This window comes from Microbacterium aurantiacum, assembly GCF_040532595.1.
Classification (GTDB): Bacteria; Actinomycetota; Actinomycetes; order Actinomycetales; family Microbacteriaceae; genus Microbacterium; species Microbacterium chocolatum_B.
Genome location: NZ_JBEVYX010000001.1, coordinates 2,468,173 through 2,582,300, shown reverse-complemented (window position 1 = coordinate 2,582,300; position 114,128 = coordinate 2,468,173). Strand labels below are relative to the sequence as shown.

Sequence of the window (114,128 nt, the reverse complement as noted above, 5' to 3'; positions counted from 1 at the left end):
CTGCGCCATGCGGGTGCGGATGCGGCGACGATCGAGTTCGATCTTGGTCTCTCCGGGACCGCGCGACCCCATGCCCGCGCCGCCGGCCCCGACCTGCCCGCCCGCCTGGCGGGACATCGAGTCGCCCCACCCGCGCAGCCGCGGCAGCAGGTACTCGAGCTGGGCGAGTTCGACCTGCGCCTTGCCCTCGCGGCTCTTGGCGTGCTGGCTGAAGATATCGAGGATCACCGTGGTCCGGTCGATGACCTTGACCTTCACGACGTCCTCGAGCGCACGACGCTGGCTCGGGGCGAGCTCGGTATCGGCGATGACGGTGTCGGCGCCGACGGCCGCGACGATGTCGCGCAGCTCTTCGGCCTTGCCCCGCCCCACGTAGGTCGCCGGATCCGGATGCGGGCGGCGCTGCAGAACGCCGTCCAGCACGACGGCGCCGGCCGTCTCGGCGAGCGCCGCGAGCTCGCGCAGCGAGTTCTCGGCATCCTCGGTCGCTCCCTGGGGGTGTACGCCGACCAGGACGACGTTCTCCAGGCGCAACTGCCGGTACTCGACCTCGGTGACGTCCTCGAGCTCCGTGGACAGGCCCGGGACGCGTCGCAGCGCCGCGCGCTCCTCGCGATCCCACTGGTCACCGTCGCTGTCCGCACCGTAGGTGGTCGCGGAGTCCTGCAGAGCCTGCGCGTTCCCGAACACCCGTGCACCGGAGCGGACTTCGGCGTGCGAGAGCACGCGATCCACCGGGTCCACCGGCTGGTCGTCGGCGGTGGGCGGTGTGGTGTGGTGCGTCATCAGTTCCTTCCGGGATGCCGGGGCCCGGGCATCCGTGAATTCTAGCCTCCCGCGCAGACGGCGTCCTCCGCTACGCTCGGGAGCCATGGGAAGCGACCATTACTTCAGTGCTTCCCCCGCCAGTCCGGAGAACCTGCGGCGTATCCGCGTGGTCCTCCACGGACGGGAGGTCGAGGTCTTGACCGCCGGCGGCGTGTTCAGCCCCGACCACGTCGACTCGGGCACCGCGGTGCTCCTGGCGAACACGCCCCCTCCCCCCGCGGGGGGTCATCTGCTCGACATCGGCAGCGGGTGGGGACCCATCGCTCTGTCCCTGGCCATGGCGTCACCGCACGCGACGATCTGGGCCGTCGACGTCAATGAGCGCGCCCTGGACCTTGTACGCCGCAATGCCGAGAATCTTGGACTCCCCCAGGTCAACGCCGTGCGCCCCGAGGATGTTCCCGACGACATCGTGTTCCGATCCATCCGCTCGAACCCGCCGATCCGCGTCGGCAAGAACGAGCTGCACGGTCTCCTCGAGAAGTGGATCCCGCGTCTCGACGAGCGATCGGACGCGTGGCTCGTCGTGCAGCGGAACCTCGGATCGGACTCACTGCAGCGCTGGCTCGCCGCGACGTTCGATCGGGGGTACAGCGTCCACCGGGCCGCGACCGGACGCGGCTTCCGCGTGCTGCGGGTGCGACGCCACGGCACCCCGCCGACGGAGCCGATCTCGCTCCCTTGATATCAGGCGAGGGAGATCTCGCCCGAGAAGACCAAGGACGCCGGGCCCGACAGGAGGACATGGAGCGCGCCGTCCACGTCCACGGTGCGCACGCCGAGCGACCCGCCCGGGACCTCGACGTTCCACCGATCCGGTGCCGCCGGTCCCGCCCAGTCGCGGACGGCGAGCGCGGAGGCGGCGACGCCTGTCCCGCAGCTGAGCGTCTCCCCGACGCCGCGTTCGAACACCCGCATCCGGATCATGCCGACGCCGTCGCGCACCAGGGGGTCGCCGGGCACGACGAACTCGACGTTGGCACCGTGCCGAGGTGCCGGGTGCAGCTGGGGCACGGCGGTGAGATCCAGCTCCTCCAGCTCGCGCTCGTCCGGGAGCGCCACCACGACATGGGGGTTTCCGACATCGATACCGAGACCCGGCCGCGGTGCACCGCCGCCGCGCACGCGGACGAGGACGTCACCGGCGTCCACCTGCCACGCGCCGAGATCGACTTCGAAGCCGCGCTCGTGTCGCGTGACGGTCTTGATCCCGGCACGGGTGCCGATCCGCACAGGCCCCGCATCCGGATCCGCCCATCCGACGTCGGCCAGATAGCGGGCGAAGACGCGGATGCCGTTGCCGCACATCTCGGCGGCCGAGCCGTCGGCGTTCCGGTAGTCCATGAACCACTCCACGCCCGCCGCCGCCGACTCTGCCCCCTCGGCGATGCGCTCCGCGCGGACGACACGGAGGATCCCGTCGCCGCCGATGCCGAATCGGCGGTCGCACAGCACGGCGACCTGGTCATCGGTCAGCCGGAGTGCGCCGTCCGGGTCGGGGACGATCACGAAGTCGTTCCCCGTGCCGTGGCCTTTGGTGAACGGGACGGTCTGCGGCATGCGCACCAGTCTAGGCGCGCGAGGTCGGCGCCTCCGGTGCCGCATCCACGAGGGCGGCGGCGTCCGGGGCGGGTGCGAGCCAGCGGACCCCCTCGTAGCGCCGGAACCACGACACCTGCCGCCGCGCGTACCGCCGGGTCAGGGCCTGCGACCGCGCGATCGCCTCGTCGCGCGTGAGCAGCCCGTCGAGCTCGTCGGCGGCCTGGGCGTAGCCGATCGCGCGTCGGGCGGTGGTTCCGCGATCCCACCCCTCGGCGCGGAGGTCCCTGACCTCGTCGAGGAGTCCGTCCTGCCACATCTGCTCGACCCGAGAGTCGAGCCGTACGACGAGCTCCTCCCTCGGGCTCGTCAGCCCGAGGATGCGCGTGTCGCCGTGCCAGAGCGCCGGGGCCTCGGGAAGACTCGCCCCGTGCGTCGTCTCGCCCTGGTCGAGGATCTCCAGCGCGCGGACGATCCGGCGACCGTTCTGGGGGTCGATCCGCGCGGCGGTCTGCGGGTCGCGCGCGCGGAGCAGCGCGTAGAGGGTGCCCGGGCCGGATCGCTCGAGCTCCGCTTCCCAGCGCGCGCGTGCCTCGTCGTCCCGCGGGGGGAAGCGGAAGTCGTGGATGACGCTCGACACGTACAGGCCCGATCCCCCGACGAGGATCGCATCCTGGCCCCGCGCGAAGATCTCCGCGATCACCTGCCTCGCCCGGGGTTGATACCACGCGACGGCGGCATCCTGGGTGACGTCGAGCTCGTCGAGAAGATGATGCGGGATGCCGCGGCGTTCCCCGGGCGGGATCTTCGCCGTGCCGATGTCCATCCCGCGGTACACCTGCATCGCGTCGGCGTTGACGATCTCGGCGCCGCGGCCCGAACGGACAAGCGCCTCGGCCAGATCGAGGGAGAAGGCGGACTTGCCCGTCCCGGTGGCCCCGACGACCACCCAGAGGCGCGTACCGGACTCTTCGGAGACGGTCACGCCTCGACGCGGAGGAGGGGAAGGCCGAGCGAGACCGCGCGCGGTGCTCCGGCGGGCGCCGCCACTCCGCAGGACTCGGCCTGCCTGCGGTCCCACGCATCCCCCGACCGCGTCCGCCGGATCCGCAGGGAACCGCCGGAGGGCGCATCGGCGAGCAGATGGAACGGGGCGGCGTGCGTGATGACGACGCGGACCGCATCTCCGGGACGCGGGATCTCGGAGCCGTCCGGCACCTCGAAGTGGACGAGGCGGTTGTCCTCGGCACGACCGGTCAGGCGGCGCGTCGCAGCATCCTTCTTCCCTTCGCCCGCCGACACCAGGACCTCGACCTCTCGCCCGAGCTGGGCCTGGTTCTCCTCGAGGGAGATCCGCTCCTGGAGGGCCACGAGCCGCTCATAGCGCTCCTGCACGACCTCCTTCGGCACCTGGTCGGGCATGGTCGCCGCCGGTGTGCCCTCGCGGATCGAATACTGGAAGGTGAAGGCGCTGGCGAATCGCGCCTGCTCCACGACCCGCAGGGTGTCCTGGAAGTCCTCCTCGGTCTCGCCGGGGAAGCCGACGATGATGTCCGTCGAGATCGCCGCGTGCGGCATCCGCGCTCGCACCCGGTCGAGGATCCCGAGGAACCGCTCGCTGCGGTAGGACCGTCGCATGGCCTTGAGGACCCGATCGCTGCCGGACTGCAGCGGCATGTGCAGCTGCGGCATCACGGACGGCGTCTCCGCCATCGCGTCGATCACATCGTCGGTGAACGCCGCCGGGTGAGGGCTCGTGAACCGGATCCGCTCGAGACCGGGGATCTCCCCCGCGGCTCGCAGCAGCTTCCCGAACGCGTGGCGGTCACCGAACTCCACCCCGTAGGAGTTCACGTTCTGTCCGAGCAGCGTGACCTCCACGGCGCCGTCGTCGACGAGGAGTCGGATCTCGTTCAGGATGTCGCCCGGACGGCGGTCCTTTTCCTTGCCGCGAAGGCTCGGCACGATGCAGAACGTGCAGGTGTTGTTGCACCCCACCGAGATCGAGACCCACCCGCTGTGCACGGAGTCGCGCTTGGTCGGCAGTGTCGACGGGAACACATCGAGGGCCTCGAGGATCTCCAGTTCGGCTGCTTCGTTGTGGCGCGCCCGCTCGAGCAGGCTCGGGAGGGAACCCATGTTGTGGGTGCCGAAGACGACGTCGACCCAGGGCGCCTTGTCGAGGACCGCGTCCTTGTCCATCTGCGCCATGCATCCGCCGACGGCGATCTGCATGCCTTCGTGCTTGTCCTTGCGCGACTTCAGGTGCCCGAGGGTGCCGTAGAGCTTTCCGGCGGCATTGTCGCGGACCGCGCAGGTGTTGATCACGATCACGTCGGCCTCGCTGCCGGCGTCCGCCCGCACGTAACCGGCGCTCTCGAGCGAACCGGACAGACGCTCGGAATCATGGACGTTCATCTGGCAGCCGAAGGTGCGGACTTCGTACGTGCGAATGCGGCCGTCCGCGGCGCGGGCAGCAGGCGACGGCGCGATGAGGGTGGGCGCAGAAGAGGGGGAAGACATGATGGCGGATATTCTACGATCCGCGGCTGAGGGCGACGCGAGATTCAGCGCACGACGGTGCGGATGCGGGCCGCCGCGAGCGCCGTGAACCCGACCGCGACGGCCACCAGCACGGCGACGGCGACACCGACGGTCAGCTGCGTGTCCCCCACGAAGAGGTCCACCCCGTAGAACTCCCGCAGGCTCTCCTCGGCGGTGGCGTTGCCGTCGCTGAGGACCGCGAGGGAGTCCTGGGTGAACGGACGTCGCAGCAGCATCGCGGCCTGCGAGAACGGCAGCACGTTGATGACGTCGACGACGGAAGCCGGCAGCGATCCCACGGGGATGTAGGCGCCGGCGATGAATCCGATCGCCGTGCCGACCACCGTCGACAGGGCCGAGAACGCACTCGTGCTGCGGACGAAGGATGCCGCGAAGGCGGAGATCGAAGTGAAGGCCGCACAGCACAGGGCCATCAGCGCCACGAGCGTCGCGATCTGCTCGACGCTCAGCCACGTCCCATCGACCAGACCGAGGTAGAGGAGACTGACGACGAGCACGACGGTCGACATGATCAGCGCCACCGCGATGGCCGCCAGGAGGTAGCCCAGCACGATGTCGCTGCGTCGGATGGGCGCGACGAGGAAGTCGCCGAAACGCCCGCTCTGGCTGTCCTCGACCAGGGCGGAGAGCGCCCCGAGACCCGTCGTGATCGTCGTCAAGAGGATGATGCCGGCGAACATCCAGGTGTTGATGAACGCCGTCACCTCCTCGGGTGTCGCCTGGGGGAACTGCTGCTCGAGGCCGTCCGTCTGGAGTCGAGCCAGGAAGAGGGTGTAGAGGACGAACAGGATCAGCCCGCTCAGCAGAGAGAAGAAGACGTTCATCCGGTCACGGAAGAAGACCCGAAGATTGCGCCCAACGAGGGCACCGACCACGCTCACGACGACTCCCCCTCGTCGGCTGCGCCGGATCGCCCGGTGAGGGCGAGGAAGACATCGTCCATACGGCCGTGGCGGAACTCGAAGTCGGCGACGTCGCCCTCGTGTGCGCGCAGGATCTCCATCGCCTCCGCAGCCCCGGGAACGATCAGGACGCTGACGTCCCCGTCCTGCTCGACCTCCCACCCGCGTGCGCCCGCGAGAGCGGCCAGGCGACGCGGAGCGGTCGAGGTGATCCGCAGCACGCTGCGGCTGTGGATCGCCCGCAGCTGTGTCGGTGTGCCCTCCGCGACGATGCGCCCGTGATCGATGACGCAGACGCGGTCCGCCTCTTCGGTCTCCTCCATGTAGTGCGTGGTGAGGAACACGGTCAGCCCCCGCTGACGGCGGAGCATCTGGATGGTGGACCACACGGAGGTGCGGCTCGCCGGATCGAGACCGGCGGTCGGCTCGTCCAGGAAGAGGATCTCGGGCTCGTGGAGGAGCGCGCGGGCGATGTCCGCTCGGCGCTTCTGTCCGCCGGACAGTCGTCCGTACCGGCGATCCAGGAACTCCTCCAGTTCGAGCAGCTCGGACAGCTCCGCGATCCGCTCGCGGCCGCGGCTGCGCGAGAGGTGGGCCAGCCGCGCACGGAGCACGAGGTTCTCCCGGACGGTGAGGTCGGCGTCGAGTATCGACGCTTGGAAGACCACGCCGATGGACTGGCGCGCACGTCGGGACTCGGTGCGGACATCATGGCCCGCCACGACCACCATTCCGCGGTCGAACGGCTTCAACGTCGTCAGACACGCGATGGTGGTCGATTTCCCCGCCCCGTTGCTGCCGAGGAAGGCGAAGACCTCTCCCGCCCCCACGGAGAACGAGATGTCGTCGACAGCGCGCACGGCGCGATAGCTCTTGCTCAGGCCTTCGACGCGAATCGCCATGTGCCCCTCCCGCGGGTCGGATCGAGTCTGGCATACCCCGCAGGGCCCGGGCGTCGGGCGTCTCAGCTGTCGCGGAAACGCACCTTCTGCGGCGATGCGAGCTCGTCCAGAGCAGTGCGCGCCGCACTGCCCACGACCGAGCCGCTGAACCCCCGGCGCGCCAGCTGGCCCATCAGACGTCGGAGTGCGGCCTCGCGTTCCACCTGATGCAGGGACCGCGCCTTCGTGCGGGCGAAGTCCAACGCGCGCTCGGCCTCGTCGTCCTCGTCGAGCACCGCCATCGCCTCGTCGGCGACCTCGCGGGGGATGCCCCGTGCCGTCATCGCCTGCGCGATCGCACGACGTCCCTGCCTCTTGCGATCGAGGCCGACGTGCATGATCTGCTCCGCGAGTCGCGCATCGTCCAGGTAGCCGCGCGCCGTGCACACCGCGACGATCCGCGCGACCATCTCGTCGGAGATGTCCTGGTCGACCAGGAATCCGCGGGCCTCGCGACAGGACAGCTGGCGCGTGCGCAGCCGCTTGACCAGGGCCCGCTCGGCCGCCTCCGCGGCTTCGTCATCATCCCCCGAACGAGGGACCGGGTCCGCCACCCAGGAAGGATGCCAGGACGGCTGCTCCGCCGGACGCCCCGAGCAGTCGGCGTCCCGCCCGTCACGCCCGAAGAGCGGGATCACCGGCGCCAGGTCAGCGGATTCCCCCGCCGACCCGGCGCCGTTCTGCCTGTGCTCCGTCATCGAACACCCGCAGCCGTCGTAGAGATGTGCGTCACGCGGGACGTCGAGCGGCGAGCTCGTCGGCCGTCGCCGTGTCCGTCCGCGCGCCGCCGATTCCGAGCTTGTCCTTGATCTTGGACTCGATGTCTGCGGCCGTCTCGGGGTTCTTGAGCAGGAAGTTCCGCGCGTTCTCCTTGCCCTGCCCGAGCTGCTCGCCGTCGTACGTGTACCAGGCTCCGGACTTCTTCACGATCGCGTGTTCGACTCCGAAGTCGATCAGGCTGCCCTCCCGGGAGATCCCGACACCGTACAGGATGTCGAACTCCGCCTGCTTGAAGGGCGGCGCCATCTTGTTCTTGACGACCTTCACACGGGTGCGGTTACCCACCGCATCCGTTCCGTCCTTGAGGGTTTCGATACGACGGATGTCCAACCGGACGGACGCGTAGAACTTCAGGGCCTTGCCGCCGGCGGTGGTCTCGGGAGAACCGAAGAAGACACCGATCTTCTCGCGCAGCTGGTTGATGAAGATCATGGTGGTGTTGGTCTGGTTGAGACCACCGGTCAGCTTCCGCAGCGCCTGGGACATCAGACGAGCCTGCAGGCCGACGTGGGAATCACCCATCTCGCCCTCGATCTCGGCCTTCGGCACGAGAGCCGCGACGGAGTCGATGACGACGAGGTCGATGGCACCGGAGCGGACGAGCATGTCGGCGATCTCGAGGGCCTGTTCACCGGTGTCGGGCTGGGAGACCAGAAGGGAGTCGATGTCGACGCCGAGCTTCTGCGCGTAGTCCGGGTCGAGGGCGTGCTCCGCGTCGATGAACGCGGCGATGCCTCCGGCGCGCTGGACGTTCGCGATCGCGTGGAGCGTCAGCGTCGTCTTACCCGAGGACTCCGGGCCGTAGATCTCGATGATGCGGCCACGCGGGAGTCCCCCGATGCCGAGCGCGACGTCGAGCGCGATGGACCCGGTCGGAACCACTTCGACGGGGGCGCGCTCGTCGCTGCCGAGGCGCATGACCGACCCCTTCCCGAACTGCCGGTCGATCTGAGCGAGGGCTGACTCGAGAGCCTTCTCGCGGTCAACGGGTGATGGCATGACGTGCTCCTTCTGCTCGTGTTCCGTCGCCTGTAGGCTGTCGCGCCCCCTTCCGACGGGAGGGGTGCTGCGACAAGGCGGGGGTGTCGTTCGACGCTGTCCACGTTAGGGAGGGGCTCCGACATTCCTCGCCGGCCCCGCTCGTTCGGTGGACAGGCAGTCACCCGACACCCGCTGTGGAGGAGCATACGCCGACATCGAACACTTCTTCGATGACACGCCGGAGGTGCGGGCGGGATCAGCGTTTCGGCTCGCGTCGCCCGACGCCGTGCCTGCGCGCCTCGGGCACGTCCGCCTCCGCGCACAGCGCGAGCCACACCGCTCGAGGCGATTCGCCGAGCCGAAGCGCCTCGCGTGCCGTCACCTGCCAGGGCGGCAGGATCAGATCGTCGACGAGGACTCGACCTCTCGGCCCGAATTCGTCATCGACGGCGCGATCGAATTCACTGCGGCGCACAGAAGATCAGCGGTTCAGCGCAGCGAGAGCTCGGCGTCGACCGAAGCGACGAGGTCGTCGGGAACGACGTCCGGGAACGTCTGGAGCCCCTCCAGTACCGACAGGCGGTCACCCACCTGCCGCATGATCGTGGAGATGGGGACATCCAGCGCTTCGGCCACAGCGGCGAGGATCTCGCTGGACGCTTCCTTCTGTCCGCGTTCGACCTCGCTCAGATATCCGAGCGCGACGCTCGCGCGACTGGCGACTTGACGAAGGGTGCGGCCCTTCTGCTGACGGAGATCGCGAAGGACTTCGCCGATCTCTTGACGTACCAGGATCATTTCGGGCCCCCTCCTCACTGCTGACTCCGCCGCCGTCCGGGTGGACAACGGTACATCACCGAACGATGCCAATCTAATCCCCCGGGACTGGGGAATGGGTGGGAATCACCGAATGTAACGCGGGCGCAACACGCCTATTCCCACGCAATCCGCCCGACCGCGTCGGCCGCGAGCAGGAGCGCTCGACGAACCGTCTCCGAGCGGATCTCGGCCCGGCTCCCGCTCAGGGAGAGACGCAGGCCGGCAACGCCGCCGGGGGTCGCCACGCAGAGATGCACCGTACCCACCGGCTGCCCGTCCTGAGGGTCCGGACCCGCGACGCCGGTCGTCGCGATCCCGACGTCGGCCGCGAACAGACGCCGTGCACCCTCGGCCATCTGACCGGCGACGTCCGGATCGACCGCGCCGACCCGCTCCGTCAGCGCCGGATCGACGCCGAGGACGGAGACCTTGCACTCCGTCGCGTAGGCGACGACGCCGCCGCGCACCGTGGCCGACGCCCCGGGGACCCCGGTGAGTTCGGCGCAGACGAGCCCGCCGGTGAGCGACTCCGCACACGCGACCGTCCACCCGCGTTCTCTCAGCGCAGCGAGGAGGGTGGCGGCATCCGTCATGATCAGCGGGCGCGCCGACGCGCCCCACGCACCTCGGTGACGACGTAGTCGATGCCGCTGGCGATGGTGAGGATGACGGCCGCCGCCATCGCGACGCCGTTGAGCCAGAAGATCCATTCGCCCACGATCGTCCACAGCGGCAGCAGTGCGAGGGACAGGGCCAGCGCCTGCGCCATCGTCTTCAGCTTCCCCATCCAGGCGGCGGCGAGGACGTGATCGCTGACGACGACGAATCGGTAGATCGTGATGCCGATCTCACGGACGAGCACCACCACGGTGATCCACCACGGAAGCTCCGCCAGGATCGAGAGGCCGACGAACGCGAAGCCCGTCAGCACCTTGTCGGCGATCGGGTCGAGGAGCTTTCCGAGGTCGGTGACGATCTCGTACCGTCGCGCGAGGTAGCCGTCCAGACCGTCCGTGGCGATCGCGACGATGAACAGCGCCGCGGCCCACCAGCGCAGCGGCCCGGCGTCGCCGCCGTCGGCCAGCAGCATCCACAGGAACACCGGTGCGCACAGAATCCGCACGACGGTGATCGCGTTCGGCAGCTGACGGGGAATGGTCACGCGCCGAGCCTATCGTCCACGCTGCGTGCGGTTCAGTCCCTGCCCGTGAGACCCCAGGCGTCCTCCGAGCCCTCGTCGCCGTCGACGACGGGCACGCCGTCGAACTGGGCGTCGACCGCGTCGGCGCCGTACGGGTCGGCGTCGGCACCGTCGGGGACGTCGTCGCCGCGCAGGCGCGCGAGGACGGCGGGGAGCTGCTCACCGGTCACGAGCACGTCGCGGGCCTTGGACCCCTCGGACGGCCCGACGATCTCGCGCGACTCCAGCAGGTCCATGAGGCGACCGGCCTTGGCGAACCCGACGCGGAGCTTCCGCTGCAGCATCGAGGTCGAACCGAACTGCGTGGACACCACGAGCTCCGCCGCAGCGAGGAGCAGCTCGAGGTCGTCGCCGATGTCGGCGTCGATCTCCTTCTTCTCCGCCGCCGCCTGGACGTCCGACCGGTACTCCGGCCGAGCCTGGGCCGTGACGTGGGCGACGACCGTCTCGATCTCCTTCTCGCTCACCCACGCGCCCTGGACGCGCAGCGCCTTGGAGGTGCCCATCGGCAGGAAGAGGCCGTCGCCCTGTCCGATCAGGCGGTCGGCGCCGGGCTGATCCAGGATGACGCGCGAGTCCGTGACGCTGGTCACCGCGAACGCGAGCCGCGAGGGCACGTTCGCCTTGATGAGCCCGGTGACGACGTCGACCGAGGGACGCTGGGTGGCGAGGACCAGGTGGATGCCGCTCGCGCGGGCGAGCTGGGTGATGCGGACGATGGAGTCCTCCACGTCGCGCGGCGCGACCATCATGAGGTCGGCGAGCTCATCGACCACCACCAGGAGGTACGGGTAGGGCTTCAGGACCCGCTCGCTCCCCGGCGGGACGTTCACCTCGCCTGCGACCACCGCCTTGTTGAAGTCGTCGATGTGACGGAACCCGAACGACGCGAGGTCGTCGTACCGCATGTCCATCTCCTTGACGACCCACTGCAGCGCCTCCGCGGCCTTCTTGGGGTTCGTGATGATGGGCGTGATGAGGTGCGGGACACCGGCGTACGAGGTCAGCTCCACGCGCTTCGGATCGATGAGCACCATGCGCACGTCGGCGGGCTTCGCGCGCATGAGCAGGCTCGTGATCATCGAGTTGACGAAGCTCGACTTGCCGGATCCGGTGGAGCCCGCGACGAGGAGGTGGGGCATCTTCGCGAGGTTGGCAACGACGTAGCCGCCGCCGACGTCCTTTCCCACGCCGATGGTCATGGGATGCGTGGACTGCGCTGCCGCCTGGGACCGGAGGACGTCGCCGAGGGTGACGATCTCGCGGTCGGAGTTCGGGATCTCGACGCCGATCGCGCTCTTGCCCGGGATCGGGGCGAGGATGCGGACCTCGTTGGAGGCCACCGCGTAGGCGATGTTGTTCGTCAGCGCAGTGATGCGCTCCACCTTGACCCCGGGACCGACCTCGATCTCGTACTGGGTGACGGTCGGCCCGCGCGAGAAGCCGGTGACGCGCGCGTCGACCTGGAACTGATCGAAGACGTTCGTGATGGCCCGGACGACGGCGTCGTTCGCCTCGGAGCGCGCCTTGTGGGGCGTGCCCGCGGCGAGTGCGACCACCGAGGGGAGGCGGTAGGACGCGCCGCCGACCGGTTCGTCCTGCGTCGCGATGCCGTCGAGGCCGGGAAGCTCGGCGTCGCGCCCGGAGTCCGACGCGTCGTCGTCGCGCAGTCCCGTCGCCGAGCGCTCGGCCGCCCGGGAGGCGCCGGCCAGCACGTTCGGGTCGATCACCTCGGTGACCGCGTCGGCGGGGGCGACCGGAAGGGGCGGCACCGGCGGCGTGATGGCCTGTTCGAACCCGCCCTCGCCACCGCCGGGGTTCAGCAGCGCCGTGAGGTCGTGGGTGCCGAGGCCGTCGTCCGGATCCTTCTCGCGCCCTGTGCGGTTGCGACGCCACCACGGCAGACCGGGATCGGCGTCCTCGTCCGTCTCATCGTCGGTCGGCTGCCGCTTCGCGCGGCGGTCCTCCGCCGCTTCCTCCGGGTCCGCGCCGAACATCCACGCGTACAGCTCCCCCAGGCGCCGGCCGATGCGGTTGGGCGGGGTCTTGGTGATGATGAGGAGGCTCAGCGTCGCAAGGATTCCCAGCACGATGTAGGCGCCCACGTCCGTGAGGACGAGCGCGAGGGGCTCGGCGATCATCCACCCGAAGAGACCACCGGCCTCACTGAGGGCGGGGAGGCCCGCGCTCGGCTGCGGGCGGGCACCGGCGACGTGACAGAAGCCCGCGACGGCGAGGACGAACAGTCCGAATCCGATCCCGATGCGACCGTTGTCGTGCACCGAGGAGGGATGCCGGAACATCCAGCCCGCGAGCAGAAGCAGCAGGACCGGCAGGATGAAGGCCTCGCGCCCGACGAGGGCGCCGACCGAGTAGGCGCTGATGAGCCGCGCGGCCTCGGTGCCGATGAGGAACCACTCGACCGCGGCGCCGAGGACGGCGAGCAGCACCAGGAGCAGCGGGAAGCCGTCGCGGCGCTGCTCCTTCTCCAGCGTCTCGGGCCCGAAGGCCCGGAAGAGACCGCCGACCGCATGGGCGACCCCGAGCCAGACTCGCACCGCGACGGGCGGGCGGTCGACATCGTCGACGTAGCGCTTCGGCGCCGGCTCGGGCTTCGGGGCGCGCGAGGACGAGGAGCGGGAGGAGGCGCGTCCTCTCGTGGGCGCGGCGGAGCTCTTGGGCATCCCCCCACGGTAAGCGCCCTCGCCGGCAACGTCGGGCAACCACGCGGCGCTTCGCCGGGCTCAGCGCAGTCGCTTGACCATCGTGTCCCGGCCGAGACCGCTCTGGGTGACCGCGAAGCCCTCGCTCCGATACAGGGTGACGGCGAAGTTGTCCCGCTCGACGCTGAGACTCAGCCGCGCGTATCCCTGCGCGCGGGCGCTCTCGCACAGACGCTGCAGGAGCGCGCGTCCGACACCGTGCGCGCGCCAGATGGGACGGACCCCGATGATGAGCTCCGGGACGCCCGTGCCGACCCAGCCGAATCCCGGCTCGCTCCGCGGCAGCATCCGGTACCAGGCCGCCCCGACGGGATCACCGTGCAGGTCCTCCGCGACGAAGCCCGTATCGCCCGGCCGCATCCATCCGATCAGGTACCGGCTGTGCTCGGGCGAGGACATGACCTCGTGACGCGGTCGCGCCCGTCCGCCGCGCCAGTTCGCCGCCTCCACCACCATGTCGCCCAGGAAGCCGCCGTCGGACTGCGCGGCGGGGCGGATGCGGAAGCGGGCGGCCATGCCCGGGATCTTAGGGGATCAGGCCTCGATCACGAGGGGCACGATCATGGGCCTGCGCCGGAGGCTCTGGTTGACCCAGCGCCCGATGGTGCGGCGCACGACCTGGGAGAGCGCGTGCGTGTCGCGCACACCCGACTGCGCGGCCTCGGCCAGTGCCGCGGCGATCTTCGGCTTGACGCCGTTGAAGACCGCGTCGTCCTCCGCGAAGCCCCGCGCGTGGATCTCCGGGCCCGAGACGACCTTGCCCGTGGCGGCGTCCACGACCACGATGACCGAGATGAACCCCTCTTCCCCGAGGATGCGACGATCCTTCAGGTCCGCGTCCGTGATCTCGCCCACGGTGGAGCCGTCGACGTAGACGTACCCGATGTCGAGCTGACCCACCACCTGCGCCCGCCCGTCCTTCAGGTCGACGACCGTGCCGTTCTCGGCGAGGATCGTCCGGTCCGCGGGGATGCCGGTGTCCTGGGCGAGCCGGGCGTTGGCCATCAGGTGCCGGTACTCGCCGTGAACGGGGAGGACGTTGCGCGGCTTCAGGATGTTGTAGCAGTAGAGCAGCTCTCCCGCCGCCGCATGTCCCGAGACGTGCACCTTGGCGTTGCCCTTGTGCACGACGTTCGCCCCGAGCTTGGTGAGCCCGTCGATCACGCGGTAGATGGCGTTCTCGTTACCGGGGATCTGGCTGGAGGCGAGGATCACGGTGTCACCCGGGCCGGGCTCGATCTCGTGGTCGAGATTCGCCATCCGCGACAGCACGGCCATCGGCTCGCCCTGCGAACCGGTGGACATGTAGACGATCCGATCGTCGGGAAGGTCCCGGGCCTTCTTGTAGTCGATCAGCACTCCCTCGGGCACGGTGAGGTAGCCGAGGTCGGCGGCGATCCCCATGTTGCGCACCATGCTGCGTCCGAGCAGCGCCACGCGCCGACCGTGGGCGTGGGCGGCGTCCAGAACCTGCTGCACCCGGTGGACGTGACTGGAGAAGCTGGCCACGATGACACGACGCGGTGCGCGTGCGATGACTTGCTCGAGGACCGGACCGATCTCGCGCTCGAGCGGGGTGAATCCCGGCACGTCGGCGTTGGTCGAGTCGACGAGGAAGAGGTCAACCCCTTCCTCTCCGAGCCGGGAGAAGGCGCGCAGGTCGGTCAGCCGGCCGTCGAGCGGCAGCTGGTCCATCTTGAAGTCTCCGGTCGCGAGGACCATACCCGCAGGCGTGCGCACGGCCACGGCGAGCGCGTCGGGGATCGAATGGTTGACCGCGATGAACTCGAGCTCGAACGGCCCCAGCTGCTCGACCTGCCCCTCGCGCACGGTGAGGCTGTAGGGCCGGACGCGATGCTCCTTCAGCTTCGCCTCGGTCAGGGCGAGGGTGAGGCCGGAGCCGACGATGGGGATGTCGTTCTTGATCTTCAGCAGATACGGGACGGCGCCGATGTGGTCCTCGTGTCCGTGGGTGAGGACGACGCCGACGACGTCGTCCAGCCGGCTCCGGATGGGCTCGAAGTCCGGCAGGATCAGATCCACGCCCGGCTGGTGCTCCTCGGGGAAGAGCACGCCGCAGTCGATGATCAGCAGCTTTCCGGCGTACTCGAAAACGGTCATGTTCCGGCCGACCTCGCCGAGACCGCCGAGCGGGAACACCCGCAGGGTGCCTTCGGGGAGTGCGGGCGGGTCGTAGACAGTGGTGGGCATGCGTTCGCCTCCTCGGGATGCCGCGGCATCCCCTCGTTCACTCCGCGCCCGCCGGCGCGAAGGCTCTCATCTGGTGGTGCCCGACACCCTGGGGAGGGCGCCGCCGGCGGCGGCGTTGCGATCGGGACGGAAGTTCGAGAAGTCGACCCCGGGGACCTCGCGGACGAGGGCGAGCTCGTCCTCGATGACGGCTGCCTCCCATTCCTCGGGGCCGACCAGGGGCAGGCGCACCCGAGGGCTGCCGATGCGACCGAGGCCGTGGAGGATGTACTTGGCCGAGACGGTGCCGGGGACGTGGGTCATCACGGCGCGCACCAGGGGCTCGAGTCCGCGATGCGCGGCGGTCGCCGCGTGGAGGTCACCGCGGTTGACCGCGTCGACGATCTCGCGGTACGGCTGAGGAGCGATGTTCGCCGTCACCCCGATGAGTCCGCTCGCCCCGATCGCGAGGTGCGGAAGCACGTTGGCGTCGTCGCCGGAGAAGTACATCAGGTCGGTCTGGTTCAGCACGCGGCTGACCTCGCTGAAGTCCCCCTTGGCGTCCTTGATCGCGAGGATGTTCGGGTGCTTGGCGAGCCGCAGAATCGTCTCGTACCGGATCGGCACCCCGGTGCGGCCCGGGATGTCGTAGAGGATCACCGGGAGATCCGTCGCATCCGCGACGAGCCGGAAGTGCGTCAGGATCCCCGCCTGGGTCGGCTTGTTGTAGTACGGCGTGACGATCATGATGCCGTCGGCACCTGCGCGCTCGCTCGCCTTGTAGAGCTCGATCGCGTGCGCGGTCTCGTTCGATCCGCCGCCGGTGATGATCGCGGCGCGGCCGGACGAGACCGACTTGCCCACCTCGACGAGACGTAGCTTCTCGGCATCCGTCAGGGTGGAGGTCTCTCCGGTGGTGCCTGTGACGACGATGCCGTCGGCACCCGCGCCGATGACGTCGTCGATGTGCTTCTCCACCGCGGGCCAGTCGACCTCGCCGTCCGCGGTCATCGGGGTGACCAGCGCGACGAGCACCTGTCCGAAGGGGTTGCCCGAATGCGTCATGGTCTCAGGGTATCGGGGTTCGTCCGACCCGCACGTCCGCCTCAGCGGCCGCTCTCGCCCACGCGCGCCGCGAGCGTCGACGGGACGACCCGGGTCAGCGCCACCAGAAGGCGGTAGCGCAGAGACGGGATGCTGACCGGCCGCCCCCGGGCGGCATCGCGCAACGAGGCCCGCACGACGAACGCCGCGTTCAACCAGAGACCAGCCGGCACTCCCTCGGACCCTGCCTCGAGCCCCATCCGGCGGTGGAAGTCGGTGTGCGTGAATCCGGGACAGACGGCCGTGACGGTCACCCCGCGCGGGGCGTAGCGCGCGTTCGCCCAGCGACTGAAGCTGACGATCCACCCCTTGGCCGCTCCGTAGGTCGAGCGGGGGATGAACGCGGCGACGGACGCGATGTTGAGGATCCGACCGGATCCGCGCGCGCACATGCCCTCGAGGGCGGCATGCATGAGCCGCATGGGCACCTCCACGTGCAGCGCAAGGTGCGCCGCCTCCGCCTCTATGTCGTTCCGCTCGAAGTCCAGCGGCAGTCCGAAGCCGGCGTTGTTGACGAGCACCTCCACCGGCTGCGCGGCCGATCGCAGACGTGTCTCGACCGCCGCGCGCTCTCCGGCGTCGAGGAGGTCGGCCGCCAGCACCTCGACATGGACCCCGTGCCGGGATCGGATCTCGTGCGCCAGCGCGTCGAGCGCGGCGCGGTCGCGAGCGACCAGCACCACATCGGCGCCGCGGGCGGCCAACTGACGGGCGTACTCGACGCCGATGCCCGAGCTCGCGCCGGTGATCACAGCCGTGGGCATCTCAGGCCTCCCGGTGGAGGGTCACGAAACGATGGCGGACACCGCCCGCAGAACTGTGCCAGCCGGTGGCGGGGTCGGCCGCGACCGGCACCCATCCGGTCCGCGCCGGCGCGCGGGTGTCTCCGTCGACGGAGAGATCGAGCTCGGTCACTTCGAGCAGGTCGGCCCGGGAGATCGCCTCGCTGTACAGCTGGCCCCCGCCGATGATCCAGACGAGCTCCGATCCCGGCGCGGTCGCGGCGGCGGCGAGCGCGGCGTCCATCGAGGAGACCACCGTCGCGCCATCCGCGGAGAACCGCCGGTCCCGGGTCAGGACGATGTTCGTCCGCGCGGGGAGGGGGCGGAAGCGGTCCGGGAACGATTCCCACGTTCGCCGCCCCATGATCACCGGATGCCCGGCGGTCAGCCGCCGGAAGCGCGCGAGGTCTTCGGGTACGTGCCACGGCATCCCGCCGCCGTCGCCGATGATCCGGTCGCGGGCCTCCGCCCAGATGAGGCCGAGTCGAGGTCCGAGCGCGCCCGGCTCGCTCACACCGCCACCGCTGCGCGGATCGCCGGGTGATGCCGGTAGTCCTCGAGCACGAAGTCCTCGTACCGGTAGTCGAAGATGGAGTCGGGCCGCCGGTCCAGCCGCAGCGTCGGCAGCGGATAGGGCTCGCGGCTCAGCTGCTCGCGCACCTGCTCGCGATGGTTGTCGTAGACGTGGCAGTCGCCACCGGTCCACACGAAATCCCCCAGCTCGAGATCGGTCTGCTGGGCGATCATCATCGTGAGCAGGGCGTAGGAGGCGATGTTGAAGGGGACACCCAGGAACATGTCGGCGCTGCGCTGGTAGAGCTGGCACGACAGCTTCCCGTCCGCGACCGCGAACTGGAAGAGGGCGTGGCACGGAGCCAGCGCCATGTCCGGGATGTCGGCCGGATTCCATGCCGACACCACGAGGCGGCGCGAATCCGGGTTCAGACGGATCTGCTCGACGACGTCGGCGATCTGGTCGATCGAGCCCCCGTCGCGGGCGGGCCACGAGCGCCACTGGACGCCGTAGACCGGTCCCAGCTCGCCGTCGGTCTCCGCCCACTCGTCCCAGATCGTCACGCCGGCATCCTGCAGCCAGCGGACGTTGGACTCTCCGCGCAGGAACCACAGCAGCTCGTACGCGATCGAGCGGAAGTGCACGCGCTTGGTGGTGATGAGGGGGAATCCCTGGGAGAGGTCGAAGCGGATCTGTCGCCCGAAGACGCTGGTCGTACCGGTTCCGGTCCGATCGTCCTTATGGGTGCCGTTGTCCAGGACGTCGCGCAGGAGGTCTTCGTACGGGGTCGGGATCGGCGTGGTCACACCGGTCACGATACCCCGCCGTCATTCGACGCCACAGACGCCCCCACCCTCTTCCGCCGGGTTACGATCTCCTGTCGTGGACATCTTCCCTGCGATCATCGGCCTCATCGGCCTCGTCGCGGCGACGGCGGGTCTGGGCGCCTACCTTCGACGGCGTCCGCAGCGCGTCCGCCGCGATGTGTCGCACGAGGTCGTCGACCCGCGCCGGCTCGGCGCCGACGCACTGGGCGAATCCGCCACCCTCCTCCAGTTCTCCACGGAGATGTGCGCTCGTTGTCCGGGGGTCCATCGCATGCTCGCGCAGACCGCGGCGGCGCACCCCGGTGTCCTCCACCTCGATGTCGATCTCACCCACCGCCCCGACATCGCACGCCACTTCCACGTCCTGCAGACGCCCACGACCCTGGTGCTCGACCGCGACGGCGTGATCCGCACGCGCCTCGGCGGAGTGCCCGGCCGCGAGGTCCTCGACCTCGAACTCACCCGCCTCACCGGAGCGACCACCCGTGCCTGACACCACTCCCGCCCGCGGCCTCGACCCGCGGGGCCCCCGCGTCGCGGCGGGGATCACCTCGCTTCTGCTGCTGGTGGATATCTTCCTCGCGCTGACCGGGCTCGCCTCGTCGGCGGCGCTGTCCGCCGCGAGCGTGCCCGAGCGGATGCAGGACCCGGCGTTCCTGCTCCTCGGAGTCATCGCCGTCCTCTTCCTCTGGGGGGTGGTCTCCCCGCGCACCGCTCCCTGGGGTGTGCTCTTCCGCACGGCGATCGCCCCGCGCCTGGCACCGCCGCTCGAACGCGAGGATCCCCGTCCGCCGCGATTCGCGCAGGGCGTCGGACTGTTCGTGAGCGTGATCGGCCTGGCCCTCCAGATCGCAGGAGTCCCCTGGGGCCTCACCGTCGCCGCCACGGCCGCATTCGTCGCCGCATTCCTCAACGCCGTCTTCGGGCTGTGCCTGGGATGCCGGATGTACCTGATCCTGCAGCGCGCCGGCCTCGTTGGACGGTCACACCCCCGACCTTCCTGATTCCGGCCCGATGCGCAACCCCGCCCGCCGGGGCGACCGCGCCGTTAGGCTGACCGCACGACGCCCGATCCGCGGGCGCAGAGGACAGGGAGGTCGTCATGACCGTCACCAGCGAAGCCACCACGTCCTGGAAGGGCACGCTCGCCGAGGGCTCCGGCGAGGTCTCCTTCGTCTCCTCCGGGCTGGGCGCCTACCCGGTCAACTGGAAGGCGCGCAGCGAGGGGTCCACCTCCGTCACCACCCCCGAGGAGCTGATCGCCGCGGCGCACGCCTCCTGCTTCTCCATGGCCCTCTCCCACGCCCTCGGCCAGAACGGAACACCCCCGGAGTCGATCGAGACCACCGCGTCGGTCACCTTCGTGCCGGGCACCGGCATCTCGGGGAGCCACCTGAACGTCAACGCCGTCGTCCCGGGGCTGTCGGCGGAGGACTTCGACCGCATCGCCGGAGAGGCCAAGACCGGATGCCCGGTGTCGCAGGCACTGGCCGGCATCGAGATCACGCTCGAGGCGACGCTTGCCTGAGGATCGCCCGCTCGCCCACGTGGTGGTGGCCGGAGCGTCGGGCCTGATCGGGGGGGCCCTCCGCGCCGCCCTCGTCGCGCGCGGCGTGCGGGTGACGTCGCTTGTGCGTCGTGCGGCGACCGGGCCGGACGAGGTGCCGTGGCTCCTCGATGACGATTCCCTGGACCCGGACGTCCTCGCGGGCGCCGATGCCGTTGTCGGACTCAACGGTGCCAGCATCGGGCGGTTCCCCTGGACGCCCCGCTACAAGAACACACTGCTGTTCTCCCGCGTCACCCCGACCCGCGCCATCGCGCGCGCGGTGAAGACCCTCGGCGACGACGCGCCCGCGTTCGTCAGCGCGTCCGCCGTCGGCTACTACGGGTCGGCCCCCGACACCAGGCTCGACGAATCATCGCCCCGCGGAGAGACCTTCCTCGCCGATGTCTGCGGAGAGTGGGAGTCCGCTGCTCTCGGCGCGGGATCGCGTGCGCGGGTGGCGCTCCTGCGCACCGCCCCCGTGGTCCATCGGGACGGCGTGCTGAAGCCGCTCATGCTGCTCACCCGCTTCGGGCTGGGCGGCCCGATCGGGCGGGGGACGCAGACGTGGCCCTGGATCTCGCTGGACGACGAGATCGGCGCGATCCTCCATGTCCTCGACACACAGCTGAGCGGACCCGTCAACCTGACGGGCCCGACACGGGCGACCGCCAACGACCTCGGCTTCGCCCTCGCGGTCCGGATGAATCGACCCTTCGTCCTCCGCGCACCGGAGTGGGCGCTGCGTCTGGGGCTCGGCGCAGACGCCACCGAGGCGCTCCTGACCTGCGATGCGGATGTCGCCCCTGCGGTCCTGACGGATTCCGGCTATCGCTTCAGCCATCCCACCGTGGAGGACGCAGTCGCCGCCGCGCTCGCCTGATCAGGAACCGGCTCCCTCGGCGGCGGCGCGGTAGGCCTCGAGCTCCGCGCGGTTGTCGGCCACGAATCGCTCCTCGGCCTCGAACCTCACCTTTTCCTCGGCGGCGCGATAGTCGACCGCCTCCCGGCAGCGCGCGTCCACGTGGGCCAGAGCGGTCTCGCGCTCGCGGAGGCGTTCGATCTCCGGATTGTCCCACGCCGTCTCTCCGCCCTCGCTCACCAGCTCCTGGAGGGCGACGTTGATCTCGGAGATCGGGTCGAGCGGCGAGGCGAAGCCGTCCTCCCCCTCGTCCGCCATGCACGCGGCCCAGCGCGCGTTCAGAGCGACGATGTCCTGCTGCTCGTTGAGTTCGGCGTAGAACGCCAGAACGGCGTCGTTGAGGGCCCGGAAGCGATCACCTCTCAGGGGGTCGTCGGCCGCATCGGCGATCTCCGCCTCACCGAGGCATCCACCCTGACTTGGGTCGTACAGGCCGTCCGCGTCGTAGGCGTCCGGTGACCCGACGAGCGCTTCGTAGTACGCGGTGCGCTCGGAGTCGGTGAGCCCCTCGACGATCGCCTCGTTCGGATCGTCGGGGATCGTGACCTGCACCTGGTCGGGCCCGTCCACGATCCCGTAGCCCCAGCGATCGATCCAGTCGGGGTCGTCGAGCTCGGGAGAACCCCAGGTGTTGAAATCGAACCCGAGCGGCGTGGGCGGCGCCGGAATGTAGTCGAACCCCTGCTCCTTCATGCACTCGGCGATGACCTCTTCTCTCGCCAGAAGCCGGGCGTCCCCCGCCTCGCGCCGCTCCTGCGCGCTCATCGCCGTGCCCTCCCCCGCGAGCAGATATTCATCGATGGGCGAGACCGGCCGGTCCTGCGTTTGTGTGGCCGCCGTACATCCGCTGAGGAGGAGGATGCCGGCGAGCAGGAGTCCTGCACGCCGTCGCGAGGTCGTGCTCATCGGATCTCCTTCGATGGCGAGCGCGGGGTCGTGGGCACTCATGGGAGCGCTCCCAACGGTAGTTTAGACGACAAGTCCCGTGAGGGGAAGGTGTCAGGTCCCGCCCCGGAGGGCCGACACGGGTTCGATCGACGAAGCCCGTCGGGCCGGGAACCAGCCCGCTCCGAGGCCCACGAGCGCGCCCAGCAGGATGCCACCCACCGCGACGAGGCCGTCGACCACGGGCGTCCACTGCTGCGCCAGCGCGAACGCGACGATGCCGAGGACGGCGAGCGCCGCTCCGACCAGTCCACCCAGCAGCCCGATGACCACGGACTCGAGGACGAACTGCGCGCCGATCTGGCGCCGGGTCGCACCGAGCGCTCGGCGGAGGCCGATCTCCGGCACCCGTTCGGAGACGTTCAGCATCGTGACGTTGGCGATGCCGAGTGCCCCCGCGAGCAGGACGATGCCGCCCAGGATCAGGAAGATGACGTTGACATCGGCTTGGACGTTCGACCCCAGTTCAGATCCCGCGCTCGGGGCAGACACCTCCAGGCGTTCAGGCGCATCCGGCAGCAGGGCCAGCGCCGCCTGCGCGCCGACCTGGGCACCGGCGCCCGGAAGGATGCGGACCTGGAGATCGCCGGGTGCCGCCAGGGCGCGCTCCGCTCGGGCGGTCCCGACGGGCATCACCACGGCATCGGACAGCTCGCCACGGGACTGCAGCCCGGTGTAGATGCCCATCACGGCGTAGGCGGTGTCGCCGATGAACACGGAGGGCTGACTGTCGACTCGATTCACGCCCAGGCGCTCGGCGGCACGCTCGCCGAGCACGAGGACCCGATCCCCGCGCGCCTCGTGGCCGCCGTCGAACATGCGACCGGTGACGAGCTCGCCTCCGAGGACGTCCAGAAGCGCCGGCCCCGCCGCCACGAGCCGCGGCGAGGCGACCGCCGGTGCGGCAGGGTCGTTCACGGGGACGGCGGTGATCGCTTCTTCGGCGTCGATCGCCAGTTCGGCGATCGTCGTGGCCGCCTCGACCCCGACGAGGCGTTCCACGCGCTCGGCGGAGTCCCAGGGCAGACGGGCCGTGGCCACCGCGTCTCCGGACTGGGACTGCGCACTGCCGGGTGCCACCACGACCTGGGTGCCGCGCACGGCGTCGAACTGCCGTTGGATCTGCGTGGCCGCCGTCTGAGAGAAGCCGATGGTCGCCACGAGTGCGCCCACTCCCAGAACCGTGCCGACGAGGGTCATGATCAGCCGTGCCGGCCGCGATCCGATGTCCGCGGTGGCCTCGACGACGAGGTCCTGCACGGTGAACCGGTCGCCACGGGCGACCGGTGCCACCAGTACGCCCTCGGGTGCGGCATCCGTGATCGGCGCCCGCCGGAAGCGGGGGAGGCGCATCACGCGAGCTCCGAGATCCGGCCGTCGGAGATGCGCACGCGCCGCTCGGCCCGCTCCGCCACGGCGAGGTCGTGCGTGATCACCACCAGTGTCAGCCCATCGGCCCGAAGGTCGTCGAAGAGCTCCATCACCTCGGCGCTCGTGGCTTCGTCGAGGTTGCCGGTGGGCTCGTCGGCGAGAAGGATCCGGGGAGTGCTGACCACCGCGCGGGCGACCGCCACCCGCTGACGCTCACCCCCGGACAGGGTCGGCGGACGGAACCCGACGCGATGCCCGAGGCCGACACGGTCGAGCACCGCCCGCGCCCGCCCCTCGCGCTCGGCGCGCGGGACGCCGCTGTAGAGCATGGGCATCATCACGTTCTCCAGCACCGTCCGCCGGGGCATGAGGTGGAACGCCTGGAAAACGAAACCGATCCACTGCGCCCGCACGCGGGCACGCTCGTCGTCGTCGAGGATCCCGGTCACCACCCCGTCGATGCGGTACTCCCCCACTGTGGGACGATCGAGCAGTCCGAGCAGGTTCAGCATCGTCGACTTCCCCGAACCGCTCGGGCCCACGATCGAGACGTAATCCCCCGCCTCGACCGTGAGATTCACCGCCTTGAGCGCCTGGACCTCCGGAACCCCCGGGAAGGACCGGGTGACGTCGCGCAGTTCGATGAGACTCATCGGCCCACCACGACGAGATCGCCTTCGCTCAGCTCGCCCTCCGTCGCTGTCACCTCCACCTGTCCGCCGGCAGCCAGCCCCGGCTCCACCACGACCAGCCGCGTGTCGGCGTCCTCTCCGTCCCGCGGGTCTCCGTCGACGATCTCGACCCGCGACTCCCCGCCCGGACCCGCGGTGAGCGCCACGATCGGGACGAACAGCACATCCCCGCTCGTCGCACCCACCGGGATGGTCACGCGGACGTTGCGGCCCTGCACCTGAGCCGCCTGTTCCGCGTCCAGCGGCGCAGGCTCCAGCGTGACCGTCCAGCGGGCACCCGCGTCCGCGCCCGGGGTGAGCGCGGTGATCTCGGCTTCGTGAAGGCCGCCGTCCGGCAGGTCGAAGGTGGCCACGTCGCCGACGCTCAGGAGCGACGCGTCCGCGCTGGCCACCCCGCCCACGATCGTGGTGGAGGCGCCCGACACGATCATCGCCGCGCCCTGGAGAACCTGCCCGCGCGCGACATTGACCGCGTCCACCCGGCGCGGGAGATCGGTGAGGTACAGGACCTCGCCCGAGGGGAGCGTCGGCAGCGCGGCCTGCTGCGCGCGCTCCAGAGCCGCCCGCGCGTCGGCGAGCTGTCCGCGGGCGGCATCGACGGCGGCGCGCTGGGCCGAGACGTCGGTGCCCGCCCCCAACTGCTCCCGCTGCAGCTGCGCGAGTGCCAGCGCGTCCTCGGCGTCACCGACGGATGCCTGCCACTGAGCGACCGCCGCGGGAGTGTCCTCGGGCGGCGACGGTCGCGCCGCCCGCGCCGTGTCCAGCGCCCGGTGGGCGCTGGACACGGCGTTGTCCGCCTGCCGGACGTCCACCGCGCTCGGGCCGGACGACGCGCGAGCCAGCTCTGCTTCAGCGGCGGCGAGGGACTGCTCGCTCGCCGCCACGGCATCCTGCGCGGCTTCGCGCCCCTCCTGGGCACCCTCCGGGAGAGGTGGAGCGGGATACCCGACTCGTGCGTACAGCTCGGTCACCGCCGCGGCGGCGGCCCCGTCGAACACGTCCGACGCCGGATCGCCGGCGTCGATGCCCACCGACGCCATCGCCGCCTTGAACTGCGCCACGTCCGGACCCGACATCCCGAACACGAGGGTCCGGTACGCGGGAAGCTCGCCCGGCAGGACGATGACGGGTCGGCCCGCCACGGCGAGCGCCACCGAGAGCGCCTCCAGCTCCGTCCCCACCTCGGGAACCGCGCCGGTGACCACCGCAGGACCGCCGAGGGACGCGGTGTCGATCGTGACCTCGACCGCGTCCGCGTACCCCACGTCGCCCCGGATGGTCACGTCGTTGCTGAGCACGCCGAACTCCACCGGCACGGTGACGAGCCCGGGTGCGGGGGCGTCCGCCGCTGTGGCGTCCGCGGGGACCACGAAGCGCCCGATGAGGAGCCCCGCGACGAGGGCGACGACGGCGGCGGCGGCGACGATCCACAGCGGTCGATTCGATCGGAGGACCCTGCTCCAGCCGGACCGCTCGGCGCTCTGGTCTCCCGGCGCGTCATCCGCGGGTTCGCTCAGCAGGTCGCCCACCTCCTCGCCCGCGGTCGGTCGGCCCTCCTCGGGCGTCGGGGCGACCATGTCGTCGGCCCCGTCTCGGTCGGTCATCGGCCCGCACCCGTCTGCGGCCGGCGTCGGGTCCGCATCAGGAACGCTGCTCCGCCGCGGCCTTCAACGCATCCAGCTCCGCCTGGTGATCGGCGATGAACTGCTCCTCCAGGGCGACCACGACGTCCTGACGGCGCTCCCGATAGTCGGTGCTCTCCCGGCAGTCGAGGTCGACGAGAGCGAGTTCGACCTCGCGGTCGGCGATCTCGTCGAGCGCCGGGTCATCCTCGATCCACTCCGTCTGGCTCTCGTAGTAGGTGTTCAGCTCGTCGCTGATGCTGGTCAGGGCTTCGCTCTGGCGCGCGAACCCGCCGTGGCCGGCATCCGCCATGCACGCAGCCCACTCGGCGTCGACGTCGGCCATGCCGGACGCAGAATCCAGATCGGTGTAGAACTGGTTGATCTCCTCCATGAGCGGCGCGAACTCCTCCGACATGATCGGATTGTCGCCGTCCAACTCGTTCTGCGCCCAGCCGTAGCAGCCGGAGGTCTCCCAGCTCCATTCGTAGGAACCGTCCTCGTTCAGCTCCTCCTCGGGGACCGGCGGACCGTGCAGGGCCTCGTAGAACGCGGTCTGTTCCGAGGGGGTGAGCGAGGCGACGTACTCCTGGTTGGGGTCTTCGTAGACCTCCTCCATGTCAGGCTGGTCGTCCATGCCGGGCCACCGCACCATGCCGTACCCGTACTGCGCCACCCATTCGCGCTCGTCGGGCTGCCATTCCTCCCCCGAGGAGAACGACGTACCGGTGGAGACGTTGGGTGCGTAGTCGAAGCCCTGCTCCTTCATGCAGGTCGCCATCAGCTCCTCCCGCTCCCGGTTCTCCTCCTCGTAGGCGGCCGCCTGCTCCTCCTCGCTGAGGTCTCCGCCCCACAGCGCCGACAGGTACTCGCCGAGCGGCGACTCCGCCGTCGCGTCGGCATCGTCGGATGCGGCGGTGCAGCCGGTCAGGACGAGAAGGAGGGCAGCGGCTCCGGCCACCGGGTGAACGCGTGATATCTGCATGAGCGAGAGACTTTCCGTGTGAGCGCGTACCGTACTCGCGCCACGATAGCCGGGACATGTCTCGAGCGACATCCTTCCGGAGATGTATCCGGCCTCCCCCGCTCGTGGGATGCCGAGTCCACGATCCAGTCCGATCAGGCGCGGCGACTGCCCCGTTCGAGGCGGATCGCCGCGCGGACGGCCTCGCGGGCGCGGCGGCGATCGCCGGCCGCGTCGTACGCCAGACCGAGGCGATACCAGGCGCGCCAGTCGTCCGGATGCGCGGTGACGTCGTCGCGGAACTGCGGGAACAGCTCCTCCCCCTCGCTGCGTACGATGCGGCCGCTCGGCCGAACGGCGACGGTGGCGTCGGGGAGGCCGTCTTCGTCCTCCAGGGCACGGCCGAGCCGCTCCGCCCGCACGCCGAACCAGAGTTCGCGACCCAGTGCCCATACCGCCAGAAGCGGAAGCACGACGAGGGCGATGCCCATCGCGATGCCGACGGGGTCGCCCGATGCGAGGAAGATCACCGCCCGCTGACCGACGAGGACGATGTAGAGACCGAGGGCCACGGCCATGACGGCCACGCCGATGCGGGCGCTCATGCTCCGGTGGCTCGGGCGACCTGCCCGGGGGCGCCGCCGTCGTCCACGCCGCCGTCGCCGGCATCGTCGGCGGCAGGGCGACGGATGCCGATGTCGATGAGGCTGTCGAGGCCGACCGTCACTCCCCGCAGGTCGCGGATGGCGCTCAGTGCGAGCCGGATGCCGGGCCCGTACGCCTCGGCGGGCTCGACGGTGTCGTGGACGATCGAGAGGGCTTCCCCGGGACCGGAGAGGATCGTCTCCTGACGCGCGACCACGCCCGGCCGCCGGAGCGAATGCACCGGGACGCTCGCGACCCGCTGACCGCGGGCTCGCTGATCGACGTGCGGCGCGACCACCGGACCGACCTCGCGACGCGCGGCCGCGATGAGCTCCGCCGTGCGCACCGCGGTTCCGCTCGGCGAGTCGATCTTCGTCTCGCGATGGGCTTCGACGATCTCCACCGATGGGAAGAAGGGAGCAGCGGCGGCGGCCAGCGCCGAGCCGAGGACGGAGCCGAGGGAGAAGTTCGGGACGAAGAGCACCCCGATCCCCGAGGCCTGGATCGCGGGGCGGACGAGGGCGATCCGCTCGGCCGACCATCCGGACGTGCCGACGATGACGTCGATCCCCCGTTCGGCCGACGCACGCACGACGTCGATGGACACGGCCGGCACCGACGCGTCGACGACCAGATCGGCGCCGGCGAGGTCGTCCAGCGAGGACCGGGAGGTCAGCACCGCGCAGATCTCGTAGTCCGCCTCCGCCTCGAGGACATCGCGGATGATGCGTCCGAGTTTGCCGGTGCCGCCCACGATGGCCACGCGCGTCGTCATGGGCTCCATCCTAGGCGCGGCTCAGAATGCGTACGGCTCGGGGAGCCCGGTCCGCATCTCCACCGGGAGGTGAGCGGTGTCGTTGTGCGAGAGCACGGTCCACGGCCGCCCCTGCTTCTGGGCGAGCACCGTCAGTCCGCAGTGCGCCTGGTTCAGGGTCATCCACCGCCACTCCGGCGCTTGCAGCACCTCGCGCACGAACCACGCGATGACGAAGTTGTGGGTGATGAGGAGCTCGTGCACGTCCTCGGTCCGGCGGACGAGGAACGCGCTGACCGCGTCGTCCATCTGGGCGCGCCCCGCCTCGACCTCCGCCTCGGTGATGGAGCCGAAGAACGGCTCGAACACCGACGGGGTCTCCGGGGTCATCCCCGTCGGGATGCAGTCGAACAGCAGAGCGGACGGCTGCGGAGACACCGACGGCATGCGCTCGGCGACGGCGTCCGCCGTCTGACTGGCGCGCATGAGCGGAGAGTGCCACACGGCGTCGAACGGCACGCCGGACAGGCGGTCGGCGAGGAGGGACGCCTGCCGGCGACCGCGCGGGGAGAGGGGTCCGTCGATGAGTCCGTGCTCGGCGTCCTGGTGTTCGCCGTGCCGCACGAGGTAGATGTAGTGCGTCACGCTGCTCACTTCGTCGGGGATCCGGTGCCCGGGGGCACGTCTTCCACCCTATGTCAGAGGGCGCGGATGCTGCACGCCCACCCCGCTCTACTGCGAGGCCCGCGCGATCTCGGCCAGCTGGGCGCGGCTGAGACGCACTCCCACACCCTGCACCAGCTCTTCGACGTGAGACGGCGCGTACGCGTTCACGATCGGCGCCGTCACGAGGCGCTGGGCGAGCAGCCACGCCACCGCGACCGCTGCATCGGGCACGCCGAGCTCGACCCCGACCTCATCGAGAGCACGGAGCGTCCGCGACCCGCGCCGGTTCAGGTGCGCCGCCATCTGCGCACCGCGCACCGACAGCCCGGTACGCACCCGGGAGCGATGCCGACCCGAGAGGAAGCCGTGCTCGAGCGCATGGCTCGGGGTCACCGCCATCCCCTGCGCGCCGGCGACGAGCCGGAGGTCCGCGTCGAACTCGTGACGGCGGAGCACGTTGAAGGGCACGTCCAGGACGGTCAGGCGGGGGTATCCCGCCGAGGAGAGGATGCGCGCTTCGACCAGCTGGGCGGCGGTGTAGCCGGCGGCGCCCACGGTGCGGACCTTCCCCGACTCCACCAGCCACTCGACCGTGGCCAGTGTGTCCTCGAGCGCCGTCGCGGAGTCGGTCACGGCGTCCAGGGTGAGCACGTCGATCCGATCCGTCTCCAGGCGCGCGAGCGACGCCTCGACGGCACGGACGAGACTCACCGGTCCGAGACCGGGATTGTCGGGGTGCCCTCCGACTTTGACCGTGAGGACGATGTCGTCCCGGACGCCGCGAGAGCGCAGCCACTGACCGATGATGTGCTCGCTGCGCCCGGCGGAGTACGCGTCCGACGTGTGCACGGCGTTGCCGCCCCGCAGGAGGTAGGCGTCGAGGATCTCATGGCTGGACTCGAGGTCGACGTTCCAGCCGAACTCCGCTCCTCCGAGGACGAGTGGGAAGACAGACAGTCCGCTCTCGCCGAGACCGACGCGGACCGCGGAGCCCACGGGAGGGCCCTGCACGGGGATCGGCGCGGACGGGTGGGCGATCCCCTGGTCGACAGGCTGGCGCACCGCGTGCTCGGTGGGCGTGTGCGACTGCGTGTGCACCACCTGCCACCCCCTCACGACGAGCTGCGACAGGTGCGCAGCGACCGTGTCCGCAGCCCCCCGGCGCGTTCTTCGAGAGTAGGCCAGACGTGCGACATCGGCGGCCATTGCGGCAGACAGTCCGTGAACATCGCATAACGGTTGGGTCACGACCGCACGCACGACGCCCGCCCCGCGAGCGGCGGGACGGGCGTCGTGCGTGCGGAGGATCAGGCTTCGGCGGGCGCCTCTGCGGCGTCCGCGGCGGCCTCTTCGACCACGGGCTCCAGCGAGAGCTTGCCGCGGTCGTCGATCTTCGTGATGCGCACGAGGAGCTTCTGACCGACGCCGAGGACGTCTTCGACGTTCTCGACGCGCTTGCCGCCGGCCAGCTTGCGGACCTCGCTGACGTGCAGCAGACCGTCCTTGCCCGGCAGGAGCGAGATGAAGGCCCCGAAGGTCGCGATCTTCACCACGGTGCCCAGGAACTGCTCGCCGACCTCGGGGTTGGTCGGGTTGGCGATGGCGTTGACCTGCGCGCGTGCCGCCTCAGCAGCCGGGCCGTCGGTCGCGCCGATGTAGACGGTGCCGTCCTCTTCGATCGAGATCTGCGCGCCCGTCTCGTCCTGGATCGCGTTGATCGTCTTGCCCTTGGGGCCGATCAGCTCGCCGATCTTGTCGACGGGGATCTGCACGCTGATCACGCGGGGCGCGGTCGGTGCCATCTCGTCCGGCCCGTCGATCGCGGCGGTGAGGACGTCGAGGATCGTCATACGGGCGTCCTTGGCCTGCGTGAGGGCGGCCGCGAGGACACTCGAGGGGATGCCGTCGAGCTTCGTGTCCAGCTGGATCGCCGTGACGAACTCGCTGGTTCCGGCGACCTTGAAGTCCATGTCGCCCAGGGCGTCCTCCGCGCCGAGGATGTCGGTGAGCGCGGCGTACCGCGTCTGCCCGTCGACCTCGTCGGTGACCAGACCCATCGCGATGCCCGCGACGGGGGCGCGCAGCGGCACGCCCGCGTTCAGCAGCGACAGGGTCGACGCGCAGACCGACCCCATCGAGGTCGAGCCGTTCGACCCGAGGGCCTCGGAGACCTGACGGATCGCGTAGGGGAACTCCTCGCGGCTGGGCAGCACCGGCACGAGTGCGCGCTCGGCGAGGAAGCCGTGCCCGATCTCGCGACGCTTGGGGCTGCCCACGCGACCGGTCTCGCCGGTCGAGTACGGCGGGAAGTTGTAGTGGTGCATGTAGCGCTTGCTGGTCGTGGGCGACAGCGAGTCGATCTGCTGCTCCATCTTCAGCATGTTCAGCGTCGTGACCCCGAGGATCTGGGTCTCGCCGCGCTGGAAGATCGCCGAACCGTGCACGCGCGGGATCACCTGGACCTCGGCATCCAGCGGACGGATGTCGGCGAGGCCGCGGCCGTCCATGCGGACGCCCTCGGCGAGGATGCGACCCCGGACGATGGTCTTCGTCACCGACTTGTAGGCGGCAGCGAACTCGAGGGTCGCCACCGCGGGCAGCTCACCGGACTCGACGGCGGCGAGGAGCTCGGCCTTGACGCGCTCCTTGATCTCGTCGTCGGCGTTCTGACGCTCGACCTTGTCGGCGATCTGGTACACCGGCACCAGCGCGTCGTACGCGCGGTGGGCGACGAAGTCGTAGGTCTGCTGCGAGTAGGGAAGGAAGACCGGGAACTCCTTGATCTCCTTCGCCGCGGCGCTCGCGACCGTGTTCTGGGCTTCCACCAGCTGCTTGATGAAGGGCTTCGCGGCCTCGAGTCCCTGCGCGACGACCTCTTCGCTGGGCTTGGTCGCGCCGGCCTTGATGAGGTTCCAGCTGTGCTCGGTGGCCTCGGCCTCGACCATCATGATGGCCACCTCGCCGTCGGGCAGCACACGACCGGCGACGATCAGGTCGAACACGGCATCCTCGAGCTGCTCGGCCTTGGGGAATGCGATCCACTGATCCTCGGTGCCGCCCTGACCCGGGATGAGCGCGAGGCGGACACCGGCGATGGGGCCGGAGAACGGCAGCCCCGAGATCTGGGTCGACAGCGACGCCGCGTTGATGGCGAGGGCGTCGTAGAACTCGCCGGGCGCGATGGAGAGCACCGTCACGACGATCTGGACCTCGTTGCGCAGGCCCTCGACGAACGAGGGGCGCAGCGGACGGTCGATCAGACGGCAGACGAGGATCGCCTCGGTGGACGGGCGCCCCTCACGGCGGAAGAACGAGCCGGGGATCTTGCCCGCGGCGTACGAACGCTCCTCGACGTCGACGGTCAGCGGGAAGAAGTCGAAGCCCTCCCGCGGGTGCTTGCCCGCGCTCGTGGCCGACAGCAGCATCGTCTCTTCGTCGATGTAGGCCGCGACGGCTCCCTGCGCCTGCTGCGCGAGGCGACCGGTCTCGAACCGGACCGTGCGGGTTCCGAAACGTCCGTTGTCGAGGACGGCTTCGGCGAAAGTGATTTCCGGACCTTCCAAGAGGTCCCTCCTTCTTTGTTTAGACTCGCGCACGCGTTTCGCGCGCGAGATCGTGCGAAGGAGCAGGAACAGGCAGATCTCGGCGCGCAGGTGTCCCCCGCGTACTCGCCAGCGCTGGCCACCAGTAGAAATCCACCCGGCGCGCGTGCGACGAGGAGACCACCACAGGGGACCAGCTTCCTGCCGGCCTGCTCCGTGAGCTCATATGGAATTGAGCGGCCGCCGGAGCGACCGGAGCCAGCGTACCAGGGCGGACCTGACCGCGCCGTGCACGTCACCCGGAGTGCGGCGCCGCCGCCCGGCCGCGGCGCCCGACGAGGACGTAATCGTCGTGCTTGGCACGGACGCCGTCCCCCGCCGTGCGCCCGCGCATACGCCGCCAGACCCACGGGAGGGCGTGCACCGTCATCCACGCCCCGGATGCCGGAGGGTCGAAGGTCTCGTGGAGAGCCGCCTCCAGCTCTCCCAGAGCCTCGGCATCGGGCACGCCGAGGACATCCGCGGCGCGATAGGCGAGGAAGCGGTGCCCCCGAGAGCGAAGGTGCACACGGTCGTCCGCCCACATGGCGGGGTCGCCGATCTCCGGGAGCGCCTCGAGATCCAGCAGCATCGCTCCCGTCTCGGCGGCGATGCTGCGCAGCTCCGAGGCGAACACCGCGAATCGCCGTCCGAAGATGCGCGCCGCCCGGCGCCGGGGCAGGAAGGGAGTGACCAGGAGCACATCGGCGCCCGACGCCCGCAACGTCTCCACGGATGCACGCAGCTCCCGGGCGAGGCGTACCGGATCCGCCGCGTGCCCCACGAGGTCGTTCGCGCCCATGAACACCGACACGAGGTCGGGACGCAACTCCAGAGCGCGAGGGACCTGATCCGCGGTGAGGTCGCGGACGCGCCGACTGCGGACCGCCAGGTTCGCGTACCTCAGTCCGACTCCGTCGTCGCCGGCATGGGCGAGGAGCTGCGCGAGCCGGTCGGCCCACCCCCGGTAGCGGCCCCGCGGTTCCCGAGAGCTGTCGCACAGCCCCTCGGTCAGAGAGTCGCCGAGGGCGACGTAGCGGCGCCACGGCAACGAGGAGCGCACCGCGGAGCGGACCACGGGGGACGGCGCCGCGGGACGTGTGCCCGCGCGGCGCAGGAGCGCATCGTCGATCGGGCGGAGCGCCTGCGCGTCCCGGTAGTGCCCGAGGAGTTCTCCGACGCGCGCCGCCCACGATCGCGACCGCACGGACTCCCTGGCGGCGAGGGCGAAGGCGCGACGCTTGCCGGCGTCACCGGCCAGGTCCACGACCCGCGCGCGCAGATCGCCGAGGTCGCCCGGCCGATACAGCCATCCGTCGACGCTCGAGCGCACGAGGTCGACGGGCCCACCGGTACCGGTGGCCACGACCGGAACACCGGATGCGAGCGCTTCCTGGATCGTCTGGCCGAAGGTCTCGCTCTCTCCGGGGTGCACGAAGACGTCGAACGCCGCGAGGGTGCGCGCCAGCTCCTCCCCGGCGAGGTGCCCGGTGAACACCGCCGACGGCATCGCCCGCTCGAGAGCGGATCGTGACGGACCGTCGCCGACGACCACGACCCGCGCTCCGGGGATGTCGCAGAGGACGCGGAGATCCTCCACCTGCTTCTCGGGTGCGAGGCGGCCGACGTAGCCGATCACGAGGTCGCCGCCCGCCAGGCGCGCGCGCACGCCCTCGTCGCGCCGGTGCGGGGCGAAAAGGTCGGCATCGACGCCCCTCCCCCAGTGCCGAAGACGGTCGACGCCGAGCTCCTCGAGCTGCCGGAGCGACGCGGTGGAGGGCGCGAGCGTCAGCGTCGCCCGGCGGTGCAGGCGCGCGGTGTGCTGTTCCACGAGGGAGGTCGCGTGAGGAAGTCCGTACCGGCGTGCGTAGGCGACGACATCCGTCTGGTAGATCGCGACCGTCGGCACGCGCAGGGTGTCGGCGGCGGCGGCACCCTGCCATCCGAGCACGAACGGCGAAGCGAGGTGGACCACGTCCGGCTCGAAAGCGCGGAGGATCGTCACCAGACGCGCCGCCCGGGCGAACACCACGCGCACCTGCGGATACCCGGGGAGCGGCACCGACCGCAGCAGGGCCGTCCGGGCACCGTACAGCGGAGCTCCGGCCGCAGACGTCCGGAGTGCCGCCGAGACGCCGTGGCCGGCGCTCGGGTCGTCCGCATCATCGGACCGGGGCGCGATGACGAGCGTCTGGTGTCCGGCGTCCGAGAGGTGGCGCAGGACGTGCAGAACGGAACCGGTGACGCCGTTCATATGCGGAAGGAAGGACTCGGCCAGGAGCGCGACTCTCACAAGACCAGGGTGACCTCGCGGCACCCCGGGCGAAGGCTCTTCCGCGCAGGTTTCCGACACTGTTCATCCTCTGCTCCCCGCACCGTCATCCCGCGCCGGAGGGTCGGGTTCCCGCGCCGCTCGGATTTCGGTCGTATCGGTCTCTCGCGCGGTCGTCCCCGGGTGTGATCGGATGGAGGGGACTCGCGACGACGCGCGGAGGGGATGACGATGACCGACCGTGCATTCGCGCGCGGCAGCGCCGCCTCCCGGGTCTTCGCGGTCGTCGTGATCGCCGTCGTCGCCGTCGCCGGGCTGACCGTCGGCGCACTCCTCTGGGAGGCTCAGCGCGCCGCGCGATCCGAGGCCGAGCGCGTCACCGCGGCCATCGCCTACACCCTGTCCGTCAGCCCCACGGTGGTCGACGCGGTCGCCGACGACGATCCCGCACGCGCGACGGAGGCCCTGCAGCCGGTCGCCGTCGGCGTCGTGGAGGGCACCCCGGCGGACTTCGTCACCGTCATGGACGTGGGCGGCATCCGGATCACCCACCGTGATCCGACGCAGATCGGTCTGCCCTACATCGGGACCATCCCGACGTCGGACGCTCCCCTCACCGAGGAGTTCGCCGGAACCCTCGGCCCCTCGGTGCGAACGATCGCGCCGATCCGCACGTCCGGTGGCATCGTGGGCTGGGTCGCGGTCGGGGTGACCGTCGGATCGATCGGCGAGGCCGTCCTTCCCCGGGTCCTCGTGGCCATCGGGATCGCGGCAGGGCTCGTCGCCGCGGGTCTCGGGGGAGCCGCTCTCGCCCGCCGCGCGACACGGCGCGTCACCGGGGACCTTCCGGCGCGCGCCGTGCGCGACACCCTCGCCGCCGCCGCGTCGATGCGCACCCTCGGGGAGGCGCTCCGCGCGCAGACGCACGAGCACGGCAACCGCATGCACACCGCCGTCGCGCTTCTGGAGCTCGGCAGGACGGAGGAGGCCGTCAGCCTGCTCACCGCGTCCGCCCGGCAGAGTCAGATGCTGGTGGACGATGTCGCCGCGCGCGTCGACGGCGACCCGACCGTCGGCGCGCTCCTCCTCGGCAAGGCCTCGCAGGCTCAGGAACGCGGCATCCGATGGACGGCCGAGATCGCACCCGATGCCCCACGATCGCTCCTCACCCCGGTCGATCAGGTCGCGCTCGTCGGCAACCTGGTCGACAACGCGCTGGACGCCGCGGCGGCGGGGCCGGAGCCGCGATGGGTCTCGCTCACGATGGCGCGCACCAGCGAGGACGAACTCCTCCTCACCGTTGCCGACTCCGGCACCGGCGTCCCGCCGCAGCTCCGGCAGCGCATCTTCGAGCGCGGCTTCTCCACCAAACCCACCGGCGAGACCGGACGCGGCTTCGGCCTCGCGCTCGTCCGCGGCGTCGTGGACGATGTCGGAGGATCGCTCGTGCTCGCCGAGGGCACCCCGACGACCTTCCGCATCGTCCTGCCGACGGAGACCCCGCGATGATCCGCGTGCTGCTGGTCGACGACGAGGCCCTGACGCTGGAGCTGCATCGCGGATACATCGACCGCATCGAAGGGTTCGAGGTCGTCGCCGAATGCTCCGGAGCGCGCGCGGCGGTCACCGCGGTGCTCGAGGACGCGGCGGGGGCCGGCGTCGACCTCATCCTCCTGGACATGACGATGCCGGACGGCTCCGGCCTGGACGTGCTCCGCCACCTCCGCGCCCACGGGGCGGAGGTCGACGTCATCGCCATCACGTCGGTGCGCGACGCGGACGTGGTGCGCCAGGCGATCAGCCTGGGGGCGACGCACTATCTCGTCAAGCCCTTCACCTTCGCGGCGCTCCACGAACGCCTCGAGCAGTACCGCCTGTTCCACCGGCGGGCGACGGATGCCGCGGGGCCCGCGACACAGGATGAGATCGATGCGCTGCTCGGTGCGTCGCGCCCGGCGGCCGCGGTCACCCTCCCCAAGGGTCTCTCCGCGACCACGCTCGCCCGCGTCCGTGACGACGTGCGCGGACACGACGGGGCATGGTCATCGGCGACAGAGATTGCCGAGCGGCTGGGCATGTCGCGGGTCGCCGCACGACGGTATCTCGAGCACCTGGTCGAGGCCGGCCGCATCGAGCGGGGTGCGCGGTACGGCGCTCCGGGCAGACCGGAGTCGGAGTACCGCTGGCGCCGCTGAGAGGGCCGGTACCCGTCAGGAGCCGGTCCCTCCTCCGAGCAGGTCCGCGAACGAACGCCCCTCGCCGAGATAGTGGGCGGGGTCGAACGGATCCGCCGCGGCAGCGGGCGCCCGACCGACGATCGCGTCGGCGAGCTCGCGCGCGCCCCGGTCGATGCGGGCGCCGAGCGGAGTCACCGTGTCGGCATCCGCCCCCCAGTCGCTCGACGCCGCGAACACGCCCGTCGACACGGGCTCGGCATGCAGGTAGGCGAACAGCGGCCGGATGGCGTAGTCGATCGCGAGCGAGTGCCGGGGCGTGCCGGCGTTCGCGCCCAGGAGTACGGGCTTCCCGGTGAGCGAGGTGGGCTCGAGGACGTCGATGAAGGACTTGAACAGTCCCGAGTAGCTCGTGGAGAAGATGGGCGTCACGGCGATGAGGGCGTCGGCGGCCACGACACGCGCGATGACACCCGAGAGCGCCGGCGGAGCGAAACCCGTCAGGAGGTTGTCGGTGATCTCGTGCGCGAGATCGCGCAGCTCGAACACATCGACCTCCGCCTCGACGCCGCGCTCCGCGAGCGCCGCCACCGTCGCCGCCGACAGGCGGTCGGCGAGCAGCCGGGTCGAGGACGGGCTGGAGAGTCCGGCGGAGACCACCGCGATCCGACGTGTCATCTCAGGCACCCTTCCGCATCGCTGCGGCGCCGAACGCCGATCCGCCCGCAACACCCGCGGTCTCCCGCGGGGCCACGTCACGATAGGGGGAACCCGCCGTGAGGTTGTCGCCGCGGTTGCCGCCGGGAACAGCCTCGCGCGGGGCGGCGTCGCCGTAGGCGCGTGCGACCAGGCCAGCGTGGGTCGGCGCGTCCGGCACCTCGACCGGACGGTCCTTCGCCAGCTCGCGCCGCAGCACCGGGACCACCTCGCCGCCGAGGATGTCCAGCTGCTCGAGCACGGTCTTCAGCGGAAGACCCGCGTGATCGATGAGGAACATCTGGCGCTGGTAGTCCCCGAACGTCTCCCTCATGCCCGCGTAACGGTCGATGATCTGCTGCGGGGACCCGACCGTCAGCGGGGTCATCTCGCTGAAATCCTCCAGGCTCGGCCCGTGCCCGTACACCGGCGCGTTGTCGAAGTACGGCCGGAACTCGCGGACGGCATCCTGCGAGTTCTTCGCCATGAACACCTGGCCGCCCAGGCCCACGATCGCCTGCTCGGGAGTCCCGTGGCCGTAGTGGGCGAAGCGCTGCCGGTAGAGGGAGATCAGACGCTGGTAGTGCTCCTTCGGCCAGAAGATGTTGTTCGCGAAGAAGCCGTCACCGTAGTAGGCGGCCTGCTCGGCGATCTCCGGGGTGCGGATCGACCCGTGCCAGACGAACGGGGGCACGCCGTCCAGCGGTCGGGGGGTCGAGGTGAAGCCCTGGAGGGGTGTGCGGAACTGTCCCTCCCAGTCCACGACGTCCTCCCGCCACAGGCGGTGGAGCAGGTTGTAGTTCTCGATCGCGAGGGCCAGGCCCTGGCGGATGTCCTTCCCGAACCAGGGGTAGACCGGACCGGTGTTGCCCCGACCGAGGATCAGATCGGTCCGGCCCCCGGACACATGCTGCAGCATCGCGTAGTCCTCGGCGAGCTTCACCGGGTCGTTCGTGGTGATCAGCGTCGTCGCGGTCGACAGGAGCAGCCGCTCGGTCTGCCCGGCGATGTAGGCGAGCGTCGTGGTCGGGGACGACGACCAGAACGGAGGATTGTGGTGCTCGCCGAGCGCGAAGACATCGAGTCCCACGTCTTCGGCGTGCCTGGCGACGGCGACGGTGTTGCGGATCTTCTCCGCTTCGCTGGGGGTGCGTCCGTCGGTGGGGTCCTCGGTGATGTCGCTCACCGTGAAGATGCCGAACTGCATCGCGGGCCACGGGGTGGTGTCGTTCACGATCTCTCCGCTCTGGGTCCTCGGGATCGCCCGGGACAATCTATGCAAATGAATGCATCACGTGCAACGCCGACCGCTCCAGAGTATTCCCGGCGCTCCTCCCGGGGTAACGTGGCGGCGTCATGACCGAAACCACCGCCGCACCGAAGACGCGCACCCCGTTCTGGGACAACGCGCGCTTCGCCGCCATCATCCTCGTCGTCGCCGGTCACGCGATCCAGCGCCTCACCTACGACTCGGATGCCGCGTACGCGGTGTACCTGGCGATCTATGCCTTCCACATGCCGGCCTTCGCGATCATGGCGGGCTACTTCTCCAAATCCGGGGCTCCCACGTCCCGTCAGATGGCGCGCGTCCTGACCGACATCGTGATCCCGTACGTGATCTTCGAAAGTCTCTGGTCGCTGCTGTCCTGGGCGATCGACGGCGACCCCGGGATCGATCTCACCCAGCCGTCGTGGACACTGTGGTTCCTCCTGGCGCTGGCCATCTTCCGCGTCGCCCTCCCCTACCTCGCGCTCCTGCGGTGGCCGCTCCTGTGGACCGTCGCGATCTCCGTCGGCGCGGGGTATCTCACCCACGTCGATGCGACGTTCTCCCTGTCGCGCGCGCTCGGCCTGCTCCCCTTCTTCACGCTGGGATGGTGGCTGCGCGAGCACGACATCGTCGCGCGCCATCGACTCCTCCGCCCCCGCCCGTGGCCGGTCGTCGTGTCCGCGGCGGCGATCCTCGCCGGAGCGATCGCGGGCGCGTGGCTCTTCTCCGACACGTGGCGCCAGGTGGGCCTCGGCACGTGGATGTTCTACCGCGACGACTATTCGAGCCTCGGCGTGGCCGCGTGGTGGGCCGGCGGCGTGCGCCTGCTGCTGATCGTCGTCGCGCTCGTGCTCAGCGCCGCGTTCTTCGTCCTCATCCCGCGGGGGCAGAAGCGATGGACGACACTCGGCCAGTACACGATGTACGTCTACCTCCTCCACACCTTCGTGCTCTATCCCTTCCGCGAGACGGACGTCCTCCGCGACGCCCGTCCGGACTGGATATGGCTCCCGCTGGTCCTGCTGGCCTCCGTGGGCATCGCCGTGCTCCTCTCCTCCGCGCCCGTCCGCCGCATCTTCCGCCCCCTGGTGGAGCCGCGCCCGGCCTGGCTGTTCGCCGACCCGACGCTCGCCGGACGCGAGGGCCGCGGCGTGGATCCCACGGGCGCGCGGCGACCCGGGCGGTAACGCGGGGCAACACGCTCCGACGACTCGCGGCCGACGGCGTATCGTCGTGGCATGTCCGAGCTCTCCCTGCCGATCCTCGACCTCTCCGATCTCGACGCCGGCGCGGAGAGCGCCGACCGGTTCCGCACCGAGCTGCGTCGCGCGGCGCACGAGGTCGGCTTCTTCTACCTCACCGGAACCGGCATCCCACCCCGACTCGAGCAGGACCTGCTGCGGGTCTCCCGCGCCTTCTTCGCCCTCCCCGATGCGGACAAGCTGTCGATCGAGAACATCCGCAGCCCGCACTTCCGCGGGTACACGCGCGTGGGCGGCGAACGCACCCAGGGCCGCGTCGACTGGCGCGAGCAGATCGATGTCGGACCCGAACTTCCCGCCGTGGAGGATCCGGCAGCGCCCGATCACGCCCGGCTCATCGGACCGAACCTCTGGCCCGCGGCACAGCCCGAGCTGCGGCTCGTCCTCGAGGAATGGCAGCGGCACCTCATCGCGATCTCCCGCAGACTCCTCGGCGCATGGGCGCGAGCACTCGGTGCGCCCGAGGAGTTCTTCGACGCCTCCTTCGCGGAACCGGCGACGCTGCTGAAGGTCGTGCGCTATCCCGGAAGCACCGAGCCCGAGCCGCAGCAGGGGGTCGGAGCCCACAAGGACGCCGGCGTTCTGACCCTGCTCTGGGTGGAGCCGGGCCGCCGTGGTCTCCAGGTGGAAAAGGCCGGCGCCTGGGTCGATGCGCCCCCGGTCGACGGGGCGTTCGTGGTCAACATCGGCGAGATGCTCGAGTACGCCACCCAGGGCTATCTCATCGCGACGAATCATCGCGTCGTGTCGCCGCGCTTCCCGGACGACCGGATCTCCGTTCCGTTCTTCTTCAACCCCGGCCTCGACGCGCGCCTGCCCCTCATCGAACTGCCGGACGACCTCGCCGCAGCCGCCCGCGGGGTCACGCAGGACCCCGCGAACCCGATCCACGCGGTGTTCGGGGACAACGCCCTGAAGTCGCGGCTCCGCGCGCACCCCGACGTGGCCGAGATCCATCACTCGGATCTGCTCGCGCGACGCGCGGCGCACGACGGCGTCGCCTGAGACACGACGATGCGGCCACCGGGGTGCCCCGGTGGCCGCATCGTCGTGTCGGATCAGTGCGAGATCACCTGTTCGGCGAGGTGACGGTGGCGTCGACGGACGACGGCGACGATGCCGGCGCCCAGCATCATGAGGGCGGCGAGCGCCACGGCGCCGATGCCCCCGAAGCCCGTGACGGCGAGCGCTCCGCCGTCGGAGCCCCCGCTGCCGCCACCGGCGACCGCGCCCGGAGCGGTGGGGGTGGGCTCACCCGTCGGCTCCGCCGTGGGCTCCGCGGTCGGCTCCCCGGTCGGGGTCGGCTCGCCCGTCGGCGAGGGCTCGCCGGTCGGCGTCGGCTCCCCCGTGGGGGTCGGCTCCCCGGTCGGCGTGGGCTCCGGGTCAGGGGTCGAACCGCCGGGCAGCGGGTCGACGGAGCCGGCGAGGGAGGCGGTGCTGAACGAGGGGTTGCCGAAGTCCGAGAACCACCCGCGGGCGACGGCGACGTCCTCGGTGAACGCCCGGCTGAGCAGCAGGAGGAGTCGCGCCTTCTGGGGAAGCAGGTCGCCGCCGGGGATGATGTTGCCCGAGCCACCGGTCACCGATCCGCTCCCGGTGCGGGTCGTGCTGACGAACCACATGCCCTGGTTGTTGATGGCGGCGGTGCGCTCACGGCCCGGCGCGGCGGAGATGCCGCCGGCACCGGTTCCGGCGGTGACGATACCCTTCACACCCGCTGCGGCGTAGGCGGCGATCGCCTCTCCCCCGGCCGCCTGGTAGTTGTAGAAGATCTCGACCCGCGGAAGATCACCCGACACCTCGTCGAGGTCGAACGGGGTGAACCAGTCCTCCGACGCGCAGTCGAGGACGCGGGCGGGTGCGCGGTTGACCACCACGTTCGCGCCGTCGATCCAGCCGAGGACGCCCGACATCCGCGTGACGAATGTGTCGTTGCGCGTCGAGTTCCCCTTGGTGACGTCGCGTGCCGCGTGGATCTCGTCGTTCAGCATGAGCACGGTACCGAAGCAGAAGGTCGACTGGCTGGCGGCGAGGCGGATCGACTGGAGCAGGTTCGCCGGACCGTCCGACCCGAGCACCATCGCATCCGCGGCGGTGTCGCCGGCCGCCCACGGCCGCATCGCCCCGGTTATGACGACCGGCTTCTTGTTCTGCACCGTGAGGTCGAGCCAGTAGGCGAACTCCTCCATGGTGTCGGTGCCGGTGGTGACCACGACGGCGTCCGAGGTCGTGAGGGCCGCCTCGACCGCCATCGTCAGGTCGCGGTACTGCGCGATCGTGTAGCCGCCCGAGCCGGCGTTGCCGAACTGGACGACGTCCACATCGGCGAAGGCGGAGACCTCGGGCTGGATGCCGGCCAGGAGGTCCGACATCGGATACGTTCCGGCGCGATAGCTCGTGTAGGTGTCGCGCCCGGTGGCTTTGCCGGCCAGGGTGCCGCCGGTGGCCACGATCGTGACCTTGGGCTTGTCGGCGGCGACGGCGGGAGCCGCGGCCACGACGGATGCGGCCACGAGGCCGGACGCCACGACCGCGGAGACGGTGCCTACGGCTGCGGCGCGGCGCAGGCGTCGGGAGACGCTGCGAAGGGATGAGTGCACGGACGGTGTCCTTCCGGGGGATGCGGGGGGATCACGGCCGCCGCGCCCGTCTGCGGGTACGCCAGGGAGAGCCGTCCGGGGGTCGCCGGGAGGGCTGGAGGAGGGGGACCGTGTGGGGCATGAGCCCTGGCACACACGTTACTCAGAGAGATTTCACAGGTGTTTCCCCCACCCGGTGCTCGTGTAACGAACGGTGAGATGCCGGGGGAACGACGAAGGCCGCCCCACACCTGGGGCGGCCTTCCAAGAAAGTTTTGCGCGATTGAACGCTGGTGCGTGCTCCGCGTCGGACGCGGTGCTCGGCTTCTGGTCGCGTCAGCGACGCAGACCCAGGCGCTCGATCAGCGAGCGGTAGCGCTCGATGTCGATGTCCTGGAGGTAGCCGAGCAGACGGCGGCGCTGACCGACGAGCAGGAACAGCCCACGACGCGAGTGGTGGTCGTGCTTGTGCTGCTTCAGGTGCTCGGTGAGGTCCTTGATGCGCTGCGACAGCATCGCGACCTGCACCTCGGGGGATCCGGTGTCACCGGGGTGCGTCGCGTACTCTTCGATGATCGCCTTCTTGACATCTGCTTCAAGTGCCATAGATTCGATCCCCTCTCTGCTTGTTGCGCGGCGCCCGACGCAGGGTGCGTGAGCTCTCTTTATCCGCGGCCGATCCAACGGCAACTGCACGAGTCTACCAGGTGGTGGGGCTGGGCGACGTCCGACGCCGGCGCTAGAGTCGGCCGGTGGCCATGACCTCCCCCGCCCGCGACCTCGCTCGAGGGTCCCGCGTCTCGATCGCGGTGCAGTTCATCCTGTGCGGAGCGATCTGGGGATCCAGCTTCCTGTTCATGAAGGTCGCGCTGACGGGGATGTCGCCCGGCCAGGTCGCGTGGTCCCGCCTGGTCCTCGGCGCCCTGACGCTGGGAATCTTCGTCGCTCTCCGTCGAGACCGTCTTCCCCGGCGTCTCTCGATATGGGGCCACATGACGATCCTCGCGGTGTCGTTCTGCGTCGCGCCGTTCCTGCTCTTCTCCTGGGCTCAGCAGTACGTCACGAGCGGGCTCGCGAGCATCTTCAACGCGACCACCCCGATCATGACCGCGGTCATGGCCTGGGCGGTGTTCCGCGTCGAGCGCCTGGGCGGCACGCAGATCCTCGGCATCCTGCTCGGCATCGTCGGCGTCGCCGTGATCATCGGGCCCGGCGCGAGCGATGGAGAGAGTCCGGTGCCGTCATTCGCGATCCTGGGCGCGACCGCGTGCTACGGGTTCAGCCTCGCGTACATGCGACGCTTCGTCTCCGCCTCCGGCATGACGGCGCTGACGTTCTCGTTCCTCAACATCGGGATCGCCGCGGCGATCATGGTCGCCCTCACCCCCGCGGTGGCGCTGTCTCCCGTGCGGGTCGACGTCCCCGTCGTCGCGAGCGTCATCCTGCTCGGCTGCCTCGGCACCGGCATCGCCTACATCTGGAGCCAGAACACCGTCCGCGCGTGGGGACCCACGCGCGCATCGACGGTCACCTACATCACCCCGGTCGTCGGCGTCGCACTCGGGATCGTGATCCTCGGGGAGCCGCTGCACTGGAACGAACCCGCGGGAGCGGTCATCGTCTTCCTCGGCATCCTCCTCGCGCAGGACCGCCTCCGGCGTCGGCCGAGGACGACGGAGGGGGCGGCAGCCGCAGCCGCCGCCCCCTCTCAGACAGGTGTCACGCCTGGTGAGCGCCCTGCAGGTCGAGCTCGATCGTGACGTCCTTGCCGACGAGCACGCCGCCGGTCTCGAGGGCCGCATTCCACGTCAGGCCGAAGTCCTCGCGGTTGATGACCGTCTTGGCGGTCGCACCGGCCTTGTAGTTGCCCCACGGGTCCGACCCGAAGCCGCCGAAGTCGACGTCGAAGGTGACGGGCTTGGTGGTGCCGCGGATGGTCAGGTCGCCGTCGACGAGGAAGTCCCCGTTCTCGATGCGCACGCCGGTCGACACGAAGTCGATCGTCGGGTGGTTCTCGACGTCGAAGAACTCGGCGGAGCGGAGGTGCTCGTCGCGGCCGGCGTCCTTCGTGGTGAGGGAGGCGGCATCCACCTGCGCAGTGAGCGAGGCCTCCAGGGGGTTCTCCGGGGCGGTGAGGGTCGCGCGCTTGATGTCGAACGCGCCGCGCACCTTCGAGATCATCATGTGGCGGACGACGAAGCTGACCTCGCTGTGCGCGGGGTCGAGCTCCCAGACGCCGGGGCGGTAGCCGGGGATGTCCGTGGCGGTGGTGGTCATAGAGGTCGTTCCTTCAGGTCAGGCCGCCGAGCGGCGGGTCGATCTCCCCAACCGGGGCATCCCCTGATTCTATTCCCATGAATGAATCGAACCTGACCGGAACGTGAACGGGCGGGACCGGGTAGGCCCGATCCCGCCCGTGGTGTGGTCGTCCGTCAGCCGACGGCGACGAGATCGATGATGAAGATGAGGGTCTTGCCGCCGAGGAAGTGGCCGCCGCCGGTGCCGTAGGCGAGGTGCGGCGGGATGACCAGCTCGCGACGTCCGCCCACCTTCATGCCGGGGATGCCGTCCTGCCACCCCTGGATCAGACCGCGGAGCGGGAACTGGATCGTCTCGCCGCGGTTCCAGGAGGAGTCGAACTCCTCGCCGGAGGTGTACTCGACTCCGACGTAGTGGACGGTGACGTTGTCGCCGGGCTTGGCCTCGGCGCCGTCACCCGTGATGATGTCGCGGATGACGAGGTCGGCCGGCGCGGGTCCGGTGGGGGCGTCGATCTCGGGCTTGGTGCGGTCGTCAGTCATTCCTCCATCCAAGCACGTGCCGCAGGACCCTTGACAGCGACCGCACGCATTCGGCATCCTGATCACAGACCAGCTCAGCGCTCGGGAGTCACGCAGGCATCGCCGCGGCACCGGGCGCTGAGTCTTTTCCGGGGGCGCCGCTCCCCCGTGCGATCAGGGCGCGAACAAGGCGGCCCGGGCGGCCGCGGTCTTCACCAGGAGGTCCTGCTCATCCTGACCCGCGTGCGGGTCGCGACCGGTGATCGCGCGTTGCCGCGCCGCGGCAAGACGCGTCGCGTCGGCGATGAACTCGCGCATGACGGCCCGCCGGTCGCCGCGCAGCGTGCGGGCCCAGGCCATTCCCGCCCGCCTCCCGGGCGGGGTCGCGAGCATCTCGACCTCCTGGGGCGTGAACCAGCCGGCGGCCGCGTACTCCCCCAGACGGGTGCGGGTGAGCCGCGCCTCCTCGCGGCGCAGCATGAGCACACCGAGGATGAAGACGACGAACAAGGGCACCTGCAGCCCGATGTAGAGGGCGAAGAAGTCGCCGAAGACCGCCGAACCGTTCCACAGGGCATGGAGGGCGATCGCCCCCGCGAGCCCGAGGAGCCACGGCCCGAGTGCCGCGCCGAAGCTCGCGCCCCGCCGGGCCGCGAGCCCCAGGGCGAAGCCGATCAGGCACGTGAACATCACGTGCGCGAAGGGCGAGAGGATGCCGCGGACGAAGAAGGTCGCGGTGACCGTGTCCGCGCCGCCTTCGAGGTAGCTCACCGCGAAGTACTGGATGTTCTCCGTGAAGGCGAAGCCGGCGCCGATCAGCGCCCCGTAGACGATGCCGTCCACCGGCCCGTCGAACGCGCGACGTGCCGTCGCGAACAGCAGGAGGAGGCCGAGGCCTTTGCCGACCTCCTCGACGATCGGCGCCTGGACGACGGATTGCATCGCTTCGCGCAGCGGCGTGTCGACGGGCCCGAACAGTGTCGAGACGCCCAGGTCGACCGCGAGTGCGATGCCGACGGCGGCGACGGCCCCCCACGCGACCGCGAAGATCACCAGGCCGCGCGGCTCCGGCTCCCATCGGTCCACCAGCCGCACGGCGAAGAGCACCAGGGCCAGCGGCACCAGTGCGAGGACCATTCCGAGCAGCGATGCGCCCGCCCCGAGGAAGGTCAGGAAGTACCCCACGAGGCCCACCGTGACGAAGGCGAGGATGCCGATCGCCCAGATCGGCGCCGAACGGCCTTTCCGCGCGGGCACCGCGACGACGGCATCCGCCACGACGGTGGCGGGGATCGGAGCGGCGCTCGCATGCGGCGGCTGCGCCAGGGCGGAGGGGAACGGCGGCGGCGTCAGCGACGGTCTCCCGGGCGCGGGTCCGGACGGGTGCGTCATGGCTCACAGCCTACGGTCCGCCGCCGGCGGAGCGTGATCACAAAGACCACAACGCTCCCCCGCCCCACCCGCCCGCTAGGTTGGGAGGATGCGCTTCGCCCACGTCATCCCCCCGGGCTCGGAGACGGCGCAGCTCGTCATCGCCGACGGCGACGAGGCGATCTTCGTGTCCGAGCTGTTCGACGGCGCCCCCCGCGTGCTGGAGGACCTCATCGCCGGCGGTGAGGATCTGCTCGACCGCGTGCGGGAGGCGGCGGAGGGCGCCCCGCGGCATCCGCTCGCGGGCCTGCCCTTCGCCTCCGCCGTGCTCGCGCCGCCGGTCATCCTCGCGATCGGCCTGAACTACGCCGCCCACTCGAGCGAGCTCGGGTTGAAGACGGACTCCACCCCGACCGTGTTCGCGCTCTGGCCCAACTCGCTGGCCGCGCATCAGACCACCACGTCGTGGCCCCGCGCTCTCAGCGAGGCGGTCGACTACGAGGCGGAGCTCGGTGTCATCATCGGCACCCCCGCCAAGGATGTCGCCCCCGAGGACGCTCTGGATCACGTGTGGGGGTACACGGTGGTCAACGACATCACCGCCCGCGACATCCAGTACTCCGAAGCGCAGTGGTCCCGCTGCAAGTCCTTCGACGGATTCACCCCGACCGGACCGTTCGTGGTCACCGCCGACGAGATCCCCGATCCGCAGAGTCTGCACATCTGGACGGTCCTCGACGGTCGGACGCTGCAGGACGCGTCGACCGATCAGATGGTCCGCCCCGTCGCGACCCTCATCTCGCACCTGTCGTCGTCGGCGACGCTGCTCCCCGGAACACTCATCTCCACGGGCAGCCCCGGGGGCGCCGGATACTCGCGCGATCCCCAGGTGTTCCTGCGCGATCGCTCCACGGTCACCGTCGGCATCGACGGGATCGGGGCGCTGACCACGCACTGCCGCATCCTCGATTGAGGCGCGGCGGCGCGGACAACGCCCCGACGCGAAGGCCGATCAGCCGCTCGTCAGCCGCTGATGGTCGCGCAGTCGACGGTCTGACCCTGAACCACGACGGTGCCGGTGAACCCGGCGGCCTGGCATGCCTCGAAGGCTTCGCCCGCGAAGCCGGCTGCCGCTGAGAACAGCGCCACGAGCGAGATCGCCACAATGATCCCCACCACGGTCAGCACGGCGCCGACGACGATCGCAGCAACCGCCCACCCGTTCTTGACCCCCGCCTTGCGGCTCTGCACCAGGGCGACGATCCCGAGAATCAGGCCGATGACGTTGAAGAAGATCGCCACGACCAGCGCGACGATACCGAGCGTCCTGCCCGGAACCGCCTGCCCCTGAGCGGGCGCGTTGTACGCGGGCGGCGGGGCGGACGGGTAGGACTGCGGGTTCGTACCGGGGGGCGGTGTCTGATCGGTCATGGGAGTGTCCTTTCTCGGAGTTCAGTCCGACGGTATCCGCCCTCTCCGGAGTCTCCATCACCCCACGCGGCTGATATCCCCGGTCAGTGCCCCGCGTCATCCCCCTCGATGTCGCCGGCGGCGATGACGGGGATGGCCGCGGTGACCGCCTCGAGACCGGACAGCCGCGCCGGCGAGAGCTGCTTGGTCACATCCTCGCGCGACATCAGTCCCGCCTCGACGACCAGGTCGGCGACGTTGTGGCCGGTCAGCAGCGCCGTCTTGGCGAGAGCCGCGGCGGCGGCGTAGCCGATGTGCGGCGTGAGCGCGGTGATGACGCCCACCGACGATCCCACCATCGCCCCCAGACGCTCCCGGTTCACGGTGATGCCGTCGACGCAGTTGACCCGGAGCGTGTGCATGCCCCGCCGCATCCAGGTGATCGACTGGAAGATCGAGTGCGCGATGACGGGCTCGAAGGCGTTGAGCTGGAGCTGACCTCCCTCCACCGCCATCGTGACGGTGAGGTCCGCCCCGGCGACGGCGAATGCGACCTGGTTCACGACCTCCGGGATCACCGGGTTGACCTTGCCGGGCATGATGCTCGAGCCCGCCTGGCGCGCGGGGAGGTTGATCTCACCGAGGCCCGCCTGCGGGCCGGACGACAGCAGCCGGAGGTCGTTGCAGATCTTGGACAGCTTGATGGCGTTGCGCTTGAGGGTCGAGGAGAACGACATGAACGCGCCGGTGTCGCTCGTGGACTCCACCAGATCGGTGGCCAGCTCCAGGTCGAGACCCGAGATCTCACGCAGGTGACGCAGCACCGCCGCACCGTAGTCCGGGTGCGTCGTGATGCCCGTCCCGATGGCCGTCGCCCCCATGTTGATCTCGTAGAGCAGATAGGCGTTCTCGGTGAGACGCTTGTGGTCCTCCCCGAGTGTCGTGGCGAAGCCGTGGAACTCCTGCCCGAGGGTCATGGGGACGGCATCCTGCAGCTGGGTGCGGCCGACCTTCAGCACATCGTGGAACTCGACCGCCTTGGCCAGGAAGGCCTTTCTCAGAAGGTCGAGCTCCTCCATCAGCGTGAGGAGATCCAGGCTCAGGCCGACCTTGATCGCCGTCGGGTAGACGTCGTTCGTCGACTGGCTCCGGTTGGTGTCGTCGATCGGCGACAGGAAGGCGTAGTCGCCCTTCTCGCGCCCCGCCAGCTCGAGGGCGATGTTCGTGATGACCTCGTTCGCGTTCATGTTGGTCGAGGTCCCGGCTCCGCCCTGGATCACGCCGACGACGAACTGGTCGTGGAACCTTCCCTCGATGACCAGCTGCGCGGCCCGGTCGATGAGGTCGGCTTTCTCGGCATCCAGGACGCCGATCTCCCTGTTGGCGCGCGCAGAGGCCTGCTTGACCATCGCGAGACCGCACACGAGGTCCTTGTAGACCGAGATCGGCCTCTTCGAGATCGGGAAGTTCTCCAGTGCGCGGGCGGTGTGGATGCCCCAGTAGGCATCGGCGGGGATCTCGAGCGATCCCAGGGAGTCGGTCTCGGTACGGGTGCGCGTCATCGCGTCCAGGGCCATGTGTGGTGTCCTCGTGGGTTGGTCACGGCGGTGTGCAGGGATGACCCGACCCTACCCGCGCCCCTCCCCTGAGGCCCTGTACACCGTGGCGGTCTCCTCGCGTGCTTTGTACATCGGGGCCGGTCACGATCGTTTGCGGGAGAACTCCTCGAGACGCTCCGACGGCGTCATTTCGGCCATCCTCGCGATCCACTCGGCGGAGAAGTAGTCGGCGGACGCGGCGTCCACCACCGGAACGACCGCATGGGTCACGGTGTCCTCCCAGACGTGGACGAGCTGGAACGACTGACCGGCATCCATTCCGTTGACCTCGACGGCGGGACGCGAGATGTCCATCGTGTAGCAGCTGGCCGCGGCGACGCTGACCGGGATGCCGGCGAAGGTGCCGGTGGTCGCGTAATGCAGATGCCCGCCGAGAATGGTGCGGACGTCGCTCCCCCGCAGGATCGCGGCGAGGCGTTCCTGTTCGCGGAGCTCGAGGATGTCGAAGAGCGGCACGTGCGAGGGCAGCGGGGGGTGGTGGAGCGCGACGACGGTTCCGTGCGGCGCGGTGGTCGACAGGACGTCTTCCAACCACCCCAGCTGAGCGGCGTCGATCTCCCCGTGGTGCCAGCCGGGGACGCTAGTGTCCAGGGCCACGAGACGCAGGCCGCCCAGGTCCCACACGCCCGTCACGGGCTCCTCCGTGGGTGCGCCGCCCAAGAGCCCCTGGCGGAGCGCGGGGCGCTCGTCGTGGTTGCCGGCCACCCACACGACGGGTGCGCCCAGGCGCTCCGCCACCGGCTCGACCGCGTCGCGCAGCGCTCGATAGGCCTCGGGCTCCCCGAGGTCGGTGAGGTCGCCCGTGAAGACGAGCGCGTCGGGCCTCACCCCGGTCCGCTCGAGCGCTCCCAGCATGCGCTCCAGATTCCGCGCCGTGTCGAAGCGACCGCCGAGCGGCGGGTTCCCCGCGAGCAGGTGGGTGTCGCTGAGGTGCACCAGGGTGTGCCGGGGCGCGGCGTACTGACCGAACTGCGGGAGGGCGACGTCCATGCCCTCAGCCTGACACGACCCTCCCGCATCGACGAAGCACCGCTCGCCGGACCGCCGGGCCGGGGCGGAGCGCCGCTAGCGTGGACGGGTGAGTTCACACGACACCCTTCCGGCATCCGCTCCCATGCCCGAGCCCCGCCCCACGATCCGCACCCACCACGGCGATGAGGTGGAGGATCGCTACGAGTGGCTCCGCGCGAAGGACGATGCCGACGTCATCGCGCACCTCGAGGCCGAGAACGCCTACACCGATGCCCGGACAGCCTCTCTCTCCGACCTCCGCGAGCGCATCTTCAGCGAGATCAAGGAGCGGACGCTCGAAACCGATCTCTCGGTGCCCGTTCGTCGCGGGCAGTGGTGGTACTACTCGCGCACCGTGGAGGGCAGCCAGTACGGCATCCACTGCCGCGCGCCGCTCGCCTCCGAAACGGACTGGACCCCGCCGCAGCTGGATGCCGACACCGAGGTGCCGGGCGAGCAGATCCTCCTCGACGGCAACGTCGAGGCCGACGGGCACGACTTCTTCTCGCTCGGCACTTTCGAGGTCTCGACCGACGGCGCACGCCTCCTCTACGGCGTGGACGTCGAGGGGGACGAGCGCTACACCCTGCGCGTCCGGGACCTCGTCACCGGCGAGAACCTCCCCGATGTCATCCCCGACACCTTCGCCGGGGCGACCTTCTCCCCCGACGGGGCGTTCATCGTCTACACGACGGTCGATGACGCGTGGCGTCCGGACACGGTGTGGCTGCACGAGATCGGCACCGCCGTCGACGCCGACCAGAAGCTCTTCCACGAGCCCGACGAGCGCTACTGGGTCGGCGCGGGCTTCACCCGCAGCGACCGGTACCTGGTGATCGGTCTCGGGTCCTCGATCACCTCCGAGGAATGGATCCTGGATGCCGACGATCTGCGGGGAGAGCCCCGCGTGGTCTGGCCGCGGCGGGAGGGCGTGGAGTACGACAGCGATCACGCCGTCGTCGACGGCGAGGACGTGCTGTTCATCCTGCACAACGACGACGCCCTGGACTTCGAGCTCGTGCGCGTGAGCGCGGCGGATCCGACCGGGTCCCGCACCGTCGTCGTCCCCCACCTCCCCGGCCGGCGTCTCCTCGGACTGTCGACCTTCCGCGACTGGGGCGTGCTGGGCTACCGGCGCGAGGGGCTCGCACGGCTGGGCCTGCTCGACTACGCCGACGGCACGGTGGCCGAGATCGAGTTCGACGAGCCGCTGTACACCGTCGGCGCGAGCGGCAACCCGGAGTGGGCTCCGCCGGTCCTGCGGATCGGCTTCGGCTCCTTCGTCACGCCGGGCACGGTGTACGACCTGGACATCGCCACCGGCGAGCGTCATCTGCGCAAGCGCCAGCCTGTGCTCGGCGGGTACGACCCCGACGACTACGCGCAGGCGCGCGTGTGGGCCCCGGCATCCGACGGCACCCGCATCCCGGTCTCCCTGGTGTGGAAGACCTCGTTCGGAGAGGCGGGAAGCGCCCCGCGCCCGATGCACCTCTACGGCTACGGCTCCTACGAGCACTCGATCGACCCGGGCTTCTCCGTCCCGCGCCTGTCGGAGCTCGATCGCGGCGTGATCTTCGCCGTGGCGCACGTGCGCGGCGGCGGGGAGATGGGGCGTCAGTGGTACGAGGACGGCAAGCTCCTGGCCAAGCGCAACACCTTCACCGACTTCGTCGATTGCGCGCGCCACCTCGTCGACACCGGCTACACGACCCCAGACGCCCTCGTCGCGGAGGGCGGCTCCGCCGGTGGTCTCCTCATGGGCGCGGTGGCGAACCTCGCCCCGGACCTGTTCGCCGGCATCCTCGCGGGTGTCCCCTTCGTGGACGCGCTCACCACCATCCTCGACCCCTCCCTGCCGCTGACCGTCATCGAATGGGACGAATGGGGCGACCCCCTGCACGACCCCGACGTCTACGCCTACATGAAGTCGTACACCCCGTACGAGAACGTGCGCGAGGGCGTCCGGTACCCGCGCATCCTCGCCGTCACCTCGCTCAACGACACGCGCGTGCTCTACGTCGAACCTGCCAAGTGGGTGGCACGCCTGCGCGAGGTGGGCGCGGATGCGCTGCTGAAGTGCGAGATGGTCGCCGGACACGGCGGTGTCAGCGGGCGGTACAACAGCTGGCACGAGCGGGCGTACGAGATCGCCTGGCTGCTGGACGTCGTCGGCGCCGCCTGACCCGGGCTTCCTCGTCGGACACAGGAGATCCGACGAGGACAGGACGGTACTCGCGCGATCGTCCTGTTCCCGTCGGATCTCCTGCCCTCGCCCTTTCCTCCCCAGCCCGATTCGAGCCGGAGCGCTCCACAGACTCACCGATCACCACCGCTTGCGGCATCGGACCTGGAGAGCATGGGGTCATGCGACGACCTCAGGACCTCGGCGGATGGCTACGAGCCCGGGACGGCATCGCACACACCTCCGACCTTCGCGCGGCCGGGTTCAGTGCCCATGACATGTCGGATGCCGTATCCCGCGGGAGCGTGCGGAGGATACGGCGCTCCTGGCTGGCGCTCCCCGAGTGTGATGCGCGCCGGGTCGCTGCCGCCTCGGTGGGAGGTCGCGTCACCTGCGTCTCAGCCGCGGCGATGTGGGGCGTGTGGGTGCCGCCGGCGACCACAGGGCACATCCATGTCGCCGTCTCCCGGAGCGCATCGCGTCTGACCGCCACCGGTGTGCTCCTCCACTGGAGCCGTGGCCCGGCGCCCGCGGGTCGGACGCAGATCGACGATCCGCGGATCAACGCGCTGTTCCACATCGCGCGATGTCTGCCTCGGGTCGAGGCACTCAGCGTGTGGGAGTCTGCGATCCGGTCGCGACTGATCGAGGCGGACGTCCTGCCGCACGTCGCCTGGCGGAGCACTCGGGCGGCGCAACTCGCGACGGTTGCCGGTTCGCTCTCCGACTCCGGGTTGGAAACGATCTTCGTCGAGGGGATGCGGCGCAGCGGGGTTCGCGTACGGCAGCAGGTCTGGGTGGACGGGCACCCGCTGGACGGCCTGATCGGACGTTCCCTCGCCATCCAGGTCGACGGATTCACCCACCACCAGGCCGCCGACCGTCGGCGCGATCTGGCCGCGGATGCGCGCCTGGTCATGCGAGGGTACGTGGTGCTGCGGTTCGACTACCAGCAGATCCTGTTCGAGTGGGAGCACGTCCGCGACACCGTCGTCACCGCGATGGCGCAGGGACTCCACACGCGCGCCGTCACGGCGTGACCGCCCCACGGAGGGTTCGACCAGAACAGGCGATCGTGCGAGAACAGGCACTCCACGGCGAGATCAGCCTGTTCTCGCCGAATCGCCTGCTCCCGGTCACCCGAAGAGGGCGGCGGCCTCTTCGTAGCGGTAGAGGGGCACGGAGTTGAGTTCACCCAGCGCGTCGGCGAACGGCACGCGGACGATGTCGGTGCCGCGGAGCGCCACCATCTGCCCCCACGCCTCCTGCACGATGGCATCGGCGGTGTGCAGGCCCAGACGCGTGGCCAGGACGCGGTCGAAGCCCGACGGGGACCCGCCGCGCTGGATGTGACCGAGCACGGTGGCGCGGGTCTCGATGCCGGTGATCCGCTCGATCTCGGGCGCCAAAATCTCGCTGATCCCGCCGAGACGCGGGCGGTTGAAGGCGTCCAGTCCCTTGTCGCTGTAGGCCTCGTCCATGTCCTTCAGCTTGAAGCCCTCGGACACCACGACGAGCGGCGCACGACCGCGGTCATGCGCCCGGGTGACCTGCTGGGTGATCTCGTCGATCGAGAGGGGCACCTCGGGGATGCAGATCACGTGGGCGCCGGCGGCGATGCCCGCGTGCAGTGCGATCCAGCCGACGTGGCGGCCCATGACCTCGGCCACCATGCAGCGCTGATGCGAGTCGCCGGTCGTGCGGAGCCGGTCCATCGCGTCGGTGGCGATGTTGACGGCGGTGTCGAATCCGAACGAGTAGTCCGTGGCCCGCAGGTCGTTGTCGATGGTCTTGGGCACGCCGATGACGTTGATGCCGTCGCCGGCGAGCCGGTTCGCCGCCGCGAGCGTCCCCTCGCCGCCGATCGCGACGATGCCGTCCAGACGGTGGCCGTACATCGTCTTGGCGATGTTCTCGGCGCCTCCGCGCGGACCCTCGTACGGGTTCGTGCGGCTGGTGCCGAGGATCGTCCCGCCGATCTTCGACAGACCCTTCACCTCGTGCCGGGTCAGCGGGAAGAAGTCGCCGTCCACCACGCCACGCCATCCGTCGCGGATGCCGACGAACTCCAGGTCGTAGGTGGTCGTGCCTTTGAGCACGGCACCGCGGATGACCGCGTTCAGTCCGGGGCAGTCACCGCCGCTGGTCAGGATGCCGATCTTCATTGCTGTGGTCCTCGCTGTCGGGAAATCGGGTCGGCCACGCTGCCTCCCCCGACATTAGCGTCCGCGCGAGCGCGGTGCTACACGGCGGGTCCGAGGCCGGCGCCGGGCGCGCGTCAGCTTCCGAGCGCCTGACGCAGCAGGTGCATGAGCGCCGACATCTGGACCGAATCGCTCGACTGCGGGTCGACCGCGTCGCCGTCGAGGGCGCGCTGCGCGAGCCCCTGCTTGGAGTCGATGAGCTCGGCGATCTTGGTGTCGATCGTGTGCGCGGCGATGATCCGCCATGCGGTGACCGGCTCCTCCTGACCGATGCGGTGCACGCGGTCGATCGCCTGCGTCTGCTCGGCGGCCGTCCACGACAGCTCCGCGAGGACGACGTTGGACGAGGCCTGCATGTTCACCCCGACCCCCGCCGCGGTCAGCGAGCAGACGGCGACACCGACCTCCGGGTCGTCGTTGAAGGTGTCGATCGCCTCCTGGCGGGCGGCACTCGACTGGTCGCCCCGGAGGGAGACCGTGCGCAACCCCGCCGCGGCGAAGTGCGCCTCCGCGGCATCCATGACGTCGATGTGCTTGGCGAAGAAGACGACCTTGCCGACCGAGCGCTGCAGCTGCAGCGCGTAGTCCGCCGCGAGCACGGCCTTCGCCTGACCGATCTTCCGCACCATCGTGAAGACGTTGTCGCCTCCGGTTCCGGCCGCCTTGGACTCCTCGAGCTCGTTGTGCGCGACCAGACGCACGATGTCGTCGTCGAGCTCTCCGGGGGCGAGACCGCGGTCGCCGCGCGCATCGATGATGCGGCGGTACTTCGCCGCCAGTCGCGCGCCGAGCTCGCGCTCGGCGGCGCGGATGGAGCGACCGAAGTCATCGTCGAGCTGCACGGGAAGGTCGGCGACGAGCTTGTCGGGCAGGTCGGCGGCGACGTCCTTCTTCTTCCGCCGCACGATGCCCATCGAGATCACCGCGTCGCGCGCCTCGGGGTAGAACGCCTTGTCGGCGGGCGTCAGTCCCGTTCCATCGAGCTTGTCCATCAGCAGCGGCCCGGGCTTCTCGCCGTTGGTCCAGCCGAGGAAGCGCCAGATCGCGTCGAAGTCCTCGACGTCGTTGATCAGCGGCGTGCCGGTGAGCGCCAGGAGGAGGGGGTTGCTCATCTGCGCGCGGATGCGGCCGGCCAGCGCGAGCACATTCTGCGAGCGCTGAGAGGTGAGGTTCTTGATGAAGTGCGCCTCGTCGACGACCATCCCCTTCAGCCCCAGGGAGCTGAGCCACGACAGATGCCGGTCGAGGATCTCGTAGTTGACGATGAACACATCGGCGAAGGCGTCGATGTTCTCCCCGTCGCCCTGGATCACGGTCGCCCGTCGCTGCGGTGTCCATCGCTCGACCTCGCGCGCCCAGTTCATCTTCACGACGTTCGGGACGACCACCAGGAGCGGATAGGCCTCGGCGACGGACGCCGCGAGCACGGACTCCGCGGTCTTCCCGAGTCCGGGCTCATCGGCCAGGAGGAACGTGCGGTGTCCCTCGCGGACGGCCTCGAGGAACCGCGACTGGTGCGGCATGATCTGCAGACCGCGCGGGGACAGTCGGTCGAACTCCGGCACCGGAGGGAGGTCCATGGATGCGGCCGTGCCGCCGGCACCCGTCTCGAACGCCTTGTAGAGGGGGCCCATGAGCTCCCACCCGTCCAGGCGACGTCGCGCGCCGGACGCGGTGGGACGCGCGGTGAGATCCGGCGCGAGGAACGGGTTGGCCATCTGCCGCGCCTCGACCTGCGGCGGGACGACCTGGCGCTCGGCGAGCGCGGCCGGGACGACGGGGGCCGCCGCGGGCGCGGCGTCGGTGATGATCAGTTCGTCCGGGGGCAGCTCGGCCCCGGACTCCAGGAGCCAGTCCCGGCGCATGCGGCGGGCCACGGGCGAGGTCGCCTGATCCACCTCGAGCAGTTGGATGAGGGAGGTGTCGCGCGCGGCGGTCTTGGCGAGGATCGTCGCGACCCCGTCGAGGCGCTTGAGCAGCTCGGCGCGCGTGGCGTCGCTCGCCTCCGTGTCGGCCTTGACGCGGGCCCGCTCCTCGCGCACGAGGAAGGCGATGACCTGGAACTTCACGCGATTGGTCGGCCCGAGCTTGCCGCGCTGGGCCTTGGCCTCGACCTCGCGCACCTTGCGGGCGAGGATCGGGATGATCGGCGACTCGTCGTCCCGACGGGCGGACGAGGGCCGGCGTCGTCGCGAAGACGACGTCTGGGTGGGCGCCGTGGTCGGCATGCTCCTCCTGAGCGTGGATGCCGGAGAACCCGGCGTTGTCCGATCGACGATCGGCCTGACAGCGTGCGTCCCGCGGGCGGCGCGGACGCCGTCGCGAACGCGGGAGGGGGTGTGTCGCCTGATGCCGCGGGCCCGCGCTTGGCGCGGTGCGGCGTCGCGTGGCGGCCCCCGGCGACGAGTCTAGCGGACGCGGCCCGTCTTCATCCCCACAGCTGCGTCGCGATGTCGACGGAGTACCCCTCGGGGAGGACGTCGATCCAGCTGGTCGCGACCCAGAGCCCGTCCGCGAAGAGGTGGTCCTCACCGCTGACGTACTCGACGTCGTCCAGCGTGATGCCCCGCCGCTCGATCCGGCAGAGGTCCGCCTCGCCGACGGTCTCGCATCCGAAGGCCGACTCGGCCATGACGGCGCGCGCGGCATCCGCCTGCGCCGGCTCCATCGACGCGACCGTCGTGGCGATGCCGGGCCCCTCGGCGCCTCCCCACGTGCAACGCAGGACCGGGATGCCGGAGGCGAGGAGCTCCGCCAGCTGAGCGTTCTGGGACGACAGCATCGTCACGGCGGGGTCGTTCGCCGGCGGCACCGCGGCATCGAGCGCCGCGCGCATGCCGTCGGAGTACAGCGCGTCGCAGTCGACGGGCAACGCGGCCGCGGGGGCGGTCTCGGTGGGCACGGCGGCCGGCGACTCGACGGCGGGCGGACTCTGCACCGGGGTGACCGGGGTCGGGTCCGGCGATCCGGCGGAATCCACCGGCTCCGGCTGGCATCCGGTGAGCACCGCGAGCAGGAGACCGGCCGCGACCAGCACGGACGCGGCGCTCCGCCGCCGACGAACCTGGACCATGGGACCTCCCTGACACCTCGGAGGCGAGCCTACGTCCCCGATCGCGTCCGTTCGTCCCGACGCCCCGCGTCAGCGGGAACGCGCGACGCCGTCCTGCCAGTCGGAGAGGGTGAACGGATCGTCCGTGATGATGCCGTCCACCCCGAGCGCCGTCACCTCATCCCAGTGCGCGTCGGTGTTGAGGGTGTAGACGACCACGCGGACGCCGGCGTCGTGCAGCTCCTCGACGACCGCGGGGCGGTCGATGACAGCCGCCCGGTCGACGATCAGCGCCCGGACGCCCGCATCGACCGCGGCGCGGACGGCGTCGTCGGGCAGGCGGCGCAGGATCAGCATCCGGTGCACGGTCTCGGACTGCGCGGCGACGTGGGCGAGCGCCGTCGCGTCGAAGCTCGCCGCCGCCACGCGATCGTCGAGCCTGCGATCGTGGATCGCGGAGAGCACCCGGGCGACGCCCGATCCGTCCCACTCCCCCTTCAGCTCCAGAATCGCGCGCGCGTCGCTGGCGGCGAGGACGTCGAGGAACTCCTCGAGCGTGGGCACACGAGCGCCGGCGTACTCCGCGGAGTACCACGAGCCCGCGTCGAGCGAGCGGACCTCGGAGAGGTCGAGGTCCTCCAGGCGGCCGGTCCCGTCCGTCGTGCGATCGACGGTGGCGTCGTGGAGCAGCACGGCGTGCCCGTCGGCGGTGCGGGCGACGTCGACCTCGACGTACGAGAAGCCCGCGTCCAGCGCGATCCGCACGGCCTCCAGCGTGTTCTCCGGCGCCACCGCCGCCCCGCCCCGGTGGCTGGCGATGAAGGCCGCGTCGCCCGGATCACGGGTGTCGCCGAGCAGCTCACCGGCGCTCACGCGTGCGGGACTCGCCCCGACGACCGCGACCGCGACCGCGACGACCGCCAGGGCGCAGGCGATGACGAGTGAGGCGAGGCGATCGCGCGCGGGATCGTGCGGCATAGGCATCCTTCGGGTCGCCGGCCCATCGGCGTCGACGGGCCGGACGTGCGGGTGCGACCACCCTAGCCCACGCCGTTACCTTTTCGTTATCTTTCTCCGCGGAGCGTCAGGATGCCGTCCCACAGGGCGTCGGCGACGGCGCGCTTGTCGCCTCGGGCCTCGGCCAGCAGTTCACCGCGGCCGTCGAGGAGCAGCACCGCGTTGACCTCGGCTTCGAACCCCTCGGTCCAGCCGACGCGGTTCACCGCGAGGAGATCCGTCCCCTTCCGCAGGGCCTTGCGGCGACCGCGCTCGAGCAGCGTCTCGCCGTCGGCGGGCGTCTCGGCCGCGAAACCGACGATGGTCTGTCCCGGAGCGCGCCCCGCGGCGAGCTGCGCGAGGATGTCCTCCGTCTGCACGAGTCGCAGCGAGATCTCGGGTCCGTCCGCCTGCTCTTTCGCGAGCTTGCGGTCGGAGACCTCCGCCACGCGGTAGTCCGCCACCGCGGCGGCCATGATGACGACATCCGCCTCGGTCGCGGCGTCGCGGACCGCGAGCCCCAGTTCAGCGGCGGTGCCCGCCCGCACGATGCGCACGCGCGGCGACGCGGACGCCGCCGCAAGGATCTCGGCGTCGAGGTGGGCGGCGACGAGGATGACCTCGGCGCCGCGGTCGGCTGCTGCGCACGCGATGGCCACCCCCTGCCGTCCACTCGACCGGTTGCCCAGGAAGCGGACCGGATCGATCGGTTCGCGGGTCCCGCCCGCGCTCACGACGACGCGCAGCCCGCGCAGGTCGCCTTCCGCTCCCCCCACCGGATCGGTCCGGACGTCGCCGGCCGAAGCCGCGCCGGCGAGCGCGTCGCGCGCGGCCGCGACGATCACGTCGGGTTCCGACATCCGTCCCGGCCCGCTGTCCCCGCCCGTGAGCGGGCCGTCATCCGGGCCGACGATGTGGACGCCGCGGCCGCGGAGAACGCCGATGTTGTGCTGTGTGGCCGGATGCCGCCACATCTCGGTGTGCATCGCGGGAGCCACGACCACAGGGGCGGTGGTGGCCAGTAGGGTCGTGCCGAGGAGGTCGTCGGCGAGACCGGCGGTCATCTTCGCCAGAGAATTCGCCGTGGCCGGGGCGATCACGACCAGGTCGGCCGACTGACCGAGGGACACATGGCGCACGCGGGCCACATCGTCGTGGACGGAGGTCGTCACCGGATTCCGGCTGATCGCCTCCCACGTCGCCGTGCCGACGAAGCGCAGCGCGTCCGGTGTCGGGATGACGTGGACATCATGCCCCTCCTGCACGAACGCGCGGACGACGGCCACTGCCTTGTAGGCGGCGATGCCGCCCGTCACTCCCACCACGACGAACACGCTCCGATCTTGGCACGTTCCCTCGCTTCCCCGGAGGTCGCATCATGTGCACCGTCGTGATCCGCGTCCCCGAGCCGGACGCTCCGACCGCCGATCGGGTCATCCGACTGCTGGCCATCCGCGACGAGGACCCGGCCCGGCCCTGGCGACCGCTCGGACCGTGGTGGCCCGATTCGCATCCGGCTCTCATCGGAGTCCAGGATGTGCGCGCGGGCGGAGCCTGGCTCGCAGCAGACGCCCGGGGCGGTCGGCTGTCGGTCCTGCTCAACCGCGCCGAGACGATCTCCGATCCGTCGCCCCGCTCCCGCGGCGAGGTCGTCCTCGCCGCGGCGGCGGGCGATCTGTCGGCCCGGCCGCCCCGCACCCACGGCTTCAATCTCGTGCGGGTCGATGCGCGGGGCGCAGGGCTCCTCCGATGGGACGGGGGAGAACCGCGCGAGAGCGCGATACCGCCCGGAACGCACATGATCGCCCACGATGACCTCGACGATCCCACCACACCGCGGATCGCCCGCTGGCTCGGATCCTTCCGCGCGGCAGCCCCGGCGGAGGGTGAGGTCTGGTGGGAGCCGTGGCTGGAGGTCATCCGGACGAGCGCCGGACTCGCGCCGGGCGACGACGAGGCGATCGTGCGCGACAACCGCCCGCACGGGTACCCGACGCAGTCGCTGCTGCTCTGCGTCGCGTCTGTCGGCGTGGACGGCGCCGAGGTTCGCTACGGAGAGCTGCCGCAGCCCGCCGCGTGGGGACGGGTGCGACTGCGCCCGGCCGAACGTAGGCTTTGACCATGACGTATACGCACGACCAGATCGCCGCCGCCATCGACCACGCGATCCTCAAGCCCGATTTCACCCGCGCCGCCGTCGACGCCGAGCTCGACATCGCCGCGCAGTGGGGCGTGTTCAGCGTGTGCGTGCGCCCGTCCGACATCCCGCACGCCGTCGAGCGCCTCGCGGGGACGGGCGTCGCCGTCGGCACGGTCATCGGCTTCCCGCACGGCACGACCTCGAGCGCCGCCAAAGCCGCCGAGGTCCGCCAGGCGCTCGCGGACGGCGCGAGCGAGCTCGACATGGTCCTGAACATCGGCTGGCTGCTCTCGGGGATGGATGCCGAGGTGGAGGCCGATATCCGCGCGGTGGTCGACGCCGCCGACGGACACATCGTCAAGGTGATCTTCGAGACCTCTCATCTCGACGACGACGCCATCGTGCGCGCGTGCCGCGCCGCCGAGGCCGCGGGCGCAAACTTCGTCAAGACCTCCACCGGATTCGCCGGGGGCGGAGCGACGGTCGAGCACATCCGCCTGATGCGTGCGAACGTCGGCGAGCAGGTGCAGGTCAAGGCGTCCGGCGGCGTGCGAAGCCTCGACACGGCCGTGGCGATGCTGGATGCCGGCGCCACCCGCCTCGGCACGAGCGCGAGCGCGACGATCCTCGCCGAGGCGCGCGCCGTCGACGACGGTGCCGCGGCGACCGGCGCAGTCGACGACTCCTCCTACTGAGGATCCCGGATCGGGCGGCGCGGGCTCAGGCCAGCGCCGCCCGCACGTCCGCCACGTCGAGCCCCATCTGCGTGATGAGGCCGTCGATGCCGTCGAAGGCCTGCATCCCCCGGACCCGCGCGACGAACTGCACATCGACGACGTGGCCGTACAGGTCGAGGTCGGTCTCATCGAGGACGTACGCCTCCACCTGACGGACGGCGACGTCGTCGAAGGTCGGATTGGTCCCGACGCTGATCGCCGCCGGGTAGCGGATGCTGCTCCGCAGCGCATCGCCGGCCCCGCGTGAGCCGTGATCGATGAGCCATCCGGCGTAGACGCCGTCGGCGGGCACGAATCCCTCCAGGTCGGCCGCGAGATTGGCGGTCGGGTATCCGAGCGCTCGCCCGCGCTTGAGCCCGTGCACCACCTCCGCTCGCACGGCGTGCGGGCGCCCGAGGACGCGCGCGGCGTTCTCGACCGCGCCGTCGGCGAGGAGCTCGCGCACCCACGTCGACGACACGCGCCGCCCGGCATCCGCTGCGCGCACATCGTCGACCACCTCGACGTCGAAGCCGAGCTCCCGACCCAGGACGCGCAGCATCTCCGGATCGCCGGAGCCGCCGCGACCGAAGCGGAAGTCGCTGCCCACCATGACCAGGCGGACGGCGAGCGCACCGACCAGGACGTGCTCGACGAACGCGCGCGCGGGAAGCGCGGCGAGCGCCTCGTCGAAGGTGAGCATGAGAGTCGCGTCGACGCCGGCGTCGGCGAGGAGGCGCAGCTTCTGCTCGGGACCGACGAGGGCTTCGGGGCAGAGATCCGGGCGCAGGACGGACAGCGGATTCCGATCGAACGTCACGGCGACGACGCGGGCGCCTGCGGCCGCGGCATCCACGCGCGCCCGGTCGATGACGGCACGGTGGCCGGTGTGCACGCCGTCGAACTTGCCGATCGCCACCACGGACGGGCCGAAGTCGCCGGGCACATCCGCCGGGTCGCGGAAGACGATCACGCGGCAGCCCTCGCGGCGGAGGGCACCCGTGCGCCGGGACGGTGCGTGACGAGCCACCAGAGGCCCAGGAACGGCAGGACGAGAGGGATGAACAGGTAGCCGTAGCCGAAGCCGGACCAGACCGTCGGATGCGCGAACAGGGCGGGGAGGAGCAGGCTGAGCGTGCCGATGACGATTACCCCGAGCAGCTCGAAGACGATCGCCACCCAGGCGACGACGTACCACCGGGCGGACCCGGCGAAGACGAGAGCCAGCGTGGCGAGGATGTAGACGAGCGCGGCGAGGGCGGACAGCGAATAGGCCAGCGGAGCCTCGTCGAAGCGCTCGGCGATCTGGACGAACGAGCGGCCGCTGGCCGCGAGGGCCATCACCGCGTAGACGATGACCAGGACACGGCCGATGCCGCTCATGCGAGGACGGGTGGAGGCGCTCATGACCTTACGATCCTAGGCGCGGGCGCACCCCCGGCGGACCGCGCTCAGGCCACTTGGACCGTCCAGATGACCTGCATCCGCCAGACCATCACCGCCACCGAGAGTGCGGCGACACCCATGATGACCGTGCTCCACCGGCTGCGCTCCAGCAGCGCCCACGCGACGGCGGCGAGCGGCAGAAGCGCGGCGGAGACGAGGTACACCCAGAACTCCAGCACGCTCCCCGAAGGCGGGTTGCCGGCGAACGGGGCGATGACCGCCGCCACGATCTGAACGAGAAGCAGCAGCTCGACCAGAGCGAGCGAGCCGACGCTCAGGTCGCTCGGCCGCCGTCCGGCCAGGCCCGCGATCACGCACAGGAGTCCCGCCGCCACGGCGAGGACCACCTGCACCAGGGTGAACCACAGGATCATGCGCTGTCTCCTTCGGGCATGTTCATCGCGCTCTTCACATCGGCGCCGCGGCGTTCGACGATCCCCACGAGGGTCTCGTCCGGGGCGACGGCCGCGATCGGCGACGCCGGCAGCCGGTCGGCCGCACCGGCGAGGCGTTTGCCGTGACGGAGATCGCGCGCTTCCTCGGCGGTGACGTCGAACCGTCCCAGGATCTCCGAGGCGACGAGCGCAGACCCGCGCAGTCGGCCGCGATCGACGTCGTCCGGCCCGACAGCGTCGGACACGGAGAAGGGGCCGATCCGCGTTCGCCGGAGGGCGGTGAGATGACCGCCGACGCCGAGGGATGATCCGAGGTCGCGCGCGAGGGCGCGGATGTAGGTGCCGCTGGAGCAGTCGACGATCACGTCGAGGTCGACGACGGAGCCGTGTCGGCGTTCAGCCACCACCTCGAGTCGGGAGACGATGACCTCGCGCGCCTTCAGCTGGACGTCCTCGCCGGAGCGGGCCAGATCGTATGCGCGCCGACCGTCGACCTTGATCGCGGAGAACGTGCTCGGGACCTGCGAGATCGCACCGCGCAGAGGCTGGAGAGCGGCCTCGATCTGCTCAGCGGTCAGGGACGAGGCATCCGTCTGCACGGTCTGCTCCCCCTCCGCGTCGTCGGTGTTCGTCGCCTCCCCCAGCCGCATCGTCGCCTCGTACGTCTTGTCGAGGCCCACCGCGAAGGTGAGCAGGCGCGTCGCCGCGTCCACGCCGATGACCAGCAGCCCCGTCGCCATCGGATCGAGGGTGCCCGCGTGACCGACCTTGCGGGTGCCGAGCGAGCGGCGCGCGCGGGCGACGACGTCGTGGCTCGTGAGCCCGCCGGGCTTGTCCACCAGCAGAATCCCGCCGGCCGTCATCGCTCGTCCCCGGGATCCACAGGCATGCCCTCCAGCTTAGGCTCGTAGGGATGTCCGCTCTCGCACCGCCCCTCATCGCGTGGTACCGCGAGAACGCCCGCGACCTGCCGTGGCGCCGCGAGGGCTTCGGGGCGTGGGGGGTGCTCGTGAGCGAGTTCATGCTCCAGCAGACACCGGTGACGCGTGTCATCCCGCATCTGGAGGCCTGGCTGTCGCGGTGGCCGGACGCCGCGGCCCTCGCCGCGGCCGCGCCGGGCGAGGCGGTGACGCAGTGGGCGAACCTGGGCTATCCGCGACGGGCGCTCTGGCTGCACCGCGCGGCAGTGGAGGTGCGCGACCGTCACGACGGCGTCGTCCCCCGCGACGTGGAGGCCCTGCTCGCCCTCAGCGGCATCGGGGACTACACCGCGCGTGCGGTGGCGGTGTTCGCCTACGGAGACCGGCATCCGGTGGTCGACACCAACACGCGCCGCATCCTCGCGCGTGCGCTCGAGGGGCGAGCGCAGCCGGGACCGCCCGCGAAGGCGGACCTCGTCCGGATGGAGGCGGTCCTCCCGGCGGACCGCACGGATGCCGCGACCGTCAACGCCGCGGCGATGGAGCTCGGCGCGACGGTCTGCACCGCCCGGGCGCCCCGGTGCGGTGACTGCCCACTCGCGGACATCTGCCTCTGGCGCGCGTCCGGGTACCCGGAGTCGCCGGATCTCCGTCGTCGACAGGCCCGTTACGAAGGCAGTGACCGCCAGGCCCGCGGCGCCGCGCTCAAGGTGGTCCGCGAGGCCTCCCCCGCGGCGGTGCCGGTCACGGCTCTGCTCGCCGATTGGCCGGACGAGGGTCAGCGCGACCGCGCGATCGATTCGCTGGTCGCCGACGGCCTCCTGGAGGTCGTCGACGGCAGGGCGCTGCTCCCCCGGTGAGGACGCAGCCCGCTCGGATCAGTCCTCGTCGTCGACGCGGGGCTTGATGTAGGGGTCCGCCTCACCCGCCGGAGATGCGGACGCCGCGAGACCGGCGACCGCCTGATCGCGCTCGCGAGCCTCCCGGAGGAGGTCCTCGATGTGACCGGCGTTCTCCGGAATTCCATCCAGGATGAACTCCAGCGACGGCGTCAGCCGCGTGTTCAGGTGCTTGCCGACCTCGGATCGGAGCATCCCGGTCGCCGCTTTCAGGGCCGCGGCGGACCCCTCGCGGTCCTCCTCGGAGCCGAGGACGGTGTAGAAGACGGAGGCGTGCTGGAGGTCCCCGGTCACCCGCACGTCGGTGATCGTGACGAAGCCGAGCCGCGGGTCGCGCAGCCCCTTCTCGAGACGCTCGGCGAGGATGACGCGGATGCGGTCTCCGAGGCGTGCCTGACGTTCGCCGGCCATGTGTGTTCCTTTCGAACGGAGCAGAGGCGCCCGCCCCTTTCGGATACGCGGGCGCCCCTGACTGCGGAGGATCAGCCTCGCGGCTTCTCCACCATCTCGGTGGTCTCGATCTCGTCGCCGATCTGGATGTCGTTGTACTTGCCCAGTCCGATACCGGCCTCGAAGTCCGTGCGGACCTCGGTGACGTCGTCCTTGAACCGGCGCAGCGACTCGATGGCGAGCCCGTCGGCGATCACGACGCCGTCGCGGATGACGCGCGCCTTCGCGTTGCGCGTGATCGTGCCCGAGCGGACGATGACACCGGCGATGTTGCCGAACTTGGAGGAGCGGAACACCTCGCGGATCTCGGCGACGCCCGACTGGACCTCTTCGAACTCCGGCTTGAGCATGCCCGTGAGCGACTGCTCGACATCGTCGATCGCGTTGTAGATGACCGAGTAGAACCGGACGTCCACGCCCTCGCGGGCTGCACGCTCGCGGGCCTTGGTGTCGGGGCGGACGTTGAAGCCGATCACGATCGCGTTGTCGATCGTGGCCAGGTTGATGTCCGACTCGGTGATCGCCCCGACGCCGCGGTGGATGATGCGGAGCTGAACCGAATCGTCGACCTCGATCTTCAGCAGGGACTCCTCCAGCGCCTCCACGGCACCGGAGACGTCACCCTTGATGATGAGGTTGAGCGACTCGACCTTGCCCTCTTCCAGCGCACGGGTGAAGTCCTCGAGCGAGATGCGCTTGCGGGCCTTCGCCAGCTGCGCGTTGCGCTCTGCGGCCTCGCGCTTCTCGGCGATCTGACGGGCGGTGCGGTCCTCCTCGGTCACGATGAACGTGTCGCCCGCGCGGGGCACGGAGTTGAGTCCCTGGACCTGGACCGGACGCGACGGGTACGCCTCGTCGACCGGGTCGCCGTTCTCGTCGATCATCGCTCGCACACGGCCGTAGGCGGTGCCCGCGACGATCGCGTCGCCGACCCGGAGCGTTCCGGACTGGATCAGCACGGTCGCAACGGAGCCCCGGCCCTTGTCGAGCTTCGCCTCGATCGCGACACCTCGGGCGGCCTTGTTCGGGTTCGCCGTGAGGTCGAGCCCGGCGTCGGCGGTGAGGAGCACCGCGTCCAGCAGTTCCTGGATGCCGGTGCCCTGGCGCGCCGAGACGTCGACGAACATGACGTCTCCGCCGTACTCCTCGGCGACCAGTCCGTACTCGGTCAGCTGCTGGCGGACCTTCGCCGGGTTGGCGTCGGGCTTGTCGACCTTGTTCACCGCGACCACGATCGGCACGTTCGCCGCCTGGGCGTGGTTGAGGGCCTCCACCGTCTGGGGCATGATGCCGTCGTCGGCCGCGACGACGAGGATCGCGAGGTCCGTCACCTGCGCACCACGGGCACGCATGGCGGTGAACGCCTCGTGACCCGGGGTATCGATGAAGGTGATGGCGCGCTCGATCTCCTCGTGCTCCGTCCACACCTGGTAGGCACCGATGTGCTGCGTGATGCCACCGGCTTCGCCGGCGACCACGTTGGTCTGGCGGATGGCGTCGAGCAGTCGGGTCTTACCGTGGTCGACGTGACCCATGACGGTGACCACGGGCGGACGGATCTCGAGGTCGTCCTCGCTCTCCGCCTCGAGCTCGGCCTCGAGGTCGAGACCGAAGCCCTCGAGGAGCTCCTTGTCCTCGTCCTCGGGCGAGACCATCTGGATCTTGTAGCCGAGCTCCTCGCCGAGGACTTCGAACGTCGCCTCGTCCAGCGACTCGGTGGCCGTGGCCATCTCGCCGAGGTTGAAGAGGATCGTCACGAGCGTGCCGGGCTGCACGGTGTAGCCGCGGATCGCCTCGAGCTTGTCGGCGAAGTCCGAGATCGAGGCTCCGCGACGCAGGCGGATGATCTCGCCGTTGCCCTTCTGGACGTTGACGCCACCGACCTGCGGTGCATCCCTCATCTCGAATTCTTGACGCTTCGCCCGACGCGACTTGCGCTGCTTGGACTTGCCGCCGCCCTTGCCGAAGGCACCCGCGGTGCCACCGCCGGGACCGCGGCCCCGACCGCCGCCCCCACCGGGACGACCGGCGAACCCGCCGCCGGGCGCGCCGCCGGGGCGCTGGAAGCCGCCGCCGGCACCGCCGGGACGACCCGGACCGCCCGGACGCTGCTGGAAGGGTGCGCCGGGGCGACCGCCGCCGCCACCGGGACGACCGGGGCGGGCGCCGGGGGCACCGGGACGGGGAGCTCCCGGTCGCGGCGCCTGCGGACGGGGGATGTTACCCGGGCTGGGACGCTGACCCATGCCCTGCTGCGACGAGAAGGGGTTGTTGCCCGGACGCGGTCCCGCGGGACGCTGGCCCATGCCCTGCTGCGACGAGAAGGGGTTGTTGCCCGGACGGGGCGTGCCGCCGGGGCGCGGCGCGGCCGGTGCCGCCGGGGCGCCCGGACCGGGCTTGGGTCCGGCGGCGGGAGCCGGCGACGCATCGGCTGCGGGCTGCGCGGGAGTCGACGGTGTCGCGTCGGGCGCCGAGGGCGCGGGCGCGGCGGGCGTCGCGGCAGCGGGCTTGGCCGCGGGAGCCGGAGCGGGGGTCGCAGCCGGTGCGGCCTCGGCAGGCTTCGGCGCCGCGGGACCGGGGCGCGCGGCGGGGCGGGCGGGGCCGGGACGTCCGGCGGGCTTGGCCGCCGGAGCGGGAGCAGCGGACGAGCCGCCTGCTCCATCGGCCTCGAGGGCGGCGCGGAGCTTCCGGGCCACCGGGGGTTCGATGGTGGACGACGGGCTCTTCACGAACTCGCCGAGCTCCTTGAGCTTGGCGAGGGCGACCTTGCTGTCGACGCCGAGTTCGGAAGCGATCTCGTGCACGCGTGGTTTGGCGTTTGCCACAATTCTCCTGTCTGGGGTCCACCCCACACAGGGCAGACCATTAGTCGCGGACGGGACTCATTTCGAGCCGTTCACTTTGTTTCCATAGCCGTTCAGCCTTTGTCTTGCTGTAGGTGCTCTTCGATGGTCTGCGTGTCAAGCGGCCCTGACACACGGAGCGCACGCACGAACGCCCTCCGCTTCACGGCGAGGCCCATGCACGCACTCGACGCGTGGACCCACGCACCCCGACCCGGCAGCACCGCGCGCTCATCGATGATGAGGACGGATTCGCGGGAGACCACCCGAAGCAGGGCGGACCGAGGGGCGCGTGCGCGACACGCGACGCACATTCGTACGGGTTCCATGGTACACCTCGCTCCCTGATCCCGCGCCGGACGCGGAGTGCCCCCGGCGCGGAGAGGGGTCACGACTCGAGGATGGAGTCGGGCTGGATGTCGATCTTGGCGCCGGTCAGCTTGGCGGCCAGACGCGCGTTCTGCCCCTCCTTGCCGATGGCGAGGGACAGCTGGTAGTCGGGCACCAGGGCCCGCACGGCCTTGGTCGAGGCATCGAGCACGAAGCTGGAGGTCACCTTCGCGGGCGACAGCGCGTTCGCGACGAACGTGGGGAGATCCGCGGCGTAGTCGACGATGTCGATCTTCTCTCCGCCGAGCTCCTCCGTCACCGCGCGCACACGACGGCCGAGCTCGCCGATGCACGCGCCCTTGGCATTGATCGTGGAGTCGTTCGCCTTGACGGCGATCTTGGTGCGGTGCCCGGCCTCACGCGCGAGGGAGACGATCTCGACGAGCCCCGCCGGGATCTCGGGGACCTCGAGCGCGAAGAGCTTGCGGACGAGCCCCGGGTGCGTGCGCGACACGGTGATCTGGGGACCCTTCGTGCTCTTGGACACCGAGGTCACGTAGACGCGCAGACGCGAGCCGTGCGCGTAGTCTTCGCCCGGCACCTGCTCCTCAGGCGGGAGGATCGCCTCGACCGTGCCGAGGTCGACGTGGACCATGCGCGGGTTCGGACCCTGCTGGACGACACCGGCGACGATGTCGCCCTCCTTGCCACGGAACTCCCCCAGCACCGCGTCGTCGGCGATGTCGCGCAGACGCTGGCTGATGACCTGCTTGGCGGCGAAGGCGGCGATGCGACCGAAGTTCTCGGGCGTGGACTCCTCCTCCCCGATGACGGCGCCGTCCTCATCGCGCAGGGGGACGAACACGGCGACGTGACCGGTCTTGCGGTTCAACTCCGCCCGGGCCCCCTCCGGGAGCTCTCCGTCGGGAGACGTGTGCTTGGCGTAGGCGGTGAGGATCGCCTGCTCGATGATCCTGACGAGCTCGTCGAAGGGGATCTCCTTCTCACGCTCGACCGTTCGCAGCAGTCCGAGATCGATGTCCACAGGGGCCTCCGTATTCAGCTCTCACCGGCCCGAGATCGCGGCCGGAACCCCACTACGTTACCGGATGCCGCGTCGGAGGGCACCGCGAGCGGATCGCGGGCCCGGTTCAGGGTGCTGCGTCGGCGTAGCGGGCGCAGTCATCGGTCGGCGCCTCGCGACCCGTGAACAGTCCGTCGGTCCACGAGATGAGGACCGGCAGGAACCGCGAGCGGGGAAGGACCGTGGCGAGATGGTCGTATCCGGCGTAGACGACCCAGCGCACCTCGTCGCCCTGCGCGCACGCCCGCTCGACGAAGCCCTCCTGGAGGCGCGGCGGGATGACTTCGTCCGCGTCCCCCCATGCCACCAGGAGGGGAACGTCCCACGGACCGGTCGCGGCGTTCTCGGCCAATCGCGCCCCGAGTGGTCCCGTGGTGAGGTCCGCGGGGAAGAGCGGACCGTCCTCCGACACGCCCAGCGCGGTGGCCACCGAGACGATCACGCCGGGCTCGGTCGGGCACCGCTGCGTCATCTCCCGCACGAGGGTCTGCGCACCCGGCGCGACGTAGCGCGACAGATCGACGTCGTCGTACGTGTCGGCGTAGGGCACGAGCACCCAGGAGCTGATGATCGACAGCTCGGCCGTGGCGACGTTCCGGGTCACTTCGTCCGCGAGCTCGAGCGGGTCCGTGACGGGTGCGAGGACCGCGGCCCCGAGGAGATCGATGTCGGGTGCGTAATCGGCGGCGATCTCCGCCATCCACAGCGCCGCGTGCCCGCCCTGCGAGTGCCCCCACGCCACCGTGGAGCGCGACAGCGCCACCCCGTCCAGCTCCCTGGCGGCGAGGACGGCATCCAGCGATGAGCGGGCCTCCCCGCGTCCGATGAGGTAGGGGAAGACGCCGGGCGCACCTTGGCCCGAATAGTCGGATGCCACCACCACCCAGCCGCGCTCCAACGCGTCGTTCAGACCCGGAATCGCCCAGTGCGTCGCCGACGCGTCGCGCAGACTCGGTGCGCATCCGCGGGCGACGCCGGTGGTGCCGTGATTCCAGACCACCACCGGCCGCGCCCCCGGCCGCGACTCGGTGGGTGTGATCACCAGCGCGCTCGCCACCGCCGGGCGACCCAGCGCATCCCGGGTCGTGTACAGGATCCGCTGCACGTCCCCTCCGGGCGGTGATTGTCCGGAGAAGGCGTCCGCGCGGATCAGCCGGCCGTTGTCATAGGGCACGACGGCCGGAGGATCGTAGAAGGCATCGACCACGGGAGCGCCGCTCTGGATCCAGCTCCCCAGGTACCAGCTGCCCGAGGCCAGGACCACGAGGAGCAGAGAAAGGGCGAACCGTCCCGTCGCCCGCCAGCGGCGAGCGGCACGCGAGGGGGCATCGTGGTGCGCGGGCGGCGCGGTGAAGGCATCCGTCATCGCCCGCCGCCCGCCGGCGCCCGGGCCGAATCCGCGCAGGCCCCGGATGATCAGGGTGAGACCGAACACGGCGGAGCGCACCCCGAAGACCACTGCGACCACCAGCAGCGTCACGTCCGGCCAGGTGAGGGCGAGGATGCCGAAGACGATCTGCGCACCTCCCCACGCCGTCGCGAGAACCCGCTGGCTGGCGGAGCCCTGCGTGATCGCGTCGAAGAGGGACGCGAGCCCGGCGAGGACGAGGAGGACGGCGAGGATGCCGGGCAGCTCTTCGAGCGTCCGGCCGAGTCCCACCAGGAGCGCGAGGCCCACCACGATCCAGGCGCCGCCGAACAGGCGGCGCGGCAGCGCCCCGGCATCCGTCGCGCGGACGACCTCGCTGACGCCGGAGAGGACGACGCTGACGCCGACGTACACCGTCAGGAGGACGAGGGAGGTCAGCGGCCGCGTGATGATCAGGAGCGCCAGGATCAGCACCACCGCGCCGACGACGAGGGTGACGGCCGGCGGGGCATCCGCGACGAGCCGCGGGAGGATGCTCCACCTCGACGCGGGACGAGCCCTGCGTTCGCGCCTCACCGGTCCATGCTACGTCGCGCCGACCGCGCGGATCGCCGCGCGGAAAGGTGTTGACGCCGTGCGTCGGGCCGCCATACTGGGCCGATGGATCAGCTGATCGACGTGGATGCGCTCACCGACTGGATGGCGACGTGGGGCGACAATCTCTGGACCTGGATCGTCCTGCCGGTGGTGATCCTCCTCGGGCTCTACTTCACCTTCCGGTCGGGGGTCGTGCAGTTCCGGCTGATCCCGGAGATGTTCCGGACGCTGACCGACAAGACACCCCGGACCGAGTCCGGCGAGCCGCAGTCGGTGTCCTCGTTCCAGGCATTCACGATCTCCGCCGCCTCGCGCGTCGGTGTCGGCAACATCGCCGGCGTCGGCACGGCGATCGCGCTCGGCGGACCCGGAGCGATCTTCTGGATGTGGCTCATGGCGTTCGTCGGCGGCGCGTCGGCGTTCATCGAGTCCTCGCTCGCGCAGCTGTACAAGACCCGCGACAAGGACGGCTTCCGCGGCGGACCGGCCTACTACATGCAGCGCGGCCTCCGTGCCCGCTGGATGGGCATCGTCTTCGCCGTCATCCTCATCATCTGCTTCCCTCTCGCCTTCTCGTCCCTGCAGGCGAACACCATCCAGGCCACGCTCGCCGGGAGCTTCGACGAGTCCGCCTCCGCGTGGCTGCCCTGGGCCACGGGCATCGGCCTGGCCGTCCTCATGGCGCTCGTCGTCTTCGGCGGCGTCCGCCGCATCGCCTCGGTGACGCAGACGCTCGTTCCGGCGATGGCGATCCTCTACCTGGTCCTGGGCATCGTCATCGTCGTCATCCACGCGGACCGGATCCCGGCGGTCATCGCCGAGATCTTCACCTCCGCCTTCGGCTACAACGAGGTCGTCGGCGCCACGCTCGGCTACATCATCCTCACCGGCGTCCGCCGCGGCATGTTCTCGAACGAGGCCGGTCTCGGCTCCGCCCCCAATGCGGGCGCGTCGGCGGCCGTCACGCACCCCGTCAAGCAGGGTCTCGTGCAGACGCTGGGGGTCTACTTCGACACCTTCCTCGTCTGCTCGATCACCGCGTTCATCATCCTGGTGTCCGTCCCCGACCTCGCGGGCGCCACCCAGGGCATCGGCCTGACGCAGGGCGCCGTCGTCGGCACGCTCGGCGAGTGGTCGAACGTGCTGCTCAGCATCATCATCTTCCTGCTGGCCTTCAGCTCGATCCTCGGGAACTACTACTACGGCGAGTCCAACATCGAGTTCATCACCGGCAGCCGCGCGGTGCTCACCGGCTACCGCGTCGTCGCGGTGCTCGCCGTGCTCGTGGGCGCCCTGGTGTCCACCGGGGCCATCTGGACCTTCGCCGACGGCGCCATGGGCTTCATGGCCCTCGTCAACCTCGTCGCCATCGGCCTCCTCTCCGGGATCGCCTTCCGACTCCTCAAGGACTACACGCGCCAGCGCCGCGAGGGACGCGATCCCGTCTTCACGCGCGACCTGATGCCGGACGTGAAGAACATCGAAGTGTGGGAGGACGAGCTCTCGGTCACGGGACCCATCGACCTTCCGACCAGCCGCCGGCAGTCGGCGAAGCACCGCGACCACCTGCACGGACCGGCCGGTCGCACCGACAGCTGACCGGGAGGGCCTAGCGTCTATGGGATGAGACGTGAGGCCAAGCGCGCCGCCCGATCGGTGGAGGAATCCACCCCGGTGCAGTGGGCGGCGCGCGCCGGTTTCGCGGGCAACGGGCTCGTGCACCTCCTGATGGGGGTGATCATCCTGATCGTGGTCTTCGGCGGCGAGGGCGAGTCCGACCAGGCCGGCGCGTTCAAAGCCCTCGCGGCCGCGCCCTTCGGGCTCCTCGCGCTCTGGGCGCTCGTGGTCGCCGTCAGCACGCTCGGCGTGTACTACCTGGTGGAGGGGCTGCTGATCCGCGACCGCAGCACGCTGGCGAAGTGGCGGCGACGCACAGTGGAGTGGGGCAAAGCGGTCATCTACATCGCCCTCGCGTTCATCGCCGGAGCGATCGCGCTGGGTGCGCGGCCCCAGGGCGACCGGTCGCTGCAGGAGGCGAGCACCACGCTCCTGCAGATGCCGGGAGGACCCTGGGTGCTCGGGGTGATCGGGCTCACCGTGCTCGGCAGCGGCATCGCCTTCGCGGTCATGGGGATCCTCACCCGCTTCCGCCCGTTCATGGTCATCCCCGACGGTGCGCTCGGCGCTGCGGTGGTGGGCCTCGGCGTCGTCGGCTACATCGCCAAGGGTGTCGCGCTCGGCATCGTCGGCGTCCTCCTGACGATGGCGGCCGTCACGGTGGACGGCTCCTACGCCGGCGGGTTCGACGGAGCCGTCGAAGCGCTCATGGCGCTGCCGTACGGCTCCTGGCTGGGCGGCGCGGTGGGCGCCGGCTTCCTCGCCTACGCGCTCTTCCTCTTCGCCCGCACGCGCTACGCGGACATCTGAGGCACGTGCGGCGGGTCAGCCCGCCAGCACCCGCAGGGCCTCGGCGGTGGGAACCACCTCGCGCTCCCCGGTGCGGCGGTCCCACAGCTCGACCTGCCCGTCGGCGGCGCCGCGTCCGACGATGACGATCCGCGGAACGCCGACGAGCTCGGCGTCGGCGAACTTCACCCCGGGCGAGACCTTCGGCCGGTCGTCGTAGAGGACGTCGCGCCCGGCCGCCTCGAGGTCGGCGGCGAGGGACGACGCGAGCTCGAAGGCCGCGGCATCCTTCCCCGTCGCGATGACGTGCACGTCGAACGGCGCGACCGACTCGGGCCACACGAGCCCCTTCGCGTCGTTGTTGAGCTCGGCGAGGATCGCGAGGATGCGGGTCACGCCGATGCCGTAGGAGCCCATCGTGACGGTGACGAGCTTGCCGTTCTCGTCGAGCACCTTCAGCCCGAGCGTCTCGGCGAAGAACCGGCCGAGGGCGAAGACGTGGCCGATCTCCATGCCGCGCGCGAGCTCCACCGGCCCGGAGCCGTCCGGGGCCGGATCGCCCGGCAGCACCTCGGCGACCTCCACGACGCCGTCCGCGCCGAAATCCCGCCCCGCGACGAGCGAGTGCACGTGCTTCTGGTCGATGTTGGCACCGGTCACCCACGAGGTCCCGTCGACAACGCGGGGGTCGAGCAGGTAGCGGATGCCGGTCGCCGACTCCTCGCCGAGGACGGCACCCGTCGGCGACCACGGGCCGATGTAGCCCTTGACCAGGAGTGGATGCCGCTCGAAGTCCTCCGGAGTCGCGGGCTCGACGGCGGCCGGCGCGAACGCGACCTCTGCCCGCTTGTCGTCGACCCCTCGGTCGCCCGGGAGACCGACCACGACGAGCTCTCGCGTGCCGTCGAGGTGGGTGAGGGCGAGCACGACGTTCTTCAAGGTGTCGGCGGCCGTGTACTCGCCGTCGAGGTGCGCGTTGGCGTGCGCGACGAGCGTGTCGATGGTCGGAGTGTCCGGCGAATCGAAGATCTGCGGCTCGGAAAGACCGTCGAACGGGACGGCATCGGGCACGACGGTGGTGAAGGCCTCGACGTTGGCGGCGTAGCCCCCGGCGGAGCGCACGAAGGTGTCCTCGCCCACGGGTGTCGGGTGGAGGAACTCCTCGCTGCGCGCGCCGCCCATCAGCCCGTTGTCGGCGGCGACGATGACGTACTCCAGCCCGAGGCGTTGGAAGATGCGCTCGTACGCGTCGCGCTGCGCCTGATACGAGGCATCCTGCCCGGCGTCGGTGTAGTCGAACGAGTAGGCGTCCTTCATCGTGAACTCGCGACCGCGCAGGAGTCCGGCGCGAGGCCGGGCCTCATCGCGGTACTTGTCCTGGATCTGGTAGATCGTCAGCGGCAGATCCTTGTACGACGAGTAGAGGTCCTTCACCAGCAGGGTGAACATCTCCTCGTGGGTCGGGGCCAGCAGGTAGTCGGCGCCCTTGCGGTCATGCAGGCGGAAGATGCCGTCGCCGTAGGACGTCCAGCGTCCCGACTGCTCGTACGGCTCTCGCGGCAGCAGTGCCGGGAAGTGCACCTCGAACGCACCCGCCGCCGCCATCTCGTCGCGGATGATGCCCTCGATCTTCGCCTTGACCTTCAGGCCGAGCGGCAGCCAGGTGAAGATGCCGGGCGCGGCGCGGCGGATGTAGCCGGCGCGCACGAGCAGCCGATGGCTCGTGACCTCGGCATCGGCCGGGTCTTCACGGAGGGTGCGGAGGAAGAAGTTCGACAGACGGGTGACCACGAGCGACGAGTCTACGCGCGCGGCCGGTCGCCCCGCGCGGGTTTAGCGCGCCGCACGGAGAAGCCCACCAGCGGTCCGGATCAGAGTCTCGAGCGGGTCTACGCCGTTTCCGGTGAGTATCAGTGTGTGCGCACCATCCGAGACGACGAGGTCGTTGGGTGCACCGTCGTACGCAGTCCCCTCGCCTCTGACGAAGACGGCGGCGGCTGCGCCGTCGACGGTCACCGACTGTGCACCTTCGGACGCGGCGGCTGAGGGGAAGAACGCAGCCCCGCCCGTCACCCCGCGAACCGTCACCACCATCGGCTCACGCTCACCGTCCGTCACCCTGAGATCACACGTGAGGTTCCCTCCGATGGCCCTCCATTCATCGAGGTGGCGGGGAGTGCCTTCCGTCGCCACCAAAATCTCCTCCTCGACCCCCACAGTGTCGGGGAACGCCGCTCGAAGACCCTCCATAAGCTCGGCGCACGATTGCCCCGACCACCATGGGTCCGCGATGCCGGGCACCTCCGGTGCGGGGAAGGTGTCGGCGTGCTCCGCCGCGCGGTCCGAGAGTGCCCGCACGACCGCGACCGAAAGCGTCTCCGACGGTCCAGCGGCCTTCCACAGAAGACGGAGATGACCGCGCAGCTCGTCGAGCGTGCACTCTCGGCTGACACCCAGATCGACACAGTCAGCACCTGCAGGAGCACCCACGGCTTCTCCGGCGTCAGCGGGGAATGCCCACATCTGCACCATCGCTCCGAGATGCGTCTCCGACGTGATCCACGAGCACTCGAGTCCACCGAGGGAGTGCCAGTATCCACTCTCCCAGGGGGCGACTGCCGATTGCATGGGCGTAGCCAGGACATCCGAGACCTCAGCGGCAGTCAGCGCTTCCGCGCATGAGCCGCCGAAGGGCCGGATATCGCCGACAGGCGATCCGGACGACTCCGCCGACGGCTGATCGGCTGACGACTCGCTTGCCACCGGGGTAGGCACGTCTTCTGACGCGCATCCGGCGAGGAGCACGGCGACGACGCCCACGGTGACGGCAGTGGCCACCAGACCGGCTCGTCGAGACGCAGCGGCAGGAGATGTGAAACGCATATCGGAAGCGTCTCAGATCGGTCGGCACGTTCGCGGCTATGAGCTCGCGGCGCGTCGGGTCGGCGCAAGCCGCGCGCGGCCGGTCGCCCCGCGCGGGGCGCTACGCTGACGCCGTGCGTGCGCGGGTGCTTCTGTTCTCGGTCATCTCGGTGGTGATCGCAGCGGCGCTCGTCGCCGTCGTCGTCATCCTGCTCCTCCGGCCCGCGGCCGATGCGGCGCCGCTCGAACCCGACGAGGACTTCGGCGACGTGCGGGTCTACGCGATCGACCTCGACGGCGCACCGGTCCCCGAGCCCGGCGTGGACGCGCGGCGCGTGTGGGACCTCTTCGTGCGCGTCGCCACGCCCGCGTTCGCCGCGGAGGCGATGTCGGAGTATCGCGTGGGCGAGGCCCCCGACAGCGACACGATGGCCTACGTCCACCGCGACGAGGACGATCCGACACTCTGGACCCTCGCGGCCAACATCGCCTACACCGATGACGAGGATCTGCTGGTCTCGACCCTCATCCACGAGTACGGCCACATCCTGAGCCTGAGGGTGCAGGACGTGGATCCGGATGCCGCAGACTGCACGACGTTCTGGATCGACGAGGGGTGCGTCGCGGAGCCCTCGGCCCTCTTCGCGTTCGACGAGACGTTCTGGGTCGCCTACGGAGATCTCGCGCCGGGTCCCGACGACGCCGACGCCGCGCTCGGGGACGCGCTGTACGAGGAGTTCCCCGACGACTTCGTCTCGGCCTACGCGGCCACCAACGTCGTGGAGGACTTCGCCGAGACCTTCCAGGCCTTCGTCCTCGAGGACGAACCCGCCCCCGGGTCCTCGGTCGCGGAGAAGATCCTGTTCTTCTGGGACCTCCCGGACTACGTCGACGTCCGCGAGCGCATCCGCGCCGACCTCGGCTGGTCGTGATCTGCGCACGTACGCTGAGACGATGACCCGCGCGCTCGTCACCGGCTTCGTCCCCTTCGCCGGTGACACGGCGAACCCCTCGGGGGACGCGGTCCGTCTGCTCGCCGCCTCCTGGACCGGGCCTGCCGAGCTCATCACCGCGATCCTCCCGGTCTCGTTCGACGGCGCCGCCGCGGCCCTGCGATCGCTGATCGACGAGCACCGACCCGACGTCGTCGTGGCGACCGGGCTGGCCGGCGACCGCGAAGGCATCACCCCGGAGCGGGTCGCGGTGAACCTCGCAGACGCGCGGATCCCCGACAACGACGGGGCGCAGCCGGTCGACGCCGCGAGTATCCCCGGTGCTCCCGCGGCGTTCTTCGCGACGCTGCCGGTCAAGGCGATCGTCGCCGACCTGCGCGCGGCGGGGGTGCCGGCATCCGTCTCCCATTCCGCGGGCACCTTCGTGTGCAACCATGCGATGTTCCATGCGCTGCACGCGACCGCGCAGGAGCCGGGGGTGCGCGCCGGGTTCGTCCACGTGCCCTGGACCACGCAGCAGCGGCCCGATGCGGCCCTCTCCATCGAGGACGTCGCCCGCGCGCTCGCGCTCGTCCTCGAGACGACGCTGCGCACCCCGGTCGACCGGATCCTCGTCGGCGGCGCCCTCTCCTGAGCCGCGCGCGACGCCGCGCACCGCCGTACCGAACTCCTCCCCTGCGACCCCCACGCGCCCTCCGCGCCCGATTCTCGGCTTCTGCGCGCCGGAACGAAGGAGTTCGGTTCGCCGTCGAGCTCGATCTCGGCGTTCCCCGGCCGTCGCCCGCGGCGCGGGACGACTCGGTCGGGTCCCGCGCCTACCACGTACCGAACTCCTCCGATCCGAGGCCGGATCCGGCCGGGGAGCCCGATCCCGGTGTGTGCGCGCCGGAATCGAGGAGTTCGGTACGCGGCCAGGCGGGCGGCGAGCGCGCGGGCCGGTTTGACACGGGAACGTGTGCGGTATGCAATATATTGCGTGCCCCTTCCCGCGGTCCCGCTCCCCCCTCGGTCTCTGCTGCGCGACGACGTCTACTCCCGCGTGCGCGACGCGATCGTCGACGGCACCCTCGCGCCCGACGAGCAGCTGCGGGACGCAGACATCGCGGCGTGGCTCGGAGTGAGCCGCACCCCCGTGCGCGAAGCGCTCCTGGAGCTGTCCCGCGCGGGGCTCGTGCGGGCGACGCCGGGCCGCTCCACCGTGGTCGCCCCGCTGGACGCCGCCGCCGTCCGCGACGCGCAGGAGGTCGTCGGGGCGCTCCACCGGCAGGCGGTCGAGAGCGCGGTGCCGCGCATCACCCCGGAGGACCTCGACCGGATGCGGCGCGCCAACGCCGCCTTCGCCGACGCTCAGCGCCGCGGTGACGTCGACGCGGCTCTCGCGGCGGACGCCGAGTTCCACGCCGTCGCCGTCGAGCGGTGCGGCAATGCCGCGCTCTCCGCGGTTCTGGCGACATACGAGCCGGTGCTCGAGCGGGCGGAGCGTCTGCGCTTCGCCTCGCACGAGGGGCGGAACTCCGTCGAACGGCACGCCGCCCTCATCGATCTCTGCGCGCAGGGCGATGCCGATCCGGCCGGACGCTGCGCCGCCGCGATCTGGCAGACCCTGGCGCCCGCCGTCCCGTCCCGCGACTCAGCCGACGCCCCTACCGCCGCCGACACCCCCACCCCAGGAGACACCCCGTGAACATCGAGCAGCATCCCCGCTATCCCCTGACGTTCGGCCCGAGCCCTCTCCAGCATCTGAAGCGCCTCACCCAGCACCTCGGCGGCGCGGAGATCTGGGCCAAGCGCGAGGACGTCTCCAGCGGGCTCGCCTACGGCGGGAACAAGATCCGCAAGCTCGAGTACATCGTCCCGGACATCCTCGCCTCGGGCGCCGACACTCTCGTCTCGATCGGCGGGTACCAGTCCAACCACACCCGCCAGGTCGCCGCGGTGGCCGCGCACCTCGGACTCAAGGCGCGCCTCGTGCAGGAGAAGTGGGTGCCCTGGGACGACCCGACCAACGATCGCGTGGGCAACATCCTGCTCTCGCGGATGATGGGGGCGGACTCGCGACTGGACGATGCCGGCTTCGACATCGGCATCCGTGATTCGTGGAGAGACGCCCTCGCCGAGGTCGAGGATGCCGGCGGCACACCCTACCCGATCCCCGCCGGCGCTTCGGAGCACCGCCTCGGCGGTCTGGGGTTCGCCAACTGGGCATTCGAGGTCGCGGCACAGGAAAGGGAGCTCGGCCTGACGTTCGACACGATCGTGGTGTGCACGGTGACCGGGTCGACCCACGCGGGGATGATCGCGGGATTCGCGGCACTCGAGGATCTCACCGGCGTTCGCCGCCGCATCCTCGGCATCGACGCCTCCGCGACGCTGGAGAAGACCCGGGATCAGGTGACCCGGATCGCCCGCAACACCGCCGCGCTCATCGAACTCGGGCGGGACCTCCGCGATGACGAGATCCAGGTGCTCGAGGGCTGGGCGGGAGAGCTCTACGGCCTCCCGGTCGATTCGACGATGGAGGCGATGGCCCTCGGTGCGCAGCTCGAGGCGATGATCACCGACCCGGTCTACGAGGGCAAGTCCCTCGCGGGACTGATTGATCTCGTGTCCTCGGGCGACATCCCGAAGGACTCCACGGTCCTGTACGCGCACCTGGGCGGACAGCCGGCGATCAACGCCTACCACTCGCTCTGGCCGTGAGCCCCCGCACGGGTGGAGAACCCGAGGCCGCCCGAGTCAGGTCGTGACGACCTGGGCGGTCCCGAGCGGCGCATCCGGACCCATCTCCGCGGCGATGCGGTTGGCCTCTTCGATGAGGGTCTGCACGATCTCCGCCTCGGGGACAGTCTTGATGACCTCGCCCTTGACGAAGATCTGACCCTTCCCGTTGCCGCTCGCGACCCCGAGGTCGGCCTCGCGGGCCTCGCCCGGTCCGTTGACGACACAGCCCATCACGGCGACGCGCAGCGGCACGGTCATGTCCTTGAGACCTTCGGTGACGTTGTCGGCGAGGGTGTACACGTCGACCTGGGCGCGACCGCAGGACGGGCACGAGACGATCTCGAGCTTGCGCTCACGGAGATTCAGCGACTGAAGGATCTGGTGGCCGACCTTGACCTCCTCCGCGGGCGGCGCCGAGAGCGAGACGCGGATCGTGTCGCCGATCCCCTCGGACAGCAGGATGCCGAACGCCGTGGCGCTCTTGATCGTGCCCTGGAACGCGGGCCCGGCCTCGGTGACGCCGAGGTGCAGTGGCCAGTCACCGCGCTCGGCGAGCTGCCGGTAGGCCTTGACCATGACGATCGGGTCGTTGTGCTTGACGGAGATCTTGAAGTCGTGGAAGTCGTGCTCCTCGAACAGCGACGCCTCCCAGACGGCGCTCTCCACGAGAGCCTCGGGGGTGGCCTTGCCGTACTTCTCGAGAAGACGGCGGTCGAGCGACCCGGCGTTGACCCCGATGCGCAGCGAGACGTTCGCCGCCTTCGCCGCCGCGGCGATCGCCCCGACCTGGTCGTCGAACTTCCGGATGTTGCCGGGGTTCACGCGGACGGCGCCGCACCCGGCGTCGATCGCCTGGAAGACGTACTTCGGCTGGAAGTGGATGTCGGCGATGACCGGGATCTGGCTCTTCTTCGCGATGATGTGCAGCACGTCGGCGTCGTCCTGGGAGGGGACGGCGACGCGCACGATCTCGCAACCGGATGCCGTCAACTCGGCGATCTGCTGGAGCGTGGCGTTGATGTCGGTGGTGGGCGTCGTGGTCATCGACTGGACGCTGACGGGGGCGTCGCCTCCGACGAGCACCTTGCCGACCTTGATCTGTCGGGTCTTACGACGCGGGGCGAGGGTTTCAGGAGCCTTCGGCATCCCCAGATTCACAGCGGGCACGACCACAGCCTACGCGGCGCATCGCCCGAAGGTGCGGTGGATCGTGAAGGTCCAGGCCCCTCCCAGTCGTCGCGGCCCCGAGGCGTCCTCACCCGCTGTGGTAGTTTCGGCGCATGTTCGCGCACGCTGCCTGGTGGCCCACCGTTTAGGCGGTGGCTGCGCGTGAGGACAGACCGCCCCCGGGGCGGTCTTTCTTCTTCGTAGGGCGACCGCCCCCACGACGAAAGATCGACATGAACGCCCCCGCCGCATCGCTCCTGCTCGGACTCGCCGCTTCCAGAGCGCCTTTCGCGCTGATCTCCCGCGACGCCGAGACCATCGAGGTCCTCACCGGCGACGTCCACGACGTCGACCTCCTCGCCGACATCCCGCTGCACGACGCCACGGGCACGCCGCGCGAGGTGCTGGCGCTGGTGCCGTTCCGGCAGGTGCGCGAGCGCGGGTTCGCCTGCCACGACGACGGCACGCCGCTGCGATGCCTGGTGGTCGACGATCACGTCGTGCTCCCCCGCGAAGAGGCGCTGACCGACCTGCCTGCGTCGCCGATCGCTCTGCGCAACGCGGGCTTCGACATCGACGACGAGTCGTACGCCGACATCGTCCGCCGCGTGATCGCCGACGAGATCGGCCGCGGCGAGGGCGCGAACTTCGTCATCCGACGGGACTTCACCGCCGACGTCGACGCCGATCCCGCCGTCGCCGCCCTCACGTGGTTCCGCGCGCTCCTCGAGCACGAGCGGGGAGCCTACTGGACCTTCGCGGTCGTGACCGACGGTCACGTCGCCGTCGGTGCGAGCCCGGAGGCGCACGTCAGCGCCCGAGAGGGCGTGGTGACGATGAACCCGATCTCGGGCACCTTCCGGCATCCCGCCGGCGGCGCCACCGCCGAGACGCTGACGGAGTTCCTGGCCTCCACCAAGGAGACCGAGGAGCTGTTCATGGTGGTCGACGAAGAGCTGAAGATGATGAGCGCGGTGTGCTCGGACGGCGGACGCATCACCGGACCGCACCTGAAGGAGATGTCCCGGCTCACCCACACCGAGTACGTCCTCCGCGGCCGCAGCCGCCTGGATCCCCGCGACATCCTCCGCGAGACGATGTTCGCCCCCACCGTCACCGGCTCCCCGATGCAGAACGCCTGCACGGTCATCACGCGACACGAGCGCGCACCCCGCGGGTACTACTCCGGCGTCGCCGCCCTCTTCACCCCCCGCGCGGATGCCGGCGACACGCGCATCGGCGACACGGGCGCAGGCGGGGGCGCGCCGACGCACGACCTCGACGCCCCGATCCTCATCCGCACGGCCTATCTCGCGGACGGGCGCCTGCGCGTGCCGGTCGGAGCGACGCTCGTGCGCCACTCGGATCCGTACGGCGAGGTCGGTGAGACCCACGGCAAGGCCGCGGGGGTCCTCGGCGCGATCGGAGCGATCCCGCGCGACCGCATCGCGGAGGAGGCCGCGCTCGCCGCGCGCGTGGACGCGGTGGACGAGGACGAGCCCGCCGCCGCGCCCCGACGCCTCGCCGACGACCCCGACATCGCGGCGCTCCTGGCCTCGCGGAACTCCCGCCTCGCGGCGTTCTGGCTGAACCCCCAGAGCACCGCACCGGTGGGCCCGCTCCACGGTCGCGGAGCGGTCGTGGTCGACGCCGAGGACCGGTTCACCACGATGCTCGCCCACCAGCTGCGTCACCTGGGCCTCGACGCCCGCATCGTCCCCTGGCACCGTGTGACCGCGGAGGACGTGCGCGACGCGGAGCTCGTCGTTTGCGGTCCGGGTCCCGGCGACCCCCGCGATCCCGGGTCGGAGCGCATGCGCCGCATGCGCGAGATCGTCACCGAGCGACGCGCCTCGGGTCGGCCCCTCCTGGCGGTCTGCCTCAGCCATCAGATCCTGAGCCACGACGTCGGGCTCGAACTCGCCCCCTTGGCGACCCCCCACCAGGGCCTGCAGAAGACGGTGGACGTGTTCGGGATGCCGGCATCCATCGGCTTCTACAACACCTTCACCGCGCGGGTGGCGCCGGGCACCACGAGGGTGGACGACGCCGAGGTGGCCGCCGACTCCGCGGGCGACGTCTACGCGCTCCGCGGCCCGGGGTACGCCTCGGTGCAGGGCCACCTGGAGTCGATCCTGTCCCGCGACGGCATGGTGACCCTCGAGCGTCTGGTGACCCACGCCCTCAAGACCGCACCCTGATCGCCACCCGCCGCACCCTGGTCACCGCCGACGGGCCGTCCTCGCCGGCATCCCGCGCTCAGAAAAGCGAGAGCGGGTTGACGATGTCGGTCAGGATGAGGACGCCGCCCATGACCACCAGGGCGATGAAGACGACGAAGGTCACCGGCACGAGCTTGGTCGCGTCGACCGGCTTCGGCGGCGGGCGGTTCGTGATCTTCGCCCAGGCGCGCTTGATCCCGTCCCACAGGGCCACCACCACGTGTCCGCCGTCGAGCGGCAGCAGGGGCAACAGGTTGAAGACGAACAGGGCGATGTTCAGCGACGCCAGGAGCGAGAGCAGACCCGCGACGCGGTTCAGCACCGGCGCCTCGGCGGAGGCGACCTCGCCCGCGAGGACGCCCGCGCCCACGACGCTCAACGGCCCGTTGGGATCGCGCTCCTCTCCGGTGATGAGGGTCGCACCGGTCTCCCACACCTTCACCGGCAGCTGCCAGATAATGCCGGCGACGGCCCCGACGTTCTCGACGGCCGTCTGAGGGCCCGCCCAGAGCGGCTGGCGGACGTAGGCGGATTCCTGACGGATGCCGGCGATCCCGACCGTCTCGGTGATCACGACGCTGTCCGCGTCGGTCACCGCGCGTCCCAGATCGTCCACGACGGGCTGCTCGACGGCGGCCGGAGTGAGGCGGACGCTCCGAGACTCGCCGTCACGTTCGACGACGAGCGTCAGCGGCTCCCCGGGCGAAGCGCGGATCAGCTCCGTCATCTCAGCGAACGTCTCGACCGGCTGTCCGGCGACCTCGATCACGACGTCTCCCGGCTCGATGCCGGCGGCGGCAGCGGGGGCGGCGGGATCGGAGGCCGCGCACGTGGTCCGTTCGGCCCCGGCGGGGATGATGCATTCGCTGACGCTCGACACCGTCGTCGTCGCGGTCTGCACACCGATCCCGGAGAAGAGGATCGCGAACAGGAACACCGCGAACAGGAGGTTCATCACCGGGCCGCCGAGCATCACCACGACGCGCTTCCAGACCGGAAGTCGGTAGAACACCCGCGGGTCGGCGTCGCCGTCGAGGGTCTCGTCGTTGGCGGCGCGCGCGTCTTGGACCATCGTCGCGAAGAATCCCCCGCCGGCGCGTCCGCTGCGCTCCCCCGCCGCACGCGCGGCCTGCTCCTTCGGCGACGGCGGGTACATCCCCGCCATAGAGATGTAGCCGCCCAGGGGGATGGCCTTGACGCCGTACTCGGTCTCGCCGCGGCGGCGGGAGAAGAGCGTCGGCCCGAAGCCGATCATGTACTGCCCGACGCGCACGCCGAACGCCTTCGCCGGCCACAGGTGTCCGAGCTCGTGCAGGGCGATCGAGACGGCGAGCCCGACGACCAGGAGCACGACGCCCACCACGAACGCGATGACTTCCACGCGCTCACGCTACCCCCGCCCGGCTTTGAATCGGCCGTGACCGCCCAACGGAACTGCGAGCGGTCGGCGCATCCTGGGCCGATCCCCGCCCGACCATCCCGGCGGAGGCCGGGCCGGGTGAGAAGATGGGAGCGCCATGCCCAGTGACGCCGCCTCGAACCTGCCGCCCGTGCTCCGCCCGCGCACCGCTCCGTCCGTGAGTCTCCGCGCTCTCGCGGAGACCTTCGCCGCCGATGTGCGCGGGGAGGCGGACGGCGTGATGATCCACGGGCTCACCCTGGCCACCGGGGATCTCCGCCCCGGCGACCTGTTCGTCGCGACGCAGGGCGTGAACCGCCACGGCGCCGAGTTCGCCGCCGACGCGGCAGCCCGCGGCGCGGTGGCCGTGCTGACGGACGCCGCCGGCGCGGCCCTGACGTCGACGTCCGCGCTGCCGGTCCTCATCGTCGACGACCCCCGCGCCGTGCTCGGTGCGCTGTCCGCCTGGGTGTACGGCACCGGCCGGGACGACGCCCTGCCGCTCCTGTTCGGCACGACCGGGACGAACGGCAAGACCAGCGTGTCGCACCTGCTGGAGGGGATCCTCGAGCAGCTCGGCGCCGTCACCGGACTCTCCTCGACCGCGGAGCGCCACATCGCGGGCGAGGTCATCGTGTCGCGTCTGACCACCCCCGAGGCGTACGAGATGCACGCACTGCTGGCGCTCATGCGCGAGCGCGGCGTCGAGGCCGTCGCCGTCGAGGTCAGTGCCCAGGCGCTCAGCCGCCGACGCGTCGACGGCATCGTCTTCGACGTCGCCGGCTTCACCAACCTCACGCACGACCACCTCGACGACTACGCCGACATGCGCGAGTACTTCGAGGCGAAGATGCCGCTCTTCCGCGCCGACCGCGCCCGTCGCGCGGTGATCTGCATCGACGCCGCCACCGGGCTCGAGGTGCGTGAGCGCTGCGAGGTGCCCGCGGTCACGGTCGGGACGCCCGCGATCGCCGACGACCCCGACACGGCGGCCGCGGCGGACTGGACCGTCGAGATCCTCGAGGAGCGCAAAGACGGCACGCGCTTCCGCCTCGCGGCGCGGGACGGCCGCGCGCTCACGACGGTCGTGCCGGTCATCGGACGCCACATGGCGGCCAACGCGGGGCTTGCGATCGTGATGATCCTGGAGGGCGGATACTCCTGGGAGCGGCTCGTCGCGGCACTCGACGGCGGCCGCATCCGCGCGTTCCTCCCGGGTCGCACACAGCTGGTGTCGGGCGAGCGCGGCCCCGCGGTCTTCGTCGACTTCGGACACTCCCCGGATGCCTTCGAGAAGACGCTGGCGGCCGTGCGTCGGGTGACCCCCGGCCGGGTCGTCATGCTCGTCGGCGCGGACGGCGATCGCGACAAGACCAAGCGACACGACATGGGCCGCACCGCCGTCCTCGGCAGCGACATCCTCGTCGTCACCGACCACCACCCCCGACACGAGGATCCCGACGGCATCCGCGCGACGCTGATCGAGGGCGCGCGCCGCGCGCGGCCGGATGCCGAGATCCACGAGTCGTCTCCGCCCGAGCGGGCCATCCGGGAGGCGGTCGCGCTCGTCGGCGAGGGCGACGCGATCCTGTGGGCCGGTCCCGGCCACCAGGACTACCGCGACATCCGCGGCGTCCGCACGCCCTACTCCGCGCGCGAGCTCGCCCGCCGGGCGCTGCGCGACGCCGGCTGGCCGGTGCCGGAGCCCGCGTGGCCGGTGCCGTACCCGGAGGACTCCACTCCGTCGTCGGATCCGCTCCGTCCGGCCTGAGCGGCCGCGGACCCCGGGCGGGTCAGGATCGCGCGATCATCCCATCGGCGGTCTCCCGCGCCCATCGCTCCGCCTCGGCGAGGCTGTCGCGCGTGAGCTCGGCGGGCGCCGAATGCGCATCGAGCACGCGCTCGATCGTCTCGACGATGCCCGGGAACCCGATCCGGCCCTCGTGGAATGCGTCGACGGCCTGCTCGTTCGCGGCGTTGAACACCGCGGGATGGGTGCCGCCGGCCCGGCCGACCTGCTTCGCGAGGCGCACTGCGGGGAAGGCGTCCTCGTCGAGCGGCTCGAACGTCCATGCGGTCGCGGCGGTGAGATCGAGCGGCCGGCCCACGCCCGCCACGCGGTGCGGCCAGTCCAGACCGAGCGAGATCGGCAGCCGCATGTCGGGCGGTGAGGCCTGGGCGATGGTGGACCCGTCGACGAACTCGACCATCGAGTGGACGATCGACTGCGGGTGCACGACGACGTCGATGTCGGCGTAGGCGACGTCGAACAGCAGGTGGGCCTCGATGACCTCGAGCCCCTTGTTCACCAGGGTGGCGGAGTTCGTCGTGACCACGCGCCCCATGTCCCACGTGGGGTGCGCGAGCGCCTCTGCGGGGGTGACCGCGGCGAGCGAGGCCCGATCGCGCCCGCGGAACGGGCCGCCGGACGCCGTCAGGATGAGCCGTCGAACCTCGGCGGCCGTGCCGCTGCGGAGCGCCTGCGCGATCGCGGAGTGCTCCGAGTCGACCGGGACGATCTGGCCGGGCGCCGCGACCCGCGTGACGAGTTCGCCACCGACGATGAGCGACTCCTTGTTCGCCAGCGCCAGCGTCCGGCCCGCCGCGAGGGCGGCCAGAGTCGGACCGAGCCCGACGGACCCGGTGATGCCGTTCAGGACGACATCCGCCTCCACGTCGACGACCAGCTGCTCCGCCTCGTCAGCGCCGACGGCGACGTGCTCGACGTCGAACTCCGCGGCCTGAGCGCGCATGTCCTCCGCGCGCGAGAAGGCGGACAGGCCGACCACCTCGAACCGATCCGGGTTGGCCCGGATCACGTCCAGAGCCTGCGTGCCGATGGAACCGGTGGAGCCGAGGACGATGACGCGTCGCATCCGGCCAGCCTAGCGCCGCGCGGAGGCCGCGCCCGAGGGCGCCTTACTGCTGGGCGCGGGCGGCGTCGATGATGTCCACGACGAAGACCAGGGTCTCCCCGGCCAGCTCGTGGGTGCTGGATCCGGTGTCGCCGTATCCGCACGCCGGGGGCATTGCGACCACGACGGTGGATCCCACGGTCTGGCCCTCCAGCGCGCGCTGGAAGCCGCTCACCACGCCGAGCGTGGAGAACGTCGCGGGCTCGCCGCGCTCCCAGCTGGAGTCGAAGACGGTGCCGTCGCTCCACTTCACCCCGGTGTAGTCCACGGTGACGTTGTCGCCGGGCTCGACCACCGCGCCGTCGCCCTCCTCGAGCACCTCGAGCTGGACCTCGGCCGGCGGCTCGGCATCCGCGATGGTGATCGTGGGCACGCCCTCGCCGTCGAACTCCACGGTCGGGAAGTCGGGGCCGGGCTCGGCCACGGCGCACCACTGGTCGGCCGGGGTGACGCCCAGCACGTCGATGACGTAGACCTGGCCGGCGGAGGCGCCGGTGGTGTCGGGCACCGTGACGACGACGCGCGAACCTTCGGTCGCGCATCCGAAGTAGAAGTCCGCGCCCGAGCCGAGCGCGATCGGCATCGCGGGGAGCGGGGAGCCTCCGAAGCCGCCCTCCTGGATGCTCTCCCCGGTGGAGGCGTCGAAGACGGCGAGCGCGTACGAGACGTAGTCGCCGTCGGAGATCGCGGCTCCGTCGCCCTCGACGAGGACCTCCCGCTCCGCGCTGGTGAACTCCAGCGGAGTCTCGAACGTCGCCGTCGCACTCTCGCCGACCTCGCCGTCGACCGTGATGGAGGTGACGATGTCGCCGCTCGGCGCAGCCACGGAGCACAGGTCGCCGGCGGCGGCCTCGGTGGCCGTCGGCGTCGCCTCCGGGGCGCCGCCGGCGCACCCGGTGAGGACGAGGGCCGTCAGAGCGGCGAAGGACAGAGCGGCAAGCGGGCGGATGCGCACGGAGAAGACCTCGGAGATTGAGAACGGGAGTGTTCATCTTCGCGCACTTTTTCTTGGTCCGCGCTGGGAGTACAGGCATTCCCCCGCGAGAATGCGATCCGGAGTACCCTCGTCGGGTGACATCGGACCCGGCCCCCACCCCCGAGGACGACTCTCCGCAGACCCCCGATTCCCCCGCGGACTCGGCGTCGCCGCAGAGGATGGGCGCGACCTACGCGATCGGCCGCTTCGCCATCTCGACCCTCGGCCGATTGGTCTACCGCCCGCATGTCGAGGGGCGGGACCTCGTTCCCCGCCAGGGCCCCGTGATCTTCGCAAGCAACCATCTGTCGTTCCTCGACTCCATCGCCATCCCCGTCGCGGCGCCGCGGCCGGTGCACTTCCTGGCCAAGTCGAGCTACTTCGAAAGCGCCGGATCCCGCTGGTTCTTCACCTCGATCGGTGCGATCCCGGTCCAGCGCGGCGCGGGTCAGGCGGCGCTCGACGCGCTCGACCAGCAGCGCCGCATCCTGCAGGAGGGCCGAGCGGTCGCCCTGTACCCCGAGGGGACCCGATCCCTCGACGGCCGTCTCTACAAGGGGCGCACCGGCGTCGCCTTCCTCGCGCTCCAGACGGGGGCGCCCGTCGTCCCGGTCGGTCTCATCGGGACGGATGCCGTCATGCCGGTGGGCGCGAAGATGCCCTCCCTGCGCCACCGTGTGACGGTGAAGTTCGGTGCCCCCCTGGATCTGTCCCACCATGGGCCGGCGACGTCGGGTCGGGCGCGCAGAGGTGCCACCGACGAGATCATGGCGGCCATCCACGCGCTCTCCGGGCAGGAGCTCGCCGGCGCCTACAACGAGGTCCCCGCGCAGAACCCGATCGAGCGCATCAAGCAGGTCCTGCCGCACGAGCGGCTCTGAGGGTCCTCAGTCCGCGCGGACGATCACGGTCGGCTCATGCCGCACCGGGAAGTTCACGGAGTTGGCGATGAAGCACCACTCCTGCGCCTGAGCGTGCATGGCCTCCGCCGCGCCGCGCATGGACTCCTCCGCCACGGTCACGCGCGGTCGGAGCACCACCTCGCGGAAGGCCCCTCCCCCGCGCCCGTCCTCCACCATCAGCCCCGTGGCATCGTCCTCGTAGCCGAGCACGACGACCCCTGCGCCGACGCACGCGTGGAGGTACGACAGCAGGTGGCATTCGCTGAGTGCCGCCAGCAGCAGGTCCTCCGGGTTCCACCGCGCGGGGTCTCCTCGGAACGGCTTGTCGGCGGATGCCGGAAGCTCGGGCTTGCCCGGCACGGCCAGTGTCACGGAGCGGTCGTAGTCGCGGTAACCGGAGGTCCCCGAACCACGGTCCCCGGTCCACGTGGCCCGGACGGAGTATCGATGCTCGCCGAACATGAGCACAGTCTGTCATGGGGGCGCGCGACATCCCGGCGCTAGGCTGGAGCGGTGCCGCAGACCTTCGCCGCAGCCGACGCCGTCGAGCTCGCCTTCGTGGAACGCAGCGGTTTCGTCGAGTCCCGTCACGTGGGGATCGCGGTGGTCCTCGCCCCGGACGGCACGATCCGCGATCGCCTCGGCGACGTCGATGCGCTGATCCTCCCCCGATCGAGCCTCAAGCCCCTTCAGGCGCTCGCCTTCCTCGCCGCCGGCGCCCCCCTGGACGGCGAGCGTCTCGGGCTCGCGACCGCGAGCCACTCCGGCACCGACCGCCATGTGGCCGTGGTCCGCGACATCCTCGATGCCGCCGGCCTCGGCGAGGACGCCCTCCAGTGCCCCCCGGCGTGGCCGGGAGACACCCCCACGCGCGACGATCTCGTGCGCGAGCGGCTCGCGCCGGCCCGCATCCGGATGAACTGCTCGGGGAAGCACGCCGCGATGCTGCTGACCTGCGCCGTCAACGGCTGGGACACCGCCACCTACCTCGACCCCGCCCATCCGCTGCAGGCGCAGATCCGCGAGACGGCCGAGCGGCTCCTCGGCGAGAAGGTCGGCGCCACCGCCGTCGACGGGTGCGGCGCTCCGGTCTACCCCGTCTCGCTCACGGCGCTCGCGCGGGCGATCCACCGGATCGGCACCGCCTCCCCCTCCTCCCCCTTCGCGCTGCATCGCAGTGCCGGCGCACTCGTCGCCGCGGTCCGCACCCATCCGTGGACGATCGACGGGCCCGACCGCCCCGACACGATCGCCATCGAGCGCCTCGGTGTCTTCGCCAAGACGGGCGCCGAGGGCGTCCTGGTGATGGTCGCCCCGGACGGCACCACGGTGGCGCTGAAGGTGCTCGACGGGAACGGCCGCGCGGCCACCGCCGTGGCCCTCCGCCTCCTCGAGCGGGCCGGCGCCCTTGCGCCCGCCGATGTCGCCGACACGATGACCAGACTCTCGCTGTCGCTCAGCGGCGGCGATCGCACCGTCGGGGCCATCCGCCCCGCCTTCTAGAGGCGCTCCGACCCGGAGCCCGAGCGCTCCAACGGCGGAGCGGAAAGGATCGCACGATGAGGATCAGCGTCCCCACCGAGGTCAAGAACAACGAGTACCGGGTGGCACTCACCCCGTCGGGCGTCCACGATCTCGTCGCCGCCGGGCACGAGGTCATCGTCCAGGCCGGAGCCGGGTCGGGCTCCTCCATGCCGGATGCCGAGTATCGCGAAGCCGGCGCCGTCCTCCTCGAGGATCCGGCCGAGGTCTGGGACCGTGCCGAGCTGCTGCTCAAGGTCAAGGAGCCGATCGCAAGCGAGTACGGCTACTTCCGCGACGACCTCGTGCTCTTCACCTATCTGCACCTCGCCGCGGATCGCCCGCTCACCGAACGCCTGGTGACGGATGGCGTGACGGCGATCGCCTACGAGACCGTGCAGGCCGCCGGTGGCGGCCTGCCCCTTCTGGCTCCGATGAGCGAGGTCGCCGGACGACTCGCACCGATGGTCGGGGCGGCGACGCTGATGCGGTCCGCCGGGGGTCGGGGTCTGCTCATGTCGGGCGTGCCCGGAACGCGTCCGGCGACCGTCACGGTCATCGGCGGCGGTGTCGCGGGCGCCAACGCCGCGGTGATCGCCGCCGGCATGGGCGCCGACGTCACCGTCTTCGACACCAACATCCAGCGTCTGCGCTACCTCGACGACCACTTCCAGGGGCGCGTGAAGACGGCGTCGTCCAACCCGTTGGACCTCGACCGCGCCGTCGTCGCATCGGACCTGGTGATCGGTTCGGTGCTGATCCCGGGCGCGAAGGCCCCGAAGCTCGTCACCAACGAGATGGTGTCGCGGATGCGCCCCGGCTCGGTGCTCGTGGACATCGCCGTCGATCAGGGCGGCTGCTTCGAGGACACCCGGCCCACCACGCACGCCGATCCCACGTTCGCGGTCCACGACACGGTGTTCTACTGCGTCGCGAACATGCCGGGCGCGGTGCCGAACACCTCCACCTCCGCGCTGACGAACGCGACGCTCCCCTACATCCGCCAGATCGCCCGGCGCGGGTGGCGCGAGGCGCTCCGCGCCGACGCGTCGCTGGCGGCGGGTCTCAACACCCGCGGCGGACGGGTGGTCAACGCGGGCGTGGCGGCCGCACACGACCTTCCGGCGGGCGACGTCGCCGACGCGCTCGCCTGAGGCACGCCCGCACGCCCGCACGCCCGCACGCCCGTCCGCCCGGGCGGGCGGGCCGACGGCTGAGCCTCTCGCACGGGCCGAACTCCTCCGATCCGGCCTCTACCGCCCCGAACCCGCGGCATCCGCGGCGTGTCGTCGCGGAACTGAGGAGTTGCGACCGGTGCACGGCGTCCGGCGGCAGGGCGGCCGGATGTACCGAACTCCTCCGACCCGGCCTCTACCGCCCCGAACCCGCGGCATCCGCGGCGTGTCGTCGCGGAACTGAGGAGTTCGGGCCGGTGTCAGGCGAGCCCGCCGTCGACCGATCGCGCCGCGGCCGCGGGCTCGTCCGGAACCATCACGGGCGTCTCCCGGTTCAGGCTCTCGCCGCGGAAGAACCGCTTCGAGCGCGGGAACAGGAACCACAGCAGCATGAGCACCACCCCGAGCGCGAGCGAGCCGACACCGAGGACGAAGGTGCCTCCGATGCCGAAGAGCACGGTGTAGCCGTAGTCGACGTCGAACATGTCAATGGCGGACTGGACGAAGGCGTACGTGAGCATCAGCGCGCCGAGGAGGGGCAGCACGAGTCGGTAGACGACGTTCCGTCCGGAGGTGAACAGCTCCCGCCGGAAGTACCAGACGCACGCGTAGCCGGTGATGGCGTAGTAGAAAGCGATCGCGAGGCCGAGCGACAGGATCGAGTCCTGCAGGATGTTGTCGCTGATCAGGGTCATGCCGACGTAGTAGACGGACGCGACGACACCCATCACCAGGGTGGAGAACGATGGGGTCTTGTACCGCGGGTGCACGGTCTTGAAGCGCTCCGGGAGGGCGCGGTACACCCCCATCGCGAGGGTTCCGCGCGCGGTGGGGAGGATAGTGGTCTGCGTCGAGGAGACCGCGGAGATGAGCACCGCGACGACGAGCACCCAGCCGACCGGACCGAGCAGGCCGTCCTTGATGGCGAGGAAGAAGTCGTCCGCGTTCGCGTCGTTCCCGAGTCCCGTCCCGGAGTCGCCGAGTCCGGCGTACATCATCGCGGCGACGGTGACCGAGACGTAGGTGAACAGCAGCAGGACGCAGGTGAGGAGGGCGGCCAGCCCCGGGATGCGCTTCGGATCCTTGGTCTCCTCGTTGAGGGCGAGGCACGTGTCCCATCCCCAGTAGATGAACAGCGCGAGCAGGATCGCCTCGGTGAAGCCGGACCATTCCTCGAAGGCGAACGGGTTGAACCAGTCCCATGCGAACGGCGTGGCGCCCGGGGCGGAGCCCGCGAAGTACTGCCACAGTGCCGCGACGACGAAGATCGCCAGCGCCAGGTACTGGATCGCGAGCAGGATGTTCTGCACCCGCTCGCCGATCTCCACACCGCGCCAGCTGATCCAGGTCATCGAGGCGATGAAGACGACACCGGTGGCGGTGACGAGCGGCACGTTGTCGGAGAGCAGGGCGTCCGGGCTCGAGCCGATGATGCCGTCCACGAGTGCCCAGAAGTAGATGCCGCCGATCTGCGCGAGATTGGCGAGCACGACCATGCCGGCAACGGCCACACCCCAGCCGCCCATCCATCCGACCCAGGGACCGAAGGCCTTCGTCCCCCACGTGAAGGTCGTTCCGCAGTCGGGGACCGCGTTGTTCAGCTCACGGTAGGCGAAGGCGATGAAGAGCATGGGGACGAAGGCGACGACGAAGGCGATGGGCGCCTGCGCGCCCACCGCGAGGACGACGAACCCGAGGGTCGCCACCAGCGAGTACACCGGCGCCGTGGAGGCGAGCCCGATGACGGTGGATCCCCACAGACCGAGCGTTCCCGCGGCCAGTCCTTTGCCGTCCGGCCGTTCGAGTCTGATCGGCGTGGTGGACATGACTGCGACGCTAGGGGTCGACCCCTCGGCGGTCAAGCATCGCCGACGACACGATCCGCCCGGGATTCCCCGGTGGGGAGGACGATGCGCACGGGGTCGGCACCCGCGCGCACGAGCCAGCCCCGCGGCGCACCGGCTCGAGCGAAGGGCGGCGCGTCGCGGAACCCTGTCAGGAGACGGAGCTCCGCGACGCACGACGCGTCGATCACGAGGTCGTGATCGACGCGGACGCGGGCCAGGAGCGGCCACTTCCGCTGCCATTCGTCCGGTTCGCCGATGGCCACGATCCGCTCGCCGGACGCGACCTCCGGCTCGGCATCCTCCACGCCGACGATGATCGTGCCCGCCCCCGCCCAGCGTTCCAGTGCCGTGCGCACCGCGGGTGTGCGCCGGGCCACGAGACCCGTGAACGACGCCTCCGGGAACCACGCGGCGGCGCGGGGAGCGACCGGAGCCGCCGCCGAAGCCGGAGGCATCGCGATCTGCACCCGCACCTCGTCCAGACGCCCGCGTCCGGCGGGAGCCCGCGCGACGTGATGGGCGGGATCGCCACCGGCGGCGACGTGATCCGCGCGCGAGGGCAGGTTCAGCAGGAGCCGCCGGTGGAACAGCTCGGCGGTGCGCGCGGCGGCTCCCGTCACCCTCTGCATGCTCGCCACGATCAGGACGCCTCGTTCCCGCGCGGAGCGGACGACCTCCTCCACGGCCTCGACGAAGGCGCGGGCGTAGTCGGCGGGGAAGCGTCCGACGAGACCGTCGAGGTCGTCGAGCACGATGACCGTTCCCGGCGCCGGCGGCACCCACCGCCACTCCGTCAGCAGGTCCCACGCCGCCTCGGGATCCGCGGGCACGACGACGGGAGGTTCGCTCGCGCTCGCCCCCGCTCGGTGCGTGACCAGCTGCAGCGTCGAGCTCTTCCCCGAGCGCGGACCGCCGACGACGAGAAGACTCCCGTCTGCGACGCAGACGGATGCCGGTCCTTGGCGCTGGTGCTCGGGCTCGTCGGCGAGCCCGAGCACCAGGGTCCCCGGTGCGATCGAGTGATGGACCTCCGCCGCAGGCAGCTCCCGCGGCAGATCGGGCAACCACGGGCGGCGCGGCCTCGCCTCACCCCGTGCGACGACCGCTGCGGCGTCGTCCGGATGCGACAGCGCGATGCGGACGCGCTGCGGTTCCGTGTCGGCGGCTCGACGGATGAGGGCGAGTCCCGCCGCCGCGCGATCGCCGGGGAGCTCGGCGGCATCGGGGGACCCGAGGAGGAGCCGGCTGTCGGCGGCGTCGGTGACGCGCAGGCTCATCCGCAGGGGGCAGTTCGCCAGAAGACTGTCGCGGATCACCCCCGAGGCCCGCTGTGTGCCGAGGATGAGGTGCATGCCGAGGGCACGTCCGCGCGCGGCGAGGTCGGCGAAGAGGGCGTGCAGTTCGGGATGCTCTGCGAGGACGGCGGCGAACTCGTCGATCACCACCACGAGCCGGGGCAGCTGTACGCGGGGGTCGCCGATGTCGCGGGCGCCGGCCTCCGCAAGCGTCGCCTCCCGCCAGCGGACCTCGGCGCGCAGGCTCTCGAACGCGCGCCGCGCGCCGTCGCCGTCGAGGTCGGTGATGACGCCCGTCACGTGCGGCACCTCGGCGAGCGCGTCGAAGGCGGTGCCGCCCTTGAAGTCGGCCAGCAGGAAACTCACCTGCGCGGTCGTGTGCGTCGACGCGAGAGCGAGGACCCAGGTGATGAGCAGCTCGCTCTTCCCGGCGCCGGTGACGCCGGTGACCACCGCGTGCGGGCCGTCGGTGACGAGATCGACCTGGACCGGTCCGTGCGCGTCGCGCCCGACCACCGCGGGCAGGGTGCCCGGCGCCGCCGACGGCGCGTCGGGAAGGATGTGGGCGAGCGCCACGGGGGCCGTGCCATCGAGGCCGTCCCGCAGCCAGATGCGCGCGCGCTCGGACAGGGCGTCGCCCACGGCGCGGGCCTGCTCCGCCGAGATGGCCTCGATCGCGACGGCGCCAACCGCACCCGCGTGGTCCACGCGGGCACGGGTGGGCGCCTCCACGTCCACGGTGACCGCGCAGCCGCGCGGTGCCGGTTCGCCGGGTCCGCGCCGCGCGAGGACGATGTCGGCGGTGCCGTCGGCACGCTCGCCCGGGGCGAGGAGCATCAGACGCAGACCGGAGGTCGCTCGGCGATGCGGAAGGTGCTCGGCCCACGAGAGCTCGGCGTCGAGGGCGCCGACGACGCGCAGCGCCCCGGGCGGAAGCGCGAGGCAGAGCTGGAGTGCGAGGGCGCGCTGGACGCCGCGCGCGAGCACCGGAACGCCGGAGACGACGACGCCCGCGCGGGCGGGGACGACCAGGGGTGCGTCGGTGAGTCGCGCTGCCCGCGCGCGCAGGGCGATCGAGGCGGGATCCCCTTCGCCACCGGTCATCCGCACCCCCGACTCGACGTCGCCCGACCCGAGGACGAGCAGCTCTTCCGGCTCGGACCGCGTGCGCCACACCTCGCCGTCGCGCGAGAGATAGGACGCGACGTCCGGATGCCGCATCCGACGGTGTCGGCGCTCGCTCTCGTGCCGCCGGGCGACGCGCTCGGCCAGGGCGGCCCGCTGCGCGTCGGCGTCGACGCGGTGACGGCGCCGATCGCGCCGCGCCGTGCGGGCCGCATCTCCCGCGGTGGCGATCGCCACCAGGGGTCCGAGTGCCGCCAGCCACAGAGACAGGACCGAACCGGTGACCAGCCAGAGCGCGACGGCGCCGATCACCGGCACGGTCGCCGCGACGACGGGGATGGGCGGACGCGGGGGCGCCGTCCAGGACGCCGGCAGCACGAGCGCGTCGTCGTCCCCTTGCTCCTGCGGCTCCGGCACGTCGGACGGGGGCGGGTCGGGAAGACGTCTCACAGCGGAGAGTCAACCTCGGGGACGCACGAGGGGCCCCGCGGAGCGACCGGTCTGTGGACAGACGGGGTCAGTCGGCGGCTGGGGAGGAGGGGGCGACGTCGAGGACGACGATGGTGATGTTGTCGCGCCCGCCGTTCTCGAGGGCGGCGTCCATCATCGCCGACACCGCCGCGGCGGGGTCGGCGTTCTCCACCAGGAAATGCCGGATGCCGTAGTCGGTGAGCTCCTTGGTGAGTCCGTCCGAGCAGATGACGAAGCGGTCGCCCGGTACCACGTCCAGGCGCACGTAGTCCGGGACGACGCCGTCGCTCGGGCCCACCGCGCGCGTGATCACATTGCCGTAGGGGTGGTTCTCCGCTTCCTCGGGGCTCAGCCGACCGGCGGCGATGAGCTCCTGCACCACGGAGTGATCGGTGGTGATCTGCACGATGGCGTCATCGCGCAGAAGGTAGACCCGGGAATCCCCGATGTTGAGGGTGACCCAGTGCGCCTCGTCACCGGTGGTCTCGAGATAGACGCCGGTCACGGTCGTCCCGGTGCCCTCGTCGGTGGCCTCGGGGTGGGAGGCGATGTCCTTCACGGCCCGAGCGAGCGCCTTCTCGATGGTCTTCGGCGAGACCGTCCCGGCGTCGACCGTCTCGTGCAGACGGGTGATGGCACTCGCGCTGGCGATCTCGCCGCCGACGTGGCCGCCCATCCCGTCCGCGACGACGAAGAGCGGATACTCCGCGAAGACGGCATCCTGGTTCACCTCGCGGCGACGCCCGGTGTGGGTCATCGCCGCCCAGGACAGGTGAAGTTCACCACCCGGGACACGCACGGTCCGCGAGCGGGTCGAGACATCGAGCACGCTCAGTTCCTCTCCGCGAGCCGGTTCGCCGCGATCCGGCGTTCACGGCGTCCTCACATCCTAAGGGGTCAAGGCCTCTCCCCCTCGGTCGGGGCTGCCGCGAGTGCCTCCTCCTCGACCGCATCGACGCCCGCGTCCGCGTCGGGAGCCGCTTCGAACTGCGCGTCGTACAGGCGACGGTAGGCCCCGCCGGCACGCAGGAGGGTGTCGTGCGTCCCCTGCTCGACGATTGCTCCCGCCTCCATGACCAGGATGAGGTCGGCGTCTCGGATGGTGGAGAGGCGATGGGCGATCACGAACGACGTGCGATCGGCGCGCAGCCGGGACATCGCGCGCTGGATGAGCAGTTCGGTGCGCGTGTCGACCGACGAGGTCGCCTCGTCGAGGATCAGCAGACGCGGATCGGCCAGGAACGCGCGGGCGATCGTGACGAGCTGCCGCTCCCCCGCGGACAGGTTCGTGGCGTCGTCGTCGAGGACCGTGTCGTATCCCTCGGGCAGGGCGTGGACGAAGCGATCGACGTACGCGGCCCGCGCGGCCGCGAGGATGTCCTCCTCGGAGGCGTCGGGCCGGCCGTACGCGATGTTCTCGCGGATGGTCCCGGCGAACAGCCACGTGTCCTGCAGGACCATCCCGGTGCGACGACGGAGGTCCGCCCGCGACATCCGCCGGATGTCGACCCCCTCCCCCGGGGCCGTCTCGAGCGTGATCCGTCCGGCGTCGACGTCGTAGAAGCGCATCACGAGGTTGACCAGCGTGGTCTTCCCCGCGCCCGTCGGTCCGACGATCGCGACCGTTCCGCCGGCCTCGGCGACGAGCGAGAGGTCCTGGATCAGCGGGACGTCGGCGACGTACCGGAAGGACACGTCCTCGAACGCCAGTCGACCGGCCTCGGGCGGCAGGGTCGGGGCCGCGGCGTCGTCGGGGGTCTCCTCCTCCTCGTCGAGGAACTCGAAGACCCGCTCCGCGCTCGCGACGCCGGACTGCAGCAGGTTGGCCATCGAACCGAGCTGGCTGAGGGGCTGCGTGAACTGCCGCGAATACTGGATGAACGCCTGCACCGCACCGATGGACAGCGCACCGCCCGCGACCTGCAGACCGCCCACCACGGCGATGGCGACGTAGACGAGGTTCCCGATGAACATCATCGACGGCATGATGATGCCGGACACGAACTGCGCACCGAAGCTCGCGCGGTACAGGTCGTCGTTCTCGGAGCGGAAGTCGGCCTCGACGGCCTTCTGGCGCCCGAAGACCTTCACCACCGCGTGACCCGAGAAAGTCTCCTCGACGCGTGCGTTCAGGATGCCGGTGTTCTTCCACTGCGCGGCGAACAGGCGCTGCGAGCGCCGGGCGACCAGCACCGTGATCCCGATCGTCAGCGGGATCGTCACGAGGGCGATCATCGCCAGCAGCGGCGAGATGACGAACATCATCACCATCACGCCGATGACGGTGAGCAGCGACGTGACGACCTGCGAGACCGTCTGCTGCATGCTCTGCCCGATGTTGTCGACGTCGTTCGTCACGCGGCTGAGCAGCTCGCCGCGCTGCATCCGATCGAAGGTGCGCAGCGGCAGCCGGTGGACCTTGTCCTCGACCTGCATCCGGAGCCGGTGCATGGACCGCTGGACGATGCCGTTGAGCAGGCGCGCCTGCAGCCACGCGAAGACGCTGCCGAAAGTGTAGACGGCCAGCACCAGGAGCAGAATCGAGCCGAGGGCGGCGAAGTCGACACCCGCGCCCGGGGTGAAGCTCATCGCGGCGAGCATGTCGGCCTGCTCCTGCTGCCCGGAGGCGACGAGGGAGTCCACGACCTCTTGCTCACTCGTCCCGGCGGGGAACTGCAGGGAGATGAAGCCGGCGAAGACGATGTTGGTGCCGTCGCCGAGAAGCTTCGGGCCCAGCACCGTGAGTCCCACCGACAGGATGCCGAACACGACCACCGAGATGAGCCCCGCCCGCTCGGGACGGAGGGTCCCGAGGAGCCGTCGCGCGCTCGGCCCGAAGCTGCGCGCCTTCTCGACCGGTGCCGCGCCTCGCGCCATGGGACCGCCGAAGGGGCCGCGCGCCGGCGCCCGCCCAGGCTGGGCGCCGCTCACGCCGAGGCCTCCGCCGACAGCTGGGAATCGACGATCTCGCGATAGGTGTCGTTGTCCGCCACGAGCGCGTCGTGGGTTCCGATCCCGACGATCGCTCCGTGGTCGAGGACCACGATCTGGTCGGCGTGGCGGATGGTCGACACCCGCTGCGCGACGACCAGTCGGGTGGCGTCGGGGAGATGCGCGTCGAGCGCGGTCCGGAGGGCGGCATCCGTCCGCAGATCGAGGGCCGAGAACGAGTCGTCGAAGATGTAGATCGGCGGACGCTTGACCAGGGCGCGCGCGATCGCGAGTCGCTGACGCTGACCGCCCGAGACGTTCGAGCCGCCCTGCGCGATCGGGGCGTCGAGGCCCTCCGGGAACGCCTCGACGAACTCGCGGGCCTGCGCGATCTCGAGCGCCCGCCACAACTCGTCGTCTCCGGCGTCCGCATCCCCGTAGAGGAGGTTGGAGCGCACCGTGCCGGAGAAGAGGAAGGCGCGCTGCTGGACGAGTCCGATCCGCTCCCACAGAGCATCGGGATCGACATCGCGGACGTCGACTCCGTCGACGCGGACGCACCCCGCCGTCACATCGAACAGACGCGGGACGAGACCGATGAGAGTCGTCTTGCCCGCGCCCGTGGAACCGACGACGGCCGTCGTCGTCCCGGGCTCCACCGAGAACGAGATCCCGCGCAGAACGGGGTCCTCGGCACCGGGATAGGAGAAGTCCACACCGTCGAACTCGATGAGCCCCCGAGCAGGGGTCATCGGCGCCGGGCGTTCGGCGACCACGACGGACGGCGACGTGTCGAGCACCTCGCCGATGCGCGCGCCGGAGACCGCCGCGCGCGGGATCATCACGAACATGAAGGTGGCCATCATGACGCCCATGAGGATCTGCATGAGGTAGGTGAGGAACGCGAACAGCGTGCCGATCTGCGCGTCTCCCTGCTGGATCTGGAAGGCGCCGAACCAGATGACCGCGACGCTGGAGGCGTTCAGCACCAGCATCACGACCGGGAACATCAGCGCCATGAGGTTGCCTGCGCGCAGCGCCGCCTCCTGCACATCGTCGCTGGCCGCGGTGAACCGTGCGGTCTCCTCGCGTTCGCGCACGAATGCGCGGACGACGCGGATGCCGGTCAGCTGCTCGCGCATGATCTGGTTGATGCGGTCGATGCGCTTCTGCATCACGGTGAAGGCGGGGACCATCCGCACCACGATGAGCACCACCGCGACGATGAGCACCGGGATGGACACCGCCATCAGCCAGGACAGGCCGGGGTCCAGCCGGATCGCCATGATGACCCCGCCGATGGCGAGCATCGGGGCCGAGACCATGAGCGTGGACGCCGTCTGCACCAGCATCTGCACCTGCTGGACGTCGTTGGTGTTGCGCGTGATGAGTGACGCCGGCCCGAATCTGCCCACCTCCCGCTGCGAGAACGCCACCACGCGGTGGAACAGGTCGCCGCGGAGATCCCGGCCGAGTCCCATCGCCAGGCGCGAGCCGAAGTACACCGCGATGATCGCGCAGACGATCTGGACCCCCGTCACCCCGAGCATCACCAGGCCGGTCGACCAGATGACGGGGATGTCGCCGACGACGACGCCCCGATCGATGATCTCGGCGTTGAGGGTGGGCAGAAGCAGTGCGGCGATGGACTGCGCCAGCTGGAACACCACGACGGCGACGATGAGCGGCCACGCGGGCCGGAGGTACCGCACCAGGAGTCTCCCGAGCATCGTGTCTCCTTCGGTCGGCCTCAGACCCGCGCGCCGGGGTCTTCGGGAAGAGGGAAGAGCGCGTCGATGGTCGCGACGTCCGCCGGACCGGGGCTCCACGCCGCCCCCGCCTCCGCGTTCGCCCGCACCTGCTCGGGGCGGGTGGCGCCGGCGATCACGCTGGAGAGGGCCCCTCGGGACAGCAGCCATCCGTAGGTCGCCTCGAGCATCGTGATCCCCCGCTCGGTGCAGAACGCGTCGAGGGCCTCCAGCGCCTCCCACGGCGCGTCCCGCCAGATGTGCGGGCGCTGCCGCATGATCCGCGAGTCCTCCGGGGCGTGATCGCGCGTGAACCCTCCCGCGAGGAGGCCGTTGTGGAGCGGGAAGTAGGGCAGGAAGCCCAGTCCGAACCGCTCGACGGCGGGCAGAACCTCGCGCTCGGCGGCGCGCGCGAGGAGGCTGTAGTGGTTCTGGGCGGAGACGAACGGCACACTCCCCCGCCGCTCGGCGACGTGCGCGGCATCCGCGATCTGCCACCCCGCGAGGTTGGAGTGGCCGAGATAGCGGATCTTCCCCTCGCGCACGAGATCGCCGAGGACGTCGAGGGTCTCCTCGATCGGCGTGCGGGGATCGGGGGTGTGCAGCTGGTACAGGTCGATCCAGTCCGTCTGCAGACGGGTGAGCGAGCCCTCGACCGCGCGCCGGACGTAGGAACGCGACGCCTTCCCCGCCGACACCCCGTATCCCATGTCGCGCCCGCTGTGACCGAACTTCGTCGCGAGGACGACCTCGTCGCGACGCCCGCGCAGCGCGTGGCCCATCAGCGTCTCGGACAGTCCCGGCTCGCCGCCGTACATGTCGGCCGTGTCGAGGAAGGTGACCCCCGATGCGAGCGCGGCGTCCAGGACCGCGCGTGTGCCCTCGAGCGTCTCGGTCTGCGTTCCGGGGCGGCCGAAGTTGTTGCAGCCGAGCCCGACGACCGAGACGAGGAGGCCGGAGGCGCCCAGGCGCCGGTGCGGGAGCGGAGAAGTCATTCCTTCACGCTAGACCTCCGCGCGGACACCGGAGGACGAAGCCCCCGGATCCGTGCGGATCCGGGGGCTTCGTCGGCGATCAGGCCTGGGGCGGCTGGCCGGGCGCCGGAGGCTGCGTCGACGGCGGCTGGCCGCCGGCGGGGGGCCCGGCCGGCGGGGCGGTCGGCGGAGCTGCGGGCGGGGTGTAGCCGGCCGGCGGGCCCTGCGGGGCGGGCGGCGGTGCGTAGCCGGTCGTCGCGGGGTTCGCGGGGTACCCCCCGGCGGGCGCCTGGGCGGGGATGCCGGCCCACGTGGTCTTGTCGGAGAGGAAGCCGTTGTTCGCCCACGGGGCCGCGGGGATGGCGGTGTTCCAGCGAGACTTGTCGAAGGCGTTGATGCCGAGCCACACGATGCTGAGGAAGAAGTAGAGGATCAGCCAGACCGCTTCCTTCTGCAGCTTCAGCCCCACGCGCCAGGCGGCCATGAGCGAGAGCAGGAAGGTCGCCAGGATCACGAGCTGACCGATGACCGGTATCCATCCGAGCAGAATGGACGCGCCGAACGCGATGAGGATGAGCCACGGGCTCAGGTCACCGAGCTTGAAGAACACCATGGTGTTGTAGACGGGTACCCACGCGCGCCACTTCCCTTGCACGCCCGCCTTGTCGAAGATCTTCATGAGGAAGAACGAAGTGATGACGTAACCGGCGATCGCGATGATGAACCAGACCACTGCGAACGCGGCGTAGAGGGCGAGCACGCCCCCGTCGTTGCCGTATGGATCCATGAGCGTCCTCCCAAGAACGTCGGTCGGCGTACCACGCCGTCGAGGCCCCCGGCCCCGCACGCCACATGCTAGCGGTGAGCGGGCACGCGTCACAGAACATGACGCGCGCGGATGTCCGGATCAGTCGGCCGTGGTGCGCGCGCCGAGAAGGATCTCACCGCTCGCGTCGTCACGCGCGTCCCAGCCCGCATCCGCCGCCCAGGCGAGGAAGCCCCCGCGCGAGCGGATGCGCGGCCGCGTCTGCGCGAGGTCGCGCACGAGTTCGCCCTTCGTCCGTTTGTTGAAGTGGTTCAGCGCCCGCACCACACCGTCCGCCCCCTCGGAGACCACGCGCACGTACGCGGAGGGCACGTCTGCCGGGATGGGCCCGAGTGCGACATACGCCTGGGATCGGAGGTCGAGGACGAAGTCGGGGGCTGCCTCCTCGAGGGCCTGGGAGACGGCATCCGCCCACATGCGCTTCGATGAAGGAAGCCCCGGGAGCGACACGGCCGCACCGAGTCGGTAGGCGGGGATGGCATCGAGAGCACCGACGGGTCCGAACGGCGCCGAATGGATGTGAACGTGCGCCGCGAGCCACCGCCGTGCGGCGGCGGGCAGCGTCGCCGCGCCGAGCGCGTCGAAGAGCACACCGGTGTAGCGGTCCACCGCGGGCATGGTCGCAGCCGTCGCCAGCTCGGCGTTCCGACGGATGTCGTCGAGATGGCGCGGTCCGAGGCCGAGGACCTTCGCCGCGCGCTCGGGATCCGCCGACAGCGCCACGAGCGCCTCCGCCACGACGGCGCGCTGCGAATTCAGTCCGGGATGCACCCACGCCGCGGGATGCATGGGCACGCCCGTCCCACCCGGGCGCTTGGTCTCGGAGGGGGGCAGGAGGATCAGCATGGCAACCGTGGGGTCGAGGGCGAATGACGAACCGGCCGAGCACCCGGTAGGGGCTCGGCCGGTTCGTCGCGACGTGTGCGCGAGGCGATCAGGAGATCAGCGCGGCGTTTCCGGCGACGATGGTGAGCTGGTCGCCCTCCATCGAGAGGAAGCCGTCCTGCGCATTGGCGATGATCTTCGATCCCGAGCTCTGCGTGATGCGCACCTGTCCCTCGGCGAGGATCGCGAGGACGGGCTCGTGACCGGGCATGAAGCCGATCTCTCCCTCGACGGTCTTGGCGACGACGAGCGAGGCCTCCCCCGTCCAGACCTCCGCGTCGGCGGAGACGAGACTCACCTTCAGCGGCATGATCAGGCGTTCTCCTTCTGGATCTGCGCCCACTTGGCCTCGACGTCGCCGATGCCGCCGACGTTGAAGAAGGCCTGCTCGGCGACGTGGTCGAAGTCGCCCTTGACGATCGCGTCGAACGACTCGATGGTCTCCTTGATCGGGACCGTGGAGCCCTCGACGCCGGTGAACTTCTTCGCCATGTAGGTGTTCTGCGAGAGGAACTGCTGGATGCGGCGCGCGCGCGACACGACGATCTTGTCCTCTTCGGAGAGCTCGTCGACACCCAGGATCGCGATGATCTCCTGGAGTTCCTTGTTCTTCTGCAGGATCTGCTTCACGGCCGTGGCCACGCGGTAGTGGTCCTCGCCGATGTAGCGCGGGTCGAGGATGCGGCTGGTCGAGGTCAGCGGGTCGATCGCGGGGTACAGACCCTTCGATGCGATCTCTCGCGAGAGCTCGGTGGTCGCGTCGAGGTGCGCGAAGGTGGTCGCCGGCGCGGGGTCGGTGTAGTCGTCGGCGGGGACGTAGATCGCCTGCAGCGAGGTGATCGAGTGACCGCGCGTCGAGGTGATGCGCTCCTGGAGCACACCCATCTCGTCCGCGAGGTTGGGCTGGTACCCCACCGCGGACGGCATGCGGCCGAGGAGCGTCGACACCTCGGAGCCGGCCTGGGTGAAGCGGAAGATGTTGTCGATGAAGAGCAGCACGTCCTGCTTCTGCACGTCGCGGAAGTACTCCGCCATCGTCAGCGCCGACAGGGCGACGCGCAGACGCGTTCCCGGCGGCTCGTCCATCTGGCCGAACACGAGCGCGGTCTTGTCGAAGACGCCCGCCTCCTCCATCTCGCCGATGAGGTCGTTGCCCTCACGGGTGCGCTCGCCGACACCGGCGAACACCGACACACCGCCGTGATCCTGCGCGACGCGCTGGATCATCTCCTGGATGAGGACGGTCTTGCCGACACCGGCACCGCCGAAGAGTCCGATCTTCCCACCCTGCACGTACGGGGTGAGGAGATCGATCGACTTGATGCCGGTCTCGAACATCTCGGTCTTCGACTCGAGCTGATCGAAGTTCGGCGCCTGACGGTGGATCGGCCAGCGCTCGGTGATCTCGACGGTCTCGCCGGGTGCCGCGTTGAGGATCTCGCCGGTGACGTTGAACACCTTGCCCTTGGTCACGTCGCCCACGGGAACGGTGATCTGCGCGCCGGTGTCGCGCACCTCCTGACCGCGGACGATACCGTCGGTCGGCTTCAGGGCGATCGCACGCACCAGGTCATCGCCCAGGTGCTGGGCGACCTCGAGGGTGATCTCTGTGGAGGTGTCACCGATGGTGATGGTGGTCTTCAGGGCGTTGTAGATCTCGGGGATCCCGTCGTGCGGGAACTCGATGTCCACGACGGGACCGGTGACACGGGCGACGCGGCCGACGGCCGGGGCTTCCGTCTTCTCAGCGGTGAGGCTCATGGCTTCTTCTCTTTCGGTGTGGTCTGTGTGCGCGGAGGTCACTTGCCGGAGCCCAGGGCGTCGGCGCCGCCGACGATCTCGGCGATCTGCTGGGTGATCTCGGCCTGACGGGCGTTGTTGCGGAGGCGCGTGTAGTCGGTGATGAGCTTGTCGGCGTTGTCACTGGCCGACTTCATCGCCTTCTGCGTCGCAGCGTGCTTCGCGGCCGACGACTGCAGGAGGGCGTTGAACACGCGGCTCTGGATGTACACGGGGAGGAGGGCGTCCAGGACGACTTCGGGATCGGGCTCGAACTCGTACAGCGGGTAGACCTGCGACGACGCGCTGTCGTCGGCCTCGACCACTTCGAGCGGCAGCAGGCGGACCTGCTCCGGCGACTGGGTCATCATGCTGACGAAGCGGTTGTACACGAGGTGGATCTCGTCGACCCCGGCGTCCTCGCCGCCGCGCGTGTACGCGTCGAGGAGGCTGGCCGCGATCTCCTCGGCCGTGTGGAAGTGCGGGGTGTCGGTGTCACCCGTCCACTCGGCCGCGGCCGCCATGCGACGGAACTGGAAGTACCCGACGGCCTTGCGGCCCACGAGGTAGAAGACCGGCTCCTTGCCCTGCTGACGCAGGAGCTCAGCGAGTTCCAGTCCCTCTCGCAGGATCTGCGAGTTGAACGCGCCCGCCAGGCCCCGGTCGGAGGTGAAGATCACCACGGCCGAGCGCCGGATGTTCTCCCGCTCCACCGTCAGCGGGTGGTCGACGTCGGAGTACGTCGCGACCGCCGAGACGGCACGCGTCACCGCCGTCGCGAACGGCGAGGACGCGCGCACTCGCGCCATCGCCTTCTGGATGCGCGAGGCGGCGATGAGCTCCATCGCCTTGGTGATCTTCTTGGTCGTCTGAGCAGAAGCGATCTTCTGCTTGTAGACCCGCAGTTGTGCGCCCATGTCTGTGTCCTCGTCCGCCTCAGCGGCGGCCCTTGACGATCTTCTCCTGGTTGACGTCGGCGGCCTCGGCGGCGGCGACCTCCTCGTGACCCGGCTTGCCGATCGCCTGCCCCTTGCCCGAGCGGAACTCGAGGACGAACTCGTCGGTCTTTCGCTCGAGCTCGGCCAGGATCGCGTCGTCGAGCACGTTCGAGGCGCGGAGGTCGTCGAGCACCGTGGTGTTGCGACGGAGGTAGTCCAGCAGCTCGCGCTCGAACGACAGCACGTCCTCGACCTCGATCGAGTCGAGCTTGCCGTTCGTGCCGGCCCAGATCGAGACGACCTGCTCCTCCACCGGGTACGGCGAGTACTGCGGCTGCTTGAGCAGCTCGGTCAGACGCGCACCGCGGGCCAGCTGGCGCCGGGATGCGGCATCCAGATCGCTCGCGAACATCGCGAACGCCTCGAGGGACCGGTACTGCGCGAGCTCCAGCTTCAGCGTTCCGGAGACCTTCTTGATGGACTTCACCTGGGCGTCGCCACCGACACGCGAGACCGAGATGCCCACGTCGACTGCGGGACGCTGGTTGGCGTTGAAGAGGTCGGACTGCAGGAAGATCTGACCGTCGGTGATCGAGATGACGTTGGTGGGGATGTAGGCCGAGACGTCGTTCGCCTTCGTCTCGATGATGGGCAGACCCGTCATCGATCCGGCACCGAGCTCGTCCGACAGCTTCGCGCAACGCTCGAGCAGACGGGAGTGCAGGTAGAAGACGTCACCGGGGTAGGCCTCGCGGCCCGGCGGACGACGCAGGAGGAGGGAGACGGCGCGATAGGCCTCGGCCTGCTTCGACAGGTCGTCGAAGATGATGAGGACGTGCTTGCCGTCGTACATCCAGTGCTGACCGATCGCGGAGCCGGTGTAGGGCGCGAGGTACTTGAAGCCGGCCGGGTCGGACGCCGGGGCGGCGACGATGGTGGTGTACTCCATCGCACCCGCGTCCTCGAGCGCGCCCTTGACGGCAGCGATCGTGGAGCCCTTCTGACCGATCGCGACGTAGACGCAGCGCACCTGCTTGGTGGCGTCGCCCGAGTCCCAGTTGGCCTTCTGGTTGATGATGGTGTCGATCGCGATCGCGGTCTTGCCGGTCTGACGGTCGCCGATGATGAGCTGGCGCTGTCCGCGCCCGATCGGGATCATCGCGTCGATGGCCTTGATGCCCGTCTGCATCGGCTCGTGCACGCTCTTGCGCTGCATGACGCCGGGCGCCTGGAGCTCGAGGGCACGGCGGCCGCTCGCTGCGACCTCGCCGAGACCGTCGATGGGGTTACCCAGCGGGTCGACGACACGGCCGAGGTAGCCGTCGCCGACCGGAACGGACAGGACCTCGCCGGTGCGCGTGACCTGCTGACCGGCCTCGATGCCGGAGAAGTCGCCGAGGACGACGACACCGATCTCGTGCTCGTCGAGGTTCAGCGCGAGGCCCTGGGTGCCGTCCGCGAAGAGCACCAGCTCGTTCGCCATCACGCCGGGGAGACCCTCGACGTGGGCGATGCCGTCGGCGGCGTCGATGACGGTGCCGACCTCGTTGGCCGCGGCGCCCGTGGGCTCGTAGGCGGCGACGAAGTCCTTCAGCGCGTCACGGATGACGTCGGGGCTGATAGAGAGTTCTGCCATTGTCTTCCTTCGTTCGTGGGGCCTCGGCCCCGAAATCTCCGCCTGATGCGGGAAGTCTTGTCTCAGCCGGCCAGTCGCTGACGGAGGTCGGCCAGGCGCGATGCCACGCTGGCGTCGATGACGTCGTCGGCGATCTGCACGCGCAGCCCCCCGACGACATCCGGGTCCACGACCGCGTTGACGGACACCTGCGTGCCGTAGCGCGTCGAGAGCGTGGCGGCCAGGCGGCTGCGCTGCGCGTCGCTGAGCGGCACGGCGGTGAACACCGTCGCCACCGTGCGTCCGCGCTGGTCGGCGACGAGGCGCATCGCCCAGGAGAGGAGGCGGCGCACGCGGCGCTCGCGCGGCTGCTGGACGAGCGACGACGCGATCAGCACGGTGGCCGCGCTCGCGCGACCGTTCAGTAGAGAGGACACCAGAGTGCCCTTGGCCGCGTCGTCGCCGCGGCGGCTGCCGAGCGCGAGCTCGAGCTCGGGGTTCGCGGCGACCGTACGGGAGAAGCGGAACAGCTCGTCCTCGACATCGGAGGCACCATCGGCACGGGCGGCGGCGCGGATCGCCAGCTCTTCGATCCCCTCGACCAGATCGTCGGAGGAGGACCAGCGCTGATCGACCGCGGCGCCCAGGAGCCCGAGCGTCGCCGGGGAGACCGCACGACCGAAGACGTCCTGGACGACCTTCCGGCGAGCGGCCGGGGCGGCGGCGGAGTCGGCCAGCGCGCCGCTCAGCTGCGACGAGTCGCCCACGGCGCGAGCGACGGCGAAGAGCTCACCGGCCACGCCGAGGTCGACGTCCGACGCGGAGTCCAGCGCCCGCGTCGTCGCCGCGAGGGCCTGAGTGGTCGCGCTGCCCATTACGCCTTCGCCCCTTCGGAGGCCTCGAGGTCGGCCAGGAACCGGTCGACCACGGCGTGCGCCTTCGCGTCGTCGGAGAGGGTCTCGCCGATGACACCGCCGGCGAGATCCAGGGCGAGCGTGCCCACCTCGCTCCGCAGCGACACCAGAGCGGTCTGACGCTCGGCTTCGATCTGCGCGTGCGCGGATGCGGTCAGACGCGCGGCCTCGGTGGAGGCGGCGTCCTTCGCCTCGGCGAGGATCTTCTTGCCGTCCTCGCGGGCGGCGTCGCGGATCTCTCCGGCTTCCTTGCGGGCGGCGGCGAGCTGCGCGGTGTACTCCTCCAGCGCGGCCTCGGCCTGTCGCTGCGCCTCGTCGGCCTTGGCGATGTTGCCCTCGATGGCGGCGCTACGGGCGTCGAGCACCTTGTTCAGCCGCGGGAGGGCGACGAACATCACCACGAGGAGGATGATGACGAAGCACACCCCCGACCAGATGATGTCGTACACCGCGGGCAGCAGGGGGTTTCCCCCTCCGTACTCGTCGGCGGCGATCGCGACAAGAGGCTTCAGCATCCTGTCTCCTTACTCCTACGGGCGAACCGGGATCAAAGTGCGTTGAAGATGAACGGCGTCGCGATGCCGATGAGCGCGAGGATCTCGATGAAGGCGACACCGATGAACATCGTGGTCTGGAGGCGACCGGCGAGCTCCGGCTGACGAGCGGTGGATTCGATCGTCTTGCCGATCATGATGCCGAGGCCGATGGCCGGGCCGATGGCGGCGAGGCCGTAGCCCACGGTCGCGATGTTGCCGGTGATCTGCGCGAGAACAGTCGTTGCGTCCACTGAGGATTTCCTTTCGTAGGTCGAGTAGCCGGTCAGCTACTCGTCAGTGCTCTTCCGCCACGGCGAGCTGGATGTACACGGCGGTGAGGATGGTGAAGACGTAGGCCTGCAGCAGCGAGACGAAGATCTCGAACAGCGTGAAGGCGAAGCCGAGGGCGAGCGTGCCACCGGCGAGCGGCATGAGCCAGCCGCCACTGAGGAGGAAGAACTGCGTCGCCGAGAAGAACAGCACGAGCATCAGGTGCCCGACCATCATGTTCAGCAGCAGTCGGAGGAACAGCGAGACCGGACGCGCGATGAAGGTCGAGATCAGCTCGACGACCGCGATGATCGGCAGCAGGTAGATGGGGACGCCCGAGGGAACGAGCGAATTCTTCAGGAAGCGGGGCACCCCGTGCCGGCGGATGCCGGCATAGATGAACAGCACGTACGCCGTCAGAGCCAGCACCAGCGGCGCTCCGGCGACGGAGGTTCCCGGAATGTTCGCGAACGGGATGACGCCGGTGAGGTTGAAGAACAGGATGCCGAAGAACATCGCCGTCAGGATCGGGAGGAACCGGCGGCCGTCCTTCTCGCCGAGGACCTGGAAGGCCACCTGCTCGCGTACGAACCCGAACGCGAACTCGATCACGCTCTGGAAGCGGCCGGGCACCACGCTCATGCGCCGTGTCCCGAGCACCAGGATGAGCACCAGCACCGCCGTGGCGATGAGCTGGATCATGCTGATGCGCGTGAACGCGAAGGGGGTGCCTTCGAACAGCAGCGCCGGCGGGAAGAAGTCGGAGATCGAGGGCGGGGAGAATTGGTTATCTGCCGCAGACACGATCGTGCTCGCTTGAGTCAACGGATTGGCTCCAGCTTCTCGCGCTGAGCATGCCAACGCGGTGGAATGAGAAGAGATCATCTCGCGGGGCCTCAGCGTCACCGCTGCACACCAGCCGCAGGAATGCTTAGAGCCTACCAGGCACGCGGGACTCCCGTGTGCACGGCCTACTCCCCGGGCAGGGTGATGTCGGAGACGCCGGGCAGTCGCATGCGGCTCATGACCACCAGATCGACCACCAGGGACGCCACCGCGGCGACGACGAGCGACAGATAGAACACGATGTCCACCAGCCATTCGACCTGCGCCAGCACCAGGAAGGCGACGATGACGAGGATGAACTTCACCAGCCACCCGCCGAGGACGACGCCGAAGAAGATCTGGAGGTAGGCGGGAGAGCCGAACCACCGGTTGGCCACCAGGATGCTGACCGCGGTGAGCGCCGGGAAGATCATGCCCACGGCCGCTCCGATCGCACCGCTGGCCGCGCCCTCGCCGCCCGCGGCCCACCACCCGATGAGCGTGGCGAGGACGATGACGACGAGCCCGACCGCTCCTCCGGCGAGAAGGGTGACCCGGAGGATCGGGTTGCTGGACACGGGGCTGGCGCTCATCGGGCGTCCTCCAAGTGGGTATCGCTGTCGCGAGGGTCGGGTTCGAACGGGTCGGCGGGCACCCCGCCGCGCCGCGAGGGCAGGAAGGTCAGGAAGAGGCAGGCGGCGATCCCGACGACGCCGAAGAGGACGCCGAGCAGGTAGTCGCCCGGCCACTCCGCCGAGGTGCCGATGTACATCAGCAGGACGGCGAAGCTCACCACCGCGGTCCAGGCGTAGAAGATCAGCACCGCGTCGCGGTCGGTGTGCCCCATGTCCAGCATCCGATGGTGGAGATGCTTGCGGTCGGGCGAGAAGGGCGACTTGCCCGCGCGCATGCGCCGGACGACGGCGAGTCCGAAATCCAGCAGCGGGAGGAGGACGACGACGATCGGAAGCAGGATCGGGATGAAGGCTCCGAGGAGCTGTGACCGGCCGAACTCGTCGTTGTCGCCCACGATGGCGGGGTCGAGGCTGCCGGTGATGGCGATCGCGGAGCACGCCATGAGGAGGCCGAGCATGAGCGCGCCGGAATCCCCCATGAACAGGCGCGCGGGGCTCCAGTTCATCGGCAGGAATCCGATACAGGCGCCGATCAGCACGGCGGCGATGAACGAGGCGAGGTTGAAGTACGTGCTCGCCCCGGTGTCGCGTACGAGCAGGTACGAGTACGCGAAGAAGATGCCGTTGGCGATGAGGGCGACGCCCGCCACCAGCCCGTCGAGGCCGTCGATGAAGTTCACCGCGTTCATGACGATCACGATCGACAGGACGGTCAGGGTGAAGCTGACCCAGCTCGATCCGACGGCGAGTCCTCCGATGGGGAGCGAGTAGATCTGCAGCTCGCCGAACCACGCGATGACCCCGGCGGCGAGGAACTGGGCGCC

Annotated in this window: 106 protein-coding genes (2 of these 106 only partly in view); 27 read left to right on the top strand and 79 right to left on the bottom strand. The window is 70.6% G+C overall.

What is annotated here, in order from left to right; translation table 11 throughout:
- Positions 1 to 786: the 5' portion of a GTPase HflX gene (gene hflX / locus ABXJ56_RS12045; protein WP_353999895.1), read on the bottom strand. It extends 735 nt beyond the left edge of the window; 786 of the gene's 1,521 nt are visible here — the first part of the coding sequence; it begins with the start codon at positions 784 to 786; its stop codon lies beyond the left edge, outside the window.
- 85 nt (positions 787 to 871) lie between these two features.
- On the opposite strand from hflX, the gene ABXJ56_RS12040 reads away from it, so the two are divergent.
- Positions 872 to 1,513: a class I SAM-dependent methyltransferase gene (locus ABXJ56_RS12040; protein ID WP_353999894.1), complete on the top strand. Its 642-nt coding sequence runs from the start codon at positions 872 to 874 to the stop codon at positions 1,511 to 1,513.
- Positions 1,514 to 1,515: 2 nt separating this feature from the next.
- Here ABXJ56_RS12040 and dapF read toward each other — a convergent pair whose 3' ends face one another.
- The 18 genes from dapF to ABXJ56_RS11950 form a co-directional block, all read right to left on the bottom strand.
- A complete protein-coding gene (dapF, locus tag ABXJ56_RS12035; protein WP_353999893.1) occupies positions 1,516 to 2,388 on the bottom strand; it encodes a diaminopimelate epimerase in 873 nt (290 codons plus the stop codon).
- A gap of 10 nt (positions 2,389 to 2,398) precedes the next feature.
- Complete coding sequence (miaA, locus tag ABXJ56_RS12030; RefSeq protein ID WP_353999892.1) at positions 2,399 to 3,352, bottom strand: tRNA (adenosine(37)-N6)-dimethylallyltransferase MiaA; 954 nt, start codon at positions 3,350 to 3,352, stop codon at positions 2,399 to 2,401.
- Entirely contained in the window at positions 3,349 to 4,890 is a 1,542-nt protein-coding gene (miaB, locus tag ABXJ56_RS12025) for a tRNA (N6-isopentenyl adenosine(37)-C2)-methylthiotransferase MiaB (protein WP_353999891.1), read from the bottom strand. The genes miaA and miaB overlap by 4 nt, the downstream gene beginning before the upstream one ends.
- A 44-nt stretch (positions 4,891 to 4,934) precedes the next feature.
- On the bottom strand, positions 4,935 to 5,813 hold the full coding sequence (locus tag ABXJ56_RS12020; protein ID WP_353999890.1) for an ABC transporter permease: 879 nt from the start codon (positions 5,811 to 5,813) through the stop codon (positions 4,935 to 4,937).
- The gene (locus ABXJ56_RS12015) at positions 5,810 to 6,736 is read right to left on the bottom strand and encodes an ABC transporter ATP-binding protein (protein WP_353999889.1); all 927 of its coding nucleotides are present in this window, start codon (positions 6,734 to 6,736) and stop codon (positions 5,810 to 5,812) included. The genes ABXJ56_RS12020 and ABXJ56_RS12015 overlap by 4 nt, the downstream gene beginning before the upstream one ends.
- A gap of 62 nt (positions 6,737 to 6,798) precedes the next feature.
- Entirely contained in the window at positions 6,799 to 7,473 is a 675-nt protein-coding gene (locus ABXJ56_RS12010; RefSeq protein ID WP_353999888.1) for a regulatory protein RecX, read from the bottom strand.
- Positions 7,474 to 7,504: 31 nt separating this feature from the next.
- Complete coding sequence (recA, locus tag ABXJ56_RS12005; protein WP_353999887.1) at positions 7,505 to 8,554, bottom strand: recombinase RecA; 1,050 nt, start codon at positions 8,552 to 8,554, stop codon at positions 7,505 to 7,507.
- 238 nt (positions 8,555 to 8,792) lie between these two features.
- Complete coding sequence (locus tag ABXJ56_RS12000) at positions 8,793 to 9,011, bottom strand: DUF3046 domain-containing protein (protein ID WP_353999886.1); 219 nt, start codon at positions 9,009 to 9,011, stop codon at positions 8,793 to 8,795.
- Positions 9,012 to 9,025: 14 nt separating this feature from the next.
- Complete coding sequence (locus ABXJ56_RS11995; RefSeq protein WP_353999885.1) at positions 9,026 to 9,334, bottom strand: helix-turn-helix domain-containing protein; 309 nt, start codon at positions 9,332 to 9,334, stop codon at positions 9,026 to 9,028.
- A gap of 134 nt (positions 9,335 to 9,468) precedes the next feature.
- Complete coding sequence (locus ABXJ56_RS11990) at positions 9,469 to 9,948, bottom strand: CinA family protein (RefSeq protein WP_353999884.1); 480 nt, start codon at positions 9,946 to 9,948, stop codon at positions 9,469 to 9,471.
- 2 nt (positions 9,949 to 9,950) lie between these two features.
- Positions 9,951 to 10,517, bottom strand: coding sequence for a CDP-diacylglycerol--glycerol-3-phosphate 3-phosphatidyltransferase (pgsA, locus tag ABXJ56_RS11985; protein WP_353999883.1), 567 nt, complete (start codon positions 10,515 to 10,517; stop codon positions 9,951 to 9,953).
- A gap of 32 nt (positions 10,518 to 10,549) precedes the next feature.
- On the bottom strand, positions 10,550 to 13,240 hold the full coding sequence (locus tag ABXJ56_RS11980) for an FtsK/SpoIIIE family DNA translocase (protein WP_353999882.1): 2,691 nt from the start codon (positions 13,238 to 13,240) through the stop codon (positions 10,550 to 10,552).
- Between the two features lie 60 nt (positions 13,241 to 13,300).
- Positions 13,301 to 13,795, bottom strand: coding sequence for a GNAT family N-acetyltransferase (locus ABXJ56_RS11975; protein WP_353999881.1), 495 nt, complete (start codon positions 13,793 to 13,795; stop codon positions 13,301 to 13,303).
- An 18-nt stretch (positions 13,796 to 13,813) separates the two neighbouring features.
- Entirely contained in the window at positions 13,814 to 15,490 is a 1,677-nt protein-coding gene (locus ABXJ56_RS11970) for a ribonuclease J (protein ID WP_353999880.1), read from the bottom strand.
- A 66-nt stretch (positions 15,491 to 15,556) separates the two neighbouring features.
- Complete coding sequence (gene dapA / locus ABXJ56_RS11965) at positions 15,557 to 16,534, bottom strand: 4-hydroxy-tetrahydrodipicolinate synthase (protein WP_353999879.1); 978 nt, start codon at positions 16,532 to 16,534, stop codon at positions 15,557 to 15,559.
- Positions 16,535 to 16,575: 41 nt separating this feature from the next.
- Positions 16,576 to 17,337 (bottom strand): SDR family NAD(P)-dependent oxidoreductase, encoded by a 762-nt coding sequence (locus ABXJ56_RS11960; protein ID WP_353999878.1) that lies wholly within the window; start codon positions 17,335 to 17,337, stop codon positions 16,576 to 16,578.
- A gap of 1 nt (position 17,338) precedes the next feature.
- Positions 17,339 to 17,869, bottom strand: a complete 531-nt coding sequence (locus ABXJ56_RS11955; protein WP_353999877.1) for a dihydrofolate reductase — start codon at positions 17,867 to 17,869, stop codon at positions 17,339 to 17,341.
- Complete coding sequence (locus tag ABXJ56_RS11950; RefSeq protein WP_353999876.1) at positions 17,866 to 18,675, bottom strand: thymidylate synthase; 810 nt, start codon at positions 18,673 to 18,675, stop codon at positions 17,866 to 17,868. The genes ABXJ56_RS11955 and ABXJ56_RS11950 overlap by 4 nt, the downstream gene beginning before the upstream one ends.
- 76 nt (positions 18,676 to 18,751) lie before the next feature.
- Between ABXJ56_RS11950 and ABXJ56_RS11945 the strand changes: the two genes are divergently transcribed.
- From ABXJ56_RS11945 to ABXJ56_RS11930, 4 genes are all read left to right on the top strand, one after another.
- Positions 18,752 to 19,189 (top strand): TlpA family protein disulfide reductase, encoded by a 438-nt coding sequence (locus tag ABXJ56_RS11945; protein WP_353999875.1) that lies wholly within the window; start codon positions 18,752 to 18,754, stop codon positions 19,187 to 19,189.
- Positions 19,182 to 19,700 (top strand): DUF4395 domain-containing protein, encoded by a 519-nt coding sequence (locus ABXJ56_RS11940; RefSeq protein ID WP_353999874.1) that lies wholly within the window; start codon positions 19,182 to 19,184, stop codon positions 19,698 to 19,700. Before ABXJ56_RS11945 ends, ABXJ56_RS11940 begins: the two co-directional genes overlap by 8 nt.
- A 98-nt stretch (positions 19,701 to 19,798) precedes the next feature.
- Entirely contained in the window at positions 19,799 to 20,224 is a 426-nt protein-coding gene (locus tag ABXJ56_RS11935) for an OsmC family protein (RefSeq protein ID WP_353999873.1), read from the top strand.
- Complete coding sequence (locus tag ABXJ56_RS11930; protein WP_353999872.1) at positions 20,217 to 21,125, top strand: TIGR01777 family oxidoreductase; 909 nt, start codon at positions 20,217 to 20,219, stop codon at positions 21,123 to 21,125. Before ABXJ56_RS11935 ends, ABXJ56_RS11930 begins: the two co-directional genes overlap by 8 nt.
- On the opposite strand, the gene ABXJ56_RS11925 is transcribed toward ABXJ56_RS11930, so the two are convergent.
- The 11 genes from ABXJ56_RS11925 to ABXJ56_RS11875 all read right to left on the bottom strand — a co-directional run bounded on the left by ABXJ56_RS11925 (position 21,126) and on the right by ABXJ56_RS11875 (position 34,697).
- On the bottom strand, positions 21,126 to 22,112 hold the full coding sequence (locus ABXJ56_RS11925; RefSeq protein ID WP_353999871.1) for a hypothetical protein: 987 nt from the start codon (positions 22,110 to 22,112) through the stop codon (positions 21,126 to 21,128).
- Positions 22,113 to 22,163: 51 nt separating this feature from the next.
- The gene (locus tag ABXJ56_RS11920; protein ID WP_353999870.1) at positions 22,164 to 23,462 is read right to left on the bottom strand and encodes an ABC transporter permease; all 1,299 of its coding nucleotides are present in this window, start codon (positions 23,460 to 23,462) and stop codon (positions 22,164 to 22,166) included.
- Positions 23,462 to 24,133, bottom strand: coding sequence for an ABC transporter ATP-binding protein (locus ABXJ56_RS11915; protein ID WP_353999869.1), 672 nt, complete (start codon positions 24,131 to 24,133; stop codon positions 23,462 to 23,464). Before ABXJ56_RS11915 ends, ABXJ56_RS11920 begins: the two co-directional genes overlap by 1 nt.
- Complete coding sequence (locus tag ABXJ56_RS11910) at positions 24,130 to 25,776, bottom strand: hypothetical protein (protein WP_353999868.1); 1,647 nt, start codon at positions 25,774 to 25,776, stop codon at positions 24,130 to 24,132. Before ABXJ56_RS11910 ends, ABXJ56_RS11915 begins: the two co-directional genes overlap by 4 nt.
- A gap of 37 nt (positions 25,777 to 25,813) precedes the next feature.
- Positions 25,814 to 26,779 carry a hypothetical protein gene (locus tag ABXJ56_RS11905; RefSeq protein WP_353999867.1) on the bottom strand — a complete coding sequence of 322 codons (966 nt, stop codon included), beginning with the start codon at positions 26,777 to 26,779 and terminating at the stop codon, positions 25,814 to 25,816.
- A gap of 134 nt (positions 26,780 to 26,913) precedes the next feature.
- Positions 26,914 to 27,363 (bottom strand): hypothetical protein, encoded by a 450-nt coding sequence (locus ABXJ56_RS11900; RefSeq protein WP_353999866.1) that lies wholly within the window; start codon positions 27,361 to 27,363, stop codon positions 26,914 to 26,916.
- Entirely contained in the window at positions 27,360 to 28,178 is an 819-nt protein-coding gene (locus ABXJ56_RS11895; protein ID WP_353999865.1) for a 4-hydroxy-tetrahydrodipicolinate reductase, read from the bottom strand. Before ABXJ56_RS11895 ends, ABXJ56_RS11900 begins: the two co-directional genes overlap by 4 nt.
- 21 nt (positions 28,179 to 28,199) lie before the next feature.
- The gene (locus ABXJ56_RS11890; protein WP_353999864.1) at positions 28,200 to 28,802 is read right to left on the bottom strand and encodes a histidine phosphatase family protein; all 603 of its coding nucleotides are present in this window, start codon (positions 28,800 to 28,802) and stop codon (positions 28,200 to 28,202) included.
- A gap of 87 nt (positions 28,803 to 28,889) precedes the next feature.
- Positions 28,890 to 30,029, bottom strand: coding sequence for an aldo/keto reductase (locus ABXJ56_RS11885; protein WP_353999863.1), 1,140 nt, complete (start codon positions 30,027 to 30,029; stop codon positions 28,890 to 28,892).
- A 101-nt stretch (positions 30,030 to 30,130) separates the two neighbouring features.
- Positions 30,131 to 32,386, bottom strand: a complete 2,256-nt coding sequence (locus ABXJ56_RS11880; RefSeq protein WP_353999862.1) for a polyribonucleotide nucleotidyltransferase — start codon at positions 32,384 to 32,386, stop codon at positions 30,131 to 30,133.
- 274 nt (positions 32,387 to 32,660) lie between these two features.
- Positions 32,661 to 34,697: a GDSL-type esterase/lipase family protein gene (locus tag ABXJ56_RS11875; protein WP_353999861.1), complete on the bottom strand. Its 2,037-nt coding sequence runs from the start codon at positions 34,695 to 34,697 to the stop codon at positions 32,661 to 32,663.
- Between the two features lie 210 nt (positions 34,698 to 34,907).
- On the opposite strand from ABXJ56_RS11875, the gene ABXJ56_RS11870 reads away from it, so the two are divergent.
- Both ABXJ56_RS11870 and ABXJ56_RS11865 read left to right on the top strand, forming a co-directional pair.
- Positions 34,908 to 36,185, top strand: a complete 1,278-nt coding sequence (locus tag ABXJ56_RS11870) for a sensor histidine kinase (RefSeq protein ID WP_353999860.1) — start codon at positions 34,908 to 34,910, stop codon at positions 36,183 to 36,185.
- Complete coding sequence (locus ABXJ56_RS11865) at positions 36,182 to 36,871, top strand: response regulator (protein WP_353999859.1); 690 nt, start codon at positions 36,182 to 36,184, stop codon at positions 36,869 to 36,871. Before ABXJ56_RS11870 ends, ABXJ56_RS11865 begins: the two co-directional genes overlap by 4 nt.
- Before the next feature lie 15 nt (positions 36,872 to 36,886).
- Here the strand turns inward: ABXJ56_RS11865 and ABXJ56_RS11860 are convergent, their stop codons facing one another.
- Both ABXJ56_RS11860 and ABXJ56_RS11855 read right to left on the bottom strand, forming a co-directional pair.
- Positions 36,887 to 37,528, bottom strand: a complete 642-nt coding sequence (locus ABXJ56_RS11860) for an FMN reductase (protein WP_353999858.1) — start codon at positions 37,526 to 37,528, stop codon at positions 36,887 to 36,889.
- A gap of 1 nt (position 37,529) precedes the next feature.
- On the bottom strand, positions 37,530 to 38,753 hold the full coding sequence (locus ABXJ56_RS11855; RefSeq protein WP_435404995.1) for an LLM class flavin-dependent oxidoreductase: 1,224 nt from the start codon (positions 38,751 to 38,753) through the stop codon (positions 37,530 to 37,532).
- A 149-nt stretch (positions 38,754 to 38,902) separates the two neighbouring features.
- Here ABXJ56_RS11855 and ABXJ56_RS11850 point away from each other — a divergent pair, with 149 nt between their 5' ends.
- Positions 38,903 to 40,003, top strand: coding sequence for an acyltransferase family protein (locus ABXJ56_RS11850; RefSeq protein WP_353999856.1), 1,101 nt, complete (start codon positions 38,903 to 38,905; stop codon positions 40,001 to 40,003).
- Between the two features lie 51 nt (positions 40,004 to 40,054).
- Complete coding sequence (locus ABXJ56_RS11845) at positions 40,055 to 41,083, top strand: isopenicillin N synthase family dioxygenase (RefSeq protein ID WP_353999855.1); 1,029 nt, start codon at positions 40,055 to 40,057, stop codon at positions 41,081 to 41,083.
- Positions 41,084 to 41,136: 53 nt separating this feature from the next.
- Here ABXJ56_RS11845 and ABXJ56_RS11840 read toward each other — a convergent pair whose 3' ends face one another.
- A complete protein-coding gene (locus ABXJ56_RS11840; protein WP_353999854.1) occupies positions 41,137 to 42,678 on the bottom strand; it encodes an asparaginase domain-containing protein in 1,542 nt (513 codons plus the stop codon).
- A gap of 315 nt (positions 42,679 to 42,993) precedes the next feature.
- Positions 42,994 to 43,263 (bottom strand): 30S ribosomal protein S15, encoded by a 270-nt coding sequence (gene rpsO, locus ABXJ56_RS11835; RefSeq protein ID WP_053547576.1) that lies wholly within the window; start codon positions 43,261 to 43,263, stop codon positions 42,994 to 42,996.
- 152 nt (positions 43,264 to 43,415) lie between these two features.
- Here rpsO and ABXJ56_RS11830 point away from each other — a divergent pair, with 152 nt between their 5' ends.
- A complete protein-coding gene (locus ABXJ56_RS11830) occupies positions 43,416 to 44,417 on the top strand; it encodes a DMT family transporter (protein WP_354000019.1) in 1,002 nt (333 codons plus the stop codon).
- On the opposite strand, the gene ABXJ56_RS11825 is transcribed toward ABXJ56_RS11830, so the two are convergent.
- The 3 genes from ABXJ56_RS11825 to ABXJ56_RS11815 form a co-directional block, all read right to left on the bottom strand.
- Positions 44,377 to 44,934 carry a YceI family protein gene (locus ABXJ56_RS11825; RefSeq protein ID WP_353999853.1) on the bottom strand — a complete coding sequence of 186 codons (558 nt, stop codon included), beginning with the start codon at positions 44,932 to 44,934 and terminating at the stop codon, positions 44,377 to 44,379. The genes ABXJ56_RS11830 and ABXJ56_RS11825 overlap by 41 nt on opposite strands.
- Before the next feature lie 155 nt (positions 44,935 to 45,089).
- Positions 45,090 to 45,458 (bottom strand): FKBP-type peptidyl-prolyl cis-trans isomerase, encoded by a 369-nt coding sequence (locus ABXJ56_RS11820; RefSeq protein WP_053547579.1) that lies wholly within the window; start codon positions 45,456 to 45,458, stop codon positions 45,090 to 45,092.
- Positions 45,459 to 45,611: 153 nt separating this feature from the next.
- Positions 45,612 to 46,829 carry a PrsW family intramembrane metalloprotease gene (locus tag ABXJ56_RS11815; RefSeq protein ID WP_353999852.1) on the bottom strand — a complete coding sequence of 406 codons (1,218 nt, stop codon included), beginning with the start codon at positions 46,827 to 46,829 and terminating at the stop codon, positions 45,612 to 45,614.
- Between the two features lie 88 nt (positions 46,830 to 46,917).
- Between ABXJ56_RS11815 and ABXJ56_RS11810 the strand changes: the two genes are divergently transcribed.
- Positions 46,918 to 47,781, top strand: coding sequence for a fumarylacetoacetate hydrolase family protein (locus ABXJ56_RS11810; protein WP_353999851.1), 864 nt, complete (start codon positions 46,918 to 46,920; stop codon positions 47,779 to 47,781).
- A gap of 50 nt (positions 47,782 to 47,831) precedes the next feature.
- Here the strand turns inward: ABXJ56_RS11810 and ABXJ56_RS11805 are convergent, their stop codons facing one another.
- The 3 genes from ABXJ56_RS11805 to ABXJ56_RS11795 form a co-directional block, all read right to left on the bottom strand.
- The gene (locus tag ABXJ56_RS11805) at positions 47,832 to 48,239 is read right to left on the bottom strand and encodes a DUF4190 domain-containing protein (RefSeq protein ID WP_353999850.1); all 408 of its coding nucleotides are present in this window, start codon (positions 48,237 to 48,239) and stop codon (positions 47,832 to 47,834) included.
- Positions 48,240 to 48,322: 83 nt separating this feature from the next.
- A complete protein-coding gene (locus ABXJ56_RS11800; RefSeq protein WP_353999849.1) occupies positions 48,323 to 49,795 on the bottom strand; it encodes an aspartate ammonia-lyase in 1,473 nt (490 codons plus the stop codon).
- Between the two features lie 123 nt (positions 49,796 to 49,918).
- Positions 49,919 to 50,827 carry a phosphodiesterase gene (locus ABXJ56_RS11795; protein ID WP_353999848.1) on the bottom strand — a complete coding sequence of 303 codons (909 nt, stop codon included), beginning with the start codon at positions 50,825 to 50,827 and terminating at the stop codon, positions 49,919 to 49,921.
- A 124-nt stretch (positions 50,828 to 50,951) separates the two neighbouring features.
- Between ABXJ56_RS11795 and ABXJ56_RS11790 the strand changes: the two genes are divergently transcribed.
- Entirely contained in the window at positions 50,952 to 53,030 is a 2,079-nt protein-coding gene (locus ABXJ56_RS11790; protein WP_354000018.1) for a S9 family peptidase, read from the top strand.
- A 182-nt stretch (positions 53,031 to 53,212) separates the two neighbouring features.
- Positions 53,213 to 54,070 (top strand): endonuclease domain-containing protein, encoded by an 858-nt coding sequence (locus ABXJ56_RS11785; RefSeq protein ID WP_353999847.1) that lies wholly within the window; start codon positions 53,213 to 53,215, stop codon positions 54,068 to 54,070.
- Positions 54,071 to 54,166: 96 nt separating this feature from the next.
- Here the strand turns inward: ABXJ56_RS11785 and ABXJ56_RS11780 are convergent, their stop codons facing one another.
- The 5 genes from ABXJ56_RS11780 to coaBC form a co-directional block, all read right to left on the bottom strand.
- Positions 54,167 to 55,195, bottom strand: a complete 1,029-nt coding sequence (locus ABXJ56_RS11780) for a 6-phosphofructokinase (protein ID WP_353999846.1) — start codon at positions 55,193 to 55,195, stop codon at positions 54,167 to 54,169.
- A gap of 113 nt (positions 55,196 to 55,308) precedes the next feature.
- Positions 55,309 to 57,462: a DEAD/DEAH box helicase gene (locus tag ABXJ56_RS11775; RefSeq protein ID WP_353999845.1), complete on the bottom strand. Its 2,154-nt coding sequence runs from the start codon at positions 57,460 to 57,462 to the stop codon at positions 55,309 to 55,311.
- A 200-nt stretch (positions 57,463 to 57,662) separates the two neighbouring features.
- Complete coding sequence (locus ABXJ56_RS11770; protein ID WP_353999844.1) at positions 57,663 to 58,307, bottom strand: hypothetical protein; 645 nt, start codon at positions 58,305 to 58,307, stop codon at positions 57,663 to 57,665.
- Between the two features lie 69 nt (positions 58,308 to 58,376).
- Positions 58,377 to 59,264, bottom strand: coding sequence for a glycerophosphodiester phosphodiesterase (locus tag ABXJ56_RS11765; RefSeq protein WP_353999843.1), 888 nt, complete (start codon positions 59,262 to 59,264; stop codon positions 58,377 to 58,379).
- A gap of 86 nt (positions 59,265 to 59,350) precedes the next feature.
- The gene (coaBC, locus tag ABXJ56_RS11760; RefSeq protein ID WP_353999842.1) at positions 59,351 to 60,616 is read right to left on the bottom strand and encodes a bifunctional phosphopantothenoylcysteine decarboxylase/phosphopantothenate--cysteine ligase CoaBC; all 1,266 of its coding nucleotides are present in this window, start codon (positions 60,614 to 60,616) and stop codon (positions 59,351 to 59,353) included.
- A gap of 44 nt (positions 60,617 to 60,660) precedes the next feature.
- On the opposite strand from coaBC, the gene ABXJ56_RS11755 reads away from it, so the two are divergent.
- Both ABXJ56_RS11755 and deoC read left to right on the top strand, forming a co-directional pair.
- The gene (locus ABXJ56_RS11755; RefSeq protein WP_353999841.1) at positions 60,661 to 61,401 is read left to right on the top strand and encodes an NRDE family protein; all 741 of its coding nucleotides are present in this window, start codon (positions 60,661 to 60,663) and stop codon (positions 61,399 to 61,401) included.
- A 2-nt stretch (positions 61,402 to 61,403) separates the two neighbouring features.
- The gene (deoC, locus tag ABXJ56_RS11750) at positions 61,404 to 62,117 is read left to right on the top strand and encodes a deoxyribose-phosphate aldolase (RefSeq protein WP_353999840.1); all 714 of its coding nucleotides are present in this window, start codon (positions 61,404 to 61,406) and stop codon (positions 62,115 to 62,117) included.
- Positions 62,118 to 62,142: 25 nt separating this feature from the next.
- Here the strand turns inward: deoC and ABXJ56_RS11745 are convergent, their stop codons facing one another.
- From ABXJ56_RS11745 to truB, 4 genes are read right to left on the bottom strand one after another with little or no spacing between them, the layout of a single operon-like run.
- Positions 62,143 to 63,111 (bottom strand): bifunctional riboflavin kinase/FAD synthetase, encoded by a 969-nt coding sequence (locus tag ABXJ56_RS11745; protein WP_353999839.1) that lies wholly within the window; start codon positions 63,109 to 63,111, stop codon positions 62,143 to 62,145.
- Positions 63,108 to 63,545 (bottom strand): hypothetical protein, encoded by a 438-nt coding sequence (locus tag ABXJ56_RS11740; RefSeq protein ID WP_353999838.1) that lies wholly within the window; start codon positions 63,543 to 63,545, stop codon positions 63,108 to 63,110. The genes ABXJ56_RS11745 and ABXJ56_RS11740 overlap by 4 nt, the downstream gene beginning before the upstream one ends.
- Before the next feature lie 44 nt (positions 63,546 to 63,589).
- A complete protein-coding gene (locus tag ABXJ56_RS11735) occupies positions 63,590 to 63,958 on the bottom strand; it encodes a hypothetical protein (RefSeq protein WP_353999837.1) in 369 nt (122 codons plus the stop codon).
- Positions 63,955 to 64,842, bottom strand: coding sequence for a tRNA pseudouridine(55) synthase TruB (gene truB / locus ABXJ56_RS11730; protein ID WP_353999836.1), 888 nt, complete (start codon positions 64,840 to 64,842; stop codon positions 63,955 to 63,957). The genes ABXJ56_RS11735 and truB overlap by 4 nt, the downstream gene beginning before the upstream one ends.
- Before the next feature lie 50 nt (positions 64,843 to 64,892).
- Here truB and ABXJ56_RS11725 point away from each other — a divergent pair, with 50 nt between their 5' ends.
- A complete protein-coding gene (locus ABXJ56_RS11725; protein WP_353999835.1) occupies positions 64,893 to 65,759 on the top strand; it encodes an A/G-specific adenine glycosylase in 867 nt (288 codons plus the stop codon).
- Positions 65,760 to 65,777: 18 nt separating this feature from the next.
- On the opposite strand, the gene rbfA is transcribed toward ABXJ56_RS11725, so the two are convergent.
- The 5 genes from rbfA to ABXJ56_RS11700 form a co-directional block, all read right to left on the bottom strand.
- Positions 65,778 to 66,209, bottom strand: a complete 432-nt coding sequence (gene rbfA, locus ABXJ56_RS11720; RefSeq protein ID WP_353999834.1) for a 30S ribosome-binding factor RbfA — start codon at positions 66,207 to 66,209, stop codon at positions 65,778 to 65,780.
- A 71-nt stretch (positions 66,210 to 66,280) separates the two neighbouring features.
- On the bottom strand, positions 66,281 to 69,052 hold the full coding sequence (gene infB, locus ABXJ56_RS11715; protein ID WP_354000017.1) for a translation initiation factor IF-2: 2,772 nt from the start codon (positions 69,050 to 69,052) through the stop codon (positions 66,281 to 66,283).
- 113 nt (positions 69,053 to 69,165) lie between these two features.
- Positions 69,166 to 69,405, bottom strand: a complete 240-nt coding sequence (locus tag ABXJ56_RS11710) for a YlxR family protein (protein WP_354000016.1) — start codon at positions 69,403 to 69,405, stop codon at positions 69,166 to 69,168.
- Positions 69,406 to 69,479: 74 nt separating this feature from the next.
- Complete coding sequence (nusA, locus tag ABXJ56_RS11705) at positions 69,480 to 70,466, bottom strand: transcription termination factor NusA (protein WP_353999833.1); 987 nt, start codon at positions 70,464 to 70,466, stop codon at positions 69,480 to 69,482.
- 106 nt (positions 70,467 to 70,572) lie between these two features.
- Positions 70,573 to 72,450 carry a lipase family protein gene (locus ABXJ56_RS11700; RefSeq protein WP_353999832.1) on the bottom strand — a complete coding sequence of 626 codons (1,878 nt, stop codon included), beginning with the start codon at positions 72,448 to 72,450 and terminating at the stop codon, positions 70,573 to 70,575.
- An 84-nt stretch (positions 72,451 to 72,534) separates the two neighbouring features.
- On the opposite strand from ABXJ56_RS11700, the gene ABXJ56_RS11695 reads away from it, so the two are divergent.
- Together ABXJ56_RS11695 and ABXJ56_RS11690 are read left to right on the top strand one after the other, a co-directional pair.
- The gene (locus ABXJ56_RS11695) at positions 72,535 to 74,070 is read left to right on the top strand and encodes an alanine/glycine:cation symporter family protein (RefSeq protein ID WP_353999831.1); all 1,536 of its coding nucleotides are present in this window, start codon (positions 72,535 to 72,537) and stop codon (positions 74,068 to 74,070) included.
- 24 nt (positions 74,071 to 74,094) lie between these two features.
- On the top strand, positions 74,095 to 74,898 hold the full coding sequence (locus tag ABXJ56_RS11690) for a DUF1206 domain-containing protein (RefSeq protein ID WP_353999830.1): 804 nt from the start codon (positions 74,095 to 74,097) through the stop codon (positions 74,896 to 74,898).
- Between the two features lie 15 nt (positions 74,899 to 74,913).
- On the opposite strand, the gene ABXJ56_RS11685 is transcribed toward ABXJ56_RS11690, so the two are convergent.
- Positions 74,914 to 76,668 (bottom strand): proline--tRNA ligase, encoded by a 1,755-nt coding sequence (locus tag ABXJ56_RS11685; RefSeq protein ID WP_353999829.1) that lies wholly within the window; start codon positions 76,666 to 76,668, stop codon positions 74,914 to 74,916.
- A gap of 42 nt (positions 76,669 to 76,710) precedes the next feature.
- Positions 76,711 to 77,715 (bottom strand): hypothetical protein, encoded by a 1,005-nt coding sequence (locus ABXJ56_RS11680; protein ID WP_353999828.1) that lies wholly within the window; start codon positions 77,713 to 77,715, stop codon positions 76,711 to 76,713.
- 158 nt (positions 77,716 to 77,873) lie between these two features.
- Here ABXJ56_RS11680 and ABXJ56_RS11675 point away from each other — a divergent pair, with 158 nt between their 5' ends.
- The 4 genes from ABXJ56_RS11675 to ABXJ56_RS11660 all read left to right on the top strand — a co-directional run bounded on the left by ABXJ56_RS11675 (position 77,874) and on the right by ABXJ56_RS11660 (position 81,392).
- On the top strand, positions 77,874 to 78,671 hold the full coding sequence (locus ABXJ56_RS11675) for an NADH:ubiquinone oxidoreductase subunit 4 (chain M) (RefSeq protein WP_353999827.1): 798 nt from the start codon (positions 77,874 to 77,876) through the stop codon (positions 78,669 to 78,671).
- Between the two features lie 22 nt (positions 78,672 to 78,693).
- Positions 78,694 to 79,326 carry a pyroglutamyl-peptidase I gene (gene pcp, locus ABXJ56_RS11670; RefSeq protein ID WP_353999826.1) on the top strand — a complete coding sequence of 211 codons (633 nt, stop codon included), beginning with the start codon at positions 78,694 to 78,696 and terminating at the stop codon, positions 79,324 to 79,326.
- A 342-nt stretch (positions 79,327 to 79,668) separates the two neighbouring features.
- Positions 79,669 to 80,376, top strand: a complete 708-nt coding sequence (locus ABXJ56_RS11665; protein WP_353999825.1) for a GntR family transcriptional regulator — start codon at positions 79,669 to 79,671, stop codon at positions 80,374 to 80,376.
- On the top strand, positions 80,373 to 81,392 hold the full coding sequence (locus ABXJ56_RS11660; protein WP_353999824.1) for a 1-aminocyclopropane-1-carboxylate deaminase: 1,020 nt from the start codon (positions 80,373 to 80,375) through the stop codon (positions 81,390 to 81,392). The genes ABXJ56_RS11665 and ABXJ56_RS11660 overlap by 4 nt, the downstream gene beginning before the upstream one ends.
- A 36-nt stretch (positions 81,393 to 81,428) precedes the next feature.
- On the opposite strand, the gene ispG is transcribed toward ABXJ56_RS11660, so the two are convergent.
- On the bottom strand, positions 81,429 to 82,580 hold the full coding sequence (ispG, locus tag ABXJ56_RS11655; protein ID WP_353999823.1) for a flavodoxin-dependent (E)-4-hydroxy-3-methylbut-2-enyl-diphosphate synthase: 1,152 nt from the start codon (positions 82,578 to 82,580) through the stop codon (positions 81,429 to 81,431).
- Positions 82,581 to 82,813: 233 nt separating this feature from the next.
- Between ispG and ABXJ56_RS11650 the strand changes: the two genes are divergently transcribed.
- Positions 82,814 to 84,781 carry an anthranilate synthase family protein gene (locus ABXJ56_RS11650; RefSeq protein WP_353999822.1) on the top strand — a complete coding sequence of 656 codons (1,968 nt, stop codon included), beginning with the start codon at positions 82,814 to 82,816 and terminating at the stop codon, positions 84,779 to 84,781.
- A gap of 58 nt (positions 84,782 to 84,839) precedes the next feature.
- Here the strand turns inward: ABXJ56_RS11650 and ABXJ56_RS11645 are convergent, their stop codons facing one another.
- Positions 84,840 to 86,183 carry a M50 family metallopeptidase gene (locus tag ABXJ56_RS11645; RefSeq protein ID WP_353999821.1) on the bottom strand — a complete coding sequence of 448 codons (1,344 nt, stop codon included), beginning with the start codon at positions 86,181 to 86,183 and terminating at the stop codon, positions 84,840 to 84,842.
- A 136-nt stretch (positions 86,184 to 86,319) separates the two neighbouring features.
- Between ABXJ56_RS11645 and ABXJ56_RS11640 the strand changes: the two genes are divergently transcribed.
- Positions 86,320 to 87,972: a Mur ligase family protein gene (locus ABXJ56_RS11640; protein WP_353999820.1), complete on the top strand. Its 1,653-nt coding sequence runs from the start codon at positions 86,320 to 86,322 to the stop codon at positions 87,970 to 87,972.
- A 22-nt stretch (positions 87,973 to 87,994) separates the two neighbouring features.
- On the opposite strand, the gene dxr is transcribed toward ABXJ56_RS11640, so the two are convergent.
- Together dxr and ABXJ56_RS11630 are read right to left on the bottom strand one after the other, a co-directional pair.
- A complete protein-coding gene (dxr, locus tag ABXJ56_RS11635) occupies positions 87,995 to 89,077 on the bottom strand; it encodes a 1-deoxy-D-xylulose-5-phosphate reductoisomerase (protein ID WP_353999819.1) in 1,083 nt (360 codons plus the stop codon).
- Positions 89,078 to 89,120: 43 nt separating this feature from the next.
- Entirely contained in the window at positions 89,121 to 90,071 is a 951-nt protein-coding gene (locus ABXJ56_RS11630) for an FKBP-type peptidyl-prolyl cis-trans isomerase (RefSeq protein ID WP_353999818.1), read from the bottom strand.
- A gap of 200 nt (positions 90,072 to 90,271) precedes the next feature.
- Here ABXJ56_RS11630 and ABXJ56_RS11625 point away from each other — a divergent pair, with 200 nt between their 5' ends.
- Positions 90,272 to 90,973 (top strand): lysophospholipid acyltransferase family protein, encoded by a 702-nt coding sequence (locus tag ABXJ56_RS11625; protein ID WP_354000015.1) that lies wholly within the window; start codon positions 90,272 to 90,274, stop codon positions 90,971 to 90,973.
- 6 nt (positions 90,974 to 90,979) lie between these two features.
- Here the strand turns inward: ABXJ56_RS11625 and ABXJ56_RS11620 are convergent, their stop codons facing one another.
- Entirely contained in the window at positions 90,980 to 91,456 is a 477-nt protein-coding gene (locus ABXJ56_RS11620; protein WP_353999817.1) for an OsmC family protein, read from the bottom strand.
- A 51-nt stretch (positions 91,457 to 91,507) separates the two neighbouring features.
- Between ABXJ56_RS11620 and ABXJ56_RS11615 the strand changes: the two genes are divergently transcribed.
- Together ABXJ56_RS11615 and ald are read left to right on the top strand one after the other, a co-directional pair.
- Positions 91,508 to 92,497 (top strand): asparaginase, encoded by a 990-nt coding sequence (locus tag ABXJ56_RS11615; RefSeq protein WP_353999816.1) that lies wholly within the window; start codon positions 91,508 to 91,510, stop codon positions 92,495 to 92,497.
- A 56-nt stretch (positions 92,498 to 92,553) separates the two neighbouring features.
- Positions 92,554 to 93,669 (top strand): alanine dehydrogenase, encoded by a 1,116-nt coding sequence (ald, locus tag ABXJ56_RS11610; RefSeq protein ID WP_353999815.1) that lies wholly within the window; start codon positions 92,554 to 92,556, stop codon positions 93,667 to 93,669.
- Between the two features lie 281 nt (positions 93,670 to 93,950).
- Here ald and ABXJ56_RS11605 read toward each other — a convergent pair whose 3' ends face one another.
- The 18 genes from ABXJ56_RS11605 to ABXJ56_RS11520 all read right to left on the bottom strand — a co-directional run.
- The gene (locus ABXJ56_RS11605; RefSeq protein WP_353999814.1) at positions 93,951 to 95,516 is read right to left on the bottom strand and encodes an APC family permease; all 1,566 of its coding nucleotides are present in this window, start codon (positions 95,514 to 95,516) and stop codon (positions 93,951 to 93,953) included.
- Positions 95,517 to 95,548: 32 nt separating this feature from the next.
- The gene (locus tag ABXJ56_RS11600; protein WP_353999813.1) at positions 95,549 to 98,407 is read right to left on the bottom strand and encodes an FtsK/SpoIIIE domain-containing protein; all 2,859 of its coding nucleotides are present in this window, start codon (positions 98,405 to 98,407) and stop codon (positions 95,549 to 95,551) included.
- Between the two features lie 67 nt (positions 98,408 to 98,474).
- Positions 98,475 to 99,257 (bottom strand): PP2C family protein-serine/threonine phosphatase, encoded by a 783-nt coding sequence (locus ABXJ56_RS11595; protein WP_353999812.1) that lies wholly within the window; start codon positions 99,255 to 99,257, stop codon positions 98,475 to 98,477.
- Positions 99,258 to 99,325: 68 nt separating this feature from the next.
- Positions 99,326 to 101,305, bottom strand: coding sequence for an ABC transporter ATP-binding protein (locus tag ABXJ56_RS11590; protein ID WP_353999811.1), 1,980 nt, complete (start codon positions 101,303 to 101,305; stop codon positions 99,326 to 99,328).
- Between the two features lie 50 nt (positions 101,306 to 101,355).
- Entirely contained in the window at positions 101,356 to 103,089 is a 1,734-nt protein-coding gene (locus ABXJ56_RS11585; RefSeq protein ID WP_353999810.1) for an ABC transporter ATP-binding protein, read from the bottom strand.
- Between the two features lie 20 nt (positions 103,090 to 103,109).
- Positions 103,110 to 104,102 carry an aldo/keto reductase gene (locus ABXJ56_RS11580; protein ID WP_353999809.1) on the bottom strand — a complete coding sequence of 331 codons (993 nt, stop codon included), beginning with the start codon at positions 104,100 to 104,102 and terminating at the stop codon, positions 103,110 to 103,112.
- A gap of 79 nt (positions 104,103 to 104,181) precedes the next feature.
- Complete coding sequence (locus ABXJ56_RS11575) at positions 104,182 to 104,868, bottom strand: large exoprotein (protein WP_353999808.1); 687 nt, start codon at positions 104,866 to 104,868, stop codon at positions 104,182 to 104,184.
- Positions 104,869 to 104,988: 120 nt separating this feature from the next.
- The gene (locus ABXJ56_RS11570) at positions 104,989 to 105,753 is read right to left on the bottom strand and encodes a YaaA family protein (protein ID WP_353999807.1); all 765 of its coding nucleotides are present in this window, start codon (positions 105,751 to 105,753) and stop codon (positions 104,989 to 104,991) included.
- An 88-nt stretch (positions 105,754 to 105,841) separates the two neighbouring features.
- Positions 105,842 to 106,102, bottom strand: a complete 261-nt coding sequence (locus ABXJ56_RS11565) for a F0F1 ATP synthase subunit epsilon (protein ID WP_053547620.1) — start codon at positions 106,100 to 106,102, stop codon at positions 105,842 to 105,844.
- A gap of 2 nt (positions 106,103 to 106,104) precedes the next feature.
- Entirely contained in the window at positions 106,105 to 107,553 is a 1,449-nt protein-coding gene (gene atpD, locus ABXJ56_RS11560) for a F0F1 ATP synthase subunit beta (protein ID WP_353999806.1), read from the bottom strand.
- A 38-nt stretch (positions 107,554 to 107,591) separates the two neighbouring features.
- Positions 107,592 to 108,488, bottom strand: a complete 897-nt coding sequence (locus ABXJ56_RS11555; protein ID WP_353999805.1) for a F0F1 ATP synthase subunit gamma — start codon at positions 108,486 to 108,488, stop codon at positions 107,592 to 107,594.
- A 19-nt stretch (positions 108,489 to 108,507) separates the two neighbouring features.
- Positions 108,508 to 110,145, bottom strand: a complete 1,638-nt coding sequence (gene atpA, locus ABXJ56_RS11550) for a F0F1 ATP synthase subunit alpha (RefSeq protein ID WP_353999804.1) — start codon at positions 110,143 to 110,145, stop codon at positions 108,508 to 108,510.
- Between the two features lie 62 nt (positions 110,146 to 110,207).
- Complete coding sequence (locus ABXJ56_RS11545) at positions 110,208 to 110,999, bottom strand: F0F1 ATP synthase subunit delta (protein ID WP_353999803.1); 792 nt, start codon at positions 110,997 to 110,999, stop codon at positions 110,208 to 110,210.
- Entirely contained in the window at positions 110,999 to 111,553 is a 555-nt protein-coding gene (locus ABXJ56_RS11540; protein WP_353999802.1) for a F0F1 ATP synthase subunit B, read from the bottom strand. Before ABXJ56_RS11540 ends, ABXJ56_RS11545 begins: the two co-directional genes overlap by 1 nt.
- Before the next feature lie 32 nt (positions 111,554 to 111,585).
- Positions 111,586 to 111,825, bottom strand: coding sequence for a F0F1 ATP synthase subunit C (gene atpE, locus ABXJ56_RS11535; RefSeq protein ID WP_053547626.1), 240 nt, complete (start codon positions 111,823 to 111,825; stop codon positions 111,586 to 111,588).
- A gap of 43 nt (positions 111,826 to 111,868) precedes the next feature.
- Positions 111,869 to 112,648 carry a F0F1 ATP synthase subunit A gene (gene atpB / locus ABXJ56_RS11530; protein ID WP_353999801.1) on the bottom strand — a complete coding sequence of 260 codons (780 nt, stop codon included), beginning with the start codon at positions 112,646 to 112,648 and terminating at the stop codon, positions 111,869 to 111,871.
- Between the two features lie 167 nt (positions 112,649 to 112,815).
- Positions 112,816 to 113,262 (bottom strand): hypothetical protein, encoded by a 447-nt coding sequence (locus tag ABXJ56_RS11525; protein ID WP_353999800.1) that lies wholly within the window; start codon positions 113,260 to 113,262, stop codon positions 112,816 to 112,818.
- On the bottom strand, positions 113,259 to 114,128 hold the 3' portion of the coding sequence (locus tag ABXJ56_RS11520; protein ID WP_353999799.1) for an MraY family glycosyltransferase. Its footprint extends 324 nt past the window's final position; the window shows 870 of its 1,194 coding nt (coding positions 325-1,194); the start codon falls outside the window, past its right edge; the stop codon is at positions 113,259 to 113,261. The genes ABXJ56_RS11525 and ABXJ56_RS11520 overlap by 4 nt, the downstream gene beginning before the upstream one ends.

Coding starts and splice junctions, on each gene's coding strand:
- ABXJ56_RS11540 (WP_353999802.1), bottom strand. CDS start 111,553: ATGCTGAAGCCTCTTGTCGCGATCGCCGCCGACGAGTACGGAGGGGGA.
- miaB (WP_353999891.1), bottom strand. CDS start 4,890: ATGTCTTCCCCCTCTTCTGCGCCCACCCTCATCGCGCCGTCGCCTGCT.
- dapA (WP_353999879.1), bottom strand. CDS start 16,534: ATGACGCATTCGGGCAACCCCTTCGGACAGGTGCTCGTCGCGCTGGTC.
- dxr (WP_353999819.1), bottom strand. CDS start 89,077: ATGCGACGCGTCATCGTCCTCGGCTCCACCGGTTCCATCGGCACGCAG.
- ABXJ56_RS11805 (WP_353999850.1), bottom strand. CDS start 48,239: ATGACCGATCAGACACCGCCCCCCGGTACGAACCCGCAGTCCTACCCG.
- ABXJ56_RS11815 (WP_353999852.1), bottom strand. CDS start 46,829: ATGACGCACCCGTCCGGACCCGCGCCCGGGAGACCGTCGCTGACGCCG.
- ABXJ56_RS12015 (WP_353999889.1), bottom strand. CDS start 6,736: ATGGCGATTCGCGTCGAAGGCCTGAGCAAGAGCTATCGCGCCGTGCGC.
- ABXJ56_RS11725 (WP_353999835.1), top strand. CDS start 64,893: ATGTCCGCTCTCGCACCGCCCCTCATCGCGTGGTACCGCGAGAACGCC.
- ABXJ56_RS11785 (WP_353999847.1), top strand. CDS start 53,213: ATGCGACGACCTCAGGACCTCGGCGGATGGCTACGAGCCCGGGACGGC.
- ABXJ56_RS11850 (WP_353999856.1), top strand. CDS start 38,903: ATGACCGAAACCACCGCCGCACCGAAGACGCGCACCCCGTTCTGGGAC.
- ABXJ56_RS11975 (WP_353999881.1), bottom strand. CDS start 13,795: ATGGCCGCCCGCTTCCGCATCCGCCCCGCCGCGCAGTCCGACGGCGGC.
- ABXJ56_RS11765 (WP_353999843.1), bottom strand. CDS start 59,264: ATGCCGCACGATCCCGCGCGCGATCGCCTCGCCTCACTCGTCATCGCC.
- ABXJ56_RS11605 (WP_353999814.1), bottom strand. CDS start 95,516: ATGTCCACCACGCCGATCAGACTCGAACGGCCGGACGGCAAAGGACTG.
- ABXJ56_RS11845 (WP_353999855.1), top strand. CDS start 40,055: ATGTCCGAGCTCTCCCTGCCGATCCTCGACCTCTCCGATCTCGACGCC.
- ABXJ56_RS11570 (WP_353999807.1), bottom strand. CDS start 105,753: ATGCTGATCCTCCTGCCCCCCTCCGAGACCAAGCGCCCGGGTGGGACG.
- ABXJ56_RS11995 (WP_353999885.1), bottom strand. CDS start 9,334: ATGATCCTGGTACGTCAAGAGATCGGCGAAGTCCTTCGCGATCTCCGT.
- ABXJ56_RS11855 (WP_435404995.1), bottom strand. CDS start 38,753: ATGCAGTTCGGCATCTTCACGGTGAGCGACATCACCGAGGACCCCACC.
- ABXJ56_RS11690 (WP_353999830.1), top strand. CDS start 74,095: ATGAGACGTGAGGCCAAGCGCGCCGCCCGATCGGTGGAGGAATCCACC.
- ald (WP_353999815.1), top strand. CDS start 92,554: ATGAGGATCAGCGTCCCCACCGAGGTCAAGAACAACGAGTACCGGGTG.
- ABXJ56_RS11830 (WP_354000019.1), top strand. CDS start 43,416: ATGACCTCCCCCGCCCGCGACCTCGCTCGAGGGTCCCGCGTCTCGATC.
- ABXJ56_RS11640 (WP_353999820.1), top strand. CDS start 86,320: ATGCCCAGTGACGCCGCCTCGAACCTGCCGCCCGTGCTCCGCCCGCGC.
- ABXJ56_RS11590 (WP_353999811.1), bottom strand. CDS start 101,305: ATGGCGCGAGGCGCGGCACCGGTCGAGAAGGCGCGCAGCTTCGGGCCG.
- ABXJ56_RS11810 (WP_353999851.1), top strand. CDS start 46,918: ATGCGCTTCGCCCACGTCATCCCCCCGGGCTCGGAGACGGCGCAGCTC.
- ABXJ56_RS11790 (WP_354000018.1), top strand. CDS start 50,952: ATGCCCGAGCCCCGCCCCACGATCCGCACCCACCACGGCGATGAGGTG.
- deoC (WP_353999840.1), top strand. CDS start 61,404: ATGACGTATACGCACGACCAGATCGCCGCCGCCATCGACCACGCGATC.
- ABXJ56_RS11580 (WP_353999809.1), bottom strand. CDS start 104,102: ATGACTTCTCCGCTCCCGCACCGGCGCCTGGGCGCCTCCGGCCTCCTC.
- ABXJ56_RS11900 (WP_353999866.1), bottom strand. CDS start 27,363: ATGAGCGCCCGCATCGGCGTGGCCGTCATGGCCGTGGCCCTCGGTCTC.
- ABXJ56_RS11905 (WP_353999867.1), bottom strand. CDS start 26,779: ATGCAGATATCACGCGTTCACCCGGTGGCCGGAGCCGCTGCCCTCCTT.
- ABXJ56_RS11755 (WP_353999841.1), top strand. CDS start 60,661: ATGTGCACCGTCGTGATCCGCGTCCCCGAGCCGGACGCTCCGACCGCC.
- ABXJ56_RS11925 (WP_353999871.1), bottom strand. CDS start 22,112: ATGAGTGCCCACGACCCCGCGCTCGCCATCGAAGGAGATCCGATGAGC.
- ABXJ56_RS11780 (WP_353999846.1), bottom strand. CDS start 55,195: ATGAAGATCGGCATCCTGACCAGCGGCGGTGACTGCCCCGGACTGAAC.
- ABXJ56_RS11960 (WP_353999878.1), bottom strand. CDS start 17,337: ATGCCCACGGCTGTGATCACCGGCGCGAGCTCGGGCATCGGCGTCGAG.
- atpD (WP_353999806.1), bottom strand. CDS start 107,553: ATGAGCCTCACCGCTGAGAAGACGGAAGCCCCGGCCGTCGGCCGCGTC.
- ABXJ56_RS11885 (WP_353999863.1), bottom strand. CDS start 30,029: ATGGCCGCCGATGTCGCACGTCTGGCCTACTCTCGAAGAACGCGCCGG.
- ABXJ56_RS12040 (WP_353999894.1), top strand. CDS start 872: ATGGGAAGCGACCATTACTTCAGTGCTTCCCCCGCCAGTCCGGAGAAC.
- ABXJ56_RS11990 (WP_353999884.1), bottom strand. CDS start 9,948: ATGACGGATGCCGCCACCCTCCTCGCTGCGCTGAGAGAACGCGGGTGG.
- ABXJ56_RS11585 (WP_353999810.1), bottom strand. CDS start 103,089: ATGCTCGGGAGACTCCTGGTGCGGTACCTCCGGCCCGCGTGGCCGCTC.
- truB (WP_353999836.1), bottom strand. CDS start 64,842: ATGACGGCCGGCGGGATTCTGCTGGTGGACAAGCCCGGCGGGCTCACG.
- ABXJ56_RS11915 (WP_353999869.1), bottom strand. CDS start 24,133: ATGAGTCTCATCGAACTGCGCGACGTCACCCGGTCCTTCCCGGGGGTT.
- ABXJ56_RS11740 (WP_353999838.1), bottom strand. CDS start 63,545: ATGAGCGCCTCCACCCGTCCTCGCATGAGCGGCATCGGCCGTGTCCTG.
- ABXJ56_RS11695 (WP_353999831.1), top strand. CDS start 72,535: ATGGATCAGCTGATCGACGTGGATGCGCTCACCGACTGGATGGCGACG.
- ABXJ56_RS11625 (WP_354000015.1), top strand. CDS start 90,272: ATGGGCGCGACCTACGCGATCGGCCGCTTCGCCATCTCGACCCTCGGC.
- pcp (WP_353999826.1), top strand. CDS start 78,694: ATGACCCGCGCGCTCGTCACCGGCTTCGTCCCCTTCGCCGGTGACACG.
- rbfA (WP_353999834.1), bottom strand. CDS start 66,209: ATGGCCGGCGAACGTCAGGCACGCCTCGGAGACCGCATCCGCGTCATC.
- ABXJ56_RS11970 (WP_353999880.1), bottom strand. CDS start 15,490: ATGCCCACCACTGTCTACGACCCGCCCGCACTCCCCGAAGGCACCCTG.
- ABXJ56_RS11650 (WP_353999822.1), top strand. CDS start 82,814: ATGAACGCCCCCGCCGCATCGCTCCTGCTCGGACTCGCCGCTTCCAGA.
- ABXJ56_RS11795 (WP_353999848.1), bottom strand. CDS start 50,827: ATGGACGTCGCCCTCCCGCAGTTCGGTCAGTACGCCGCGCCCCGGCAC.
- ABXJ56_RS11910 (WP_353999868.1), bottom strand. CDS start 25,776: ATGACCGACCGAGACGGGGCCGACGACATGGTCGCCCCGACGCCCGAG.
- ABXJ56_RS11735 (WP_353999837.1), bottom strand. CDS start 63,958: ATGATCCTGTGGTTCACCCTGGTGCAGGTGGTCCTCGCCGTGGCGGCG.
- ABXJ56_RS11565 (WP_053547620.1), bottom strand. CDS start 106,102: ATGCCGCTGAAGGTGAGTCTCGTCTCCGCCGACGCGGAGGTCTGGACG.
- rpsO (WP_053547576.1), bottom strand. CDS start 43,263: ATGGCACTTGAAGCAGATGTCAAGAAGGCGATCATCGAAGAGTACGCG.
- ABXJ56_RS11770 (WP_353999844.1), bottom strand. CDS start 58,307: ATGGTCCAGGTTCGTCGGCGGCGGAGCGCCGCGTCCGTGCTGGTCGCG.
- recA (WP_353999887.1), bottom strand. CDS start 8,554: ATGCCATCACCCGTTGACCGCGAGAAGGCTCTCGAGTCAGCCCTCGCT.
- ABXJ56_RS11920 (WP_353999870.1), bottom strand. CDS start 23,462: ATGCGCCTCCCCCGCTTCCGGCGGGCGCCGATCACGGATGCCGCACCC.
- ABXJ56_RS11710 (WP_354000016.1), bottom strand. CDS start 69,405: ATGTGCGTCGCGTGTCGCGCACGCGCCCCTCGGTCCGCCCTGCTTCGG.
- ABXJ56_RS11860 (WP_353999858.1), bottom strand. CDS start 37,528: ATGACACGTCGGATCGCGGTGGTCTCCGCCGGACTCTCCAGCCCGTCC.
- ABXJ56_RS11525 (WP_353999800.1), bottom strand. CDS start 113,262: ATGAGCGCCAGCCCCGTGTCCAGCAACCCGATCCTCCGGGTCACCCTT.
- ABXJ56_RS11575 (WP_353999808.1), bottom strand. CDS start 104,868: ATGGATCCATACGGCAACGACGGGGGCGTGCTCGCCCTCTACGCCGCG.
- ABXJ56_RS12010 (WP_353999888.1), bottom strand. CDS start 7,473: ATGACGGAGCACAGGCAGAACGGCGCCGGGTCGGCGGGGGAATCCGCT.
- ABXJ56_RS11870 (WP_353999860.1), top strand. CDS start 34,908: ATGACCGACCGTGCATTCGCGCGCGGCAGCGCCGCCTCCCGGGTCTTC.
- ABXJ56_RS11820 (WP_053547579.1), bottom strand. CDS start 45,458: ATGACTGACGACCGCACCAAGCCCGAGATCGACGCCCCCACCGGACCC.
- dapF (WP_353999893.1), bottom strand. CDS start 2,388: ATGCCGCAGACCGTCCCGTTCACCAAAGGCCACGGCACGGGGAACGAC.
- ABXJ56_RS11555 (WP_353999805.1), bottom strand. CDS start 108,488: ATGGGCGCACAACTGCGGGTCTACAAGCAGAAGATCGCTTCTGCTCAG.
- ABXJ56_RS11935 (WP_353999873.1), top strand. CDS start 19,799: ATGACCGTCACCAGCGAAGCCACCACGTCCTGGAAGGGCACGCTCGCC.
- ABXJ56_RS11865 (WP_353999859.1), top strand. CDS start 36,182: ATGATCCGCGTGCTGCTGGTCGACGACGAGGCCCTGACGCTGGAGCTG.
- ABXJ56_RS11895 (WP_353999865.1), bottom strand. CDS start 28,178: ATGACGACGCGCGTGGCCATCGTGGGCGGCACCGGCAAACTCGGACGC.
- ABXJ56_RS11545 (WP_353999803.1), bottom strand. CDS start 110,999: ATGGGCAGCGCGACCACTCAGGCCCTCGCGGCGACGACGCGGGCGCTG.
- ABXJ56_RS11800 (WP_353999849.1), bottom strand. CDS start 49,795: ATGGCCCTGGACGCGATGACGCGCACCCGTACCGAGACCGACTCCCTG.
- ABXJ56_RS11825 (WP_353999853.1), bottom strand. CDS start 44,934: ATGACCACCACCGCCACGGACATCCCCGGCTACCGCCCCGGCGTCTGG.
- atpA (WP_353999804.1), bottom strand. CDS start 110,145: ATGGCAGAACTCTCTATCAGCCCCGACGTCATCCGTGACGCGCTGAAG.
- ABXJ56_RS11620 (WP_353999817.1), bottom strand. CDS start 91,456: ATGTTCGGCGAGCATCGATACTCCGTCCGGGCCACGTGGACCGGGGAC.
- ABXJ56_RS11775 (WP_353999845.1), bottom strand. CDS start 57,462: ATGCCGACCACGGCGCCCACCCAGACGTCGTCTTCGCGACGACGCCGG.
- ABXJ56_RS11980 (WP_353999882.1), bottom strand. CDS start 13,240: ATGCCCAAGAGCTCCGCCGCGCCCACGAGAGGACGCGCCTCCTCCCGC.